At 59.6% G+C, this 94,166-nt stretch carries 82 protein-coding genes; 48 read left to right on the forward strand and 34 right to left on the reverse strand.

What is annotated here, in order from left to right; all coding sequences use genetic code 11:
• Positions 1-404: 404 nt before the first annotated feature.
• Positions 405-1,292, forward strand: coding sequence for a threonine/homoserine exporter RhtA (gene rhtA, locus IAI51_RS16855; protein WP_187679503.1), 888 nt, complete (start codon positions 405-407; stop codon positions 1,290-1,292).
• 168 nt (positions 1,293-1,460) lie between these two features.
• Positions 1,461-1,742 carry a hypothetical protein gene (locus IAI51_RS16860; protein WP_187679504.1) on the forward strand — a complete coding sequence of 94 codons (282 nt, stop codon included), beginning with the start codon at positions 1,461-1,463 and terminating at the stop codon, positions 1,740-1,742.
• Position 1,743: 1 nt separating this feature from the next.
• Here IAI51_RS16860 and IAI51_RS16865 read toward each other — a convergent pair whose 3' ends face one another.
• Positions 1,744-2,307: a TetR/AcrR family transcriptional regulator gene (locus IAI51_RS16865; protein ID WP_187679505.1), complete on the reverse strand. Its 564-nt coding sequence runs from the start codon at positions 2,305-2,307 to the stop codon at positions 1,744-1,746.
• Positions 2,308-2,398: 91 nt separating this feature from the next.
• Between IAI51_RS16865 and IAI51_RS16870 the strand changes: the two genes are divergently transcribed.
• Both IAI51_RS16870 and IAI51_RS16875 read left to right on the forward strand, forming a co-directional pair.
• Complete coding sequence (locus IAI51_RS16870; RefSeq protein ID WP_187679506.1) at positions 2,399-3,127, forward strand: SDR family oxidoreductase; 729 nt, start codon at positions 2,399-2,401, stop codon at positions 3,125-3,127.
• A 37-nt stretch (positions 3,128-3,164) separates the two neighbouring features.
• Positions 3,165-3,755, forward strand: a complete 591-nt coding sequence (locus tag IAI51_RS16875) for a 2-hydroxychromene-2-carboxylate isomerase (RefSeq protein WP_187679507.1) — start codon at positions 3,165-3,167, stop codon at positions 3,753-3,755.
• A 49-nt stretch (positions 3,756-3,804) separates the two neighbouring features.
• Here the strand turns inward: IAI51_RS16875 and IAI51_RS16880 are convergent, their stop codons facing one another.
• From IAI51_RS16880 to IAI51_RS16900, 5 genes are all read right to left on the reverse strand, one after another.
• The gene (locus IAI51_RS16880; protein ID WP_187679508.1) at positions 3,805-5,613 is read right to left on the reverse strand and encodes an aminopeptidase P family protein; all 1,809 of its coding nucleotides are present in this window, start codon (positions 5,611-5,613) and stop codon (positions 3,805-3,807) included.
• Between the two features lie 56 nt (positions 5,614-5,669).
• Entirely contained in the window at positions 5,670-6,836 is a 1,167-nt protein-coding gene (locus IAI51_RS16885; protein ID WP_187679509.1) for an aminotransferase class V-fold PLP-dependent enzyme, read from the reverse strand.
• Positions 6,837-7,041: 205 nt separating this feature from the next.
• On the reverse strand, positions 7,042-7,656 hold the full coding sequence (locus IAI51_RS16890; protein ID WP_187679510.1) for a LysE family translocator: 615 nt from the start codon (positions 7,654-7,656) through the stop codon (positions 7,042-7,044).
• A gap of 102 nt (positions 7,657-7,758) precedes the next feature.
• A complete protein-coding gene (locus IAI51_RS16895) occupies positions 7,759-8,016 on the reverse strand; it encodes a hypothetical protein (RefSeq protein ID WP_187679511.1) in 258 nt (85 codons plus the stop codon).
• 174 nt (positions 8,017-8,190) lie between these two features.
• Positions 8,191-8,556, reverse strand: a complete 366-nt coding sequence (locus IAI51_RS16900) for an antibiotic biosynthesis monooxygenase (RefSeq protein WP_187679512.1) — start codon at positions 8,554-8,556, stop codon at positions 8,191-8,193.
• Between the two features lie 94 nt (positions 8,557-8,650).
• Here IAI51_RS16900 and soxR point away from each other — a divergent pair, with 94 nt between their 5' ends.
• From soxR to IAI51_RS16920, 4 genes are all read left to right on the forward strand, one after another.
• Entirely contained in the window at positions 8,651-9,103 is a 453-nt protein-coding gene (soxR, locus tag IAI51_RS16905; RefSeq protein ID WP_187679513.1) for a redox-sensitive transcriptional activator SoxR, read from the forward strand.
• A gap of 113 nt (positions 9,104-9,216) precedes the next feature.
• Positions 9,217-9,675: a VOC family protein gene (locus tag IAI51_RS16910; RefSeq protein ID WP_187679514.1), complete on the forward strand. Its 459-nt coding sequence runs from the start codon at positions 9,217-9,219 to the stop codon at positions 9,673-9,675.
• Between the two features lie 231 nt (positions 9,676-9,906).
• On the forward strand, positions 9,907-10,782 hold the full coding sequence (locus IAI51_RS16915; RefSeq protein WP_187679515.1) for an alpha/beta fold hydrolase: 876 nt from the start codon (positions 9,907-9,909) through the stop codon (positions 10,780-10,782).
• A gap of 24 nt (positions 10,783-10,806) precedes the next feature.
• A complete protein-coding gene (locus tag IAI51_RS16920; RefSeq protein ID WP_187679516.1) occupies positions 10,807-11,757 on the forward strand; it encodes a LysR substrate-binding domain-containing protein in 951 nt (316 codons plus the stop codon).
• Positions 11,758-11,881: 124 nt separating this feature from the next.
• Here the strand turns inward: IAI51_RS16920 and leuD are convergent, their stop codons facing one another.
• Both leuD and leuC read right to left on the reverse strand, forming a co-directional pair.
• Positions 11,882-12,496: a 3-isopropylmalate dehydratase small subunit gene (gene leuD, locus IAI51_RS16925; RefSeq protein ID WP_187679517.1), complete on the reverse strand. Its 615-nt coding sequence runs from the start codon at positions 12,494-12,496 to the stop codon at positions 11,882-11,884.
• Positions 12,493-13,911 (reverse strand): 3-isopropylmalate dehydratase large subunit, encoded by a 1,419-nt coding sequence (gene leuC / locus IAI51_RS16930; RefSeq protein ID WP_187679518.1) that lies wholly within the window; start codon positions 13,909-13,911, stop codon positions 12,493-12,495. The genes leuD and leuC overlap by 4 nt, the downstream gene beginning before the upstream one ends.
• 302 nt (positions 13,912-14,213) lie before the next feature.
• Between leuC and IAI51_RS16935 the strand changes: the two genes are divergently transcribed.
• From IAI51_RS16935 to IAI51_RS16970, 8 genes are read left to right on the forward strand one after another with little or no spacing between them, the layout of a single operon-like run.
• Positions 14,214-15,413 carry a PepSY-associated TM helix domain-containing protein gene (locus IAI51_RS16935; protein WP_187679519.1) on the forward strand — a complete coding sequence of 400 codons (1,200 nt, stop codon included), beginning with the start codon at positions 14,214-14,216 and terminating at the stop codon, positions 15,411-15,413.
• On the forward strand, positions 15,410-15,949 hold the full coding sequence (locus IAI51_RS16940; protein ID WP_187679520.1) for a thiamine pyrophosphate-binding protein: 540 nt from the start codon (positions 15,410-15,412) through the stop codon (positions 15,947-15,949). Before IAI51_RS16935 ends, IAI51_RS16940 begins: the two co-directional genes overlap by 4 nt.
• On the forward strand, positions 15,946-16,284 hold the full coding sequence (locus IAI51_RS16945) for a hypothetical protein (RefSeq protein WP_187679521.1): 339 nt from the start codon (positions 15,946-15,948) through the stop codon (positions 16,282-16,284). The genes IAI51_RS16940 and IAI51_RS16945 overlap by 4 nt, the downstream gene beginning before the upstream one ends.
• Positions 16,281-16,856 carry a DUF6162 family protein gene (locus tag IAI51_RS16950; RefSeq protein WP_187679522.1) on the forward strand — a complete coding sequence of 192 codons (576 nt, stop codon included), beginning with the start codon at positions 16,281-16,283 and terminating at the stop codon, positions 16,854-16,856. The genes IAI51_RS16945 and IAI51_RS16950 overlap by 4 nt, the downstream gene beginning before the upstream one ends.
• A 35-nt stretch (positions 16,857-16,891) precedes the next feature.
• Entirely contained in the window at positions 16,892-17,821 is a 930-nt protein-coding gene (locus IAI51_RS16955) for a metal ABC transporter substrate-binding protein (RefSeq protein ID WP_187679523.1), read from the forward strand.
• Complete coding sequence (locus IAI51_RS16960; protein ID WP_262410359.1) at positions 17,818-18,663, forward strand: metal ABC transporter ATP-binding protein; 846 nt, start codon at positions 17,818-17,820, stop codon at positions 18,661-18,663. Before IAI51_RS16955 ends, IAI51_RS16960 begins: the two co-directional genes overlap by 4 nt.
• Positions 18,663-19,562, forward strand: a complete 900-nt coding sequence (locus IAI51_RS16965) for a metal ABC transporter permease (protein WP_007917717.1) — start codon at positions 18,663-18,665, stop codon at positions 19,560-19,562. The genes IAI51_RS16960 and IAI51_RS16965 overlap by 1 nt, the downstream gene beginning before the upstream one ends.
• Positions 19,563-20,468 carry a metal ABC transporter substrate-binding protein gene (locus tag IAI51_RS16970; RefSeq protein ID WP_187679524.1) on the forward strand — a complete coding sequence of 302 codons (906 nt, stop codon included), beginning with the start codon at positions 19,563-19,565 and terminating at the stop codon, positions 20,466-20,468. It abuts the gene before it with no gap.
• A 176-nt stretch (positions 20,469-20,644) separates the two neighbouring features.
• On the opposite strand, the gene IAI51_RS16975 is transcribed toward IAI51_RS16970, so the two are convergent.
• The 5 genes from IAI51_RS16975 to IAI51_RS16995 form a co-directional block, all read right to left on the reverse strand.
• Positions 20,645-20,869, reverse strand: coding sequence for an MbtH family protein (locus IAI51_RS16975; protein ID WP_187679525.1), 225 nt, complete (start codon positions 20,867-20,869; stop codon positions 20,645-20,647).
• Positions 20,870-20,951: 82 nt separating this feature from the next.
• Positions 20,952-22,364, reverse strand: a complete 1,413-nt coding sequence (locus IAI51_RS16980) for an aspartate aminotransferase family protein (RefSeq protein WP_187679526.1) — start codon at positions 22,362-22,364, stop codon at positions 20,952-20,954.
• Positions 22,365-22,507: 143 nt separating this feature from the next.
• Complete coding sequence (locus IAI51_RS16985) at positions 22,508-22,993, reverse strand: GNAT family N-acetyltransferase (RefSeq protein ID WP_187679527.1); 486 nt, start codon at positions 22,991-22,993, stop codon at positions 22,508-22,510.
• A gap of 120 nt (positions 22,994-23,113) precedes the next feature.
• Positions 23,114-24,436 carry an ATP-binding protein gene (locus IAI51_RS16990; RefSeq protein ID WP_187679528.1) on the reverse strand — a complete coding sequence of 441 codons (1,323 nt, stop codon included), beginning with the start codon at positions 24,434-24,436 and terminating at the stop codon, positions 23,114-23,116.
• Entirely contained in the window at positions 24,436-25,116 is a 681-nt protein-coding gene (locus tag IAI51_RS16995; RefSeq protein WP_187679529.1) for a response regulator, read from the reverse strand. The genes IAI51_RS16990 and IAI51_RS16995 overlap by 1 nt, the downstream gene beginning before the upstream one ends.
• 256 nt (positions 25,117-25,372) lie before the next feature.
• Here IAI51_RS16995 and IAI51_RS17000 point away from each other — a divergent pair, with 256 nt between their 5' ends.
• From IAI51_RS17000 to dsbG, 4 genes are all read left to right on the forward strand, one after another.
• Positions 25,373-26,065: a hypothetical protein gene (locus IAI51_RS17000; protein WP_187679530.1), complete on the forward strand. Its 693-nt coding sequence runs from the start codon at positions 25,373-25,375 to the stop codon at positions 26,063-26,065.
• 97 nt (positions 26,066-26,162) lie between these two features.
• Positions 26,163-27,899 carry a protein-disulfide reductase DsbD gene (gene dsbD, locus IAI51_RS17005; protein WP_187679531.1) on the forward strand — a complete coding sequence of 579 codons (1,737 nt, stop codon included), beginning with the start codon at positions 26,163-26,165 and terminating at the stop codon, positions 27,897-27,899.
• Positions 27,899-28,768 (forward strand): TlpA disulfide reductase family protein, encoded by an 870-nt coding sequence (locus IAI51_RS17010; protein WP_187679532.1) that lies wholly within the window; start codon positions 27,899-27,901, stop codon positions 28,766-28,768. The genes dsbD and IAI51_RS17010 overlap by 1 nt, the downstream gene beginning before the upstream one ends.
• Positions 28,744-29,514 carry a thiol:disulfide interchange protein DsbG gene (dsbG, locus tag IAI51_RS17015; protein WP_187679533.1) on the forward strand — a complete coding sequence of 257 codons (771 nt, stop codon included), beginning with the start codon at positions 28,744-28,746 and terminating at the stop codon, positions 29,512-29,514. The genes IAI51_RS17010 and dsbG overlap by 25 nt, the downstream gene beginning before the upstream one ends.
• An 81-nt stretch (positions 29,515-29,595) precedes the next feature.
• On the opposite strand, the gene IAI51_RS17020 is transcribed toward dsbG, so the two are convergent.
• Both IAI51_RS17020 and IAI51_RS17025 read right to left on the reverse strand, forming a co-directional pair.
• Complete coding sequence (locus IAI51_RS17020) at positions 29,596-30,408, reverse strand: alpha/beta fold hydrolase (RefSeq protein WP_187679534.1); 813 nt, start codon at positions 30,406-30,408, stop codon at positions 29,596-29,598.
• Between the two features lie 193 nt (positions 30,409-30,601).
• Entirely contained in the window at positions 30,602-43,600 is a 12,999-nt protein-coding gene (locus tag IAI51_RS17025; RefSeq protein WP_187679535.1) for a non-ribosomal peptide synthetase, read from the reverse strand.
• Positions 43,601-43,970: 370 nt separating this feature from the next.
• Here IAI51_RS17025 and IAI51_RS17030 point away from each other — a divergent pair, with 370 nt between their 5' ends.
• Positions 43,971-44,525 (forward strand): RNA polymerase factor sigma-70, encoded by a 555-nt coding sequence (locus IAI51_RS17030; RefSeq protein WP_064120208.1) that lies wholly within the window; start codon positions 43,971-43,973, stop codon positions 44,523-44,525.
• A gap of 100 nt (positions 44,526-44,625) precedes the next feature.
• Here IAI51_RS17030 and IAI51_RS17035 read toward each other — a convergent pair whose 3' ends face one another.
• From IAI51_RS17035 to IAI51_RS17045, 3 genes are all read right to left on the reverse strand, one after another.
• Positions 44,626-45,639, reverse strand: a complete 1,014-nt coding sequence (locus IAI51_RS17035; protein WP_187679536.1) for a GNAT family N-acetyltransferase — start codon at positions 45,637-45,639, stop codon at positions 44,626-44,628.
• Between the two features lie 86 nt (positions 45,640-45,725).
• Positions 45,726-46,523, reverse strand: a complete 798-nt coding sequence (locus IAI51_RS17040; RefSeq protein ID WP_187679537.1) for a substrate-binding periplasmic protein — start codon at positions 46,521-46,523, stop codon at positions 45,726-45,728.
• A 92-nt stretch (positions 46,524-46,615) separates the two neighbouring features.
• Positions 46,616-47,239: a TetR/AcrR family transcriptional regulator gene (locus IAI51_RS17045; protein ID WP_187679538.1), complete on the reverse strand. Its 624-nt coding sequence runs from the start codon at positions 47,237-47,239 to the stop codon at positions 46,616-46,618.
• A gap of 184 nt (positions 47,240-47,423) precedes the next feature.
• Here IAI51_RS17045 and IAI51_RS17050 point away from each other — a divergent pair, with 184 nt between their 5' ends.
• The 8 genes from IAI51_RS17050 to IAI51_RS17085 all read left to right on the forward strand — a co-directional run bounded on the left by IAI51_RS17050 (position 47,424) and on the right by IAI51_RS17085 (position 56,690).
• Positions 47,424-49,208, forward strand: coding sequence for an acyclic terpene utilization AtuA family protein (locus IAI51_RS17050; RefSeq protein ID WP_187679539.1), 1,785 nt, complete (start codon positions 47,424-47,426; stop codon positions 49,206-49,208).
• 12 nt (positions 49,209-49,220) lie between these two features.
• Positions 49,221-50,090 carry an SDR family oxidoreductase gene (locus IAI51_RS17055; protein WP_187679540.1) on the forward strand — a complete coding sequence of 290 codons (870 nt, stop codon included), beginning with the start codon at positions 49,221-49,223 and terminating at the stop codon, positions 50,088-50,090.
• A gap of 3 nt (positions 50,091-50,093) precedes the next feature.
• Complete coding sequence (atuC, locus tag IAI51_RS17060; protein ID WP_187679541.1) at positions 50,094-51,710, forward strand: geranyl-CoA carboxylase subunit beta; 1,617 nt, start codon at positions 50,094-50,096, stop codon at positions 51,708-51,710.
• A 30-nt stretch (positions 51,711-51,740) separates the two neighbouring features.
• Positions 51,741-52,898, forward strand: coding sequence for a citronellyl-CoA dehydrogenase (gene atuD / locus IAI51_RS17065; RefSeq protein WP_187679542.1), 1,158 nt, complete (start codon positions 51,741-51,743; stop codon positions 52,896-52,898).
• On the forward strand, positions 52,895-53,692 hold the full coding sequence (locus tag IAI51_RS17070) for an enoyl-CoA hydratase/isomerase family protein (protein ID WP_187679543.1): 798 nt from the start codon (positions 52,895-52,897) through the stop codon (positions 53,690-53,692). Before atuD ends, IAI51_RS17070 begins: the two co-directional genes overlap by 4 nt.
• A gap of 67 nt (positions 53,693-53,759) precedes the next feature.
• Positions 53,760-55,721: an acetyl/propionyl/methylcrotonyl-CoA carboxylase subunit alpha gene (locus IAI51_RS17075; RefSeq protein WP_187679544.1), complete on the forward strand. Its 1,962-nt coding sequence runs from the start codon at positions 53,760-53,762 to the stop codon at positions 55,719-55,721.
• Between the two features lie 70 nt (positions 55,722-55,791).
• The gene (locus IAI51_RS17080; protein WP_187679545.1) at positions 55,792-56,334 is read left to right on the forward strand and encodes an exonuclease domain-containing protein; all 543 of its coding nucleotides are present in this window, start codon (positions 55,792-55,794) and stop codon (positions 56,332-56,334) included.
• Positions 56,335-56,405: 71 nt separating this feature from the next.
• Positions 56,406-56,690 carry a pyrimidine/purine nucleoside phosphorylase gene (locus IAI51_RS17085; protein ID WP_169914502.1) on the forward strand — a complete coding sequence of 95 codons (285 nt, stop codon included), beginning with the start codon at positions 56,406-56,408 and terminating at the stop codon, positions 56,688-56,690.
• A gap of 74 nt (positions 56,691-56,764) precedes the next feature.
• Here IAI51_RS17085 and IAI51_RS17090 read toward each other — a convergent pair whose 3' ends face one another.
• Both IAI51_RS17090 and IAI51_RS17095 read right to left on the reverse strand, forming a co-directional pair.
• Positions 56,765-57,571, reverse strand: a complete 807-nt coding sequence (locus IAI51_RS17090; RefSeq protein ID WP_187679546.1) for an MOSC domain-containing protein — start codon at positions 57,569-57,571, stop codon at positions 56,765-56,767.
• Between the two features lie 92 nt (positions 57,572-57,663).
• Positions 57,664-58,599: a chemotaxis protein CheV gene (locus IAI51_RS17095; protein ID WP_003226705.1), complete on the reverse strand. Its 936-nt coding sequence runs from the start codon at positions 58,597-58,599 to the stop codon at positions 57,664-57,666.
• 453 nt (positions 58,600-59,052) lie between these two features.
• On the opposite strand from IAI51_RS17095, the gene IAI51_RS17100 reads away from it, so the two are divergent.
• The 3 genes from IAI51_RS17100 to IAI51_RS17110 all read left to right on the forward strand — a co-directional run bounded on the left by IAI51_RS17100 (position 59,053) and on the right by IAI51_RS17110 (position 61,563).
• Positions 59,053-59,523 (forward strand): hypothetical protein, encoded by a 471-nt coding sequence (locus IAI51_RS17100; RefSeq protein WP_187679547.1) that lies wholly within the window; start codon positions 59,053-59,055, stop codon positions 59,521-59,523.
• 490 nt (positions 59,524-60,013) lie between these two features.
• Positions 60,014-60,907: a sensor histidine kinase gene (locus IAI51_RS17105; RefSeq protein WP_187679574.1), complete on the forward strand. Its 894-nt coding sequence runs from the start codon at positions 60,014-60,016 to the stop codon at positions 60,905-60,907.
• The gene (locus IAI51_RS17110) at positions 60,904-61,563 is read left to right on the forward strand and encodes a response regulator transcription factor (RefSeq protein WP_187679548.1); all 660 of its coding nucleotides are present in this window, start codon (positions 60,904-60,906) and stop codon (positions 61,561-61,563) included. The genes IAI51_RS17105 and IAI51_RS17110 overlap by 4 nt, the downstream gene beginning before the upstream one ends.
• Here the strand turns inward: IAI51_RS17110 and yegS are convergent.
• Positions 61,547-62,464, reverse strand: coding sequence for a lipid kinase YegS (gene yegS / locus IAI51_RS17115; protein ID WP_187679549.1), 918 nt, complete (start codon positions 62,462-62,464; stop codon positions 61,547-61,549). The genes IAI51_RS17110 and yegS overlap by 17 nt on opposite strands.
• A gap of 314 nt (positions 62,465-62,778) precedes the next feature.
• Here yegS and IAI51_RS17120 point away from each other — a divergent pair, with 314 nt between their 5' ends.
• Entirely contained in the window at positions 62,779-63,087 is a 309-nt protein-coding gene (locus tag IAI51_RS17120; protein WP_187679575.1) for a hypothetical protein, read from the forward strand.
• Between the two features lie 57 nt (positions 63,088-63,144).
• On the opposite strand, the gene glp is transcribed toward IAI51_RS17120, so the two are convergent.
• Both glp and moaB read right to left on the reverse strand, forming a co-directional pair.
• Positions 63,145-64,371, reverse strand: a complete 1,227-nt coding sequence (gene glp / locus IAI51_RS17125; RefSeq protein ID WP_187679550.1) for a gephyrin-like molybdotransferase Glp — start codon at positions 64,369-64,371, stop codon at positions 63,145-63,147.
• On the reverse strand, positions 64,355-64,894 hold the full coding sequence (gene moaB, locus IAI51_RS17130) for a molybdenum cofactor biosynthesis protein B (protein ID WP_187679551.1): 540 nt from the start codon (positions 64,892-64,894) through the stop codon (positions 64,355-64,357). Before moaB ends, glp begins: the two co-directional genes overlap by 17 nt.
• Before the next feature lie 81 nt (positions 64,895-64,975).
• Between moaB and mobA the strand changes: the two genes are divergently transcribed.
• Positions 64,976-65,578: a molybdenum cofactor guanylyltransferase MobA gene (mobA, locus tag IAI51_RS17135; RefSeq protein ID WP_187679552.1), complete on the forward strand. Its 603-nt coding sequence runs from the start codon at positions 64,976-64,978 to the stop codon at positions 65,576-65,578.
• Between the two features lie 78 nt (positions 65,579-65,656).
• Positions 65,657-65,878 (forward strand): YgdI/YgdR family lipoprotein, encoded by a 222-nt coding sequence (locus IAI51_RS17140; protein ID WP_187679553.1) that lies wholly within the window; start codon positions 65,657-65,659, stop codon positions 65,876-65,878.
• Between the two features lie 81 nt (positions 65,879-65,959).
• Here IAI51_RS17140 and IAI51_RS17145 read toward each other — a convergent pair whose 3' ends face one another.
• From IAI51_RS17145 to IAI51_RS17155, 3 genes are all read right to left on the reverse strand, one after another.
• A complete protein-coding gene (locus IAI51_RS17145; protein WP_187679554.1) occupies positions 65,960-66,850 on the reverse strand; it encodes a pseudouridine synthase in 891 nt (296 codons plus the stop codon).
• 70 nt (positions 66,851-66,920) lie between these two features.
• Positions 66,921-67,238, reverse strand: coding sequence for a transcriptional regulator (locus tag IAI51_RS17150; protein ID WP_003226726.1), 318 nt, complete (start codon positions 67,236-67,238; stop codon positions 66,921-66,923).
• Between the two features lie 112 nt (positions 67,239-67,350).
• Positions 67,351-67,587, reverse strand: a complete 237-nt coding sequence (locus tag IAI51_RS17155; RefSeq protein WP_187679555.1) for a glutaredoxin family protein — start codon at positions 67,585-67,587, stop codon at positions 67,351-67,353.
• Between the two features lie 210 nt (positions 67,588-67,797).
• Between IAI51_RS17155 and IAI51_RS17160 the strand changes: the two genes are divergently transcribed.
• Entirely contained in the window at positions 67,798-69,510 is a 1,713-nt protein-coding gene (locus IAI51_RS17160; RefSeq protein ID WP_187679556.1) for a cation:proton antiporter, read from the forward strand.
• Here the strand turns inward: IAI51_RS17160 and IAI51_RS17165 are convergent.
• Positions 69,507-70,715 carry an ammonium transporter gene (locus tag IAI51_RS17165; RefSeq protein WP_187679557.1) on the reverse strand — a complete coding sequence of 403 codons (1,209 nt, stop codon included), beginning with the start codon at positions 70,713-70,715 and terminating at the stop codon, positions 69,507-69,509. The genes IAI51_RS17160 and IAI51_RS17165 overlap by 4 nt on opposite strands.
• Before the next feature lie 306 nt (positions 70,716-71,021).
• Between IAI51_RS17165 and IAI51_RS17170 the strand changes: the two genes are divergently transcribed.
• The 8 genes from IAI51_RS17170 to IAI51_RS17205 all read left to right on the forward strand — a co-directional run bounded on the left by IAI51_RS17170 (position 71,022) and on the right by IAI51_RS17205 (position 82,411).
• The gene (locus tag IAI51_RS17170; protein WP_122591936.1) at positions 71,022-71,336 is read left to right on the forward strand and encodes a YqjD family protein; all 315 of its coding nucleotides are present in this window, start codon (positions 71,022-71,024) and stop codon (positions 71,334-71,336) included.
• Between the two features lie 2 nt (positions 71,337-71,338).
• On the forward strand, positions 71,339-71,725 hold the full coding sequence (locus IAI51_RS17175) for a phage holin family protein (RefSeq protein WP_187679558.1): 387 nt from the start codon (positions 71,339-71,341) through the stop codon (positions 71,723-71,725).
• Positions 71,722-72,060 (forward strand): hypothetical protein, encoded by a 339-nt coding sequence (locus tag IAI51_RS17180; RefSeq protein ID WP_187679559.1) that lies wholly within the window; start codon positions 71,722-71,724, stop codon positions 72,058-72,060. The genes IAI51_RS17175 and IAI51_RS17180 overlap by 4 nt, the downstream gene beginning before the upstream one ends.
• Before the next feature lie 125 nt (positions 72,061-72,185).
• Positions 72,186-73,349, forward strand: a complete 1,164-nt coding sequence (locus IAI51_RS17185) for an EAL domain-containing protein (RefSeq protein ID WP_187679560.1) — start codon at positions 72,186-72,188, stop codon at positions 73,347-73,349.
• A 70-nt stretch (positions 73,350-73,419) separates the two neighbouring features.
• On the forward strand, positions 73,420-74,748 hold the full coding sequence (locus tag IAI51_RS17190; RefSeq protein WP_187679561.1) for a deoxyguanosinetriphosphate triphosphohydrolase: 1,329 nt from the start codon (positions 73,420-73,422) through the stop codon (positions 74,746-74,748).
• 390 nt (positions 74,749-75,138) lie between these two features.
• Positions 75,139-75,765 carry a response regulator transcription factor gene (locus IAI51_RS17195; RefSeq protein WP_016985478.1) on the forward strand — a complete coding sequence of 209 codons (627 nt, stop codon included), beginning with the start codon at positions 75,139-75,141 and terminating at the stop codon, positions 75,763-75,765.
• Positions 75,766-75,773: 8 nt separating this feature from the next.
• Positions 75,774-79,418, forward strand: a complete 3,645-nt coding sequence (locus tag IAI51_RS17200; RefSeq protein WP_187679562.1) for a transporter substrate-binding domain-containing protein — start codon at positions 75,774-75,776, stop codon at positions 79,416-79,418.
• Between the two features lie 47 nt (positions 79,419-79,465).
• Positions 79,466-82,411, forward strand: a complete 2,946-nt coding sequence (locus IAI51_RS17205) for an HD domain-containing phosphohydrolase (protein ID WP_187679563.1) — start codon at positions 79,466-79,468, stop codon at positions 82,409-82,411.
• On the opposite strand, the gene IAI51_RS17210 is transcribed toward IAI51_RS17205, so the two are convergent.
• Together IAI51_RS17210 and IAI51_RS17215 are read right to left on the reverse strand one after the other, a co-directional pair.
• Entirely contained in the window at positions 82,412-82,894 is a 483-nt protein-coding gene (locus IAI51_RS17210) for a GAF domain-containing protein (RefSeq protein ID WP_187679564.1), read from the reverse strand.
• Positions 82,891-83,781, reverse strand: coding sequence for an ATP-binding protein (locus tag IAI51_RS17215; protein WP_187679565.1), 891 nt, complete (start codon positions 83,779-83,781; stop codon positions 82,891-82,893). Before IAI51_RS17215 ends, IAI51_RS17210 begins: the two co-directional genes overlap by 4 nt.
• Positions 83,782-83,947: 166 nt before the next feature.
• On the opposite strand from IAI51_RS17215, the gene IAI51_RS17220 reads away from it, so the two are divergent.
• A complete protein-coding gene (locus IAI51_RS17220; protein WP_187679566.1) occupies positions 83,948-86,269 on the forward strand; it encodes a response regulator in 2,322 nt (773 codons plus the stop codon).
• On the opposite strand, the gene IAI51_RS17225 is transcribed toward IAI51_RS17220, so the two are convergent.
• From IAI51_RS17225 to msrB, 3 genes are all read right to left on the reverse strand, one after another.
• Positions 86,253-86,714: a MarR family winged helix-turn-helix transcriptional regulator gene (locus IAI51_RS17225; protein ID WP_187679567.1), complete on the reverse strand. Its 462-nt coding sequence runs from the start codon at positions 86,712-86,714 to the stop codon at positions 86,253-86,255. The genes IAI51_RS17220 and IAI51_RS17225 overlap by 17 nt on opposite strands.
• A complete protein-coding gene (locus IAI51_RS17230; RefSeq protein ID WP_187679568.1) occupies positions 86,711-87,196 on the reverse strand; it encodes a glutathione peroxidase in 486 nt (161 codons plus the stop codon). The genes IAI51_RS17225 and IAI51_RS17230 overlap by 4 nt, the downstream gene beginning before the upstream one ends.
• Before the next feature lie 102 nt (positions 87,197-87,298).
• Entirely contained in the window at positions 87,299-87,694 is a 396-nt protein-coding gene (gene msrB, locus IAI51_RS17235) for a peptide-methionine (R)-S-oxide reductase MsrB (protein WP_187679569.1), read from the reverse strand.
• Between the two features lie 223 nt (positions 87,695-87,917).
• Here msrB and IAI51_RS17240 point away from each other — a divergent pair, with 223 nt between their 5' ends.
• Positions 87,918-89,129 carry a pyridoxal phosphate-dependent aminotransferase gene (locus tag IAI51_RS17240; protein ID WP_187679570.1) on the forward strand — a complete coding sequence of 404 codons (1,212 nt, stop codon included), beginning with the start codon at positions 87,918-87,920 and terminating at the stop codon, positions 89,127-89,129.
• A 304-nt stretch (positions 89,130-89,433) separates the two neighbouring features.
• Positions 89,434-90,321 (forward strand): protease HtpX, encoded by an 888-nt coding sequence (gene htpX / locus IAI51_RS17245; RefSeq protein ID WP_007908619.1) that lies wholly within the window; start codon positions 89,434-89,436, stop codon positions 90,319-90,321.
• Positions 90,322-90,430: 109 nt separating this feature from the next.
• Here htpX and IAI51_RS17250 read toward each other — a convergent pair whose 3' ends face one another.
• Positions 90,431-91,087, reverse strand: a complete 657-nt coding sequence (locus IAI51_RS17250) for a thiopurine S-methyltransferase (protein WP_187679571.1) — start codon at positions 91,085-91,087, stop codon at positions 90,431-90,433.
• 101 nt (positions 91,088-91,188) lie between these two features.
• Here IAI51_RS17250 and IAI51_RS17255 point away from each other — a divergent pair, with 101 nt between their 5' ends.
• The gene (locus IAI51_RS17255; RefSeq protein ID WP_187679572.1) at positions 91,189-91,956 is read left to right on the forward strand and encodes a DODA-type extradiol aromatic ring-opening family dioxygenase; all 768 of its coding nucleotides are present in this window, start codon (positions 91,189-91,191) and stop codon (positions 91,954-91,956) included.
• Positions 91,957-92,085: 129 nt separating this feature from the next.
• Here the strand turns inward: IAI51_RS17255 and IAI51_RS17260 are convergent, their stop codons facing one another.
• A complete protein-coding gene (locus IAI51_RS17260; protein ID WP_008088238.1) occupies positions 92,086-93,759 on the reverse strand; it encodes a DEAD/DEAH box helicase in 1,674 nt (557 codons plus the stop codon).
• Between the last annotated feature and the right edge of the window lie 407 nt (positions 93,760-94,166).

Consider the following 94,166-nt stretch of genomic DNA (forward strand, 5'->3'; position numbering starts at 1 on the left):
CTTCAACCACTTGCGCTTCCGATCTCTCGTTAGCGGGAGGCGAATTCTACAGCGTTACTCGCTGTTGTCAACACCTCTTTTTCTCCGCTTTCGACCGAGAAGATCGAACCGTTAAAAGAGCCAAACATCACCGCTCTTTCAACTCCTTCCAGGCTTCGACGAACTGAAGCAACCCGCTGCCGAAAACCGCATAACTCATTGAATCTCAAGGAGTTTTCCGTTTCGACTGCGCCGGAAGTGGGGCGAATTATAGACTTCCAGAATCTGCCGTCAACCGTTAATTTTACTTTTCATCGAAACAGCTGAAAACCCAGCTTATATATAGACGGCATAGGCGCGATTGCGCAGTATATTGCCCAATAGCCAAAACAATACTCTGCTCTTATTTCGGACGATGCCGCGCAATGAATGACCAACCTCGCTCTCTTGCCTCCATGCTGTTCCCGGTTGGCCTGCTATTAATAGCCATGGCGTCGATCCAGTCCGGCGCATCCCTGGCCAAAAGCATGTTCCCCGTAGTGGGCGCTCAAGGAACCACCACTCTGCGTCTGATCTTCGCCAGCGTGATCATGTTGTTACTGCTGCGTCCGTGGCGCGCGAAGCTGACATCCAAGTCGTTGCGCACAGTGATTGTCTACGGCATGGCGCTGGGCGGCATGAACTTCCTCTTCTATATGTCATTGCGCACAGTGCCGCTGGGCATAGCTGTTGCTCTCGAATTCACTGGCCCGCTCGCTGTAGCTATATATGCATCCCGTCGCGCCATCGACTTTCTATGGATCGGCCTGGCCGCCGCCGGACTCATGCTGTTGATACCGACGGGAGCAACCACTGCCGGAATCGATTTGATCGGTGCAAGCTACGCCCTGGGTGCCGGAGTCTGCTGGGCACTTTACATTCTGTTCGGCCAGAAGGCCGGCGCTGACAACGGCGTCACGACCGCAGCGTTAGGCGTGATGATTGCGGCATTGTTTGTAGCCCCCATAGGCATCGTGCATGCTGGCGCTGCGCTACTGACGCCATCACTGATTCCAATCGCGATTGGCGTCGCGATCCTGTCCACTGCCCTCCCCTACACACTGGAGATGGTCGCGCTAACCCGCATGCCCGCGCGCACTTTCGGTACGTTGATGAGCATCGAACCCGCGTTCGGAGCATTGTCGGGCCTGCTGTTTCTGCAGGAATACCTCACGCTGTCACAATGGATGGCGATCCTGTGCATTATTCTGGCTTCCGTTGGCGCGACCATGACCATGGGCAGTGCCGCCAAGCCTGCCATCGCGGCAGATTGAAACAGGATTTAACGAAGGTCTGGCAATTGGCGTTCATATAGGCCATGTTTAGGCTCGTAACCCAATGCCAGACATGGATTTTTTCGGACAGGGATTTCAAAACGCTTTGAGCGCAGGCGAATACAGGCAGACCCGAGCGTCAGACTCGTGGCCGCTATAAGGACGGGAATGAAACGAATTTTGATATTGATCGCCGTACTCGCAATCGCGGGTTGCGCGGCGACCTCGAAAACCCAGGTAAAGCACGGCAAAAAAGGGCTGCACATCAACTGCTCGGGGCTCTCGTCCTCCTGGGACCAGTGCTATAACAGCGCAGCCAGCTCCTGCGCTCCGAAAGGCTACAAAGTTATCGCCAAATCGGGGGATTCCGTGGAGGAGCCTGGCGACTATCCATTCGGCCTCAATCCTGCGGGCTATACCAGCCGCAGCATGATCGTCATCTGTAAATAGGTCAGGGCTGCCTGGTGATCTGGCGACAAATCTCGTCATGGCTGGACTTCAGCACTGTTCTCTGAATGTCCGGGCTGGCCAACATGCGCGCCACCACCAGTGCCCCCACGCACTGCGACAGAACCGACCATGCCAGACTGTCACTCTCAAGTATCCGCGCCCAACTCTCCTGGAGCCGGCAGATCCACAGCTCTGCCTGCTCGCGCACCTGAATATCCGAACGAGCGATTTCCGCGCCTAACGCAGGCAAAGCACAGCCAGATTCGGGTTGTTCAACATGAGCCATGCTCAAATAGTGTCTGAGGCAGCGTTGCAGCCGCTCGCGATCCGGCTCGCTTTGCCCACCCAATCGCTCCATGCTTTGCCCCAACTCTCTCTCGACGATGGCAATGAACAGCGCATCTTTCGACGAAAAGTGGCTGTAAAACGCCGCGCCACTCAGGCCAATAGCCTTCATCAAACCATCGACACCGACCGTGGAAAACCCGGATCGCTTCGCCGACAGCGCACTGCTCTGCAATAATTTCTCCCGGGTTTCCAGCTTGTGACTGGCGGAGTAACGCATGTGTTTGCCCTCGAATTGACCGCCTTGACGTTAACCGGATCCTAGCATAACGTTCGTTCACTTAACGATCGTTTACTAAAGGGGTCTACCCATGAATAACAAGAAGGTCGTATTGGTTGTCGGTGCAGGCGATGCAACTGGCGGAGCCATTGCCAAGCGCTTTGCCAAGGAAGGATTCATCGCCTGTGTTACACGGCGCAGCGCCGACAAATTGCAGCCGCTGGTGGAGGCCATTGAGGCTGAGGGCGGCGAAGCTCATGGTTTTGCCTGCGATGCGCGCAAAGAAGAAGACGTAATCGCTCTGATTGAAGACATCGAAACCCGCCTCGGTCCAATCGAAGCCTTTGTATTCAACATCGGCGCCAACGTGCCCTGCAGCATCCTCGAAGAAACCGCGCGCAAGTATTTCAAGATCTGGGAAATGGCCTGTTTCTCCGGCTTCCTCAATGCCCGTGAAGTAGCCAAACGCATGGTCACCCGTCAGCGCGGTACGATTCTGTTCACCGGTGCCACTGCCGGACTTCGCGGTGCATCAGGTTTCGCCGCGTTCGCCGGAGCTAAACACGGCATTCGCGCACTGGCGCAAAGCATGGCGCGGGAACTTGGCCCTATGAACATCCACGTCGCCCATGTGGTAGTCGATGGAGCCATTGATACCGACTTCATCCGCAACAGCTTCCCTGAGAAATACGCCACCAAGGATCAGGACGGTATTCTCAACCCCGAACACATCGCCGAAAACTATTGGTATTTGCACAGTCAGCCACGTGATGCCTGGACCTTTGAGCTGGATCTGCGTCCCTGGAACGAACGCTGGTGAACCCACCGCCCAAAACAATAAATAGAGAGCAGCGACAATGACGAAAACCGTGGAATTCTATTTTGACCTCGGCAGCCCTGCGACGTATCTGGCCTACACCCAGCTGCCAAAGATCTGCGCTGATACCAATAGCGAGCTGACATACATTCCGATGTTGCTCGGTGGTGTATTCAAGGCGACTGGCAATGCATCGCCGGCAATGATTCCGGCCAAGGGTCGCTATATGTTTCAGGATCTGGATCGCTACGCCAAACGCTATGGCGTGTCCCTCAAGTTCAACCCGCACTTCCCGATCAACACGCTGCTGTTGATGCGCGCCGTCACTGGCATACAGCTACGCCAGCCGGAACGCTTTGAGGCGTTTATCGATTGCCTGTTCGCTGCATTGTGGGTGGAAGGCGCAAACCTCAACGACCCGGTAATCGTTGCTGGCGTATTGATCGAACATGGGTTCGATCCCGATGAAGTCCTGGCGTTGACCAACGATGAAACCGTGAAGGCTGCACTGAAGGTGAACACCGAAACCGCGGTTAAACGTGGCGTTTTCGGTGCCCCAACAATGTTTGTCGGCAACCAGATGTTCTTCGGGCAGGATCGCCTGGACTTCGTCGAAGAAGCCTTGACCTAGATTGATCCCGGCACTCAAGCGCGGACTTCGGCGCCTGAGTGCCAACCCATCAAATGGCCGCAGTACGCGCGTTCAGCCATTCCAGGGCAGCACCGTCGAGCAACGGACTCAAACGTTCACGCACCTGCGCGTGGTAAGCGTTGAACCACTGTTTCTCGTCCTGAGTCAGCAACGCTGGCACCAGGCAGCGCGTGTCAATAGGGCACAGGGTCAAGGTTTCAAACTTGAGAAACTCGCCGAACTCGCTACTCTCCGCCACTTGGTTCATCGCCAGGTTCTCGATACGCACGCCCCAACGGCCCGGACGATAAGTACCAGGCTCGATGGAAGTGATCATGCCCGGTTGCATCGCGGTTTGCGGCGCCGGCGCTGCCTGATAGGCAATGACCTGTGGGCCTTCGTGAACATTGAGGAAATAACCGACGCCGTGACCGGTGCCGTGACCGTAGTCGACGCTTTCAGCCCAGATCGGCGCGCGAGCGATGGCATCCAGCAACGGCGATAGAATGCCTTTCGGAAACTGTGCCCGCGACAGCGCAATCACGCCTTTCAACACGCGCGTGCAATCGCGCTTCTGCTCTTCGGTTGGCGTACCGACCGGCACCATCCGCGTGATGTCGGTTGTGCCGCCGAGATACTGACCGCCGGAATCGATCAGCAACAGGCCGTCGCCTTCGATCACCGCGTGTTCTTCTTCAGTGGCGTGATAGTGCGGCATCGCGCCATTGGCGTTGAATGCCGCGATAGTGTTGAAACTCAGCGAAACGTAATCCGGACGACGTTCACGGGCAGCGGTGAGCTTCTCGTCGATGGTCAGTTCGGTAATGCGCTCGCGGCCCCAGGCCGACTCCAGCCAGGCGAAGAATTCGCACAGCGCTGCGCCGTCCTGCTCCATCGCTTTACGGATGTGCGCGGCGTCGGCTTCACTTTTTTGCGACTTGGCCAGTGTCGTCGGGTTCAAGCCTTCGACCAATTTCACACCGCTGTCGAGGTTATCCAGCAGACCGCTGGTGACGCGCGCCGGATCCACCAACAGGCTCGCGCCACTCGGCACGGCGCGCAAGGCGTCGGACACTTCGCTGTAATCACGCAGCGTCACGCCATCGTGTTCCAGTACTGCACGCAACTGCGCATCGATCTTGCTCAGCGCGACAAACAAGGTGGCCTGCTGCTGATTGATCAAGGCGAAGGAAACAAACACTGGGTTGAACGACACATCGCCGCCACGCAGGTTGAACAGCCACGCGATATCGTCGAGGGTGGCGATGAAGTGCCAATCGGCGCCGCGTTCCTGCAAGGTTTCCCGCAGTTTGGCGAGTTTCTCGCCACGGCTGACGGTCGCTTGTGGCGGCAGATGCTGATAGATCGGTGCATTCGGCAGCGTCGGCCGGTCGCTCCAGACTTCCGTCAACAGATCGATATCGGTACGCAGACGGGCACCGCGCGCTTCAAGTTTACTGCCCAGTGTGCGCGCAGAGGCCACTGCCATCACTGCGCCATCGACCGCAACCACGCCACCTTCAGGTGTCTGCTCGGCTAGCCAGTCCAGCGGGCTTGGCTGACCGGGTTGCAGCTTGACCAGCTCGATGCCGCTGCCATTGAGTTCCTTGGTCGCCTGTTCCCAGTAACGACTGTCGGCCCAAACGCCGGCGAAATCGTGGGTGACAATCAAAGTCCCGACCGAACCATGGAAACCCGACAGCCACTGGCGGCCTTGCCAGTACCCCGGCAGATATTCCGACAGATGCGGGTCGGCGGAAGGCACCAACAGCGCATGAATGCCTTCGCGGCGCATCAGTTCACGGGTGTGCGCAAGGCGCTGGGGAACCGATCCCTCGGTCAAAGTCTGGGTACTCATCATGTCTCCTGCCAATCACTTCATCGTTATTGTTCGTCGCCATCAGGTCGGCGCGTTTAAAGCCCTGTCGCCCAGAATGCCGGAGCACTGGTGCAGGCGGTCTTGATCAGTTCAAAAGCCTTGTCGATATCTTCAGCGGTGGTGAAACGGCCGAGACTCAGGCGAATCGTACGCCCGGCCAGCCTTGTGTCATGTCCCAGTGCCAACAGCACGTGGGATGGCGCGTTACTCGCGGAATTGCAAGCCGAGGTCGCGGAGAATGCGATTGAATGGCTAAGCGCCGCACTATTGAACTCGCCTTCGCTGAAGGTCAGGCTCAAGGTATGCGGAATGCGTTGCGTGGCACTGCCGTTGAGGCGCACGCCCGGCAGGCTCAAAAGTTGTTCGAGCAAGCGTTCACGCAAAGCGACGATGGAGTTTTTCTCTTCATCTAATTCGGCAGCGGCCAAGGCGAATGCCGCACCCATCGCGGCGATCTGATGCGTCGCCAGTGTGCCGGAGCGCAACCCGCTCTCATGCCCGCCACCATGTATCTGCGCTTGGACGCGCTGTTGCGCACGCGGGCCGACGTACAGCGCGCCGATGCCTTTGGGGCCGTAGAGTTTATGCGCCGAGAAAGACATCAGATCGACCGGCCATTGCGTCAGATCGATTGCCACTTTGCCCGCGCCCTGAGCCGCATCGACATGGAACAACACCTCGCGACCGCGAACGACTTCACCGATGGCAGGGATGTCGTTGACGGTGCCGAGTTCGTTGTTAACCAGCATCAGCGACACCAGAAAGGTGTCATCACGCATCGCTTCGCTGACCGCTTGCGGGGTAATCAGGCCGTCGGCGTCCGGCACCAGATAAGTCACGGCAACGCCAGCGTCCTGCAATTGACGGGCGGTATCGAGGATGGCTTTGTGTTCGATCTGGCTGGTAATGATGTGCCCGCCGGACACGCCGCGCGCTTGGGCTACACCTTTGAGAGCAAGGTTATTGGACTCGGTAGCACCGGAAGTCCAGACGATCTGTTCGGCTTGCGCGCCGACCAGTTCGGCGACTTGTCGGCGGGCCTGCTCAACCGTTTGCCGGGCCTGCTGGCCAAAAGCATGGGAGCTGGAAGCCGGATTGCCGAAATTACCGTGAAACCCCAGACATTCGATCATCACCTGGATGACCCGCTCGTCCACCGGAGTAGTGGCGGCGTAATCGAAATACAACGGACGTGTGTTCATAAAAGACTCGCAGAGCGTGTTCCGGGATCAGGAGGCTCGTATCTGCAAACGGCACAGCGCAGCCTTGTGAGCTGCGCGTCGGTTCGAGAGCGTCATCAATACCTGATCGGATGCCGTTAAAGAAGAACAACTTCATTTAAAAGTGCGTAGGAACGCTCCTGAAGCCGAGCTTAACAGGCATCGGGCCGGCGGTTGAAGCAATGCGTCAGCTAAAGCTTTCGAGAAGTAACGGGTACAGGGAAACCACCAGCAACGCCGCCATGCCCCAGTTGAACACGCGCAACCAGCGCGGGTCCTTCAGCACATTGCGCAGGAGCGTGCCGCACGCCGCCCAGACGCCGACGCTCGGCAGATTGATGATGGCGAACACGGCAGCGATCACCAGCACATTGGTGAAGTAACCCTGCATCGGCGTGTACGTGCTGATGGCACCGATGGCCATGATCCACGCTTTGGGATTGACCCACTGGAACGCTGCTGCGCCGAGGTAGCTGATCGGTTTGGCTTCGCCTTGAACGTTGTCACCGACCGGTCCCGAGTGAGCAATTTTCCACGCCAGATACAACAGATACGCCGCGCCGACATAACGCAGAATCGTATAAAGAATCGGATAGGTCTGAAACACCGCGCCCAGGCCAAAACCCACCGCCACCACCAGGACAAAAAAGCCACAGGTAATGCCCAGCATGTGCGGGATGGTGCGGTTAAAGCCGAAGTTCACGCCCGATGCCAGCAACATGGTGTTGTTTGGCCCCGGCGTTATCGAGGTGACAAGAGCAAACAGGGCAAAGCCCAACAATAGATCAAGCGAGAGGGTCATCGTGGGCAAATCCGTCAGGGTCATTCAGGTGTAGACCCTATCCCACGCAGGCCGGTAAACCCACGGACAGTTGGGTAAAACTTCTAGCAGTACAGTTTGTTTTCAGCTTGGCCGACCGTGCAGCTGTACGGCACGTTCCGCGCTCATTTCAGCCTTCTTGTCGAACTGCGACTGGCCGAGCAACTGAGCTTTCTTAGCGTGGTATTCGTCAAAGGACAAACCGCTGCGGTTCAGCGCTTCCATCGCCAACTCCCGAGATTCTTCTTCGGTGTAGGGGCGCAGCTCTGGAGAGTTGTGAGAAGCACAACCGGCAAGTACGGAGACAGCGAGCAGCAGAGAAACAGTCAGTAAACGATTCATGGGAGCGTCCTGGCGAGCGGTGGGGGTCGATGGAGAAAGGCTACGCCCCGGTACGCTCGCGCAGAAATCAACGCTTTCAATAGTGGCTATCAGTGAATCAGCAATGACTGCGCCTATCTCTTAGATATCTATAAAGATCGATAAACGTTCTAAGCAGCTGATCCAGTTGTCCATCTAACTCACCAGTTTGCAGTGCAGTGCATCGTCGTGACTGCGGGCGATGCTGCTCAATACCTGAAACGAGTTAAATGTCACGGTTTTCGCCTGATGGGTGCGGATCAACTGCCAGAAATCCTGCTCGCCGCTTTCGAAACTGCTGAATGCGGCCTCCCCCGCCTCGCGGCTCTGCCATTGCAGAAAGCTCAATACCCGCCGGCCATCGTCGCTGGCTTGCACACTCGCGCTGACGAAACCTCCGTAGCGCTGGGCCAGACGCTCGGTCTGCACCGACAGCGCCGAGACCAGCGCCGGTTGCTGCCGTGGCTCGATCTCGAATTCGATCAATTGTGTGAAGCTGCGGTTTTTCGCTGATGCTTGCATGAAAAGTCCCCACTTGGCTGTAAGGCGAATCTTGCGACTCGACGAAGCGCAGGGTAAAACCTCTAGTTAAGTCAAGGTCAAGAGCTATCTTCAAATGATCACCAAAGAGACTGTGCACAAGCAGCTAACCGTCGGCGAGGTTGCGGCGCGCAGCGGCGTTGCGGTCACCGCGCTGCATTTTTATGAATCCAAAGGCTTGATCAAGAGCCAGCGCAATGCCGGCAATCAACGCCGTTATCCACGAACCGTGCTGCGCCGGGTGGCGTTGATCAAAGTTGCGCAGCGTCTGGGGATTCCTCTGGCAGAGATCGGTGAGGCACTGAAAAATCTTCCGGATGATCGCGCACCGACGGCAGCAGACTGGAAGATTCTGTCTGAGCAGTGGCGTCGGGAGCTGGATGAGCGGATCAATCAATTGACACTGCTGCGCGACCGGCTCACGGGCTGCATCGGTTGTGGCTGTTTGTCGATGGAGGCCTGCCCGTTGCGCAATCAGGGTGACGTGTTGGGCGAACAGGGGCCGGGGCCACACTTTATCCAGGACTGATGATGGGTGCTGCTCGTCGGGCGAAAATCCTGGCCGCGAAGACAGCCCTATAGTGGTTTTTCCGGTAATCCGGTGAAGTTACACCTCGTAGAACAACAATCAGGGAGAACGTCATGAGCGTCAAACCTATCCCGGAGGGGTATCACAGCATTACCCCGTATCTCGGCATCCAAAAGGCTGCTGAGGCCATCGATTTCTATAAGAAAGCCTTCGGCGCCACCGAAGTCATGCGCCTGGCCATGCCCGACGGCGGCATCGGCCACGCGGAACTGCGCATTGGCGACAGCGCAATCATGCTCGGCTCGCCGTGCGATCAGGGGCCATTGAGCAATCCCGACAAAGCTGTATCAGTCGGTTTGCATCTATACGTGACCGATGTCGATAAATCATTCCAACGGGCGCTAGATGCCGGCGCGACGGTGGTGTCCGAGGTCAAGGATCAGTTTTACGGTGATCGCAGCGGGACGTTGAAGGATCCGTATGGGCATCTGTGGTTTCTGGCCACGCACAAGGAGGATCTGACCGAGGAGCAGATCAAGCAGCGGGCGATGGAGATGTTTCAACAAGGTTGAGCTTTGGAGTGTTATCACTGGCCTCTTCGCGAGCAAGCCCGCTCCCACAGTGTTTTGCGGGGTGGCATAAATAGCTGTCACCCCTCATATCTCTGTGGGAGCGAGCTTGCCCGCGATGAGGCCATCACTGACAACACACTTCATGAACCCGCCCCTCACGCTTTGCCCCTTGCCCCAACCCCCGGACAATTTCAGGATGCATCTATAAAACCCTGAAAAAGGATCAGCCCGATGTTTGCCGGATTCCTCAAAAACCAGCGTCACGTCAACGGCGTCGACATTGCCTATCGTCTCGGCGGTAGCGGCCCGGGCCTGTTGCTGTTGCACGGTCACCCGCAGACCCATGTGATCTGGCACAAGATTGCCGAACAACTGGCCGAGCACTTCACCGTGGTCGCCGCCGATCTGCGCGGTTATGGCGATAGCGGGCGCCCGGCCGCCGACGAGTTGCACCTCAACTATTCAAAACGCGAAATGGCCCGGGACAACATCGAACTGATGCAGGCGCTGGGCTTCGAGCAGTTCTCGGTCCTTGCCCACGACCGCGGCGCCCGGGTCGCCCATCGCCTGGCGCTCGACCACCCCGCCGCCGTGCAACGCATGATGCTGCTGGACATCGCCCCGACCCTGTCGATGTACGCACAAACCAACGAAGCCTTCGCCCGCGCCTACTGGCACTGGTTCTTCTTGATTCGCCCGTCGCCGCTGCCGGAAACCCTGATCGAGGCCGATCCCGAGTCTTACCTGCGCAGCGTGATGGGCAGTCGCAGTGCCGGACTCAAGCCGTTTACCGACGAAGCGTTCGGCGAATACCTGCGCTGCTTGCAGCAGCCGGGCAGCGCTCGCGGTATCTGCGAGGACTACCGCGCCAGCGCCGGCATCGATCTGGAACATGATCGCGCCGACATTGCTGCGCAGCGCCATCTGCACCTGCCACTGCGGGTTTTGTGGGGCGCCGAGGGCACAGTCGGGCGCTGCTTCGATCCGCTCAAGGAATGGCAGCAGGTGGCCGCCAACGTTAGCGGCCAACCCTTGCCTGCCGGCCATTACATCGCCGAAGAAATCCCCGAGCTATTGCTTGCCGAAGCGCTGGATTTTCTGCGCTGAACCGAGCCTGCAAGTGCCGATGCTATGCTGGCGGCTTGTGCCGCAAGTGCTCGTTTTGCCATGACCCAGAAGAAAGACACCGTGCCCCTGCCCGAAGACCTGCGCGTGCTGCTCACCGTGATCCGCAAGAACGGCTTCGCCGCTGCGGCGGATGAGTTGGGCCTTTCCCCGGCTTACGTCAGCAAGCGCATCCAGATTCTCGAAACCACCCTCGGCACGCGCCTGTTGCACCGCACCAGTCGCCGCGTGTCTCTGACCGAGGACGGCGAAAGGGTGCAGCGCTGGGCGTTGCGCATTCTCGATGACTTCCAGCAACTGCACGACGAACTTTCCGACGCCCATGATAGCCCGCGTGGGCGTCTGCACATCTGCAGCAGTTTCGGTTTCGGCCGCAATCACGTCGCGCCTGCAGTGTCGTTGCTGGCCGAGCGTTACCCGCAACTGGAGATTCGCCTCGATTTGTTTGACCGGGGGGTGGACATCGTCAATGAGGGTTTCGATCTGGAGATCCGCGTGGGTGATGACATTCCCGGCCAGCACATCGCTCGCCGTCTGGCCAGCAACCGACGGGTGTTGTGTGCCGCACCGGACTATCTGCGACGACGTGGTACGCCCCAGACACTAGATGATTTGCAGCAGCACGATTGCCTGGTGATCAAGGAGCGCGACAACGCGTTCGGCATCTGGGATCTGCATCGTGACGGCACGCAGGAAAGCGTGCGGGTCAGCGGGCCGTTGTCGTCGAACAATGGCGAGATCGTCCTGCAATGGGCGCTGGATGGTCGTGGGATGTTGCTGCGCTCATTGTGGGACGTGAAGCCGTTGCTGGATGAGGGACGGTTGGTGCAGGTGCTGGACGATTACAGTCAGAGCGCCAACGTCTGGGCGGTGTACCCGACGCGGTTGGCGCATTCGGGGAAATTGCGCGCGTGTGTGGAGTTTTTGCAGGTGCATTTCCGGGATCTGTCCCTGTAGTTCAAACACCACAAAACCAATGTAGGAGTGAGCCTGCTCGCGATTGCACAGTGTCAGCCAACATCATCATTGACTGAATGGCCGCTATCGCGAGCAGGCTCACGCCTACAGGGTCAGAGGTGTATCAGGACAGCCAAGGGTTGTTAGCTAGATGCTCGCGCTCGAACGCCTTGATCTGCTCGCGCCGCTGCAACGTGCTGCCGATCGCATCCAGCCCCAGCAACAGCGCGGTCTTGCGCAACGTATCAATCTGAAAATCAATCACCGAGCCATCCGCCAATTCAATCTGCTGTGCCTCCAGATCAACACTGATCCGCGCGCTGTCAGGCTGGCCGACAAGCTGCCCGATCCGCTGCACCTGCGCCTCTTCCAGCGTGATCAACAACACCCCGTTGCGCTGGCAATTGTCATAAAAGATCCCGGCAAAACTGCTGCCGATCAGCGCGCGGATGTTCATCTGCTGCAAGCCCCACACCGCATGCTCACGGCTGGAACCGCAGCCGAAATTCGGCCCGACCACAAGGAAACTCGCCCCTTGCCAGGCTGGCTTGTTCAACACGAATTCGGGATTTGGCGTGCCATCGGGCAGAAACCGCAGATCGAAAAACAAGCCGCGATCCAGTCCCTGACGATCGATACCCTTGAGAAACTGTTTAGGCATGATCACGTCAGTATCGACGTTGGCCGCCAGCAACGGCGCGGCCTGGCCGCTGACCTGAGTGAAGGGTTGCAGGCTCATGAGCGTTCTCCAAAGTGGCGGATGTCGGTGAGTCGCCCTCTGATCGCAGCGGCGGCGACCATTGCCGGGCTCATCAGATGGGTGCGCGCGCCGGCGCCCTGACGGCCCTCGAAATTGCGATTAGTGCTCGAAGCGCAGCGGTCACCGGGAGCGAGTACGTCGTCGTTCATCGCCAGGCACATCGAGCAGCCCGACTGGCGCCACTCAAAACCGGCATCGATAAAGGTCTGCGCCAAACCTTCGGCCTCGGCTTGGGCGCGGACTTCGCTGGAGCCGGGCACGATCATCGCCCGCACATGCCCAGCCACACGTTGCCCGCGCACGACGCTGGCGGCATCACGCAAATCCTCGATCCGCGCGTTGGTGCATGAGCCGATAAACGCATGGCTGATGACGATATCGCTGAGCGCCATGCCCGCTTCCAGGCCCATGTATTTGAGGGCGCGGCGCATGCCCTGACGCAGGATCGGGTCGTTGATGTCCTGTGGATCCGGCACTCGCGCACCAATGGCGGCGGCCTGATCCGGGCTGGTGCCCCAAGTGACCATCGGTTCGAGCAGGCTGGCGTCGAGATGAACTTCCCGGTCGAACACCGCGCCCGGATCGCTGCGCAATTCACGCCACGCTGTCAGTCCGCGCTCCCACAGCTCACCTGCGGGCGCCCGGGGTTTGCCTTTGAGGTAGGCGAAGACCTTGTCGTCCGGCGCCATGAATGCGCCGCGCGCACCGGCTTCGACCGCCATGTTGCAGATGGTCATCCGCGCTTCAACGCTCAGAGCGTCGATGGTCGAACCGCAAAACTCGATGGCGAAGCCGGTGGCCCCGGACGCGCCGATCCGGCCGATCAGCGCCATGATCACGTCTTTTGAGGTCAGCCCCGGGGCCAGTTCGCCATCAACGGTCACGCGCAGGCTTTTCAGGCGTTTGTAGACCAGGGTCTGCGAAGCCAGCAGATGCTCGATTTCCGAGGTACCAATGCCGAAACCGAAGGCGCCGAGTGCGCCATAGGTGGTGGTGTGGCTGTCGCCGGCAGCGATCACCATGCCCGGCAGAATAAAGCCTTGCTCGGGAGCGATGACATGTTCGATGCCCTGGCGCTTATCGAGGATATCCAGCAGCTCGATGCCGAAGTCCCGGCAGTTTTCCGCCAGATACGACACTTGCCGCGCGCCGCCCTCATCAGCCATTGCCGCCACTCGCACAGGCGCAGTCGGGTTGACGTGATCGACCACCGCCAGCGCCGTGCCCGGGCGCCAGACGTCACGTCCGGCATCGCGCAAACCGCTGAAAGCCTGCGGGCTGGTGTACTCATTGATCACCTGACGATCGATATACAGCAGCACGTGGCCCTGATCGTCGAGGCGGCACACCGTGTGTGAATCGATGTGTTTGTCGTAGAGGGTTCTGGGGGTCATCAAAGGCGCTCACTGAGGCAATCCGGGTGATTTCCATCATAGGGAGCGGGTGGCGGGCATCAATTGGCGGAAGGTGATGGCGTCATTCATGAATCGTGTTTGATCTCCCACAAGGGTCAGTGGTGCAGATGCGAATTGCGAAACATTTGCTTTCATATCGATCATCGGGATTTACCTCGCTCATCCGTCCTATAGAGATGCAGGCCGTTCGCGTAGGCAAAAGCCACGAACGCCTTTCGGGGAATACCGTGCTGCGAAGCCCGTAGCCGTGCTCCCTTCCACCGAAATCAAGACGCGTAATCATGTCGAAGAAATCCCGCTCCAAACTGTGGTTCCTGGTACATAGCTGGCTCGCGTTACCCATCTGGTTTTTCGTCCTGATCGTCTGCGTGACCGGGACGTTGGCGGTGGTCAGCCAGGAGATCGTCTGGCTCGCCAATCCGCAGATGCGCGCCAGTCAGCCGTCGGACGATGCACCGCTGCTCAGCTACGATCAGGTGCTCGCGGCGATCAAGAAAGCCGAACCACAGACCGTGGTCGAAAGCATCAGCCGCCCCGACGAATCACACTTTGCCCTGGACGTAGAGGTCAGCTACCCGGACGGTCGTTCGCTGACGGTCTACGTCAACCCTTACACCGGGGTGATCCAGGGCACGGCACCGACCTTCAATTTCAAGGCGTTCACCCGTGCATTGCATGGCTGGTGGCTCGTGCCGTTCACCAACGGTTTCAGTTGGGGCTGGTATCTGGTGTCGTTCCTCGGCCTGCCTTTGCTGGTTTCGCTGATCACTGGTCTGGTGGTTTATAAACGCTTCTGGAAAGGTTTCTTTAACCCGACCCTGCGCTTTCGCCACGGCGCGCGGATTTTCTGGGGAGACTTCCACCGTCTCAGCGGTATCTGGTCGATCTGGTTCATTGCGGTGATTTCCATCACCGGCACCTGGTTCCTGATTCAGGCGTTGCTGTCGGATAACCAGATTTCCATTTCCAGCGAACCGATCATCCCGGCAATGGCCCGTGAGGCTGTACCGCTTTCGCCGGACGGCTCACCGCCCACGCGAATAAGCCTGGATCACGCCATTGAAATCGCCCAGCAGAAGATCCCCGGCCTGGAGGTCAGTTTCGTCAGCCTGCCGGGCAATGCCTACAGCCATATGAGTGTCGGTGGCCGGGGCTGGTATCCGCTGATGTTCCAGACCGCCAAGATCAATCCGTACAACGGTGACATGGCGGCTTCGCGGTTGTTGTCCGATCGTTCCTCACTGGAATTCGTCACCGAATCCATGCGCCCGCTGCATACCGGGGACTTTGGCGGATTGTGGATCAAGCTGATCTGGTTTTTCTTCGGCCTGCTGCTGAGCATGATGGTGCTCAGCGGCCTGTTGATCTGGACCAAACGCACCGCCCTGGCGACCGCCAACGCACTCAAGCGGGAAAGTAAAAAGAATCGTGTCCTGCCCCGACCGGCCATGAATCGTGAAGTGTCGGAGGCCAACCTGTGAGCAAATCCACTGCTGCCGCTCAACCCTCACGCCTGAGTCTGTTCTGGCACAAATGGCGGTTTCACATCAACGTGCTGTTGCTGCTGATTCCGCTGGGCTTCATGCCCAAATACTTCGCCGATGCCGCCCTGTTCCGCGGCGATACTGGTCTCGGTGAACGGGAAGTCGGCGAAATTCAGGTCGGCCCCTGGAGCCTGCGCCTCGCCGAGTTGCGCGATGAAGCGCCGCGCGGCGGCCCGGCCGGTTATCTGAAAGGCTTCAACGCCGCCCTGTGTGACGCTTGCGTCGACAAGGTCAAGGCGACTTATCTGCGCATCGGCAAACCCCGCAGTCTGCGCGCCGCCGGGGTGATTTTCTTCGGCACCCCTTACCGCATGGGTGCCCAACTGCCAGTCCCGGAAAAAACCAAAGCCGATGCCGAACTGTGGATCACCATGGAAGGCTGGGACGGCAGCATGCATCAGGCCTCGATTCCCCTGAGCCAGGCCTCTCCCGCCACCCTTGCCTGGCTGAACACACAAGGAGCCAAACCATGAGCTGCTCTCGCCCTTCCCGCCTGCGGCTGAGCGCCGCGCTGCTGGTGCTGTTCGCCGGTTTCAGCGCCAGCGCTCTGGCGCATAACCCGATGTGTGAATGCAAAGCCATCGACGACGAGCAGATCCAATGCACCGGCGGTTTTTCCGACGGCAGCGGCGCCCCGGGCGTGACCCTCGACGTGATTGGCTACGACGAAACCATTCTGGTGCCCGGCAAGCTCGGTAGTGACTCCACCCTGACCTTCAAGAAACCCGGCGCCGAGTTCTACGTGCTGTTCGACGCGGGCCCCGGCCATGTAGTCGAAATCGACCAAGCGGATATCGAAGCCCCATGAGTACGCCCACCACACAAATCGTGCGCCCGGCAGGTGCCGGCCACGAAACCCTCAACGTCCTGTTGTTGTGTCTGCTGATCCTCGCGCTGGCCGGTTCCGCGGTGGCCTGGCGCGGGGTTTCCCATGAACCGGAGCCGGTCGCCAGCAACCAGTTCGATGCCCGGCGTGACCTTAGCGCCGCCGAGCAAGGCATCTATGCCGACCTGCGGGTGACGCTGGACGAAATCCAGTTGCTGCGTGAAGAGCAGAAAACCCTGCCAACCCCGCAAAACCTGGCGGATGAAGGTTTCGCTCCGTTTGCTCAGGACGCCAGTTCCGTCAGTCGTGGCGGTCACGTCTGGCAAATGCAGGCCGACAGCGCCTATTTCGGTCACAGCCAGACGCCTGCCGTCGCCGGTTCGTTTCTGATGCGCGTCGATGCCGATGCCAAAGCGGCGCCAGATATATGGCTCAACCGCCAAGCCGAACTCAAGGCGCCTCAAGCGCTGACCGACGCGGTCCTGTCCGCCGCCGGCTGGAAACAGATCGTCGCGCAATACGATGCCGGGGTTACCCGCGAACATCGCCATTGATTCCTCGCACTCACCCGAGAGAAGACCGTTTGCCCATGTCTATTTCATCGCCACGCCGTCCGTTGTTGCGCCTGTTTCTACTGGGCCTGTGTGCCTGTCTGTTGAGCCCACTGGCCAGTGCCGATCAGGCCAAACGCCTGCGCATCGGCATTACCTTGCATCCTTATTACAGCTACGTGGCGAACATCGTCGGCGACAAGGCCGAGGTCGTGCCGCTGATTCCGGCCGGTTTCAACCCGCACGCTTACGAGCCACGGGCCGAGGACATCAAACGTATCAGCGGCCTGGACGTGATCGTGCTCAACGGTGTCGGCCATGACGACTTCGCTGACCGCATGATCGCCGCCAGCGAAACACCGAACATCAAGACCATCGAAGCCAACGAAAACGTGCCGCTGCTGGCCGCCACCGGGGTTGCCGCGCGCGGTGCCGGCAAAGTGGTCAACCCGCACACGTTCCTGTCGATCAGTGCTTCGATTGCCCAGGTCAACAACATCGCCCGGGAACTGGGCAAACTCGACCCGGACAACGCCAAGACTTACACCCAGAACGCCCGCGCCTACGGCAAACGTCTGCGGCAGATGCGCGCCGACGCGCTGGCCAAGCTGACCCAGGCACCGAACGCCGAACTGCGCGTCGCCACCGTTCACGCGGCTTACGACTACCTGCTGCGCGAATTCGGTCTGGAAGTGACGGCCGTGGTCGAACCGGCCCACGGTATCGAGCCGAGCCCGAGCCAGTTGAAGAAGACCATCGACCAACTGCGCGAACTGGACGTGAAGGTGATCTTCTCGGAAATGGACTTCCCGTCCTCTTACGTCGACACCATTCAGCGTGAGTCCGGTGTGAAGCTGTACCCGCTGTCGCACATTTCCTACGGCGAATACACCGCCGACAAGTACGAAAAGGAAATGACCGGCAACCTCAACACCGTGGTGCGGGCGATTCAGGAGTCAGGGGCATGACCTCCAAAGAAACCTTCTCTGACCAGTCCGAAACCCCTGTGGGAGCGAGCCTGCTCGCGAATGCGGTTGAACACTCAACGCATCCGTTGACTGACACGACACCTTCGCGAGCAAGCTCGCTCCCACAGGTTTGCGGGCCGACTCTCGATTTTGCTGATGTCAGCCTGACCCTCGGGCGCACCACCATTCTCGACAAGGTCACCTTCCAGGTACACCCCGGCAGCGTGCATGCGCTGGTCGGCCCCAACGGTGGTGGCAAGAGTTCGCTGATCAAGACCTTGCTCGGCCAAATGCCGCATCAAGGCCAGTTGAGCCTGCAATGGCCCGGCGAGCCCGGCACTATTGGCTACGTGCCGCAAGCGCTGGAATTCGACCGCGGCTTGCCAATGACGGTCGACGATTTCATGGCCGCCATGTGCCAGCGCCGCCCGGCGTTTCTCGGCTTGAGCAAACACTACGCTGGCGCCATCGGTGAGGCGCTGGAACGGGTCGGCATGCAAGACAAGCGCAAGCGACGCATGGGCGCTCTGTCCGGCGGTGAGCGTCAGCGGGTCCTGCTCGCCCAAGGGCTCATCCCGGCGCCGCAACTGCTGGTGCTGGATGAGCCGATGTCGGCGCTCGACGAGGCCGGGATTCAGGTGTTCGAACGCCTGCTCGGGGACTGGCGCGCGGCGGGCATCACCGTGTTGTGGATCGAACATGATCTGGAGGCGGTCGGACGTCTGGCCGATCGCGTCACCGGTCTCAACCGTCGCGTGCTGTTCGATGCCACACCGCAACAGGCGCTGACCCCGGAGCGTCTGCTGACGCTGTTTTCGACCCATCCACGGAGCGCTCTCTGATGAGTTACGAAGCCTTTCGTTTGATGGTTCAGGGCTGGGCCTCGTCGGGTTACCTGCCCGAAGCGCTGGCCTATGGTTTTGTGGTCAATGCGCTGCTCGCCGGTCTGTTGATCGGCCCGGTGCTCGGCGGCCTCGGCACGCTGGTGGTGGTCAAGCGCTTTGCGTTTTTCTCCGAAGCAGTCGGCCACGCAGCGCTAACCGGCGTGGCCATCGGCATCCTGCTCGGCGAACCCTACACCGGGCCGTATGGCAGCCTGTTCGGTTACTGCCTGCTGTTCGGCATTCTGCTCAACTACCTGCGCAACCGCACGGGTCTGGCGCCTGACACCTTGATCGGCGTGTTCCTCTCGGTATCCCTGGCGCTGGGTGCGAGCCTGCTGCTGATCCTGGCCGGTAAAATCAACGTACACATTCTGGAAAACGTGCTGTTCGGTTCGGTGCTGACCGTCAACGGCAATGATCTGGCGGTGCTGGCCATCGTCGGTTCGCTGGTCATGGCCCTCGCGCTGCCGCTGTACAACCGCATCATGCTGGCCAGCTTCAATCCGCAACTGGCGGCGGTACGCGGGGTGGCGGTGAAGACCCTCGATTATTTGTTCGTGATTCTGGTGACGCTGATCACCGTGGCGGCGGTGAAAGTCATCGGCGCGATTCTGGTCGGTGCCCTGCTGGTGATTCCGGCGGCGGCGGCGCGTTTGCTCAGCCAGTCGCTCAAGGGCTTCTTCTGGTGTTCGGTACTGATTGCCACCGTCAGCACCTTGTGCGGGATTCTTGCGCCGATCGTCTTCGATCTGCCGATCCCGTCAGGCGCCGCGATCATTCTGGTCGCCGGCATTGCGTTCGCCCTCGCCGCCATCGCGCGCGGTGTCGTACCCAGTCTGAAAGGGAACCTTGGATAAATGGCTTTTTCACTGAGAAAACTGACCCTGAGCATGGCGCTGTGCGGCGTGGTCTGCAGCCCATTGATGGCCGCCGAAAGCGCCAAGCCCTTGCGGGTGCTGGCCTCGCTACCGATCACCTACGGCTTGGGCGAAGCATTGCTCAAAGGCACCGATATCAACCTGGAACGCGCGGCGCCGGCGAACTTGCCGGGCAGCCGCCAGACCGCATACTTCACGGGTCGCGGCGCTCCGGCGCTGGACAAACTGGCGAGTAATGCCGACGCGGTCATCGGCGTGCGCTCGCTGTGGGCCGATGACCCGCTGTACCCGATCGCCCGTCGCAGCAACATCCGTATTGTTGAGGTCGATGCCGCACGCCCGGTCGACGGTGCCCTGCCCGGTATTGCCGTGCAACCGGGGTTGAAAGTCGATGGACTGAACAGCCAGCCATGGCTGGCGAGCAACAACATGGGGCGCATGGCAGACGTGATGGCAGCGGATCTGGTGCGTCTGGCACCGACCGCCAAGCCGAAGATCGAAGCGAACCTGGCGGCGTTGAAACAGCGCCTGCTCAAACTCAGCGCCGACAGCGAGGCGCGTCTGGCCAATGCAGACAATCTGAGTGTGATGAGCTTGAGCGATCACTTCGGCTATCTGATCGGTAGCCTGAATCTGGAGCTGATCGGGCAGGATCCACGTCCTGATACAGAGTGGACGCCGGAGGATTTGAAGCAATTGACGGCGGCGCTCAAGGACAATGACGTGGCGGTGGTGCTGCATCACCGACAACCGTCAGACGCGGTGAAAGCGGCGATCGCCGAGTCCGGTAGTCAGCTGGTGGTGTTGAGCACTGATGCCGAAGATCCGGTGGCGGAGCTTGAGGGGAATGTGGATCTGCTGCTCAAGGGGTTGAGTGGGGCGTAAGTTCAGTTACACCGCGTTATCGTTCATCGCGAGCAGGCTCACTCCTACAGGGGTTAGGTGATCCCATGTGGGAGCCAGCCTGCTGGCGATGAGGCCCGCAAAGACAACGCATGTTCCGGACATGAAAAAACCCGCTGACTGTCTCCAGTCCAGCGGGTTTCTTTTTGGCCGGAAGCTTATTGAACCGCAGCCTGCCCTTCCATTTTCTGGCGCAGGCTCAGCGGGCGCATGTCAGTCCAGACTTCCTCGATGTAGGCCAGGCATTCCTTTTTCAGGCCGCTCTTGCCCACGGTGCGCCAGCCTTCTGGCACGGCCTTGTAATCCGGCCAGATCGAGTACTGCTCTTCGTGGTTGACCACGACCTGAAAGAGGATGTCCTCGCGGTCGAATACTGACGTCATGCTGGTTCTCCATCGTTGTAGGGGGGGCTGCACGGCAGGTGCAGCCGGGTATGTAGAAAGAACGTTCGGCGCGGCGAAAAATTTACTCGGCGGCGATGGCAGCAGCCAACGCACGACCGAAGATCTCGGCAACGCAGTCGATTTCGGCAGCGGTGATCACCAGCGGCGGAAGGAAACGCACCACCGCGCCGTGACGGCCACCCAACTCCAGAATCAAACCGCGTTTGAGACATTCGCGCTGCACCAGCGGTGCCAGCCGCGCAAACGCTGGTGGATGGCCGAGTGCGTCCGGCGCGCCGTTCGGGTCGACCAGTTCGACGCCAAGCATCAAGCCACGGCCGCGAATATCGCCCAGTTGCGGGAAGTCGCGCTGCAGGATGCGCAGGTGCTCGCTCAAGCGCGCGCCCATGGCGGCGGCGTGTTCGCACACTTTGTGCTCAACCAGATAACGCATCACCGCAGAACCTGCAGCCATCGCCATCTGGTTGCCGCGGAAGGTGCCGGCGTGAGCGCCCGGCTGCCAGGTGTCGAGCCAGTCGCGATACACCACCACCGCCAGCGGCAGGCTGCCGCCGATGGCTTTGGAGAGCACTACCACGTCCGGGATGATGCCAGCGTGTTCGAAGGCAAACATCTTGCCGGTACGGGCGAAACCGCTCTGGATTTCGTCGACAATCAGCGCCACACCAGCCTTCTCAGTGATCCGACGCAAGCCGCGCAGCCATTCGATATCCGCCGGAATCACCCCGCCCTCGCCCTGCACCGCCTCGACGATCACCGCTGCTGGCAATTGCACGCCGGCCTCGGGATCGTTGAGCAGGTTTTCCAGGTAGCTCAGGTTGGCCTTCACCCCGGCTGCGCCGCCGAGGCCGAACGGGCAACGATAGTCATACGGGAACGGCATGAACTGCACGCCGTTGCTGAGCAACGCGCCCAGCGGTTTTTTCGGCCCCAGGCTGCCCATCAGGCTCAACGCCCCTTGGCTCATGCCGTGGTAACCACCGGAGAATGACAGCACCGTGCTGCGCCCGGTCGCAGTGCGCACCAGTTTCAATGCCGCTTCCACTGCATCAGTGCCGGTCGGGCCGCAGAACTGGATCTTCGCTTGCGCCGCCAGATCCGGTGGCAGCAGGCCGAACAGATCCTGAACAAATTGATCCTTGACCGGGGTGGTCAGGTCGAGCGTATGCAGCGGCAACTCATCGGCCAATACCTGCTGGATCGCTTCGATCACCACCGGGTGGTTATGCCCCAGTGCCAGCGTGCCGGCACCGGCAAGGCAGTCAATAAAGGTGCGCCCTTCGACGTCTTCGACATACAGACCCTTGGCACGCTTGAGCGCCAGCGGAATGCGGCGCGGATAGCTGCGGGCATTGGATTCCTGCTGTGCCTGACGGGTCAGCAGTGGCGATTCATTGAACTGATACAACGTTTCCGCTGGCACCGTGGTGATCCGGGCCGGCGACTCTTCGATAAGGCTGGTGGCGACTGACATCTCTCGACCCCTCAATTCGCTATGGATTGTGACCAAAACAGCACACCGGACAGGTGCGCGTTCCGGTCGCGGGGCGCACTTGCAGGTTTTCCTGTTCTGGAAACGCATAAGCGAGGCGAGGATTTAGCCCCTTGATCGACTCGTCATCCGGATAACGGCAGTGGCTTGTACATGGGCAGGACCTGCAAGCCTTGGTGCATGAGGGGTGGTTCAGATTCGCGATAGCCCAGATGACGATAGAACGCTTCGCCAGTGCGTGTGCTGTTGAGGTGGGCATGGAGCACACCGCGCACCCGCAGCCAGCCTTGCAGATCGTTCATCAGCGCTCGCCCCGCGCCACGGCGAAAGGATTCCGGTTGTACATAGCAGAGCACAATGTCGCCACTGCCCTGAGCCATGCCGACACCGACCGGTTTGTCCGCAAGCAAGGCGATATTCAGATAGAAATGCGGGTCGGCAAGCCAGGCGCTGAGCAAATCGGCAGATTGCTGCCGGATCCAGTCGTTGACGATAAGCGGGTCGTTGCGATGATCGAGCGCACAACCGAAGCGGATCGAACGTTCGATGATGCGACAGATGATGCCGACGTCGGCCAGGATGGCCGGACGAATACAGATGGGTGCTTCCATGGCGCTGTTCCCTCAATCCATTGAGTCAAAGCTGTCGTGACCTTAACGTCACGACAGCCGGATAGCCATTGGAGAGAGGTTACATTTGATGTGCCGCATGCAGATCCCGCGAGAGCGGTTTCAAATGGCCTGCAATGGCATGGTCAACTCAACGCGCAGCCCATCCGGGCGGCTGTCGAAATGCAGGGCACATTCGCAACGCTGGACGATGGCCTGAACAATCGCCAGGCCCAAGCCGCAGCCGGTACTCTGACCATTGCGCCAGAAGCGTTGGGTCAGATGTTGCAGATCATCCTGAGCGATGCCCGGGCCATGGTCACGCACAATAAAACGTACGCGGTTGCCGATGGTTTCCAGACTCAACTCGACCGCACAGTCGTCGGGGGTGTGGCGCAGGGCGTTGTCGAGCAGATTGCGCAGCGCGGCAATCGACAGCACCGCCGGCATTTGCAAGGGTGCTGTCGAAAGCTGTTCCGGCAGTTTCAATTTGATTCGCAGGCGCTCGCCGCCCGTGGCATCGGCAATCGCCAGCCGCGCCACTTGCTCGGCGCTGCACTGCGAGCCGTCGTCAAACGACAGGCTGCCCTCGACCCGCGCCAGCAAAAGCAATTGTTCAAGCGTGCGATGCAGGCGATCAGCGCCCTCCTCGGCCTTGGCCAGCGACTGATCGCGGGCGGCGCCGTCGGTCATGCGCGCCACTTGCAGGTGGGTCTTGATCGCCGTGAGCGGGCTGCGCAGCTCGTGGGCGGCGTCGCCGGTCAGCCGACGTTCGCGCTCGATGGTCTTGCCAATGCGCTGGAACAGTTGATTCTGGGTATCGAGCAACGGCTTCAATTCGCTGGGAAACGCCTGCAATTGCAACGGTTCGAGCGAATCGGCATTGCGCCGCATCAAGGCCTCACGCAGACGGTTAAGCGGCGCCAGCCCTTGGCCGATCCCCAGCCACAGCAGGCACAGGCAGCCGAGCAACGCCACGCCCACCGGCACCGACGCCGCCAGCAGGATCGACATGTTCAGCGCTTCACGTTCGATCTGCCGATCCGCTGTGGTAATCCGCACATCACCCCGGGCGAGAGTGAAACTGCGCCACGGCGCACCGTCGATCATCTGGTCGTGGAAGCCCATTTTCTCGGCTTCCAGCGCTTGTTCGGGATTGTTGTGGCTGCGTGCGAGAATTTCTCCGCGCAAGGAACTGACCTGGCAGGCCATGCCACCGGGAATGTTCAGTTGTTCGGCACTGAAATGGGTGCCTTCGCCCTTGCTCGGCAACGTCGGAAGTTGCTCCAGCAAACCGGCGACCATGCGCGCCGACGCTACCAGACGCTGATCGAGGGAAAACATCATCTGATTGCGCAGGTCGCTGAGCATCCAGGCCGCCGCCAGCGCCCAGATCAGCGCAAACGCGGCGCCGAGAGTCAGGCTCAGGCGCAGTCGTAGGCTCATCACTTGCCTTGTTCTCCACCATCGGCCGGCCCCAGGCGATAACCCAGACCGCGCACGGTTTCGACGATGCCTTTGCCGAGTTTGCTGCGCAGGTGGTGGATATGCACGTTCAACGCGTTGCTCTCCAGCTCATCATTGAAACCGTAGACGCTGTCCTTCAATTGCTCGGTGGACAGCACCCGACCGCGATTGTGCAGCAGAGCCTGCAACAGGGATTGTTCGCGTCGCGACAAATCCACCGGTTGCCCGGCCAGCATGGTTTCGCGGCTGCTTGGGTCGTAGGTCAACGCACCGTGTTCAATCAGGTTGACGCTGCGCCCGGCCACTCGACGCAGCAAGGTTTGCAGACGGGCGAATAGCTCACGCAGATCGAACGGTTTGAGCAAGTAATCGTCGGCACCGGCCTGCAAGCCGTCGACCCGGTCAGTGACCGAATCGCGCGCGGTCAGAATCAGCACCGGAATCTCCAGACCGTGCTGGCGCAGTTGCTGCAGCAGTTTCAGGCCATCTTCGTCGGGCAGGCCGAGATCAAGCACCATCACGTCAAACTCGGCAACCTTGAGCATCGCCCGCGCCTTGGACGCGGTATTGACGTGCTCGACAGTCAGCCCTTGAGCCGTGAGGCCGGCAACGATGCCGCTGGCGATCAGTTCATCGTCTTCGCAAACCAGTACGTGCATGGGCGCTCCCTGAAAAAAACGCGAGTGAAGCAGGTGAGGATTAAGCGGCAATTATGGCCATCCTCGGTAGTGACGGGAAGCCGCTCGCAGAATTGAGCAGGCCTGCACCCGGCGAAACACATTCCTTAATTGCGCACTGCAGGCACTTCAATAAGTCCCGAGAAATGAAATCCCACACTTAAGCACTACTGATAATTAATCTGGCCGGATAACCTGACTGTGTATTAAGACAACCCGTTAAAAGGAATTAACAAACATGACTAAACTGGAAAACTTCGTGGCCGTTGACTGGCGCTCCGGCCCCGATAGAATCTATTTCTTCTTCAAAAACACCGATACTTACTCCCGATTCAACATTGGCGACAATACAGTAGCTGATGGCTATCCACGTCCAATCATGGGGCGCTGGGACGCATTTGATCCGCATGCCCAGAATCTGCGTTTCGGATTTACCTCGACCTCACTGGGTTTCAACGCCGGGAGCGACGAAGACATCGCCTGGCTGTTCTTTTACTACGGCGACATACCAGCCGTGTGCAAATACAACCAGGATGAAGATAGGGTCACCGGCATTTACAAGGTCGCCGATACGCTGTGGAAACCGATTGTTCCGTACTTTGACAAGATCATCGCCGGCACATGGGCAGCGATAACGGGCCACCCTTTTCTGTTCAGGTTCATACTCAACGACGGGCACTATCTGACGTTCAATTACAAAGCAAAAACACTGACCCACAACGCTTTGGGTCAACATCGTCTGGGCGCGCTGATCCCGTTCAAAGATCGAATGATCACGGCCGCACAAAATGATCGAACTTTCGCAGACAGTTATTGGTACATCTTTCTCACCAACAACCAGTACCTTACTTACAACATTCAGACAGACAGACTGATCAGCGGCCCACACACCATTAATGAGTCGAACTGGCCGGGGTTGCTGCGCGGCTGATTGGCCAATCATGGAGAGCCTTGTAGGATACGGTTAATTATCGGTTAATCGCCGCCGCCCATTCTGCACCTCAATTGCACAGGGACAAGGCTTCTCCATGCGTCATATTTTTCTACTGTTTGCGCTTCTGATCTCGGGCCTGGCCCAGGCCGGGAACAATCCTTTCGAGACAAAACCGGAGTTTTTGCCGGTCGACAAAGCGTTTGTACTCACCTCCGAACGCCTGGAATCGGGTGAAACCCAGCTCTTCTGGCAGATCACCGACGGCTATTACCTGTACCAGAAACGTCTGAAGTTCGACGGCCTGACCGCCGAGCAGCAGCCAACACTGCCCGAAGGCGAATCCCACAGCGACGAGTTCTTCGGTGAACAACCGGTCTATCGCCAAGGGCTGGAAGTGAAGATCCCGGCCGCGGCCACCGGGCAGATCAAAGTCAGTTATCAGGGCTGTGCCGATGCGGGCCTTTGTTATCCGCCGCAAACCCGGGTCATTGATCTGGGCGGTAAAGCGCCGACAACGACAACGAGCGATCAGGCACCGGATCAAGCCCTCGCCAGCGGCCTTCAAGAACACGCGCTGGGCTGGAGCTTACTGGCGTTTTTCGGTTTCGGCTTGCTGCTGGCATTCGCGCCATGCTCGTTGCCAATGCTGCCGATTCTGGCCGGCATGGTGGTCGGCAGTGGCGCCACCCCGCGACGCGGTTTTGCCCTGGCCGGCAGTTATGTGATTTGCATGGCGCTGGTGTATGCCGCGATGGGCGTGATTGCTGCGCTACTCGGTGCGAACTTGCAGGCGTGGTTACAGAATCCGTGGCTGCTCGGCACGTTTGCCGCGATCTTCGTGGTGCTGGCCTTGCCAATGTTCGGTTTCTTTGAACTGCAATTGCCGGTGGCCCTGCGTGATCGTCTCGAACACGCCTCGAGAAGTCGCAGCGGCGGCAGCCTGATCGGCGCCGGAACGCTCGGTGCCTTGTCCGGTCTGCTGGTCGGCCCGTGCATGACCGCGCCGCTGGCGGGTGTGTTGTTGTATATCGCGCAGACCGGCAACGCACTGCACGGTGGCTTGATTTTGTTCTCGCTGGGCATCGGCATTGGTGTGCCGCTGTTGCTGCTGGTGACGGTCGGCAATCGCTTCCTGCCCAAACCGGGCGCGTGGATGAATCTGCTCAAGGGCATCTTCGGCTTCCTGTTCCTCGCGACGGCATTGTTGATGTTGCGCCCGGTGCTGGATCCATCGTTGTGGCTCGGTCTGTGTGGTGCCCTGCTGTTGATCGCTGCTTATTGCGCCTGGAAACAGTCCGATGGCTTTGGCCGTGTCGCCCAACTGTTTGGTGCTACTGGATTACTGCTCGGGTTATGGGGCGGTTTGCTGGTAATAGGTGCGGCAGGCGGCAGCGATGATCCGTACCAGCCATTGCAGGTTTACAGTGGCGGCCGTGCCGTCAGCGCTGCGCCGAGTGGCCATGACGCGTTCACCACGATCAAGGATCCGGCGGCACTGCAACGCGAACTCGATACCGCCAAGGCTCAGGGCCAGTGGGTGCTGCTCGATTACTACGCCGACTGGTGCGTATCGTGCAAAGTCATGGAAAAGCAGGTGTTCGGCAAGGACAAGGTGATGCAGGCGCTGAGCGATGTACGTCTGCTTCGACTGGATGTCACCGCCGACAACGCCGCCAGTCGCGAATTGCTCAGCCGTTATAAAGTGCCCGGGCCACCGAGTTTCGTGTGGATCGGCGCCGATGGCGAAGAGCGCCGCAGCCAGCGCATCACCGGCGAAGTCGATGCCGATACGTTCCTGCAACGCTGGACCACCACCCGAGACGCCAATTAATGCTGACTTTCACCCTCGGCACCTTTGCCATCGCGCTTAACCACCTGCTGCTGATCAGTGCCTTGGCACTGGCAACCTTCGTCGGTTGGCGAGTGGCCAAACGCGGTGGCGATAATCCCGAGTCGGCGCTGTTCAGTCTTTTTCTGCTCGGCATGCTGGCAGCGCGCATTGCCTTTGTGGCTTTGTATTGGTCGCACTACCGCAACGATCCGTGGCAGATCGTCGATCTGCGCGATGGCGGTTTCCTCGCTTGGCCGGGGGTGATCGTCCTGCTGCTCGCCGCGCTGTATCGCGGCTGGCGGCGTCCGGGCCTGCGTCGGCCTTTGGGCTTTGGCGTCGCCAGCGGTGTAGCGTTCTGGCTGTTGGCGACGCTGTCGCTCAACATCTACGAACAAGGCACCCGACTGCCGGACATCACCCTGCGTAACGCTGCCGGGGAAACCATCAAACTCAGCGACTATAAGGGCGGCCCGCTGGTGATCAACCTGTGGGCGACCTGGTGTCCACCGTGCCGGCGCGAAATGCCGGTGCTGGAAAATGCCCAGCAGCAACGCCCGGACCTGACGTTCCTGTTCGTCAATCAGGCCGAAAGCATGCAAAGCGTGGCGACATTTCTCGAAACTCAAGGCCTGAGCCTCAACAACGTGTTGTTCGATCGCGGCGGCCGACTGGGCCAGGCCGTGGGTTCAATGGCATTGCCGACTACCCTGTTCTATAACCCCGATGGTCGATTGTTGGCCAGTCATCTGGGCGAGTTGTCGAACGCCAGCCTGGCTCGCGCCCTGGAAAACTTCGATACCCCAAATCCGACCGCCGCACCGTCCACCTCTTCAAGGAAACTGCCATGCCCCGCCTCCGCCACCTGCTGACGCTGACTCTGGGCACTGCCCTGCTGCAACTGCCGTCGGTTCAGGCCGCTGAAGAATTGCCTGCGGCGATCAAACAGATCGAAGCCAAAGGCGCAAAAATCGTCGGCCAGTTCGATGCCCCCGATGGCTTGCGCGGTTACGCGGCGCAGTACCAGAACCGCGGCATGGCGCTGTACCTGACCCCGGATGGCAAACACGTGCTGCTGGGCAATCTGTACGACGCCGATGGCAAGGACTTGAGCAGTGAACCGTTGCAAAAACTGGTCTACGCGCCGCTGGCCAAGGAAGTCTGGGCCAAGTTCGAGGCGAGCAACTGGATTCAGGACGGCAACAAGGATGCGCCGCGCACGGTGTACCTGTTCAGCGATCCGAATTGCCCGTATTGCAACATGTTCTGGGAACAGGCCCGACCTTGGGTCAAGGCCGGCAAGGTGCAGTTGCGCCACATCATGGTCGGCATCATCCGCGAAGACAGCCCGGGCAAGTCCGCCGCGCTGCTGGCGGCCAAGGATCCGAGTAAAGCCCTGGAAGATCACGAAAAGGCCGGCAAGGGCAGTTCACTCAAGGCATTGAAAGACATTCCGGCGGCAGTGCAGACCAAACTGGCGGCGAACATGCAGTTGATGGAAGACCTGGAGTTGCAGGCCACTCCGGCGATTTTCTACATGGACGACAAGGGCGAGCTGCAACAGCAGCAAGGCGCGCCGACGCCGGACAAACTGGCGAAGATTCTCGGGCCGAAGTAAGCAAAATCAAAAGATCGCAGCGCACCGCAGCCTACAGAAGAATACGATCCGCTGTAGGAGCTGCGGCACGCTGCGATCTTTTTAATCGCGCTCAGCCAAAAACTTCAGCAATGCCTCATTCACAAACTCTGGATTCTCCAGATTGGAGATATGCCCCGCCTCCGGTACCAGCCCCCACGGGCAGCCGATCAGCTCTGCCATTTCCTTGGCTTCCGACGGCGGCCGTGGCTTGTCCTGATCGCCGCACAGCACCAGCGTGGTCTCCGCATTCAGCTCGCCCAGACGCGACAACAGATCATCGCGACCAAAGGTGATGCGGCCCATTGGCACGATGCTCTCGCGCAGGCGATCGGCTGAATACGCCGCCAGTTTTGCGCGGAAGTCCTGGTAAAGCGCCGACTGTGGATCGATCCCCGGCCGGAAGAAAATCGGCACGACGATATCGAGCAATTGCTCCGAGATTTCGCCGGTTTCTTCGATCTGTTTGAACAACGAGAAGTAGTACTGACGGGTGGGCTCGGGTTCAACACCAACATAGGTGTCCATCAACACCAGACCATTGAGCCGCTGCGGTGCCGACAGTGCCAGACGCACGCCCCACATGCCGCCGACAGACAATCCCACCAAAGTCACCTGATCGATATCCAGATGATCGAGCAAGGCCTGCGCCTGACGGGCGATGTCGTCCAGAGATGTGGTGCCTTGCGGCAATCGCCCGGACTCGCCATGGCCCCACAGATCCAGCGCAATCACCCGATAGTGCGGCGCCAGCGCAGCGATTTGCGGCGCCCACATGGCTTGATCCCACAAGTAACTGCCGGCCAGCAGCACTGCCGGGCCGGTGCCTTGGTCAATGTAATGAAGGGCTTGTCCGTCCACCGTGAAAAAAGGCATCGATTCACCTGCGCGGGAAAAAAGAGAACCGGCAGACTGAGCTGCCGGTTCTGGATCGTCAACCCTGGAAATGTACGCGAATGTAGCGCCTCCATTCGCGAGCAGGCTCGCTCCCACTGGGGATCTGCGATCGACACAAACCCCATGTGGGAGCGAGCCTGCTCGCGAAGAGGCCGGTTCAGGCGCTATAAAATCAAAAGCCCTCCAGCTCCGCCATCAGGTCATTCAAGCGATCCACCTTCTCCTCGGTGATATCACTCGCCGCCAGCCCATCGATGTACTCGGCCAGTTCCGCCACCGTGCTGCATTCGAACATCGCCCGCAGCGGTACGTCGCGTTTCAGGGTTTTCTGCACCCGCGAAGCAATCTGCGTCGCCAGCAACGAATGGCCGCCCAGTTCGAAAAAGTTGTCGCGCACGCCGACCTGCTCGACCTTCAGCACTTCGGCCCAGATATCCGCCAGGGTCTGCTCCAGTTCGTTACGCGGGGCCAGGTAATCCTGGCTCTGCAACTGGCCGATCTCCAGCGCCGGCAAGGCTTTGCGATCGAGTTTGCCGTTGGCGTTGAGCGGCAGTTGCTCCAGCCACAACCAGTGCAGCGGCACCATGTATTCCGGTAGCTCGGCACGCAGACGCTGTTTGATTCGCTCCAGACGTTCACTCGGATTGACCGCCGAACCCGCAGCAACCAGATACCCGACCAAGTGCTTGCCGTTTACACCTTCCTGCACGCCAACCGCCGCATCACGGACTTCCGGCTGTTCGTGCAGACGCGCTTCGATTTCACCCAGCTCGATGCGGTAGCCGCGGATCTTCACTTGATGATCGACCCGGCCAACATATTCCAGCACGCCATCGCTACGACGTCGCGCCAGGTCACCCGTGCGATACAGACGCTCGCCCGGCGCGCCGAACGGGTTCGGCACAAATACTGGTGCAGTACGCAGCGGATCGCTGACATACCCGCGACCGACGCCGGTGCCCGCCACACACAACTCACCCACCGCACCCAACGGCACCAGTTCCAGCGCGCCATCAAGCAGGTACAGCAAGTTGTTGTCGGTCGGTGTACCGATCGGCAAGTAACTGCCGCGAGTCGAGGCCAGGTCGACGCGGAAGAACGCCACGTCATCGGAACATTCCGCCGGGCCATAAGCGTTGACCAGGCCGATCTGCGGGTAACGCAACAGCCACTGATGCGCCAACTCCGGCGGCATCGCTTCACCGGTAGGCAGCATCCAGCGCAGGCCGTCGAGGCTCAGGCGATCCGAGGCGAGCATGCCTTGAATCAGCGAAGGCACGCTCTCCAGCACGGTGATGCCCTGTTCCTGCACATGCACCAGCAAACCTTGCGGATCGTGGGCGATGGTGTTCGGCACGATGTCGACCCGCGCACCAAACAGCGGCGCGGCGAGGAATTGCCAGACCGAAATATCGAAACTTTGCGACGCGGTTTGCGCAATCACGTCGGCGTCGCTCAAATCAAGATAAGGACGCTTGCTCAACTGGTTATTAAGCATGCCGCGCTGCTCGACCATCACACCTTTCGGCAAGCCGGTGGAACCCGAGGTATAGATCACATAGGCCAGATTGTCCGGGCCACTGTGGATACCTGGGTTTACCAAGGATGTCGCGGCTGCTTGCACCTCTTCCCAGACCAGCAGACGTGGGCGATTGGCGCAGCTGAATTCATCCAGCAAAGTCTGCGCTTGCGCGCGGCACACCTCGCTGCACACCAGCACTGGCGTGCGGCTCAGCTCGATGATCCGTTGCAGGCGCTGACTCGGCAGGCCGGGGTCCAGTGGCAGGTAACCGGCACCCGCCTTGAAGCTGCCGATGATCATGCCCAACAGATCAAGGTTACGTTCGGCCAGCAACGCCACCGGTTGATCCATCTGCACCCCGGCCGCAGCCAGTGCATGACCGAGACGGTTGGCGTTGTGGTTCAGCGCCTCGAAACTCAATTGCTGATCGAGGCAACTGGCAGCAATCCGCTGTGGATGCTGCGCGACCTGCGCTTCGAACAGCGAAACATAGCTCTGCTCCAGCGGATAGACATGGGCGCTCTGGTTGCAACCGTGAAGCAGGAAGTCCTGTTCCTCAGCGCCGAGCAACGGCAGGTCGGCCATGTCGCCATGGAAACCATCGACCAGCGCCAGCAGCAGACGCTTGAATTCACCGAGCATCCGCTCGATCGTCAACTCGTCGAAGTAACGCTGGTCATACGACAGATGCAGGCCGAGGTCATCGCCCGGGTAGCACACCGCCGTCAACGGGAAGTTGGTGTGGGTGCGGCCCGAGTCCGAAGTCGCGTTGAGGCTTTGCGCGCGGTCCAGCACGGAAACTTCCACCGGAGCGTTTTCGAACACAAACAGACTGTCGAACAGCGGCTGGCCTTTCGGCAGTTCGCTCTGTTCCTGAATGCTCACCAGCGGCAGGTATTCGTACTCGCGCAGCTGCATGTTGCTGTCGAGCAAACCGCTCAACCACTGACGCACACTGGCGCGCTGATCGTCCGCCGGGATCTGCACCCGCAGCGCAATGCTGTTGATGAACAGGCCGACAGTGCGTTGCATCTCGGGCATTTCCACCGGACGCCCGGCCACGGTTACACCGAACAGCACGTCGCGATCACCGCTCATGCGCCGCAGCACCAGTGCCCACGCCGCTTGGGCGAAGGTGTTGATGGTCAGTTGATGGGCCTGGGCCAGCTCGCGCAGACGGGCACCGTCCTCGACGTTGAGTCGGGTGTGGCGGTCGCCGACGACCATCCCGCCGCTTTCGCCGGCATGTTCACGCAGGAACGGACGGTCGCTCGGGATCGGCGTGGTGCGTTCGAAACCTCGCAGGTTCTGCTGCCACCATTGGCGCGCCTCGGCCAGGCTCTGGCGTTGCAGCCAGCCGATGTAATCGCGGTAACGCGGCGGCACGCTCAACTGGGCTTCGCGACCTTCACCAAGGGCGGTGTAGATTTCGAAGAAGTCATTCATCAGCAATGAACGGCACCAGGCATCGATGAGGATGTGGTGGTTGCTCATCATGAACCAGTAGCGCGCCGCCCCGACCTTGATCAGGCGCAGGTGGAAAGGTGCCTGATTGAGCAGATCGAACCCGGCCTCACGCTCGCTTTTCAGCAGTGCTTGCAGCTTTGGCTCTTGATCGGCATCGCTGATCGCGCTCCAGTCGAGGTACTCGATCGGCGTGCGGCCCGGGGTGTGAATCACTTGCAGCATGTCTTCGCCGACGTTCCAGCAGAACGATGCACGCAGTGCCTCATGACGGGCGATCACCGCTTGCCACGCCTGAGCGAAACGCTCGGGATCAAGTTCGCTGTTGATGCGGTAGCGATCCTGCATGTAGTACAGACCGGTGCCCGGTTCGAGCAAGGTGTGCAGCAGCATGCCCTCCTGCATCGGCGTCAGCGGATAAACGTCTTCGATGTGCGTGGCCGGCACTGGCAAGGCATCGAGTTGCGCCTGGGTCAGTCTGGCCAGCGGGAAATCCGAAGGCGTCAGGCCACCGGCCTCGTCTTGCAGGCAATGGCTGATCAGACTTTGCAGTTCGGCGAGGTAGGCGTCGGCCAGATCATTGATGTTCTGCGCGTCGTAACGCTCGGCGCTGAAGGTCCAGCGCAGCAGCAATTCACCGCCATAAACCTGACTGTCGACGCTCAACTCGTTCGGCAACGGTGCCTGCGGATCGTGGGCCGCGCCGACCGGCCCATCCAGCGGACGGAACAGCGCATCGCTGCCGAAGCTCTGGTCGAACTGGCCGAGGTAGTTGAAGGTGATCGGTGCGTTCGGCAGCGCCGACATGCTGCGCTGGCTGAAATCATCGGCCAGATAACGCAGCACGCCATAACCCAGACCTTTATGCGGCACCGCGCGCAGTTGCTCCTTGATCGCCTTGATCGAAGCGCCCTGCCCGGCGGCCTCTTCGATGTCGTGTGGGGTCAGGCGCAGCGGATACGCGCTGGTGAACCAGCCAACGGTGCGGGTCAGGTCGATGTCGTCGAACAGGGTTTCGCGACCGTGACCTTCGAGTTGAATCAGCGCCGACTCTTGACCGCTCCAGCGGCACATCACGCGGGCCAGGGCGGTCAGCAACAGATCGTTGACCTGGGTGCGATAAGCGCTTGGCGCCTGTTGCAGCATTTGTTTGGTGTGTTCTGCATCCAGACGCACGCTGACCGTTTGAGCGTGGCGATTCTGCTGGCCGCCCTGTGGATTTTCGCAAGGCAAATCAGCGTTCGGGCCCGCCAGTTGGGTTTGCCACCAGTTGAGTTCTTCACGCAGGGATTCGCTGCCGGCGTAAGCCTGCAAGCGTGCCGCCCAATCCTTGAAGGCGCTGGTTTTGGCCGGCAGTTTTACCGACTGACCGGAGTCGAGTTGGCGATACACGGTTTGCAGATCGTCGAGCAAAACGCGCCACGACACACCGTCGACCACCAAGTGATGGATAGCGATGAACAGGCGTTGGTGACCCTCCGGGCCATCGACCAGCAAGGCGCGCAGAAGCGGGCCGTTTTCCAGATCGAGACTGCGCTGGGCATCGGCGAACAATGCCTCACACTTGTCCATCGAGGACACTCGCACTTGCCACAGCACAGGCGCATCGGACACCGGTTGGTGCGTCGCTTGCCACGCGCCGTTGGCCTCGGTGAAGCGCAGACGCAAGGCGTCATGCTGCTCGATCACTGCCAGCAGCGCCTGCTCCAGACGGTGCGGTTCCAGCGTAACGGTCGGCTCCAGCAGCAACGCCTGGTTCCAGTGTTGACGCTGAGGAATATCGCTATCAAAGAACCAGTGCTGAATCGGCGTCAGACGTGATTCACCGGCGACCAAACCTTGCTCGGCCGTCACCTGCTCGCTCCGACTCGCCACAGCGGCGAGAGTCTGCACGGTCTGATGCTGGAACAGGTCACGCGGGCTGAAATGAATGCCCTGCTGGCGCGCGCGGCTGACCACTTGAATCGACAGAATCGAGTCGCCGCCCAGTTCGAAGAAGTTGTCGTTGAGCCCGACCTGCTCGACGTTGAGTACTTCGCACCAGATCTGCGCCAGGGTTTGTTCGAGCTCGTTGCTCGGTGCCACATAATCCTGACGATTGAGCTCCGGGTCCGGCGCCGGCAAGGCGCGGCGGTCGAGTTTGCCGTTGGCGGTCAGCGGCATGCTAGCCAGCAGGATCAGGTGCGTCGGCACCATGTAATCCGGCAACTGCGTCTTGAGGTGCGACTTGAGGGCTTCGCGCAATTCGGCCTGTTTGGGTTCGCTTTGCTCTGCGATCTCGGTGACGAGGTAGCCAACCAGTTGCTTGCCGCTCGGCGCATCCACTGCCAGCACCACCGCTTCGCGGATCGAATCGTGATCGAGCAGGCGGGTTTCGATTTCGCCCAACTCAATACGGAAGCCACGGATTTTCACCTGATGGTCGATCCGGCCCAGGTACTCGACCAGACCGTCGGCGCGCTGGCGCACCAGATCGCCGGTGCGGTACATGCGACCGCCATCGACGGCAAACGGATCAGCGACAAAACGCTCGGCAGTGATGCCCGGACGATCATGGTAAGCCTGCGCCAGACCGGCGCCGCCGACGAACAGTTCGCCGGTCGCACCTTGCGGCACCAGTGCCAGATCGGCGTCGAGGATGTACGCAACACGCGCACCGATCACGCTGCCGATCGGCACACTGCCGGCGCCCTCCTCCAGCACATCCGGGGCCAGACTGGCCAGTGGCATGACCACGGTTTCGGTCGGGCCGTAGGCGTTGAAGAACAGGCTCGGTTTGAACGCTGCGCGAATCCGTTGCAGGTGTTCGCCGGTCAATGCTTCGCCGCCGGTGATGATCATCCGCACCGGGAGGACTTCGTTTTGCGTCGCCAGGAGTTGCGCCAACTGGCTGCCGTAGCTCGGGGTGAAACCCAGCACGTTGATGCGATGGGTGCGAATCAGCCCGCAGATTTCTTCGGCGTCCCACTGACCTTGCGCACGCAGCACAACTTGCGCGCCACTCAGCAGCGGCACCAGCAGACGCTCGGTGGCGGCATCGAAGTTGATCGAATAGAAGTGCAGCTCGCAGTCGTCCGGGCGCATGCCGAAGCGTTCGATCACGGCTTGGCAGTGCATGGCGATTTCACCGTGGGAGACCACCACACCTTTCGGCTTTCCGGTCGAGCCCGAGGTGTAAATCAGGTAGGCCTGATGCTGCGGCAGGCTGATAAAGGGCAGCTCCGTGGCCGGGTAATCCGCCAGTGCCGCGCTGTCATCTTCCAGGCTCCAGCGCGCCACACTCGGCGGCAAATCGCCAAGCGCTTTGAACATCGCACGGTCGCTGAGCAGCAGACCGATGCGGCTGTCTTCGATCATGTAGTGCAGACGGTCGAGCGGGTATTCCGGGTCAAGCGGAACGTAGGCGCCGCCGGCCTTGAGTATCGCCAGCAGGCCGATGACCATTTCCAGCGAACGCTCCAGCGCCAGACCGACCCGCACTTGCGGCCCAACCCCACGCTCACGTAGCGCCCAGGCCAGGCGATTGGCGCGGGCGTCGAGTTCGGCGTAGCTCAGGGTCTGGCCGGCGAAGGTCAGGGCCGGCGCGTCTTTGCGCACCAGGGCCTGCTCGGCGAACAGGTGATGGATGCACTGATCGAGACGATGCTCACCCGGCTCGATGCCAAGGCTGTCGAGCAGGTGCTGCTGCTCAGGTTTGTCGAGCAACGGCAGTTCGCTAAGGCATTGCTGCGGATCGGCGATCAGCGCTTCCAGCAAATTGCGCCAATGCTTGGCCATGTGCGCGATGGTCGGTTCGTCGAACAGATCGGTGCTGTACGTCAGGCAGCACCCGAGGCGATGGTCGAGGTCGGTGACTTCCAGGTTGAGGTCGAACTTGGTCGCCCGCGCATCGTTGGCCAGGTACTCGACAGTCATACCGGCGAGCATGCGGCTCTGCTGGAACTCCCAGCGCTGCACATTGCACATCACCTGGAACAGCGGGTTGTAAGCCGCGCTGCGCGGTGGCTGCAAAGCCTCGACCAGATGATCGAACGGCAGATCCTGATGGGACTGGCCTTCGATCACGGTGTGACGAACCTGCTCGAACAACTCGCCGACCGACATCTGGCCGTCGAGTTGGCAGCGCAACACCTGGGTGTTGAGGAACGCACCGATCAGCCCTTCGCTTTCCGGGCGGATGCGGTTGGCCACCGGCGCGCCGATACGCAGATCGTTCTGGCCGCTGTAGCGGTAAAGCAGCGTGGCGAGCGCGGCGGTCATGGTCATGAACAGGGTCAGACCGTTTTGCGCATTGAAGGCACGGACGCGGGCGGCGAGGTCGTCGCTCAGGTCGAAACGGAACAGTTCACCCTGATGGCTTTGCACCGGCGGACGCGGACGGTCGCCCGGCAGTTCCAGCAGCGGATGTTCGCGCCCCAGTTGCGCGGTCCAGTAGTCGAGCTGACGCTGACGTTCGCCGGACTCCAGCCAGTTACGCTGCCAGACGCTGTAGTCGAGGTACTGCACCGGCAGCGGCTCCAGCGGCGAATCACGGTCATCGACAAAGGCTTCGTACAGCGCGCTGAGTTCGCGGGCAAAGATGTCCATCGCCCAGCCTTCGGTGACGATGTGGTGCAGGGTCAGGACAAAGTAATGCTCTTGCTCGGCGGTCTTGACCAGACAGGCACGCAGCAGCGGACCGGTTTCCAGATCGAACGGCTGGTGCGCTTCCTCGTCAGCCAGTTGCTGGACGTTTTGCTCACGGACATCAGCCGCGAGTTTCGAAAAATCCTTCCAGTCCATGCGCACGCCGGTCTCGGCATGCACGCGCTGACGAGCAACACCATCGACGCTCGGGAACGTGGTGCGCAGGGTTTCGTGACGCAGGATCAGCGCTTGCAACGCTGCCTCGAAACGCTCGACATGCAATACGCCGCGCAGGCGCGCCATGCCGCCGACGTTGTACGCCGGGCTGTCCGGTTCCATCTGCCAGAGGAACCACATGCGCTGTTGCGAATAGGACAACGGTACCGGTTGGCTGCGGTCGACTTTTTCAATTGGCGGCTGTTTGTTGGTGCGGCCGCTGGCCTGGATCAGACGGATCTGTTCAGCGAAATCACCGAGTTCGCTGTGTTCAAACAGCGCCCGTAACGGCAACTCGACGTCGCAGGCCTGACGGCTACGGGAGATGATTTGCGTGGCCAGCAGCGAGTGACCGCCGAGGGCAAAGAAGTCGTCACGCAGGCCGACTTGCGCCAGACCCAGCACTTCACGCCAGATCGCGGCGATCTGTTGCTCAAGTTCAGTGACCGGCTCGACGTGTTCGCGCACTTGCCATTGCGGCTCAGGCAAGGCACGACGGTCGAGTTTGCCGCTCGGGCTGAGGGGCATTTCGTCAAGGCGCATCAGTTGCGCCGGGACCATGTATTCCGGCAGTTCAGCGGCCAGAGCGGTTTTCAGGCGAGTGATCTGCGCGTCCTGATCTTCGCTGGCGTCGGTGGCGGTGAAGTAGCCGATCAGTTGTGCGCCAGCGGCGGTTTCGCGCACCAGCACCACGGCTTGGGCGACGCCGTTTTGAGCGAGCAAACGCGCTTCGATTTCTTCCGGTTCGACACGAAAGCCGCGCAGCTTGACCTGTTGATCGAGACGACCGAGGTATTCGATGACGCCGTCGGTTGTCCAGCGTACACGGTCGCCGGTACGGTACAGACGCGCGCCCTGCTCACCCAATGGATCGACAACGAAACGTTCGGCAGTCAGCGCCGGGCGGCCGAGGTAACCACGGGCCAGGCCGATGCCGCTGATGCACAGCTCACCGGGTACGCCGGCCGGCATGGGATTGAGGTCGGCGTCGAGAATGCGGCACACCACGTTGCCCAGCGGTCGGCCAATCGGCGAGCGTTCGCCATCGGCCGTTGTGCAATGCCAGTGAGTGACGTTGATCGCGGTTTCGGTCGGGCCATATCGGTTGTGCAGTTGCACCGCTGGCAGTTGCGCCAGTACGCGGTTACGCAACTCCGCCGGCAAGGCTTCGCCGCCAGAGAAGACACGGCGCAGGCTGGTGCATTCAGCGCTGAGCGGCTCGTCGACGAATAACGAAAGCAGCGGCGGCACAAAATGCAGCGTGGTCACGCCGTATTGCTGAACAAGCTGAGCAATGCGATGCGGATCACGGTGTTCGCCCGGGCCGGCAATCAGCAGACGTGCACCGGTGATCAGCGGCCAGAAGCATTCCCACACCGACACGTCGAAACTGATCGGCGCTTTCTGCATCAGCACGTCGGTTTCGTTGAGGCGATAGGTGTTCTGCATCCATTGCAGACGTTCGGTCAGTGCCGCGTGCGTGTTGCCGACGCCTTTCGGCTGGCCAGTGGAGCCGGAGGTGTAAATCACATAGGCGAGGTTGTCGCCGTGCAGGCGCAAAACCGGTGCCTGGCTCGGCCAGTTTTCCAGGTGCAACGCGTCCATGGCGATAACGCTGACGCCTTCGCTGGCCGGCAAGCGGTCAAGCAATTCGGTCTGGGTCAACAGCAGTTCGACGCCGCTGTCGCTGAGCATGTAGGCCAGGCGATCAGCCGGATAATCAGGGTCCAGCGGCACGTAGGCGCCGCCGGCCTTGATGATTGCCAGCAGGCCAATCAGCAGCTGCGGCGAACGCTCGGCAGCGATGGCCACGCAGACATCCGGGCCGACGCCTTTGTCGCGCAGGTAATGCGCCAGGCGGTTGGCTTGAGCATGCAGTTCGGCGAAATCGAGGCTGCCACCGTCCCAGACCAGCGCAGTGCGTTCCGGGGTCAGGCGCACTTGTTCATTGAGCAGCTCCGGCAGCCATTGTTGTGCCGGGACGCACGGGGCGATGCCCCAGTCTTTTTGTTGATCGTATTCAGTGGCGGTCAGCAGTTGCAGATCGCCAATGGCCTGCTGTGGACGCTCGCAGACGTCGCGCAACAGATTGCTGAAGTGTTCGGCCAGACGCTCGATCGTCTGCGCATCGAACAGTTCGTTGGCGTAGTCGAAGGACAGCGTCAGGCGACCGTTACGGTCTTCCTCGCTGTGCAGTTGCAGATCGAACTTGGCCTCGCGGCTGTGCCACGGCAATTCTTCGGCGAGCAGGCCCGGCAGGCGCTTGAGCGCACTCAGGTCGCGCTGCTGATGGTTGAACATGACTTGGAACAGACCTTGTTCGCGGGCCTGCGGGAAAGCTTCGAGCAGTTGTTCGAATGGCAGATCCTGATTCGCTTGTGCCCCGAGTGCAGCCTGACGGGTTTGCGCCAGCAACTCGATAAAGGACAGCCGCGAATCGACGTCAGCGCGCAGCACTTGGGTGTTGATGAAGAAGCCGATCAGGCCTTGGGTTTCCAGGCGCGGACGGTTGGCATTGGGCACACCGATGCGGATATCACGCTGCCCACTGTAGCGATGCAGCAGGCTCTGGAACGCCGATAGCAAGAGCATGAACGGCGTGGCATCGTTCGCTTGGGCAGTCTGTCGGATCGCTTCGCTGAGGCTGACGCCCAATCGCACGCTGTGTCGTGCCGCGCTGTGAACCTGCAAGGCGGAACGCGGATGATCGGTGGCCAGTTCCAGCGTCGGATGCTCATCCCCCAATTGCGCTTTCCAATACGCCAGTTGCCGCTCGCCCTCGCCTTGCGCCAGCCATTGGCGCTGCCAGCTGCCGTAGTCGGCGTATTGAGTTGGCAACGGTGCGAGTTCGGCACGTTGCCCTTGGGAAGCGCAGGCGTAAAGACGCGAGAACTCATCGATCAACACGTTCAGCGACCAGCCGTCAGCGATGATGTGATGCAGCGTCACCAGCAGTTGGTGATCTTCATCGTCGAGGCGGATCAGCGTCACCCACAGCAGTGGGCCTTTTTCCAGATCGAACTGGGTACTCGCTTCGTCCTCACGGATCTGCTGGGCTCGGGCCTCACGCTCATGGGCTGGCAGGTCGCTGATGTCGATCAGTTGCAGATTGAATTCAGCTGTCGCGTCGACCTGTTGCAGCGCCACACCGTCGCGTTCGAAGAAGCGTGTACGCAGGGATTCGTGGCGGTCGATCAGTTGCTGGAAACTGGCGTGCAAAGCGTCTTCGTCCAGTTCACCGCGCAAGCGCAGGCCGCCGGGAATGTTGTAGGCGCTGCTTTGCGGATCGAGCTGCCAAGTGATCCACAGACGGTTTTGTGCCAGCGATTGAGGCATCGGCTCACTGCGCGACAGGACGGAGATTTCGCCCTGGGCGCTGCCGCCGTCCTGTTGCTGTTGCGCCACCGCAGCGGCGAACGCGGACAGGGTCGGGGCTTCGAAGAGCAGGCGCAGATTCAGTTCAAGACCCAGCTCTTCGCGGACGCGGGCGATCACTTGCGTGGCGGCGATCGAGTTGCCGCCGAGCAGGAAGAAGTGATCGTCGGCGTTGAGCTGTTTGACGTTCAGCTGTTCGGCCCAGATTTTGCCGATCAGGGTTTCCAGTTCAGAGGCTGATGCCATCGCATCCCGGGTTTCGGAAGTGGTCGACGGGAACACTGCGTAGCTGTCGAGGCTACCGTCAGCCAGACGATTGCGGCAGGCCGAACGTTGCAGTTTGCCGCTGGAAGTCTTGGGCAGCGCACCTGGATTGAGCAGCACCACCACCCTCGGAGCTTCTTGATATGCCTCGGCCACCGCTTGGCGGATGGCTTTGATCAATGCGTCCGGCGGCAGGATTTTTTGCACGCTGCGGCTGATTTCCGCGGCAATGCCGATGCCCTCTTCGCCATCCTGATTGACCGCGAACGCCGCAACCCGGCCCTTGCGCACCACCTCCACTTCGTTTTCGACAGTCTTCTCGATGTCCTGCGGATACAGGTTGTGCCCGCGCATGATCAGCATGTCTTTCAAACGACCGGTGATGAACAACTCACCCTCGCGGATGAAGCCCAGGTCGCCCGTGCGTAGCCAGGTGCGGCCGACGTGCTGGACGAAGGTCTTGGCACTGGCCTCGGGGTTGCGCCAGTAACCATGAGCGATGCTCGGCCCGGCAGCCCAGACTTCGCCAACGGCGTTGTCGACGAGTTCTTGCAGACTGGTTGGCTCGACGATCAGCACCGCGTGCTCTGGCTGGCTGATGCCGCAACTCATGATCGGGCTGCCATCGCCAGGCTCGGCGCGGTTTTGCGCCAGCGCCTGATCATCCACGCGCAGCGCGGGAATACCGGTGCCACGCGGGGTGCCGGCAACGAACAGCGTCGCTTCGGCCAGACCGTAGGAGGCCATGAAACTGTCTTCGCTGAAACCGCAGGTCACGAACTTCTCGGCGAAGCGCTCAAGGGTGTCGAGACGGATCGGCTCAGAGCCGGAATACGCGACGCGCCAGCGGCTCAGGTCGAGACGCTCCAGCGCCGATTCGCTGACTCGCTCGCTGCACAAACGGTAGGCGAAATCCGGCCCGCCGCTGATGGTGCCGCCGTATTGGCTGATCGCTTCGAGCCAGCGCAATGGCCGGCCAAGAAAGTATGCCGGCGACATCAGGATGCACGGTACGCCACTGAAGATCGGTTGCAGTAATCCGCCGATCAAACCCATGTCGTGGTAAAGCGGCAGCCAACTGACGATGACGTCGTCCGGGTTCACATCGATGCCGAAACCGTGACGGATCAGCAACTCGTTGGCGACCAGGTTGCCATGGCTGACCTGCACGCCTTTGGGCAATGCAGTAGAGCCAGAGGTGTATTGCAGAAAGGCGATGTGGTCTGCCGGCAGATCGGGTTCGACCCAACGATCAGCCAATGCGCTGTCGAGGGTATCGACGCACAACAGCGGCGGCGCACCTTCGATCTGTTGCAGCGCTTCACGCAGGTCGGCGCTGGTCAGCAGCAGGCGCGGTTCGGCGTCGACGATGATCGACTGCAGACGCTCCTGGTGATGACGGCGGGCGGACTCCGGCGGATAGGCCGGCACCGCGATCACGCCCGCATACAGACAACCGAAGAATGCCGCGACGTAATCCGGACCGCTGGGAAACAACAGCACCGCGCGATCACCAAATTCGGCCTCGGCCTGCAACGCGGCAGCAATGGTGCGCGCGCGCTGATCCAGTTCGCGATAGCTGAGCACCACAGCCTGCTCTTCGTTTTCAGCGAGAAAACGCAAGGCCAGTCGATCCGGCGTCAGGGCCGCGCGGCGCTTGAGGGCTTGGACCAGGGTGCTGGGGAGTTCGAACGCGTCGGTCATGAGGTTTCCTGCCTGAATTCGGCTTGCTAGTGGAATCGGGTTGCTGCGTCACGCCCTTCGAGGGCATGCAGGACGCGGTCTACGCCGACCGCGCAAGGCATGGGAATGCTGTCTGGCCGGGACTCTTTATCCGGAACCATTCACCAATGAGAACGGATGACGTCTTGAAATAATTAGTCGGCAGGCTGGATCGTCAATGGGGCCGGGGTGCGGCGGCGTGTCGCAGTTCTCAGATCGCATTAATTCAGAGCATTACTTCTCTTTCTCATTTGACAATCATTATCATTCAACATAATTTGTCGCTCGATGTGTAGGGCGCCCCCCCCCCTCCCCGGCGTCCCACGAACCAATTGGCAGCAAGGTGATTTCCATGACGGAACAAGTATCCACAAGCAGGTGCGATTCACCGCTACTCCAGGCTTTTGTCGACAACCGACTGATTCTGGTCAAAATTGCAGCGCGCATTACTGGCTGCCGCTCGCGTGCCGAGGATGTCGTGCAGGATGCGTTTTTCCGACTGCAATCAGCACCACCGATCACGTCGTCGATCAAGGCGCAACTGAGTTATCTGTTCCAGATCGTGCGCAACCTCGCCATCGATCACTACCGCAAACAGGCGCTGGAGCAGAAGTATTCCGGCCCTGAAGAGGAAGGGCTGAACGTGGTCATTCAAGGTGCTTCGCCGGAAACCTCGCACATCAACTTCTCGACCCTGGAAAACATTGCCGATGCGCTGACCGAGCTGCCCAGCCGCACTCGCTATGCATTCGAGATGTACCGCCTGCACGGCGTGCCGCAAAAGGACATCGCCAAGGAACTCGGCGTCTCGCCGACCCTGGTCAACTTCATGATTCGTGATGCTCTGGTGCACTGCCGCAAGGTGTCGGGCAGTCGTCGGGATGCGGTGGCTGTGGGTCGTCGCTGAGACCGAGTTGTCCGCACAAAAAAGATAGCAGCCTTCGGCAGCTCCTACAGGGTTAACGCGATACCCGTGCAGGAGTTGCCGAAGGCTGCGATCTTTTGCTTCAAGCCAACTTGCAGCGATCAAAAAACCGCTCACGCCCCAGGATCATCAGCGCCGCGCGCTTGTGCGGGAAGTCGAACTCTTTCTCGCAATGGAAGCACTGATTCTGCATGTGGCCGATCATCTTCGCGTTGTCGGCACGCGGCTCGGCAACCACGCGCTGCGTGCGCGGGTCATCCAGAAACAGGTAGTGCACCAGCGCCGATAACCAACTCGCTACTTTGTGCGGACCGCGGTGATCCTCCTCCCCTACCAGCATGTGAATGCCACGGTCGTAGTTGTCGGCTTCGTAGAACGGTGCGATGCGATCTTCCTTGGCCCAATAGGCTTCGAAATAGGCAAACGGCTGATCATCGAAACAGCCGATCAAGGTCAGCGAATGCGGATCGGCGTCGAGTTTGCTCAGGTACTCGCGATGCTTTTCAATGCTGCCCTCTTCCTGCCAGAAACTGGCCACCCGCGGACTGTTCTGCCAGCGATTGAAACGCGGCAGATCCTCTTCGATCTCTACCGTACGCAGGGAAATCCACGCTCCCAGGCGTGCATCAAAACGCCGGTAAACCTCACCGCGCGGCTTCAATGGTCGCAACGGATGGCGCTTGCCAGCGCTGATGACCATCTGCTGCGGATAGCTGCCAGTGAGCGACGCGCCGAGCCAAGATTGCGGCAGTTGCCAGAACAGCGTGCGCTCGCAGCGGTATTCACCGGGCACATCGGTGTTTACCAACAAACCGCTGAGCAAGGCCTCGGTCGGTGGCTGATCGAGTTGCCAGGTCAATTGCTGGCACTCCGGGTCCCGCGCAAACAGCCAGTAACAGGCAGCCCACAGCGCCTGGCCAGGCGGCAGGGCAAAACGCTCATCGATCTGGATCGGCCCTTTGGCCTCACGATCCAGTCGCAGGCGAATCAATGGTTGCCCATCCAGGCTCAGGCTCAGACGGCTTTCGGTTGCATCGGCTACCAATTGGCTGCCCGAAGGCAAGGCCAGGGCAGTCAGGTCATTCAGATTGGACATGGGTCGGGCTCACGATAATCGTCGACAGTTCAACGATGGGACGTGAGCCGAGCGGAGAAATTTAGGCTTGGGCAGCAATCAGTGCTTCAGTGATGGGGCACCGGCACTACCGCAATCCGGTACGGATCGAAGATTTTCAGCATCTCACCGTTGTCGCGCAAACCTTTCAGCAGTTTGCCGAACGCATCACCGGTTATTGGTGCGGTTGGACGAAGAATTGCGTAGTGGTGGTAGACCTGATCGATGCGCTGCGACACCAGCAACTCATCGCGCACCTTTTCGTTGCGCAGCAGGTAATCACTCAGATAGGAGCGGGTCACCAGCGCGATATCCGCGCGCCCGCGCAGCACCATCAACAGGTTGCTGTCGTGGGAATAGGTCAGTGTGGCCTTGAAGTTCTGGGCAAGGAATTTTGGATCAGCATTGAAGTTGGCGAACTCGTAGTGATAGCCACTGAACAGGGCCAGACGCTTGCCGGTGAGATCGGCAAAATAGCTCTCCTTGCGCCCCTCTTCCCGTTGTGCGACGAAAATTTCGGCGTCCTCCAGCCCCATGTCGACGTCGGTGTGGGGAATCTCCTTCCAGCCCCACTCCGGGTTTTCGAAGATCGCCATATCGATCCGGCCCTGCTTGAAATCACCGAAACGCCGGGGAATCGAAGTCGGTACCAGAACGAACTGATAGTCGCTTTGCAGGCGATTCAACGCCTCGACCAATTGTGGCAAGAGACCGGTGTCGGCACCGTTTTCCGGGCGAACGGTGTAGGGCGGAAAATGCGCCGCGCCCACCCGCACCAATTGCGCTGCCTGTGTGGGCATTACCCATATTGCAGCCAGCGCTGCGAGCAAAAACCCCGCGGCCGTCCGAATTGGCGAAGACTTCAAAACACCCCACTCCCCGAAAAAGTACCGATCAATGCATTCAAGCTAGGCGGTTTCGCCCAGTTAGCCAGTTTCCCGACCCGATAGAAAGTGCTTCAACGTTCTTCAAGAACCAGAATCAGCGCCTCATCGGCCAACTGATCCAGGCTCAAACTGCCGCCGGCACGGAACCAGGTGGTGGTCCAGGACAGTGCACCAGTGAGGAAACGTCGGGTAATAAAGACGTCGCCGCGAATAAATCCGGCGTCCTTGGCCTCGCCCAGCACTTGCAGCCAGATGTCTTCATAAACATCGCGCAACGCGAGAACTTTGGCCTGGCCCTCTTCGGACAACGAGCGCCATTCGTAGACCAGCACCGCCATGGCTTCGCCGCTGCCGCCCATGATCGACTGCAATTCGCAGCGAATCAGCGCCAACACCCGCTCGCGGACATTGCTGGCGTCGGCGAGCGCTGCGCGCATCAAGGCAGTGTTGTAACGGATGGTTTCTTCCATCACCGCGCGCAGGATTTCATCCTTGCTTTTGAAGTGATGAAAAATGCTCCCCGACTGAATGCCCACCGCGCCGGCCAGATCGCGCACGGTGGTGCGCTCATAGCCTTTGTTGCGGAACAGGTGAGCCGCCACTTGCAGCAATTTGCCACGGGCGCTGTCCGGGTCGGTCAACTGGCCGTCGTCGACCAGTTCGCGCATGACCCTCAGGGCTTTTTGCTCGTCCACCCGTTCTCTCCTACAGTCGATCAGTCTGTTGCCCCCTGAAACCGCAGGGTTGCGCGCAATTTAAGCCGCCGACGGCGACCAAGCAAGCGCTTGGGTAGAAGATAGTTTCAGTTGTTTACAAACCAAGCGCTTGCTTGGTAGCCTCCAGACACTTCTGTCGCAGGTTCCTGAGTCGGAGACAAAAATGCCCACAACCGTTCGCATCGGATGCGCCAGTGCCTTCTGGGGTGACACGTCAACCGCCGCCGCGCAGCTTGTGGCGGGAGGATGCCTGGATTACCTGGTGTTCGATTACCTGGCCGAGATCACCATGTCGATCATGGCCGGCGCACGCATGAAAGACCCGCAGGCCGGGTTCGCCGGTGACTTCGTCGACGTGCTGACGCCGCTGCTGCCACAGTTGGTCGAGCAGAAAATCCGCGTCATCAGCAATGCTGGCGGGGTCAACCCTCAGGCTTGCGCTACTGCGCTGCGAGCGGCGTGCGACAAGGCCGGCGTCGAACTGAAAATCGCCGTCCTGCTGGGCGATGACTTGCAACCGCAATTCAAACAACTCACCGGCATCAGCGAAATGTTCACCGGCGCCCCTCTGCCACCGATGTGCGTATCGACCAACGCCTACCTCGGTGCCCCTGGCATCGTCGAAGCCCTGCGACTGGGCGCCGATATCGTCATTACCGGCCGGGTAGTCGACAGCGCCGTGGTCAGCGCAGCGCTGGTGCATGAATTCGGCTGGTCGTGGCACGACTACGACAAACTCGCCCAGGCCGCGCTGGCCGGACACATCATCGAATGCGGCGCGCAATGCACCGGCGGCAACTTCACCGACTGGCGCGACGTGCCGGATTACGAGCACATCGGTTTCCCGATCATAGAAGTCAGCGCCGACAGCCAATTCATCGTCAGCAAACCCGAAGGCTCCGGCGGACTGGTCACGCCGCTGACCGTTGGCGAGCAGATGCTTTATGAAATCGGTGATCCGCAGGCCTATCTGTTGCCCGATGTGGTCTGCGATTTCAGTCAGGTCAAACTTCAGCAACAAGGTAAAAACGCAGTGCATGTGCACGGCGCCAAAGGCCTGCCTCCCAGCGACAAATACAAAGTCAGCGCCACCTGGCCGGACGGCTTCCGCTGCACCGCCAGTTGCCTGATCGCCGGCATCGACGCGGTGGAAAAAGCACAACGCGTCAGCCAAGCGATCATCGACAAGACCGCCGAGATGTTCAGTCAACGAGGCTGGGCACCTTATAGCGAAACCAACATTGAACTTCTGGGCAGCGAAGCCACTTACGGCCCCCACGGCCAGCGGCGCGACAGCCGCGAAGTGGTGATAAAAATTGCGGTGCGCCATCCGCACAAACAGGCGCTGATTGTGTTCTCCCGGGAAATCGCCCAGGCCGCGACCGGCATGGCCCCGGGGCTGACCGGCATCGTCGGCGGACGGCCGACGGTCTATCCGGTGATCCGGCTGTTTTCGTTCCTGATCGACAAAAGTGCCTGCGCGCTGCACGTCGAAATGGCCGGTGAAAAACATCCATGCGCCCTGCCCTCACTGACCGCACTCGACAGCCATGATCTGCCAATCGCCGATCACCCCCCCAAACCTCAAGGCCGCGCCGACGCCAGTGTTGCGCTGGTGAAACTGGCCGTGGCGCGTTCCGGTGACAAGGGCAACCACAGCAACATTGGCATCCTGCCACGCCGGCCCGAATACCTGCCGTGGATCGCCGAAGCGTTGACCCCGGCGGTCATCGTCGACTGGATGAGCCATGTCCTCGACCCGATTCACGGTCGGGTCGAACGCTGGTATTTGCCCGGCACCCACAGCCTGAATTTTCTCCTGGAAAACGCCCTCGGCGGCGGTGGCGTGGCCAGTCTGCGCATCGATCCGCAAGGCAAAGCCTTCGCCCAGCAACTGTTGGAAATCCAGATCCCGGTGCCACAGAGCATCGCCGAGCAGTTCGACTAGAGGATTGTTTGCATGGCTTACGCGTCGATTTTCACAGCCGATCTGTTCAGCGGCCAAACCATCATCGTCACCGGTGGCGGCAGCGGCATCGGTCGCTGCACCGCCCATGAGCTCGCAGCCCTCGGCGCCAATGTGCTGCTGGTCGGGCGCAAGCCGGAAAAGCTGCAAAAGGTTGCTGCCGAGATCGCCGAAGACGGTGGTCGCGCGCACTGGAAAGCATGCGATATCCGCGATGAAGAAGCCGTCAAACTGCTGGTCACCGAGTTGATCTCAGAACATGGGCCGATCCACGGACTGGTCAACAACGCCGGTGGCCAATACCCGTCGCCGCTGGCTTCTATCAATCAGAAAGGTTTCGAAACCGTGCTGCGCACCAATCTGGTCGGCGGTTTCCTGATGGCGCGGGAAGTGTTCAACCAGTCGATGAGCAAGCACGGCGGCAACATCGTCAACATGCTCGCCGACATGTGGGGCGGTATGCCCGGCATGGGCCATTCCGGCGCGGCACGGTCGGGCATGGACAACTTCACCAAGACCGCAGCGTTCGAGTGGGGTTATGCCGGGGTGCGAGTCAACGCGGTTGCGCCGGGCTGGATTGCGTCCAGCGGCATGGACACCTACGAAGGCGCGTTCAAAGCGGTGATCCCGACCCTGCGCGAACATGTGCCGCTCAAACGCATCGGCACCGAGTCGGAAGTCAGCGCGGCGATTGTGTTTCTGCTCAGCCCGGCAGCGGCATTCATCAGTGGCAGCACGCTGAAAATCGACGGCGCCGCCAGTCTCGGCAGTCGGGCATGGCCGTTGCACAAGGCGACGCACAGCGAGTCGTACAACGGTTTCCACCGGGCGTACCTTCCGGACGTACTCAAGGACAAGGAGTAAGCCATGGCGCAGATCCAGTCCCAACTCGATCCGCACAGCGAAGCATTCGCCCGCAACCGCGCAGCGATGCTTACGGCCATCGAGCAAGTGCAACAACTCGAACAGAACTTGCTGAACAAGGCCGCCGAAGCCAAGGCGAAATTCGACAAGCGCGGGCAATTGCTGCCGCGCGAACGCCTGAACCTGCTGCTCGACCCCGGCGCGCCGTTCCTCGAACTGGCCAGCCTCGCCGGTTACAAACTGCACGATGACAAGGACGGCAGCGCGGCCGGTGGCGGCCTGATTGCCGGCATCGGTTACGTGTCGGGCATTCGCGCGATGGTGGTGGCGAACAACAGCGCGATCAAGGGCGGGACGATCTCGCCCAGCGGCCTGAAAAAATCCCTGCGCCTGCAACAGATCGCCCAGGAAAACAAACTACCGGTGATCACCCTGGCCGAAAGCGGCGGCGCCAATCTCAATTACGCGGCGGAAATTTTCGTCGAAGGCGCGCGCAGCTTTGCCAATCAGGCGCGCATGTCGGCGATGGGCTTGCCTCAGATTACCGTGGTTCACGGTTCGGCCACGGCGGGTGGTGCTTATCAACCCGGGCTGTCGGATTACGTGGTGGTGGTGCGCGGCAAAGCCAAGCTGTTTCTCGCCGGCCCTCCGCTGCTCAAAGCGGCGACCGGTGAAGTGGCCACCGATGAAGAACTGGGCGGCGCCGAGATGCACGCGCAAGTCGCCGGCACTGCCGAATACCTGGCTGAGAACGATGCCGACGGCGTGCGTCAGGTTCGTGAAATCCTGCGCATGTTGCCTTGGAATGAACAACTGCCGTGGCTGCCGGAACCGCAGTACAAGGAGCCGCTCTACCCCATCGACGAACTGCTGGGGTTGATCCCGGACGATCCGAAAAAGCCTTATGACGTGCGCGAAATCATCGCGCGCATCGCCGATGAATCAGAGTTCCTCGAATTCAAGGGCGAGTTCGATCAGCAAACCATTTGCGGCCAGTTGAAAATCCAGGGCCGCGCCTGCGGCTTCATCGGCAACAACGGCCCGATCACCCCCAACGGCGCGAGCAAGGCTGCGCAGTTCATCCAGCTGTGCGACCAGAGCCAGACGCCGCTGCTGTTTTTCCACAACACTACCGGCTTCATGGTCGGTACCGAATCCGAGCAGCAAGGCGTTATCAAACACGGCTCGAAACTGATTCAAGCGGTGGCCAACGCACGGGTGCCTAAACTGACGATTGTCGTCGGCGGCTCCTACGGCGCCGGCAACTACGCGATGTGCGGACGCGGTCTCGATCCACGGTTCATCTTCGCCTGGCCCAACAGCCGCACGGCGGTGATGGGTGGCGCCCAGGCCGGCAAGGTGCTGCGCATCGTCACCGAAGCCAAACAGCTCAAGGACGGGCTGGAGCCTGATCCAAAAATGCTCGACATGCTCGAACAGGTCACCGCGCAGAAACTCGACAGCCAATCCACCGCGCTGTATGGCAGCGCCAACCTGTGGGACGACGGGCTGATCGATCCACGCGACACGCGCACCCTGCTCGGCTACCTGCTGGATATCTGTCACGAAGCGGACATTCGCGCACTGCAACCCAACAGCTTCGGCGTCAGCCGGTTCTGACCGCCACGGATCTTACGGAGAACAATAAAAATGATCTTCACCCCGGAACACGAAGCGCTGCGCCGCACCGTCCGCCAGTTCGTCGACCATGAGATCAATCCGCACGTCGAGGAATGGGAAAAGGCCGGACGCTTTCCGATCCACGAGATTTTCCGCAAGGCTGGCGAACTCGGTTTGCTAGGGATTTCCAAACCGGAAAAATTCGGCGGCATGGGCCTCGATTACAGCTATTCGATTGTCGCGGCCGAAGAGTTCGGCACCATTCACTGCGGCGGCATTCCGATGTCGATCGGCGTGCAGACCGACATGTGTACCCCGGCGCTGGCGCGCTTCGGCTCCGATGAACTGCGCGAAGAATTCCTCCGTCCGGCGATCACCGGCGAGCAGGTCGGCTGCATCGGAGTTTCCGAAGTCGGTGCCGGCTCTGACGTTGCCGGGCTCAAGACCACCGCGCGCAAGGATGGCGACGACTACGTGATCAACGGCAGCAAAATGTGGATCACCAACTCGCCGAGCGCCGATTTCATCTGCCTGCTGGCCAACACTTCGGACGACAAGCCGCACATCAACAAGTCGCTGATCATGGTGCCGATGAACACGCCCGGGATCAGCCTCAGTTCGCATCTGGACAAGCTCGGCATGCGCAGTTCGGAAACCGCCCAAGTGTTTTTCGACGACGTGCGCGTGCCGCAGCGCAATCGCATCGGTCACGAAGGCGCAGGCTTCATGATGCAGATGCTGCAGTTTCAGGAGGAACGTCTGTTCGGTGCGGCGAACATGATCAAGGGCCTGGAATACTGCATCGACAGCACCATTGAGTATTGCAAGGAGCGCAAGACCTTCGGCAGTGCACTGATCGACAATCAGGTGATCCACTTCCGCCTCGCCGAGCTGCAGACCGAAATCGAATGCCTGCGAGCGCTGGTCTATCAGGCCACCGAGCAGTACATCAAAGGCCAGGACGTCACCCGCCTCGCTTCGATGGCCAAGCTGAAGGCCGGGCGCCTTGGTCGCGAAGTCAGCGACAGTTGCCTGCAATATTGGGGCGGCATGGGTTTCATGTGGGACAACCCGGTGGCCCGCGCCTATCGCGATGTGCGACTGGTGTCGATTGGCGGCGGCGCCGACGAAATCATGCTGGGGATCATCTGCAAACTGATGGGTATTTTGCCGGAAAAAAAGAAATGAGCACCCTGCCCGCTTGCCAGACGCTGCTGCTGGAGCTGCACGGCGGCGTACTGCACATCACCCTCAATCGCCCGGACAGCCGCAATGCGATGAGCCTGCAGATGGTCACTGAATTGCGCGCCGTGTTGGCGGCCGTTCACGATGACCGGACTGTTCGGGCCCTGGTGCTCAGCGGCAGCGGCGGACATTTCTGTGCCGGTGGCGACATCAAGGACATGGCCAGTGCCCGCGCCCAGGGAGCCGACGCTTACCGTGATTTGAATCGGACGTTCGGCGCGCTGCTCGAAGAAGCTCAGCACGCGCCGCAAGTGCTGATCTGCGTATTGCAAGGCGCGGTCATGGGCGGCGGATTCGGTCTTGCCTGCGTAAGCGACATCGCAATTGCCGACCACAAAGCGCAGTTCGGCTTACCGGAAACCAGTCTCGGCCTGTTACCGGCGCAGATCGCCCCGTTTGTGGTGCAACGCATCGGCCTGACTGAAACCAGACGCCTGGCCCTCACCGCTGCGCGTTTCGACGGCCATCAGGCTCGGCGGTTGGGGCTGGTGCATTTTGTCGAGCAGGATGCACAAGCGTTGGCCGAGCGGTTGGATGAGGTGCTGCAACATGTTTTGTGCTGTGCACCAGAGGCGAATGCCATGACCAAACAACTGCTGCTGGCCAGTGCCGGGCAGCCATCAAGTGAGCTGCTGGATGAGGCGGCGCAGTGGTTCAGCGAAGCGGTGACGGGTGCCGAGGGAATCGAAGGAACCATGGCGTTCATGCAAAAACGCAAACCCGGGTGGGCCACCTGACCCTGTGGGAGCGGGCTTGCCCGCGAAGAGGCCAGCACATACACCGCAACTTTCGAGGGAACAGCCCATGCCCGCCATCCACAAAATCCTGATCGCCAACCGCGGTGAAATCGCCTGCCGTATCCAGCGCACCGCCCAAGCCCTCGGCTATCGCACCGTCGCCGTCTACAGCGATGCCGACGCCGATGCACTGCACGTGCAAATGGCCGATCAAGCCGTGCACATCGGCCCGGCGCCGGTGCAGCAGTCGTATCTGAACATCCCCGCCATCCTCGACGCGGCTCGCCGCAGCGGGGCCGATGCAATCCACCCCGGCTACGGTTTCCTCTCGGAAAACGCCGAATTCGCCCGAACCTGCGAACAGGCCGGGCTGATCTTCATCGGCCCGAGCGCCGACGCCATCGAATTGATGGGCAGCAAGCGCCTGTCGAAACTCGCCATGCTCGATGCCGGCGTACCGTGCATTGCCGGTTATCAAGGTGCAGAACAGGACGACGCAACGTTGCTGCGCGAAGCCGAACGCATCGGATACCCGCTGATGATCAAGGCAAGCGCCGGCGGCGGCGGGCGCGGTATGCGTCTTGTGCACAACGCTGACGAGCTGCCTGCACAACTGCGTACCGCCCGCTCTGAAGCCCTCAATGGATTTGGCAGCGACGAATTGATCCTCGAACAAGCACTGATCGAACCGCGACATGTCGAGGTGCAACTGTTTGGCGATCACCACGGCCACCTGATCTACCTTGGCGAACGCGACTGCTCGATCCAGCGGCGCCATCAGAAAGTCATTGAAGAAGCGCCCTGCCCGGTCATGACCGCCGAGTTGCGCCAGGCCATGGGCGAAGCGGCGCTCAAGGCTGGGCGCGCGGTGAATTACGTCGGCGCCGGCACCGTGGAGTTCCTGCTCGACGCGCGCGGGCAGTTCTACTTTCTGGAGATGAACACCCGCTTGCAAGTGGAACATCCGGTGACTGAATTGATCACGGGGCTGGATCTGGTCGCCTGGCAATTATCGGTCGCCGAGGGGCAGCCGCTGCCGTTGACCCAGGAGCAAGTGCAACTCCATGGTCATGCGATGGAAGTACGGCTGTACGCCGAAGATCCGACGCAAGATTTTCTCCCGCAAACCGGCCGCATCGAAGCATGGGAACCGGCGCTTGAGCACGGCGCAAGAATCGATCACGGACTGTTCGAAGGGCAATCGGTCAGCCCGTTCTATGACCCGATGCTCGGCAAACTGATCGCTCACGGCGCTACCCGTGAAGAGGCGCGGCGCAAACTGCTGCGTGCGGTGCAGGACACCGTCTTGCTGGGCGTGCAAAGCAATCAGCGATTACTCGACAACCTGCTGCAACATCCGCAGTTCATCAGTGGCGAATTCAGTACCGGATTCATTCCTCGGCACTTCAGCGATCACCCAAGCCTGCACCCGTACACACCGAGTGCCGAAGAACTGGCCATTGCCGCTGTGCTGTTTTACCAGGCGTCCGCTCGACAGCACCGAGCGCCCTTGAGCCATTGGCGCAACAACGCCAATGTTCCGCTGCACTATCGGCTTGGCCTCGATGAGCAGAACTGGACCGTGCAACTGCTCAAGCTCGCGGGAGAGGTGATTCAGGTGCAAACCGCGGAACGCTCCCTTGAACTGAAACTGATTAATCACAGCGAAAAATCGGTCACGCTGGAAATCGACGGCCTGCGCCAACGTCACGCCTATCGCCTCGATGTCGGGCAACTCTGGCTGTTCACCCATCCCGGCAGCCTGCGCCTGCAGGATCGAACTCATGCCGTGATCGGCAGTCAGACCAGCGTCAGCTCCGGCACCTTGAAGGCGCCGATGGACGGCGCCATCGTCGACGTCCTCGTCAGCGAGGGCAGTCCGGTTAGCAAAGGTCAGCTGCTGGTGGTGCTGGAGGCAATGAAAATGGAGCACCCGCTCAAGGCCGGCATCGACGGCGTGCTCAAGCGGGTGCAGGTCAAGGTCGGCGATCAGGTAAAAAATCGTCAGGTTCTGTTGCAGGTAGAGTGAGTCGCCAGGCGCAAACGCAGGGTTTGACTACGCTCTGATCTATCAGGACGCGGAAATCAGGAACCCTGCGATGCCCCATTGGCTGGTCATTGATCTGGAAGCCACCACCGACGAGGGTGGCTGGCCGGTTACGGAAATGGAAATCATCGAAATCGGCGCCACGCTGGTCGATCGTGCGGGGCGCGAACAGGATCACTTTCAGCGTTTCGTCAAACCCACACGTCGGCCATTGCTGACGCCGTTTTGTCGTGAACTCACGCACATCACCCAGGCCAATATCGACACGGCGCAGCCTTTGACGGAGGTCTGGCCAGCGTTCGAGCGCTGGCTTGGTCAGCATCAGACACGTCTTGAAGGCTGGGCGAGTTGGGGCGATTACGACCGCAAACAGTTATTGCAGGAATGGCAGCGGCTACAACTCGACAGCGCCTTGAGCCGGGTACCGCATATGAACCTCAAGCAACGCTTCGCCAAGGCCCGGCGCCTGGAACGGCCATTGGGGCTCAACGGCGCGCTGCAACTGGCCGGCATGCAGTTCAGCGGTCAGCAACATCGGGCGCTGGAGGATGCGCGCAATACCGCACGCTTGCTGCCGCTGGTTCTGCCGCTTTAGGGGCGTGACGGCGTTAATGGCCTTGTGCATACTGGCCGCCCCACTTTTTAGCCCTTTTCGAGGAATCGCCCATGTTTAAAGTCAACGAGTACTTCGACGGTACCGTCAAGTCGATCGCCTTTGGCACCGCTGAAGGTCCGGCGACCATCGGTGTCATGGCTCCGGGCGAATACGAATTCGGCACGGCCCAGCGTGAAATCATGCACGTTGTTTCCGGCGCACTGAGCGTCAAATTGCCAGACAGCAACGATTGGGAAACCTTCGCCGCCGGCAGCCAGTTCAACGTACCGGCCAACAGCAAGTTCCAACTGAAAGTCGCAGTCGACACCGCTTACCTGTGCGAATACCGCGGCTGAGTCCACGGCTTTCCCCCGGCGTAATAAAAATGCCCGTGTCCAAAGACACGGGCATTTTTCATTTCAGGGTTGGGTTACTCGAGAATTTCCACCGGCATCCCGACCTCAAGACGACCATTGCTGTCATTCACCAGATTCTGCCCGAACATCGCGCCATCGGCCTGCGCGCGGGTCTTTTGCAGCGTCGCCAGCGGTTCGCGATCAGCGCTGCGCTCGCCGGTTTGCGGGTCGATGGTGGTGAGGATGCAGCGTGAGCACGACTTGACTACGCGGAACTCGACATCGCCAATACGAATACGCTTCCAACTGTCTTCGGCATACGCGTCGCTACCTTCAATGACCAGATTCGGCCGGAAACGCAGCATTTCCAGCGGCCGTCCGACCTGTTGCGCCAGGTGCTGCAGCGACGCTTCACCGATCAGCAACAACGGAAAACCATCGGCGAATGCGACCTGATCGTCCTCCTTGCCATAACCAGCCTGCGTCGTACGCGCACGATCCACAGGCACCTGCACCAGACGGGTCGGCTTACCGATGAAATCGCTGACCCACTTCGCTGCGTCATCGCCAGCGTCCGGCACCCGCAAGGTGTCACGCCAAATGGTCACACCACGCAGTTCGGCACCGCTGTCCGGCACGGCGATTTCAATGGACGCATGCGAAGGTGCGCTGAGCGTCAGTCCGCCGTGGGCATTCCACAGTGCCGACAACTGGCTCATCTTCGCTTCTGCGCGCTGAGTCAGGAAACGCCCGCTGGCTTCGTCCACCAGCATCCAGCGTCGATCACCCTCAAGCCCCAGCTTGTCCAGGCTGATCCCTTGCAGAACCTCGCCTTTGCCGGATTTCAACGGGTAACGATAAAGCGCGCTCAGACGCAGCATGGCCAGCTCCCTGATGGGTAAAAAACGCCACCCTATACGAGCTTCATCAACGAATCAAAGGCTGACATGAAGTCAGCCTTTGAGCAGGGCTATCAGGCCGGCACTTCATCGAGCATCAGACGCTGGCGAACCACATCGACCAGTTTGTCCGGCTGGAACTTGGAGAGGAAATTGTCGCAGCCGACCTTCTTCACCATAGAGTCGTTGAAACTGCCGGACAGCGAGGTGTGCAACACCACGTACAGCCCACGCAGGCGTGGATCGTTGCGAATTTCGGTGGTCAGGCGATAGCCGTCCATCTCCGGCATTTCCGCGTCGGTGAACACCATAAGCAGTTTGTCGGTCATGTTCACGCCGGTGTCGGCCCAGGCCTTGAGCATGTTCAGCGCCTTCAGGCCATCGCTGGCAATGTGCATTTTCACGCCGAGCTGGCCAAGCGTGTCACGCAATTGCGAGAGTGCCACGTTGGAGTCGTCCACCAGCAGCACTTCTCGGCCACGGGCACGTTCCAGCACCGGATCATCGAGCTTGTCGCGCGATACTTTGGCGTTGTACGGAACGATTTCGGCGAGCACTTTTTCGACGTCGATGATTTCCACCAACTGATCGTCAACTTTGCTGATCGCGGTCAGATAGTGCTGGCGGCCAGCACTGGTTGGCGGCGGTAGAATGGCTTCCCAGTTCATGTTGACGATGCGATCCACACCACCGACGAGGAAGGCCTGCACCGAGCGGTTGTACTCAGTGACGATGATGGTGCTGTTCGGACCGGGTACCAGTGGACGCATGCCGATCGCTTGCGAAAGGTCGATCACCGGCAAAGTCTGCCCGCGCAGATTGACCACACCGCAGACAAACGGGTGACGCTGAGGCATGAGGGTCAACTTTGGCAGTTGCAGAACCTCCTGAACCTTGAACACGTTGATCGCGAACAATTGCCGTCCGGCCAGGCGGAACATGAGAATTTCCAGGCGATTCTCACCCACCAGTTGCGTGCGTTGGTCTACCGTGTCGAGAATGCCGGCCATCAATGACTCCTGGGCTTGTTCTGATGAATTCACTAAGAGGTGTTATCGGCTGTAAATGCCGAATCTTGATCCCCGCAGAAATCACTATCAAAATGCCACATCAGGGCATTGATGTCACATTAACATCATGCTTTACTGGCCCCGTGTTTTTCATCTGCTAAAGTCTTCGCGGCGAGACCTCGGTTTGCACGGTAGGTTCCCTCGCCTAAGGGATTCCCCTAGTAACAATCAGGCCCAACCTGATATTCGCAATATCCAATAGCCATTAATGTGACGCCATTCTCATTGCATGAACGGAGTCAGGCTATTGTGTGCGATCGCAGTTCAGCGGAAACAAACCCTCTGGAACCTCTCAGCCTGTGTAACTGCACGTCTGGGCGCGATCTCCCGACGATTCACGATCGTCGTCACACACGGCATTCCCTCATCAGACATGACGTTGTGGAGATAAGCATGCCAATCGACCGTAAAGAGTGGGCGCAACGGTTCCCCGAATTTCTTGTCGAAGCTGAAACGCTCCTGGCCAAGTCCGAAGAATGCCTCAGTCATCTGCAACTGATCAGCAACGACAAGGACGCCATCGACTGCATGCTCAGCACGCTCCTCAAGCTTGCCAGCAGAGCTGAAGCCCTGGCGCTTGAAGCGATTTCCGAGTTTTCCCTGCATATTTACGGCTTGCTCAATCTGGCTCAGGACCACGTCGACCTGCACCAACAGGCCCTGGATGCATTGAAGGATTGCTTCACACTGATGGCCTGGCAACTTGAACTGGTCGACCAGAACACCGGACAACTGAGCCTCGATAACAGTGAACAAACCTTGCTGATCGAGGCCTTCGCCTTTCAAGTTGGTCAACCCGAGTTTCAACCAGCGCTCACAGCCAAACGCTTGCCCCTCTTGTCCTTTTCGGAGCGCCAGGCCTGATAGGGTGTGATCCACCGCTGGAAAGATCGCCGTCTCGCATCGTCCAATGTCGCAATTGAACAGTTCATACCTGCCAGCGACAAATCGAATTAAATAATCACACCTGACAGAGGCGAATATTTCCAGCCGGGCTCAGGGTTTGCCTGTGTCTAAAGAACCCAACTTCAGGCAACACCGATATCTATCGATGACAATAAATCGATTCCCCCCAGTTATGGAACTCGCGTCCAACATGGCGTATTTGCTGGCTCATTGGACATATATAGCGAACGCGACCAACGGTATCTTAAGTGGTATTATGCCGCCCACTAGTTGCCTTCAAGTTAATGGCACAGTGACTTCAGAGAAAGACATCCTACGAAGTTGGCAGTCAAAATACGTACACTGAACCACGTTGAAATCAATAACATAATTGACAGCATTTTCAGACAGAGACCCGCCAGCCACCGGCCGGTCTGCCCGCAGCGAAAATCCATTGGCTCCATCCGTTATGTACGCCAGCCTCAAGTCGATCACAACATGGCCACCCTCCCGGGAAAATGCACGCCGGTTCACGCTCATACTTTGTATCGCAGCCACACTTGGCAGCCTGCTGACCTATGGTTTTTCCACACAGATCGGCCTGGGACTGTTGCTGCTGAACATCGCCGCCACCGCCTGCGTCTGGGTGCAATATCGGCTGTCGCGCAAATCGATCAAATTCCAGCCGCAAGAACTCGCTGACCGCCTGCTGGAAGTCCAGGAAAACGAACGCCATCGCCTCAGCCGCGAGCTGCACGACGATATAGGCCAGTTGCTGACGGCCGCCAAGCTACAGAGCGAGTGGCTCAAACGGCGCATGCCGGAAGACTTGCAGGAACAATGCACGGCGCTTTGCGACACCCTTGAAGAAACACTGAACAAGGTGCGCGATGTCTCGGCCATTCTCAATCCACGTCAATTGACCAGCCTCGGTCTTGAGGCTAGCCTGCGCGCGCACCTGCTCAAGACATTGACCAACTCCAGCGTGCACTGGAGTCTCGATTGCCAGCAGCGCCTCAACGGCATCCCGGAAGAAATGGCGGTCGCCGCCTTTCGCATTACCCAGGAAGCTGTGACCAATATCCTGCGTCACGCGCAGGCGACAAATCTGTTGATACGCGTGCAACGCCTGCCAAAAGGCCTGACATTGCTGATCAGCGATGACGGAAAGGGATTCGCTCCGGCCGCGAATCCGGGTCTTGAAGGACAACGCGGCATGGCCGGGATGGCCGAACGGATCGAACAATTGGGTGGCACCCTGAGCGTCATTAGCGAACCGGGCAAAGGCACTCAAATCGAAGCACTTTTCCCCTGGGCGCCCCGCGCACTCGAGCGGGCCAGTACGAATAAGGTTATGCGTTGACTTGTAACTTACTTCTGGTGGATGACCACTCGCTGATCAGGGCCGGCGTGCGCGCTCTGGTGCTGGATATTCCCGGTTACGCGGTGATTGGCGAGGCCAACGACGGCTCGCAGTTGCTGGAGATGGTCGAGCAACTGAGCCCCGATATCGTGCTGCTGGACATATCCATGAAAGAAACCGGCGGCCTGGAAGCCCTGCAACGGCTCAAGCGGGTGCGTCCGCAGAGCAAAGTGCTGATCCTGTCGATGCACACGGACCCCGCGCTGATCATGCAGGCACTGGAATCCGGCGCCCACGGTTATCTGCTCAAGGACACCACCGCCACCGAACTCGAGCACGCGCTGGAAGCCTTGCGCAACAACGAGCGTTACTTGAGTCCGGCCATCGCCCACACCGTGATCACCCAGGCGCTGACCCGCAATCAGAAGCAACAGCCGGAAATCGCCGACTCGCACAATCTGACCGCCCGACAGTTGGAAATCCTGCGCTTGATCGTGCGGGGCAAATCGACCCGGGAAATTGCCAACGGCCTGGGCTTGAGCATCAAGACCGTCGAGACCCACCGCTCGCAAATCATGAAGCGTCTGCAAATCTACGATGTGGCAGGCCTGGTGCTGTTCGCCGTGCGCGAACAGATCATCAGTCTGGACGACTGAGAGGCTGCTTGACGGTCAACAGAGGCGAGTCCTTCGGCAGGTGCACCTGCAACGCCGCAGGCCTTGCCTCGAATCGCATGCTTTCGCCTTCCAGCGGTTCACCATCAAGATTAATGTACAGCCCCTCGGCGACCTTGATTTCGACCCACGGCAAACGGGTTCGCACAAACATGTTGTCGATGCCAAAACCGTCGCTCAGCAGACTCTTCAACGTGCCGACCAGCTCCTGTGGCGCTGGCAAGATGCTGACATCCAGTAATCCGTCGTCGACCAGAGCCTGCGGACACAGCACATGCCCGCCTCCCGCCTGACGACCATTACCGATCCCCAATGCCAGCAACTCACCACTCCAGTGAAAATCTGGCCCCTGCAACTCACCATATGCGGCATGCAACTCGCTGAATCGTGACAGACCGGTGAACAGATAGGCCGCACCGCCCAGCACTTTCTTCAGATCCTCTGAAGTATTGGCCGTGACCTGACTGCCAAAACCACCGGTGGCCATGTTGAGAAAAATCTGCCCGCCCACTTCACCCAGATCAATATCACGCGCCGGCACATCGAGAAGCTCAAGCGCCTCGGCCGGCTCCAGCGGGATTCCCGCTGCGCGGGAAAAATCGTTGGCAGTCCCCAAGGGCAAAAGTACCAGACTGGCTTTCCCCGGATGCGCCGCGAGAGCTTCGGCGATATCGCGCAAAGTGCCGTCTCCGCCACCGGCAATGATCTTCCGATAGCCTTCCGCCAGCGCTTGCTCCACCCATCGTTGGGCATCGCCTGCCTCCCACGTCAGACGCACTGCCAATTCCCAGCCTTGCTTGCGTTTGTCCTCGACTGCGGCGCGAACCGCCTCGTTGAGTGCCTGCTTGCCATGCAGAATCAACAGTGCCCGGCGTTCACTCATAGCGTCACTCCCTGAATTGAATCGGTTGAAACATCTTGACCGCAGCGGCACGTAAAAAAGCCGCAAGAATGACAATTAATTCAAGCGACCGGACGAGGCGTCCTACACAGCGGTATTTTTTCTTACAAAACAAGAGGAATCGGCTTAATTGACCAAGCTCGGCCATTGGTTCACCGTGTGTCGGCGGTATCAATCATCCCAATAACACAAGGACGTGCATGTAATGAGTCGATACACCCCGAGTTTTTTTAACAGCTCGACAGATGGAAAAGGTTACTGGCTTCTATTCGAAACAGCCGCTGTTGGATTTTTCCATGCAGAGCCTTGAAGCCAGAATGCCAGTGAGTCCGGTTGGCCCTCTCGCCGAAAGTCGCGCGAACCCCAAGTCCGAGTTCAAAAGCAACGCCAAGACCACTGGAGAAGTTGATATGGAACCTCGTGTTACCGAGTTGGAAACCCACCTCAAATACATTCGACGGGACATGGACGAAGTTCGTAGTGACGTCAGAACAATCAAACACCGTCTTGCCTATTCGGCGGGTGCAACAGCAGTAGTACTGGCTCTGCTGGGTTGGGTGGCCAATAGCCGATTCGACCAGCTTGTTACGCTGATCAGCCATTGACTCAGAGAAACATTGCAGGCATCGACTGTTTCAGCCGACGCCTGCATTTACGCTCGATCAGCCCAGTAGATCACTCAGTGGAATGAAAACGACCTCATCCCCTACATTCAGAGTGCGGCCTTCCAGCACTTCAACCAATCCATCTGCCCACGCGGCACTGCGCAGCACACCGGAACTCTGGTTGCGATAGATCGTCGCTCGCCCTTGCTCGAGACGCCCACGCAGGTATTCACGGCGATTGCCGGCAACCGGCCAGGTGAAGCCTGCCGGCACCGGGAACTTCAGAGGCTCGACATCCCGCACTCCCTGCCGGCGCAACAGGTAGGGGCGAGCCAGCAGAGCAAAGGTCACCAACGTCGACGCCGGGTTACCAGGCAAGCCGATGACCGGCACATTGCGGAAATGTCCGAATGTCAGCGGTTTTCCGGGCTTGATGGCCAGTTTCCAAAGGGCCAGTTCGCCCTCTTCTCGCAGGGCAATACCCAGAAAATCCGCTTCACCTACTGATACACCACCGGTGGAAAGTATCAGATCAACATTCTGCAACTCACCGAGCCGGGCACGGGTGGTGGCAAGGTCATCAGGAAGAATGCCAGCGTCGATCACCTCACAGCCCAGACGCAGTAACCAACTGCACAGCAACACCCGATTACTGTTGTAAATCTGCCCCGGTCCCAATGGCTGACCCGGTTCGACCAGTTCGTCGCCAGTAGAAATCACCGCAACTCGAACCTTGCGCACAACTTTCAGCCCGGCGCAGCCCAGCGACGCGGACAAGCCTTGTTCAATCGGACCAAGTCGCGTTCCGGCGGGAAGTATCAGTTCCCCGACGGTTGTTTCCTGGCCTTGGGGGCGAATGTTCTGCCCGATCTTCAGAGCTTCAACGAAACGCACGCTTCCATCGGACTGAACGTCAGCGTTTTCCTGCATTTCCACGCAATTGGCACCGGGTGGTATCGGCGCCCCCGTGAAGATTCGCGCACAGGTACCGGGTTTCAAAGCTTCCGGAGACTGCCCGGCAAACACCTTTTGACTAACCGGCAGCGGTTCGCCCGCCCAGTCCGAGAGGTTCAAGGCATATCCGTCCATGGCACTGTTGGGCCAAGGTGGCAGATCCAGGGTCGAAACCAGATCTTCGGCCAGTACCCGACCCTCGACCTGAGCCAGTGGCAAATATTCGTGCTCGACGATTGGCGAGGCCTCGGCCATTTCCAGCAGTCGCGCCAGCGCCACTTCGACGGGCATCAACGAGCCCGTCTTGCCCGGCTTACCCACGGGATTCACAAGGCGCTGCCTGTTTCAGATGAGGAACGAAATTGCACGGACGGTGACGAGCGTCCAGTTGCTCACCCAAAATCCCATCCCACCCCGTACGCACGGCATTGGTCGAACCCGGCAAGCAGCAAACCAGCGTGCCATTGGCCAGACCGGCCAGCGCTCGGGATTGCACGGTCGAGGTGCCGATATCGGCCACCGATATCTGCCGGAACAACTCCCCAAACCCATCCACTTGCTTGTCGAGCAGACACGTGACGGCTTCAGGGGTGCTGTCGCGGCCCGTGAACCCGGTGCCACCGGTGATCAGCACCACCTGTACGACATCGTCGGCAATCCAGTTGGCGACTTGCGCGCGAATTTTGTAGAGGTCATCTTTGAGCAGGACCCGCGCTGCCAGATTGTGGCCGGCGGCCGCCAGGCGGTCGACGAAGACCTGGCCTGAAGTGTCGGTTTCCAGGGTTCGGGTATCGCTGACAGTCAGAACCGCAATATTGAGCGGCACGAAAGGTACATCAGCCTTGGCTTTCATAGGCTCTTCCAGTTGTAGGGAAAACAGCCCGGTGTTATATCACAGCGCCCCCTTTTTTCGCCGCCCCTCCGGAGAGCTGCCATGACCTTTGACACGCAACTGCCGCCCTGCTCCATCTTGCTTCTGGCGGGTGGACGCGGGCAACGCATGGGTGGTCAGGACAAAGGTCTGGTGGAGTGGCTGGGCGAGCCGTTGATTGCGCATCTACAGCGCAAGACCCGTCCGCTCACCGATGACTTGATCATCTCCTGCAACCGTAATCGTGAGCGTTATGCGCCGTTCGCCGATCAGTTGGTGGTGGACGACGAGGGTGACTTTCCCGGTCCGTTGGCCGGTATTCGCGCCGGCCTGAAAGCCGCACGCCATTCGCATCTGCTGGTATTGCCCTGCGATGTCCCGCGTATTGATGGTGCGTTGCTACAAAGCATGCGCGAGACCGCGAATCTGCATCATGACAAACCATTAATGTTGCGCCATGACGAGCACTGGGAACCGTTGTTGTGCGTGATCCCGGTCGCCCTCTTACCAGCCTTCGAAGACGCCTGGAATGCCGGGGAACGCAGCCCCGGGCGGGTCATGCGCGGTCTCGGCGCCACCGCGCTGCACTGTCCCGACAACGACCCACGGCTGGCCAACCTGAACACCCCCGACCTGTTAAATGCGCACAACACTGTGTCAGACTGACACTATTCAAGGAACTCTCACGCCTTGTATACGTCTCAAGCTCAGTAACCAAAAGAATTCCCATTCGGAGACACACTCATGACTCAACGGACCCTCGCCACTTTCATGCTCGCACTGGGCCTAGCTACCCTCGCCGGTTGCTCGTCGCCAACAGTGATCACCTTGAATGACGGTCGCGAAATCCAGGCCGTCGACACCCCGCAATACGATGATGATTCGGGCTTCTACGAGTTCAAACAGCTCGACGGCAAAGAAACCCGCATCAACAAGGATCAGGTTCGTACCGTTAAAGAGTTGTAAGCTCTGGGTCGACACCGGATACAGAAAAGCCCGCATAGATATGCGGGCTTTTTCATGGGCGCTCGAAAAATGGCACCGATGTCACCATTGCAGGGTGATGCGACTTTCGAATTCACGTTCCTCACCGGTCACCGGATCGATAAAGCGCAGCCCTTGTGCCAGTAATTTGAGTGGATTGGCGTAGTCATCCTCGACGTCTTTCAGTGCATCCGGGTAAAACGGATCGTTGCAGATGCTCGCCCCCAACGCGGTCATGTGCACGCGCAGTTGATGTTTCTTGCCGGTCACCGGATACAGGCCGTAGCGCCAGAGATCGCCGTTCTTCTCCCGGACTTCCACAGCCGTTTCGGTGTTGCTGACGCCCGGACCTTCCTGCATACGGAAAAAAGGCTCGCCATCAATAAGGCGGCTTTTGTGCACCAAGGGGAAACTGAGTTCAGGCAATGCCGGAGCAATCGCTTCGTAGCGCTTGTCGATCTGCCGTGTCGGGAACAGCGACTGATACGCGGAACGGGTTTGCGGATTAGCCGAGAAGATCACCAGCCCCGCCGTATGCCGGTCGATCCGGTGCAGCGGCACCAGATGAGGATTGTCCAGCCGACGAATCAGCCTGCGCAGCAAGGTTTGTTCGACATACTCGCCGGCCGGGGTCACCGGGAGAAAGTGAGGTTTGTCAGCCACCACCAGATGTTCGTCGGCATAAAGAATCGACTCGACCACCGGTATCGGTTTTTCGTCCGGCACTTCGCGAAAGTAGTGAATCCGCAGGCCTTCCTTGTAGGGCAAGTCCAACGCAATCGGCTGACCTTGGCCATCCAGCACCCGCCCCCGGGCAATCCGGTCCAGCCACTGCTCGCGCCCAATGGCACTGAAATGCTCGCACAAACAATCAAGTACGGTCAGCCAAGTACCCGGCGGCAGGTACAGTGTGCTGGCCTGATTCTGTGCAGCGGAAAATGTTGATGTGGACATATGGAAACTCGAACCATTAAAGCAGTCCGGCATTATCCAACACTGGGGAAACGAACCTAGCGCTGAATCCTCAGGCGGGAATCGACTTGAGCGCCGCCGCCTCGGTGAATTCCTTGAGCCAGCGCAACACGTCGACCGCCTCCCAGCGGCCCGGGTCGTACAAGGCGTAGAGCAAACCCTGATAACCGACCACATCCAACTGCTTGTGATAACCGGCTCGCTGAAACAGGGCTTCGATCTCGGCAAAACAGGTATTGAAATGCAGTTTGTTGAATGGCGTCTTGCCCTCCGTGACCAACCCGTCCAGGCGCAATTCGAGAACGGCCTCGCGTACCACATCAACCGACATCCGGTTAACGCTGTTCTTCAACTGTTCGACATTGACCACGGTTCATCCCTCTGACCCAGTTACTGTATGAACATACAGTAACCGAACAAACCGGGAAGTGCCAAGGGCTGGATGCTCGTGAGCGACCAGCGGGATGCAGCACGAAAGCTGATTAACGGAGAAACGCCACGACCTCATCGGCGCTGAACGGCCAGTCCAGTTCCGCCCCGGTATCGATTCGACGCAGTACCGGAATCCGCAGGCTGTAAGCCTCAAACCAGTGCTCGTCCTCGGCGATATCAACCAGCTCAACGAGCAAGCCGTGCTCGACAAAGGGCATCAGTTCAGCTTCCGCGACTTCACACAGATGACACCCCAAGGTGCCGAACAGCTGACATTCAGGAGGCATGATGGCTTCGACCCAGAAATGAGTGCGCCTATTCTATGCCGCCCCTGAAAACCCGTCGAGCCACCGCAGCCCGAAGGCTTAAGCGTATTTGTGGCGTTTCACTCGCAAAACCCTGACGCAAATCAGCCCGCTGAAAAACCAATTACGCAATGCTCCCGGTCTTTTTGCCTCTACGCTTGAAAAGCCAGAGCCCTGACATCGGAGTGTCCAGTGTTTGCCAACCTGTTGATCATCCTCGCCTCGTCCCTCGTGGTGATTGCGCTGTTCCGTCGCCTGCGATTGCCGCCGGTGTTGGGCTACCTGTGCGTGGGCTTGCTTGTTGGGCCGAGTGCATTCGATTGGGTCAACGAGAGTGAACACCTCCCCGACGTGGCTGAACTGGGTGTGGTGTTCCTGTTGTTTTCGTTGGGCCTGGAGTTTTCCCTGTCGAAGATGATTGCGCTGCGCCAGGTCGTATTTCGTCTGGGCAGCCAGCAGGTTCTGATCAGCACGGCGCTGTTGGGTCTGCTGCTGATGTCGCTGGGCATGCCGATGACTTCTGCACTGTTGCTTGGCGCAGGACTGTCGCTGTCGTCCACGGCGATCGTGACCAAAGAGCTGGGTAGCCTCGGCGAAGTGTTCAGCAGTCACGGCCAGAATGCCGTCGGCGTTCTGCTGTTTCAGGACGTGGTCGCGGTCTTGCTGCTGACCCTGGTGCCGGTGTTCGCCGGAAGCAGTGATCAGGTCTGGTATTGGGCATTGCCGATGACCCTGGCGAAAACCGTGGTGCTGTTTGTCGGCCTGCTGCTCGCCAGTCGCTGGTTGTTGCCTCGGCTGTTCCATGAAGTGGCTGCGTCGCGCTCGGCTGAGTTGTTCGTACTGTTGGCGCTAGTGATCGTGCTGTTGACCGCATGGCTGACTCACTTGCTCGGCCTGTCCCCTGCCCTTGGCGCTTTTCTCGCCGGCATGCTGTTGGGTGAAAGCCACTACCGACATCAGATCGAAGCCGATATCCGGCCTTTCCGCGACATTTTACTCGGGGTGTTTTTTGTCAGCATCGGCATGCTGATCGACCTGCAATTGTTCGTCAGCCATAGTCTGCTGATCCTCGGCCTGACCCTCGGTTTGATGGTGATCAAGGGCATCGTGGTGGCGCTGCTGGTGAAATGGCGCGGCAGTGACAGTGAAACCGCTTGGCGCAGTGGTCTGGCGCTGGCCCAAGGGGGAGAGTTCTGCTTCGCACTGATGGCGCAAATGCAACAAAACAGCCTGATGCCGGCAGAGTTGGGCGCCCTGCTGCTCGCGGCCACGTTCTGCTCAATGCTGCTGACACCGCTGTTGCTGCGTGCGGCACCACGTATCGCCGCGGTCCTGCACCGCAAACCCAATCAGGAAGCACAGATAGAGGAGATCAGCGCGCTCAACGCCAGTCTCGACAAGCATGTGGTGATTTGCGGATACGGGCGCGTCGGTCAATCGATCGGCCGTTTCATGCGCAACGCAAAGCAGCCTTACATCGCTCTGGACAACGACCCGGTGCGGGTACAGGAAGCCTCGAGCGGGGAAAGTGACGTGCATTACGGCGACTCCTCTCGCGGCGAACTGCTGACCGCCATCGGCCTGATGCGTGCGCGATTGCTGGTGATTGCCGTGGATCAAAGCGATGTCGCCCTGCGCATCCTCAAGGAAGCTCGTCGACTCAATGCGCACGTGCCGATTCTGGTGCGCACCCGTGACGACAGCCAATGGGCCGAACTGAAGGCCGCCGGCGCCACCGAGGTGGTGCCGGAACTATTGGAATCGAGCCTGATGCTCGCCTCGCATGCCTTGATCATGCTCGGCCTGCCAGCGCATCAGGTACAGGAGAAAGTCGATCAGGTGCGCATTGATCGCTATCGCCTGCTGCACGGTTTTTATCCCGGGGCCGACGATGTTGAAAATTAGTCCTGACTCACCGCGCCGATCTTGTGCAACGACAGGTCGGCGCCGTAATACTCTTGTTCCTGACTCAGGCGCAGGCCATGCAGCGCCTTGATCACGCCGTAAACGACGAAGCCGCCGATCAGCGCCACCGCCACGCCGAGCGCAGTGCCGATCAACTGGCTGATCAGGCTGACGCCACCAAGACCACCGAGCGCTGTCTGGCCGAAAACCCCGCAGGCAATCCCGCCCCACACGCCACACAATCCGTGCAACGGCCATACGCCCAAGACGTCGTCGATGCGCCATTTGACCTGCGCGGCGGTAAAGCACCAGACGAACAGAGCACCAGCAATGGCGCCGGTCACCAGTGCGCCGACCGGATGCATCAGATCAGAACCTGCACAGATCGCCACCAACCCGGCCAACGGGCCGTTGTGCAGAAAGCCCGGGTCATTGCGCCCGACGATCAACGCCGCCACCGTGCCACCGACCATCGCCATCAACGAGTTGACCGCCACCAGTCCGCTGACACCCTGCAGCGTCTGTGCGCTCATTACGTTGAAGCCGAACCAGCCGACAATCAGAATCCACGAGCCCAGAGCCAGAAACGGAATACTCGACGGAGCGAACGCGACCAGTCGACCATCGCGATAACGCCCATTGCGCGGGCCAAGCAGCAGCACCGCCGCCAGCGCCAGCCAGCCGCCCATGGCATGTACCACCACGGAGCCGGCGAAATCATGGAACGCCGCACCAAACTGCGCCGTCAGCCAGGCTTGCAGGCCATAGTTGCCGTTCCAGATCATCCCTTCGAAAAACGGATAGATGAACGCCACGATCAGCGCTGTGGCACACAACTGAGGAACGAAACGCGCCCGCTCGGCAATGCCGCCGGAGATGATTGCCGGGATCGCTGCGGCAAAGGTCAGCAGAAAGAAAAACTTCACCAGCCCATAGCCATGATCGGCACTCAGCACCGCCGCCGGCTGCATGAACGTCACGCCGTAGGAGATCCAATAGCCTATAAAGAAATAGGCCAGGGTCGAGACGGCGAAATCGCTGAGGATCTTCGACAAGGCGTTGACCTGGTTTTTCTGGCGCACCGTACCGACTTCCAGAAATGCGAAACCGGCGTGCATCGCCAGCACCATCACCGCACCGATCAGAATGAACAACGTATTGGAGCTGTGAACCAACGTGTCCACAGCGCTTTGCAGATTTTCCATAAAGAGGCAGACCTGGCAGGTAAATAGAGCACCAAATCAGTTCATACGAGCATTTCATGCACCAAGTTGCGACCGCGCAGTCATGGATCAGGCTGTCCGATGAACCGCTTTGGCGCACAAGGTCGATGCCCTGATACGAACCGTGGTTATTTGAGTTAAGGTTTTCCCGCTTGTACGCTCGGCAACAGCGCACGACTGTCGGGCGACGCACCACGACATAGCAAAAGCTGTACCAGTCATTTGTACTGAACCTTCGCGCAAGGCTCATACTCGAACGCTTCAGACGCCACTTACGGAGATCCACCCATGGCCAGCATCAAGGCAAAGACTGCTCAAGAAATCCTCATGAACGACTTCCAGACATTGGTCGCCGACACCGAACGGTTGCTCGAGCACACCGCCACTCTGGCCGGCGATCAGGCTGATGAGCTGCGTGAACAGATCCACGACAGCCTGCTGCGTGCACGGGAAACCCTGAAGCTGACCGAAGACACCCTGCGCGAGCGCGGTCAGGCGGCGGTCACCGCCACTGAAGACTACGTGTCGGCCAATCCTTGGCAATCCGTTGGCATCGCTGCCGGTGTAGGTTTCTTGATCGGCCTGCTGGCTACTCGGCGCTGATTATGTCGATCGGTGAATCCGGCCCGGCTGCGGGCACCACTTCCTCCACGCGGCGTCTGGGCGCCGCTGTCCTTGGCTTGCTGCACAGTCATGTCGAATTGTTCGGCATCGAATTGCAGGAGCAGAAAGCACGTACCGTCAGCCTGTTGCTGTTCGCAGGCTTGGCCTTGGTGTTTGCCCTTCTGTTGCTGGTAGGTTTGTCGACGTTGGTGTTGATCGTGTTCTGGGACACCTATCGTCTGCCCGCGATCATCGGCCTGTGCGTGTTCTACACACTGGCGGCCGCGTTCTGCGGGGTGCGCCTGAAGGCTGCGGTCTTCGATGAATCCTCACCCTTCCACGGCACGCTCGAAGAGCTGGCCAACGACCGGGAGCGTCTGCTGCCATGAGCCTGCCTGAACTTCCACATAACAGCTCTCGTCGGGAAATGCGCAAGGCACTGATCCGCCTGCGCATGGAAATGCATCGTCAGGAAATCCGTCACGAAGCCGGGCAAGTGCTGCAACCCTTGCAGCGCATGCGCGGCATGTCGCAAAACCTGCAAGGCGGATTCGGCATCAAACACGCGCCGTTGTGGGGCGTGGCCGCTGTCACCCTGCTGGGTTTCATCACCGGTAAGGGCGCGAAAAGCGGCGGCGTCGGTGGCCTGACCCGACTGGTTCGCCTCGGTACCAGCCTCGGGCCACTGATCAAACTGGTCATGCAGAGTTCGGGTAAACGCTGACCTCTCGCAACTGGCTACATTCTTGCAATACCTTCGGGATGAACCTCTTTCTAGAAGAGGTTCAATCCTGAACGCCTACCCGGTCGGCAGGTTTCAACCAGAACAAGAACGACTAAGGAGGCCCCGTGATCGACGGGCAACCGCTCGCCTGTTTTCAGCCTTTCATCGATACCGCCACTGGACGCATCGCCGGCGTCGAAGCCTTGGGCCGCCTGCGCCAGAGCGATGGACAATTGACCTCGGTCGGGCCGCTGTTCGCTGACCCGCGCACGCCGGCCATGGCCCTGCGCCGCCTCGACCGGCAGATCCGCGACAACGCCCTGAGCCGTCTGCATGAAGCCCCGGCTGACTGGTTTCTCAGTCTCAATATGTCGCCGCGCTGGATCAGTCGCCTGCGCCCCGACCAGGCCCTGCCCAGCCTCAAGCAACTGGCGCGACACAACGTTGATCCACAGCGTATTGTGTTCGAGATCACCGAACTGGGCGGCAATGGTCAACGTCTGGCCGAAGTGGTTGCGCGTTATCGCGACGCTGGGGCGCGGATTGCCATTGATGATTTTGGCGCCGGTTATTCGCAACTCGATCGGGTGCTGGCGCTGCAACCGGACATCCTCAAGCTCGACATGCGACTGTTTCAGGCCGCCGCGTTGGGCGGGCCGAGCAGTGATGTGGTCAAGGCCCTCGCGCAAATGGCCGAGAAAACCGGCTGCTGGATCATTGCAGAAGGGGTCGAAACCGAGGCGCAGCTGAATTTCGCTCTGGAATGCGGATCGCGCTACGTACAGGGTTTCCTGTTCGCTCGGGCGCAGGAGGCGTTCTTTGCCACCGACGCCTTTGTGCAGCGCTTTGCCGAGCTGCGCCAGCGTTACGTTCAGCAGAAGCTCGCCGAGCGTGGGCGATTGATGCAGATGCGCCAGCAACTCAGTGAATTGATGGCGATCCTGCAAAAATGGGCGCAAGCCCGTGCGCCACTCAGTGCATTGCCCCACCTGGAAGCATTTCCATGGCTGCTGCGGTTTTATCAGTGCGACCGCCACGGCACGCAACTGACCCCCAATCTGGAATGGCGCCACAACGGCTGGATCGCCGACAACCGCTATCTGGGACACAACTGGTCGTGGCGTCCGTACTTCTATCATCTGTTGGCCGAAGGTTGGGACGAACGGCGCCTGACCCTCTCCAATACCTACCGAGATGCCACCAGCAATCAGTATTGCCTGACGGCCGGGCAGTTCTTCGACAATGGCGAACGCCTGCTGTTGATCGATATCGATGCTGCAGGATTATAGTTCCGCTTGCAGGCATACGGCTGAACCGGGAAGCTAGGTCAATTCAGTCACCTGACGGAGAGAATCAGCCTTGGATTGGCAAACCCTGCTCAACCGCGAACGCCTCGGAAAGCCGCTGTACAGCCCGCAAGAGCTTGGCCGCAGCCCTTTTCATAAAGACCATGACCGCATCATTTTCTCGGGAGCTTTCCGTCGCCTGGGCCGTAAAACCCAGGTGCACCCGGTCACCAGTAATGATCATATCCACACACGCCTGACCCACTCGCTGGAAGTCAGCTGCGTGGGCCGTTCGCTGGGCATGCGCGTTGGCGAAACCCTGCGCAGTGCCCTTCCCGACTGGTGTGATCCTGCCGACCTGGGCATGGTTGTGCAGTCGGCCTGCCTGGCTCACGACATCGGCAATCCGCCATTCGGCCATTCCGGTGAAGACGCCATTCGCCACTGGTTTCAGCAAGCGGCCGGGCGTGGCTGGCTGGACGGCATGAGCGAAGCCGAGCGCGGTGACTTCCTTAACTTCGAAGGCAATGCCCAGGGCTTCCGCGTGCTCACGCAGCTTGAGTACCATCAGTTCGACGGTGGCACCCGCCTGACCTACGCCACCCTCGGCACTTATCTGAAGTATCCGTGGACGGCTCGTCACGCCGACTCCCTCGGTTACAAGAAGCACAAGTTCGGCTGCTATCAGAGCGAACTGCCGCTGCTTGAGCAAATTGCCCACAAGCTCGGCCTGCCGCAACTGGAAGACCAACGCTGGGCGCGCCATCCATTGGTGTACCTGATGGAGGCCGCTGACGACATCTGCTACGCGCTGATCGACCTCGAAGACGGTCTTGAGATGGAGTTGCTGGAGTACGCCGAAGTCGAATCCCTGCTGCTCGGCCTCGTGGGCGATGATTTACCGGAAACCTATCGCCAACTCGGTCCGCAGGATTCACGGCGGCGCAAACTGGCGATCCTGCGCGGCAAAGCCATCGAGCATTTGACCAACGCCGCCGCGCGGGCCTTTGTCGAGCAACAGGACGCACTGCTCGCCGGCACGTTGCACGGCGATCTGGTCGAGCACATGCACGGCCCGGCCAAGCGGTGTGTGCTGAACGCCAAGGACATCGCGCGCAAGAAGATCTTTCAGGACAAACGCAAAACCCTGCACGAAATCGGCGCCTATACGACGCTGGAGATTCTGCTCAATTCGTTCTGCGGCGCCGCGCTGGAACAGCACAATGGGCGTACTCCGTCGTTCAAAAGCCGACGCATCCTCGATTTGTTGGGCAACAATGCGCCGGACCCACAAGGTTCATTGCACGCATCGTTTTTGCGCATGATCGATTTCATCGCTGGCATGACCGACAGCTACGCCAGCGACATGGCACTGGAAATGACTGGGCGCTCCAGCCACTGATCCAGCGTATTCAGCCGGCCGGTACCGCCGGCAGGCTGATTACCTGTCGATCATTTTCTACCTGAAATGTCATTTTCGACGAGTGCATTTTGCAGTTTTATGCCGGGATATAACGGTAAAACAACCAACAACAAAAAAGCGACGAATCAGCACACTTAAACAGTGATGAAATAACTATTGACATCCAGCACTTGCAAAACAAACACAGCCAACTATAAGCCGATACCATCCCTGCACTTCCTTACGTTGATCCTAGTTTGGCCGTAGTCCCTTTCCTTATTAATTGTAGGAATTATCCGATAACGCGACTGGAGCCAAGTCAGTTCATGCGAGTGTTCATTCATCTGAGCTAAGGTGCGCGCTTTATTCGTGCTTGTATGGGATTTGATTATGAACTCCGTTTTTATTGTTGACGATCACCCGGTCATCCGTCTCGCCGTTCGCATGCTGCTGGAACATGAAGGTTATAAGGTCGTCGGTGAAACCGATAACGGGGTCGATGCCATGCAGATGGTGCGCGAGTGCATGCCTGACCTGATCATTCTCGACATCAGTATCCCCAAGCTCGACGGCCTGGAAGTGCTGGCCCGCTTCAACGCCATGAGTTCACCATTGAAGACCCTGGTACTGACCGCCCAGTGCCCGACTTTATTCGGTATTCGCTGCATGCAGTCCGGCGCGTCAGGATATGTCTGTAAACAAGAAGACTTGAGCGAACTGGTCAGCGCGATAAAGGCAGTACTTTCCGGTTACAACTATTTCCCCAGCCAGGCGTTGAATCCGGTGCGCAGCGACGATATTCGTTACGCAGAACTGGAACTTTTCAAATCCGTCAATGATCGGGAGTTGATGGTATTGCAACTATTTGCTCAGGGCCGTACCAACAAGGAAATAGCCAAGGGCATGTTCCTCAGCAATAAAACCGTCAGCACCTACAAAAAACGCCTGATGCAAAAACTCAAAGCCAAATCACTTGTAGAACTTATCGAGATGGCCAAACGTAACGCACTCGTGTGAGAGCCCGCATGCCCAGTCGTTTAAAGGACTATTTAATTGCGTTGTGCGCCGGTCTGTACTTGAGCGCCAACGTGTTCGCCATGCCTGGCGCTTCAGCGGACTATGTCTTGCTCAGCCGGTCGGCAAGCGAGTCGGTCCCGGTCGCGCTCGAACAGTCCCAACGGCAGTGGCTGCATGAGCGCAGCGAATTGATACTCGGCACTTCCGCGCCCGACTACCCACCCTTTGACATGACTGTCAGCGGAAAGGATTACGAAGGTCTGACGGCTGACTACGCCGGAATCCTCAGTCAGGCCACCGGTTTGCCAATCCGGGTGCAGCGCTTCCCCTCCCGGGATGCTGCGATTCGCGCGCTGGTCGACGGCCAGGTCGACCTGCTCGGCACAGCCAACGGCTTCGAGGCGAGCAACGCCAGCCTCGCACTTTCCACACCCTATGCCATTGATCAGCCTGTACTCGTCACCCGCGAGGACGAAACCCGCTCACTGAGCGAAGGTCTGGCGGGGCTGCGACTGAGCATGGTCTATCACTATCTGCCGTTGCCCGAGGTCAAGGCGCTGTATCCAAAAGCGCTGATTACCTGCTATCCCTCCTACCAGAATGCAATCAACGCCGTGGCATTCGATCAGGCCGATGTGTTTCTTGGCGATACCATTTCCACGCATTACATGATCAACAAGGGCTACCTCAACAACGTGCGCATGGCCAATTTCGGCAAACAGGAAGCCCAGGGGTTCAGCTTCGCCGTACGCCAAAACAATCCGCACCTGTTGGGCATCATCGACACCGTTCTCAAAGCGGTGCCAAGCAGCGAACGCGACAACATCGCCAAACGCTGGAGTGCCGGCAGCGACCTGTTGCTCACCGATCAGAAAATGCAACTGACCCAGCGCGAAGAGGCGTGGCTCAAACAGCACCCTGTCGTGAGCGTGGTGGTCAATGAGGCGTTTGCGCCGCTGACCTTCTTCGACAATGATGGAAATTTCCGCGGCATCAGCGCCGACCTGCTCGAACTGATCCGATTGCGTACCGGCCTGCGTTTCGAGATCCGCCGCAGTCGCAACGACGCGGACATGATCAAGCAACTCGACAGCCATCAAGCCGATCTGATTGCAGCACTGCTGCCGACCGCCGAACGGGAAAAAGCCCTGAACTTCAGTCGCCCTTACCTGGAAAACTCCTATGTCTTGCTGACCCGCAAAAGCGCCGATGGCCCAACCAATCTGGGCCAGCTCAAAGGCAAGCAACTGGCGATCGCCCAGGGCAACCCGATGGTCGAGTACCTGCGCCGAGAGTTTCCACTCATTCAGTTGATCGAAACGGCCGATACCTTCAGCGCCGTTTCGTTGCTTGCCGAGGGGCATGTCGACGGCGCGGTGAACTCGCTGGTGATCGCCAATTACTTCATTTCTTCGCGGATCTTTGACCATCCATTGCAGATCACCACCACCATCGGCACCGGTCAGGCCGCGTTCTCTCTGGCGACCGCTCGCGACAACAAGGAACTGAGCTCGATCATCAACAAAGCTCTGCTGAGCATTGCCCCGGAAGAGCTGGGTGTGATCAATGGCCGGTGGCGCGGTTACTCCACCGCCTCCCAGAATATCTGGCACAACTACCAGCGTCTGTTCTATCAAATGATCACTGCCGCTTGCCTGATTCTGCTGCTGTTGCTGGCCTGGAATGCTTATATGCGACACCAGATCAAACAACGCCAGGCGGCCGAACGTGCCCTTAACGACCAGTTCGAATTCATGCGCTCGCTGGTCAACGGTACACCGCATCCGATCTACGTTCGCGACCGCCAGGGCCTGTTGCAAAGCTGCAATGACAGCTACCTCGAAGCCTTCAATGCCAAGCGTGAGGACGTTATCGGCAAAAGCGTCATGCAGGGCACCCTGAGCAACGCTTTCGAGGCACAGGCCTTTCAAGCCGATTATCAGCGCGTCGTCACAGAAGGCACTCCGCTGGTGCTCGACCGGCCGCTGCACATCGGCAACCGCCGCCTGACGATCTATCACTGGATACTTCCCTATCGCGACTCCAGCGGCGATGTGAAAGGCATCATCGGTGGCTGGATCGACATCAGTGAACGCCGCCAGCTGTTCGAAGACCTTCGCGCGGCCAAGGAACAGGCGGATGAAGCCAACCGCGCCAAAAGCACGTTTCTGGCCACCATGAGCCATGAAATCCGTACCCCGATGAACGCCGTGATCGGCATGCTCGAACTGACGCTCAAACGCATGGACACGCAGCATCCGGATCGTTCGTCGATCGATACGGCCTACCATTCGGCAAAGGATCTGCTGGGCCTGATCGGCGACATTCTCGACATTGCACGGATCGAGTCGGGGCGCCTGAGTCTTTGTCCTGAACGGGTGAATCTGGTCGACATGGTGGCGTCGGTTGCCAGAATCTTCGACGGCCTCGCCCGACAAAAGAATCTCGCCCTGCAAGTCATCGTCAACCCGCCGGACCTGGCGGTCGATGTCGATCTGGACCCGCTGCGCTTCAAGCAAGTGCTGTCCAATCTAGTCAGCAATGCCATCAAGTTCACCGAGCACGGTCACGTCAGGATTACCCTCGATCTGATGAACACGGAGATGCCTGCACGGGCCCTGATGCAACTGACCGTACAGGACAGCGGCGTCGGTATCAGTGCGGAGGATCAGCAACGCTTGTTCGAACCTTTCGCGCAAGCGGAAAACAGCCATCAGCAGGCCAGAAGCGGCGCGGGTCTGGGCCTGGTCATCAGTCGCAACCTGTGCGAAATGATGGGCGGCCAGTTGCAATTGAGCAGCCAGCCCGGAATCGGCACTCAGGTCTGCGTTTCGCTGCCGCTGGAAACTCTGCCTGTCCAGGTGAGCACGACCAGAAACGAACCCGCGCTCAAGACTTCGCTAACGCCTCTGCGGGTGCTTGTGGTCGATGACCACCCGGCCAACCGCCTGTTGATGTGTCAGCAACTGGAATTCCTGGGCCATCACTTCAGCCTCGCCGAGAACGGCCGCAGTGGACTTGAACGGTGGATGGATGGCGGCTTTGATCTGGTGATTGTCGACTGCAACATGCCAGTGATGAACGGTTATGAGCTCACCCGTGCCATTCGCCAGCAGGAGCTGCAGAACCGCTGGCCGCCCTGCACCGTGCTGGGTTTCACGGCCAATGCGCAACCCGAAGAAATACAACGCTGCAAACAAGCCGGCATGGACGACTGCCTGTTCAAACCCTTGAGCCTGAGTCTCCTCAGCCAGTGGGTCGACGGCATCACTCCAGCGTCGCAGCCTGCGGCATTCAACCTGCAAAGCCTTAACCTGTTGACCGGCGGCAACCCGACACAAGCCCGACGACTGCTGGTCGAGCTGCTAAAAAGCAGCCGTCTCGACCGACAGGAACTGCTCGCGCTATCGCCGCAACAAGATCGCGGGGCGTTGGCCGTAGTCGCTCACAAAATCAAGGGCGCCGCGCGCATCGCGCAGGCGACGCAGGTGATCGAATGTTGCAATGCTCTTGAACAGGCCTGCGCGCAGGCTTTGCCAACAGATGAGATCGCCCGACTCTGCGAGGCGAGCAACAGGGCGATGCTCGAACTGGAGCAAGCCTTGCAACAACAATTGGCGTTGTCTGACCAAAGCACAATGAGCTTGCCTTAACTATGCTTGGCGCTGAGCAGTGAGTTAACCATCATGGAGAACCCGAAATGCCCAGCCCACTGCACCCGGAGCAACGCCGGTTTCCGCTGCACGTACACATCAGTGTCATGTTCACGTTTCTCCTGTTGCTCACAGGCGTGGTGCTGGGGCTGTTCAACTATCGCCAGACGACGCAGATCATCCTGTCGAGTAGCGAGAAGCTGTTCGATCGGATCGAGCAGGAAGTGCGCCTGGACATGTCTGCCACCTATCAGCCGATCCGTCACCTGCTGAGCCTGCTGGCGGACAATCCCGCTACCCGGGCTTCGGGGCTTGAACAACGATTGCCGCTGCTCAGGCCGTTCAGCCAGTCCCTCACGGACAACCCGAACCTCGCTTCGCTGTATCTGGGTTATGCCAACGGCGATTTCTTCATGGTGCGCCCGCTACGCAACGCGGCCCTGAAAACACTGCTCAGCGCCCCCGAAACGGCGGCGTATCAGGTCTGGAGCATCGAGCATGACCCGCGCGGCGAAGTGCACTCGCAGTCACTGTTCTTCGATCAGGCATTGACGCCGATCAGCCGGCAGGACAATCCCCGGGATCCCTACGATCCGCGCGACCGCGCCTGGTACATCAATGCCCGCCAGCAAACCGAACAAATCACCACAGAGCCCTACGTCTTTTTCTCAACCCACAACGTCGGCACTACGCTGGCCCGACGCAGTGGCGAAAACGCGGTCATTGGCGCCGATCTGACGCTGGTAGCCCTGTCTGCCACCTTGCGTAAACATGTCGTCACACCGTCCACCGAAATCGCCCTGTTCGATTCCGACGGCAACGCCGTGGCCTACCCCGACAGTAGCCGACTTATCGTCAATGACAGCACCGCACACCTGGCCAAAGTGGCTGACTTGAGTCCGAGCCTCAATAGGCTGCTGTCCGCTGAGCACATCGGCAATCGTCTGAATGCCGATGGCCGGCAATGGATTGTTGCCCGCAGCAGCATTCAGGAAGGCGGTCCGAAAGGTTTGCAGCTGGCGTTGCTAGTGCCGGAAGACGAATTGCTGGCCGATGCCTATCACATGCGCTGGCAAGGTGCGCTGATCACCCTCGCCACCTTGCTGCTTTGCCTGCCATTGGGCTGGCTGATCTCACGAATTCTGGTCAAGCCCTTGCACGCGCTGGTCAAGGAAGCCGATGCGATTCGCAGTTTCGACTTCAATTTTCCGCTGGCTCGACGCTCGCCGGTGCTGGAAGTCGACCAGTTGAGCGTGTCGATGGCGCGGATGAAAGACACCTTGGCGAGCTTCTTCCGGATCACCGACAGCCTGTGCGCCGAAACCCGATTCGCACCGCTGCTGCAACGGGTGCTGTTTGAAACGGTGCAGATCGCCCAGGCTCAGGCTGGGCTGATTTATCTGCGTGAACACGACGGCAGTCGCATGGAGCCTTACGGTCTGGTAATCGATGGCGCGCCACAAGCACTGGAGGCGTTCGACATTCAGGGCCACGACCTGCAAGAGCGCGCGGGTCCGGCGTGGTTTGAACAACTGGTCAGCGCCGACAACGTGGTGAGCAACTTCGGTTTCGAAAACGCAGGGGATTTGCAGAAAGTGCTGCTGGCAATGGCAGCGCCGAGGATCCATCTCATAGGTATCCGTCTGCGCAACCGCCACAACGAAACCATCGGCCTTTTGATCCTGTTGATCAACGACAGCGGCACCCCGGCTGATCTGGAAAAACTGCGCCCCGACCGTATCGCCTTCTTGCAAGCGGTGTCCGGCGCTGCGGCGGTGAGCATCGAGAGCCAGCGCCTGCAAGCCAGACAGAAGCAATTGCTCGATGCCTTCATTCAGTTGCTCGCCGGGGCCATCGACGCCAAGAGCCCGTATACCGGCGGACATTGCCAACGCGTACCGGAACTGACGCTGATGCTCGCTCAAGCCGCGGCAGCGAGTCAGGCGCCCGCCTTCAGCACTTATCAGCCCAGCGAGGACGAATGGGAAGCCTTGCACATTGCCGCTTGGCTGCACGACTGCGGCAAGGTCACGACGCCGGAATACGTAGTCGACAAAGCCACCAAACTGGAAACCATCAACGATCGCATCCACGAGATCCGAACCCGTTTCGAAGTGCTCAAGCGCGATGCCTGGATCAATTACTGGCAGGCGCTGGCCCTGGGTGGAGACGAAGCGACGCTGGCCGAAATGCGCGAGCAGACCTTGTGCGCACTGGACGCAGACTTTGCCTTTGTCGCCCGTTGCAACCTGGGCAGCGAAGCGATGGCCGAGGCAGATTTGCAACGTCTGAAGGATCTGTCCCAACGCACCTGGCTGCGCACGCTGGACGACCGCCTGGGCGTGTCGTGGGAAGAAAACAAGCGTCAGGCCCGAACCCCTGCGCCAAACTTGCCGGTCAGTGAAAAGCTGCTGGCGGACAAGCCAGAACATTTGCTCGATCGCGATAAAAACGAGTTGATCCCTGAAGACAATCCGTGGGGCTTCAAGCTGGATGTGCCGCGCCACAAATACAATCGCGGCGAGTTATACAACCTGAGCATCGCCCGCGGCACACTGACCCGCGAAGAGCGCTACATCATCAATCACCACATGGTGCAGACGATCATGATGCTCAGTCACCTGCCCTTCCCCGGCCACCTCGACAGCATTGCCGAAATCGCTGGTGGGCATCATGAAAAAATGGACGGCACCGGCTACCCCAAACGCCTGAAGCGCGAAGAAATGAGCCTGCCGGCACGGATGATGGCGATCGCCGATATTTTTGAGGCGCTGACCGCTGCCGATCGCCCGTACAAGAAAGCCAAGTCATTGAGCGAGGCATTGGGAATCATGGCGACCATGTGCCGCGAGGCGCACATCGATGCGCAGTTGTTTGGATTGTTCATCAACGACGGCGTGTATATGCAGTACGCCGAGCGCTTTCTCGATCCTCGGCAGATCGATGCCGTGGACACGGCCAGCCTGTTGCACAAGGCTGGCCTTGGCGCGTGATCAGCAGTCGGTCAGACGCAGGAAAATCGCCGCCAGTTGCTCGATTCCTGCCTGGTCCTGTGCACCGAAACGGGCGAGCTTCGGGCTGTCGAGATCGAGCACGCCGATCAGGCGACCCTCTTTGACCAACGGCACCACCAGCTCACTGTTCGAGGCGCTGTCGCAGGCGATATGGCCGGGAAACGCATGCACATCTTCAACCCGCTGCGTCTGCAGGCTGGCCGCCGCCGCGCCACATACGCCGCGCCCAAACGGAATGCGTACGCAAGCGATCTGGCCCTGGAACGGGCCGAGTACCAGCTCTTCGTTGCGATTGAGGTAAAAACCGGCCCAGTTCAGGTCATCGAGCTGGTTGAACAGGAATGCCGAGAACTGCGCGGCGTTGGCGATAAAATCGCGCTCGTCCGCCAGCAGCGATTCCAGTTGTGCAGCCAACATGCCATAGCCTTCGAGGCCCTGGCCGCTTTGTTGCAAATCAATCATGGCTTGTGCTCCAACAATTTCAGTCCCACCCAGTAACGGGCGAATTGGTATGCGCAACGTCCGTTGCGATTACCGCGGCCGGTGGCCCAACGCACGGCGAGGATGTCCAGCTCTTCGTCGCGCTGCCAGCTCAGACCAGCCTTGGCGGCCAGTTGGCCGATCCAGTGTTCGACGACGTTGAGGAAGTGTTCTTGAGTAAACGGATAAAACGACAACCAAAGACCAAAACGGTCCGACAGCGCGATCTTGTCTTCCACCGCTTCGCTGGGGTGCAGTTCGCCGTCAACGCGTTTCCAGTTTTCGTTGTCGCTTTCCTTCTCCGGCACCAGGTGGCGACGGTTGGAAGTGGCATACAGCAAGACGTTGTCCGGCGCCTGTTCCAGCGAGCCGTCGAGCACGCTTTTGAGCACGCGGTAATCGCCCTCACCGGATTCGAACGACAAGTCATCGCAAAACAACACAAAACGTTGCGGCAGTTTGCCGATCTGCTCGACCACCCGCGGCAAGTCGGCCAGATGGTCGCGCTCGATCTCGATCAAACGCAGGCCCGCCTCGGCGTGTTCAGCGAGCAACGCCCGTACCAGCGAGGACTTTCCGGTCCCGCGCGAGCCCCAGAGCAGCGCATGGTTGGCCGGCATGCCATCAAGAAATTGCTGGGTATTGCGCCCCAGTTGCTCCAGTTGCCGGTCAACACCGATCAGGTCGGACAAACGCATATCAAGGCTGACTTCCAGCGGCAGCAAATATCCGCTGCGGCCGTCACGCTGCCAGCGCGCGGCCAGGCAAGTGCCCCATTCGATCACCGGGCGCGGCACCGGCAACAACGGTTCGATCCGCGCCAGAACCGACTCGGCACGTTCAAGAAAAGCATTCAATCGGGAATCCACATCTTCTCCTCGGGCACGTTCACAGTGATGATGGCGATCCAGCGACGACTCGCGGATCAAAATTCCCGCCCCGTGCCTTGTTACAAGGCGATTCGGGAACCTCGGTATCGATACATGATCGACTATGCTTGAGCAGCGAAGGGAAACGGAAGTGGTTCAACACCCCATGGATATCAAATTCACCCACCGGCTGTCGTACAAACAAGCCAGGCTTACTGTGCTGGTCGGGTTCATTCTGGGCACGCTGCTCAGCCTGCTGCAAATCGGCATCGATTATGCCAGCGAAGACGCCTCCATCAACCGTGAAATCCTGTCTTTGCTGGAAATCAGCCACAACCCGGCATCACGTATCGCCTACAACATCGATGCCGAACTGGCTCAGGAACTCACCCTGGGCCTGTTGCGTTCACCGGCAATCATTTCGGCGCAGTTGACCGACAACAACAATACCGTGCTGGCCAGCGTCAAACGCCCTGAGCTGCAAAGCAGCTATCGAATGATCAGCGACTTCCTGTTCGGTGCCAAACGCCAGTTCGAAGATCGCCTGTATCTGGACCATCTACCCAACGAATCGCTGGGTGTCTTGAGCCTGGAAGTGGATACCTATGCCTTCGGCAGCCGCTTCCTGCGCCGGGCCGAGATCACCCTGCTCAACGGGTTCGCCCGCAGCCTGATCCTGACCGGGCTCCTGTTGGCGCTGTTCTACGTGATGCTCACCAAACCGCTGGTGCGGGTGATCCGCGAACTCAGCGGGCGCGATCCGCGCAGCGCCGAAGCGACCACGCTGGAGTGTCCGGCCGGACACGCCAACGATGAAATCGGCGTGCTGGTCAAAGTCGCCAATCAGCAATTCGAGAACATCGCCACCGAGATCCAGCAGCGGCGCAACGCGGAAAACCGTCTGACCGACTACCTCGGCCAACTGGAAACCATCGTCTCGGCGCGAACCGCCGAACTCAAGGCCATCAACGCGCGGCTCAGCCAGTCCAATGAGGAACTCGAAGTCGCCCGCAGCACGGCACTGGAAATGGCCGAAGCCCGCTCGGCGTTCCTCGCCAACATGAGCCATGAGATCCGCACGCCGCTCAACGGACTGTTGGGGATGATCGCGTTGTCGCTCGACGGGCCACTGAACGCCGAGCAGCAGCAACAACTGTCGATCGCCCACGACTCGGGAAAAGTGCTGGTGGAGTTGCTCAACGATATTCTCGACCTGTCGAAGTTCGATGCCGGGCAACTGGAGCTTGAACACATTCCGTTCGATCTCGGCTCATTGATCGAAGACACCGCCAACCTGCTCTCGCAAAACGCGGCGCCGAGCGTCGAGCTGACCTGCCTGATCGATCCGCACTTTCCGGCGCTGGTGCTGGGCGACCCGACCCGGGTCCGACAGATCGTCAGCAACCTGCTGTCCAACGCGCTGAAATTCACTCGCTTCGGACGGGTCGATGTGCGTTTGTCGGCCTACCAGGACGGCGTGCGCATCGAAGTCTGCGACACCGGTATCGGTATCGCCCAGGAAGCCCAGGTAAAAATCTTCCAGCCGTTCACTCAGGCGGGCGCCGGTATCACCCGCCAATACGGCGGCACCGGGCTGGGTCTGGCACTGACTTATAACCTTTGCGAAGCGATGCAGGGGCGCCTGACCATCAGCTCCGAGACTGGCTTCGGCAGTCAGTTCTGCGCCGAGCTGCCACTGCCCTGCCATACCCGCACGCTGGCTCCGGCGCCTCTGCAGGGCAAAGTCCTCGCCATCACCCCGGCCAGCAGTGGCCTGGCCGAGTTGTTAAGAAGCTTGCTGCCGGTCTGGGGGCTTGAGTATGAGCAACGCACCCTCGACGACTCACTGTTGGGCGTGACGCCGGACGTGGTGATTACCGACTGTCCGGAGTGTCTGTTCGGGCTGCGTCCTACACTCGGCGCGCCCATTCTGCTGGTAACGGCCTATGGCAGTTTTCTGCCCAGCGAAGAGGCGGCAGCCCTCGCCCCACTGCAACAGCAGGCACGACCGCTGGCGCGTAACGCGCTCTACCAGAACCTGCGACGGACCCTGCAACCGGACGTCGCCACTATCAGCGACGCACAGCTGGAAACTTTGCCATCCATACGACGCGGTCGGGTGCTGCTGGTAGAAGACAACCCGGTCAATCAACTGGTCGCCAAAGGCATGCTCGGCAAACTCGGCTGTGATGTCATCGTCGCCGCTCATGGCGCCGAAGCACTGGATCAGTTGGAATATCACACCTTCGATCTGGTGTTGATGGACTGCAACATGCCGGTCATGGACGGCTACGAGGCGAGCCGGCAGATCCGCCAGAGCGGACGATGGCCGGACTTGCCAATCGTTGCCCTGACGGCCAATGCCATGTCTGAAGAACGCGAACGCTGCCGGGCTGCGGGCATGAGCGACTATCTGGCCAAGCCGTTTCGCCGAGAAGAACTGGCGGCGCTGCTGGATCAGTGGATCCCGACTACGACAGCGCCTTGATCTGCCCCAGTAACTGATCGAGACCGTCGCGCAATGTGTTGAGTCGATCCAGATCGACCCCGCTGTCGCACAGCAGGCGGGCCTTGAGTGGCCCGACCTGCTCGCGCAGCAATTGCCCTTCTGGCGTCAGACTCAAATGCACTTCACGCTCATCGCGCGCCGAGCGCTGACGCTGAACCAGTTGCAAATGCTCCAGACGCTTGAGCAATGGCGTCAGCGTTCCGGAATCCAGCGTCAGACGCTCACCCAAAGCCTTGACGGTCGGTTGCTCCGGCCCGCACTCCTGCCATTCCCACAACACCAGCATCGCCAGATATTGCGGATACGTCAGGCCAAGCTGATCAAGCATCGGCTTATAGCCGCGAATCACCGCCCGGGACGCGGCATACAACTTGAAGCACAACTGACTGTCGAGCTTCAGCGAATCAACGGGCAGGTTGTTCATTTGAGCAGGGCTTCGATCTCGCGACTCAGATCCTGCGGCTTGGTGGCCGGGGCGAAGCGCTTGACCAACTGGCCGTCCTTGCCGATCAGAAATTTGGTGAAGTTCCACTTGATGCCTTGCGAGCCCAGTACGCCGGGAGCGCGCTTCTTCAATTGCACAAACAGCGGATGGGCTCCGGCGCCATTGACTTCGATCTTCTTGAACAGCGGGAAGCTGACACCGAAATTCAATTCGCAGAACTCGCTGATCGCACCCTCGTTGCCCGGCTCCTGTTTGCCGAACTGGTTGCACGGAAAGCCCAGCACCACCAGGCCTTGATCCTTGTAGGTCTGCCACAACGCTTCCAGACCTTTGTATTGCGGAGTGAAACCGCACTTGCTCGCGGTATTGACCACCAGCACGGCTTTGCCGGCGAAATCGGCCAGGGTCTTTTGCTCACCCTTGATGGTGGTGCACGGGATATTCAGCAAGTTGTCGCTCATGAGACGGGCTCCTCAGATCATCGGGAAAGACCAAACATAGCGAGCAATTAAATTGCGTGCAATTTAACTATCAGAAAGGCGACCCTCGGGCCACCCGATCACCTACTCGCGGGGCACCAGATCCAAGCACACCGAGTTGATGCAGTAACGCAAACCGGTCGGTGGCGGGCCATCCGGGAACACGTGCCCCAGGTGCGCGTCACAACGGGCGCATTTGACTTCGGTACGAATCATGCCGTGGCTGATGTCGCGAATCTCGGTCATGGCGCTTTCACCGATCGGCGCGTAAAAGCTCGGCCAGCCGCAGCCGGAATCGAATTTGGTATTGGAATCGAACAGCGCCTCGTTGCAGCACACGCAGTGGTAAACACCAGCGGTTTTGGTGGCATTGTATTTGCCGGAGAACGGTCGCTCGGTCGCACTGAGGCGACAAACCTCGTACTGCTGCGGATCGAGCATGGCTTTCCACTCTTCCAGGGTTTTTTCCAACTTTTCCATCATCACACCTCAGCGGCTGAAAAAGCCCGATCTGTACCTTTTCCACGGATCGGGCGGCACGTATGATTGCGCCTCGTCACGCGCCAGTCTGGCAGCCAGACCGGGCGCATTCAAACGGATTCTCGGAGCCACGGCTCAGACGTCCGCCTGTGTGAAGACGCAGGAATCCCAGTACGGTTGTCCATCCGCCGCCTGGATCGTTCATTTTCGGGATCACATCGCCATGCAGTTCAGCAAATCGAACAAGCTCGCCAACGTCTGCTACGACATTCGCGGCCCGGTGCTAAAGCACGCCAAACGTCTGGAGGAGGAAGGCCAGCGCATCCTCAAGCTGAACATCGGCAACCCGGCGCCGTTTGGTTTCGAAGCGCCGGACGAAATCCTTCAGGATGTGATCCGCAACCTGCCGACCGCGCAAGGCTACAGCGACTCCAAAGGTCTGTTCAGCGCGCGCAAGGCCGTGATGCAGTACTACCAGCAAAAGCAGGTGGAAGGTGTCGGTATCGAAGACATCTACCTGGGCAACGGCGTGTCCGAGCTGATCGTGATGTCCTTGCAGGCACTGCTCAACAACGGTGACGAAGTGCTGGTGCCAGCGCCGGATTACCCGCTATGGACCGCCGCCGTCAGTCTGGCCGGCGGCAACGCCGTGCATTACCTGTGCGACGAAGGCGCCGACTGGTTCCCGGACCTGGCCGACATCAAGGCCAAGATCACCCCGAACACCAAGGCCATGGTGATCATCAACCCGAACAACCCGACTGGCGCGGTGTATTCAAAAGAAGTGTTGCTGGGCATGCTCGAGCTGGCCCGTCAGCACAATCTGGTGGTGTTCTCCGACGAAATCTACGACAAGATTCTGTACGACGACGCCGTGCACATCTGCACCGCTTCGCTGGCTCCGGACCTGCTGTGCCTGACCTTCAACGGTCTTTCCAAATCCTATCGCGTGGCCGGTTTCCGCTCCGGCTGGATCGCGATTTCCGGGCCGAAGCACAATGCCCAGAGCTACATCGAAGGCATCGACATGCTGGCCAACATGCGCCTGTGCGCCAACGTGCCGAGCCAGCATGCCATTCAGACCGCACTGGGCGGCTATCAGAGCATCAACGATCTGGTGTTGCCGCAGGGTCGCCTGCTGGAGCAGCGCAACCGCACCTGGGAGCTGCTCAACGACATTCCCGGCGTGAGCTGCGTCAAGCCAATGGGTGCGCTGTACGCCTTCCCACGGATCGACCCGAAGGTCTGTCCGATCCACAACGACGAAAAATTCGTCCTCGACCTGCTGCTCTCCGAAAAGCTGCTGGTGGTGCAAGGTACAGCGTTCAACTGGCCGTGGCCGGATCACTTCCGCGTCGTCACACTGCCCCGCGTCGATGATCTGGAAATGGCGATTGGCCGTATCGGCAGCTTTCTCAAGTCATACCGCCAGTAACTGGCCAGCAGTGCGCAACGACCCAAACGTTGCGCACTGTCTGATTCAGCAACACTTCTGCATTACCCACATCCACATGCCTTCTACACTTGCGTTTCGTACCGGTTACCTGCGTCTGACGCAATGGCGACGGGTCGCGACTGCCCGTCGTCCGTGTCGGTGTCTGTCGTGGGAAACAGGTCGCGCGCCGAGGAAACTGCTGTAGGACACAGTTTGAAATAGTCACCCAGTTGAATAGCCGGGTGCCGCACCTTATATACCCCGCAGTACGCTACATCTTTAGCTTGAGGAGATTTCTACAACCATGATGCGCATCCTGCTGTTTTTGGCCACTAACCTGGCGGTCGTGCTGATAGCCAGCATCACCCTGAGCCTTTTCGGCTTCAACGGGTTCATGGCGGCCAACGGGGTTGATCTCGACCTTAGTCAGCTGCTGGTTTTCTGTGCGGTCTTTGGTTTCGCCGGCTCGCTGTTCTCGCTATTCATCTCCAAGTGGATGGCGAAGATGAGCACCGGTACCCAGATCATCAGCCAGCCACGTACCCGGCATGAGCAATGGCTGCTGCAAACCGTTGAGCAATTGTCCCGCGAAGCCGGGATCAAGATGCCCGAAGTCGGTATTTTCCCGGCCTACGAAGCGAACGCGTTCGCCACGGGCTGGAACAAGAACGACGCATTGGTCGCAGTCAGCCAGGGCCTGCTCGAACGGTTTTCGCCCGATGAAGTGAAAGCCGTGCTGGCCCACGAAATCGGCCACGTCGCCAACGGTGACATGGTCACCCTGGCGCTGATCCAGGGCGTGGTGAACACCTTCGTGATGTTTTTCGCGCGGATCATCGGCAACTTCGTCGACAAGGTGATCTTCAAGAACGAAGAAGGCCAGGGCATTGCTTACTACGTGGCAACCATCTTCGCCGAGCTGGTACTGGGTATTCTGGCCAGCGCGATCGTCATGTGGTTCTCGCGCAAACGCGAATTCCGCGCAGACGAAGCCGGTGCGCGTCTGGCTGGCACCAGCGCAATGATCGGCGCCCTGCAACGCCTGCGCGCCGAGCAGGGTCTGCCGGTGCACATGCCGGACACCCTGAACGCCTTTGGCATCAACGGTGGCATCAAACAGGGCTTCGCCCGCATGTTCATGAGCCACCCGCCGCTGGAAGAGCGTATCGACGCATTGCGTCGTCGCGGTTGATCAGACTGGCGTAAAAACAAGAAGGCCCGCAGTGATGCGGGCCTTTTTTTACTTAGAGTAATGGGTTGTTCCCACTTGCCAGCGATGAGGCCGGAACAGCCAACACAAACTAACGAGGCGAAATACGGTAAACCCGCTCCTCCAGCCGAGTCACCCCGGCCTGCAGAAACTTCCCGCTCTCACTCAGCACATCCTGCTCTTCCAGCACCCGCACCTGCCAAGCATCGCCCAGCAAGCGCTGCACCTCATCATCCACCACTGCAAACGGCGGCCCGGGCATCTGCGCCTGATCGTAATCCAGCGTAATCAGCAACCCTTGCACTCCCTGCGGCAGGATCTGCTGAAGATGCGCCACATAGCGCTCACGCATCGGCGGCGGCAGGGCTATCAGCGCTGCCCGGTCGTACAGCGCCGTGCAATCAGCCACATCCTCTGCCGTGAGCGTGAAGACATCACCGCACCACAATTCAATGGAGTCGGCGCGATAGACCTTGAACCCGTCTTTCTCGCTAACCTGCGGCTGTACATGTTGCTCACTGAAAAAGGCCTCAATGGCCTTTTCCGACAACTCAATCCCGAGCACCTGATGGCCACGCCCAGCTAACCACAGCAAATCCAGACTTTTCCCACACAACGGAACCAACACCCGCGCCTGCGCAGGAATCGGGAGGTCCGGCCAGTGCCGCTGTAGATGCGGGTTCACTTCAGGCAAATGAAAGCCGATTTGGTCCGAAGCCCACTTCTTGTGCCAAAACTCAGGCTGCATGAATCCCCCTAAAAATTCGATCAAAAAGCGTTAAAACTTATATTAGATTTAGATCAATGATGTGACTGATGATGAGCCATCTTAACGCTCAGGAACCCATCATGTTTCCCAGCCTGTTTATTTCCCATGGTTCACCCATGCTTGCGCTGGAGCCCGGCGCGAGTGGCCCGGCGCTAGCCCGACTGGCCGCCGAACTGCCCCGACCTAAAGCTATCGTGATCGTCTCCGCACACTGGGAGAGCCACGAATTGCTGGTCAGCAGCCATCCGCAGCCCGAGACCTGGCATGACTTCGGCGGCTTCCCTCGGGCGTTGTTTGAAGTGCAGTACCCGGCGCCGGGCAATCCGCAATTGGCTGCCGAAGTCGCCGAGTTGCTGAGCGCCAACGACCTGCCGGCACGCCTCGATCCGCAACGGCCGTTCGACCACGGCGTGTGGGTGCCGCTGTCGCTGATGTACCCGCAAGCTGACATTCCGGTGGTGCAGGTTTCGCTGCCGAGTCGCGGCGGTCCAGCGCTGCAAACCCGTGTTGGTCGTGCGTTGGCAGGCTTGCGTGAACAAGGGATTTTGTTGATCGGCTCGGGCAGCATCACCCACAACCTGCGCGAGCTGGACTGGCATGCCGGTCCGGAAAGCGTGGAGCCGTGGGCAAAAGACTTCCGTGACTGGGTGATCGAAAAGCTTGCGACCGATGATGAAGCGGCGCTGCATGACTACCGCCAGCAGGCACCGAACGCGGTGCGCAGCCATCCGAGTGATGAGCATTTGTTGCCGTTGTACTTTGCCCGGGGTGCCGGGGGTGAATTCAGTGTGGCGCACAAGGGGTTCACCATGGGTGCGCTGGGTATGGATATTTATCGTTTCGGTTAAAAGGCAAAATCAAAAGATCGCTGCCTTCGGCAGCTCCTGCTCTGCGATCATTTGATCTTTCAAACAGGCAAAAAAATCCCCGAACCAGTCGGGGATTTTTTATGTTCGATCAATCAGCCCAAGGGCGGATCAATCTTCGCGATAGCGACGCAGTTTCAGCTGCTTACCGGCAACGCGAGTGTCCTTCAGCTTGGTCAGGAGTTTGTCCAGACCATCTTCCGGCAGCTCAACGAGGCTGAAGCTGTCACGCACCTGAATGCGACCGATCGCTTCACGGGCCAGACCACCTTCGTTGAGGATGGCGCCCAGCAGGTTCTTGGCGGCGATACCGTCACGCGCACCCAGCGCGGTACGGCAACGAGCACGGCCTTCGCCCAAAGGCATTGGCGCACGACGCTCGCGATCACCACGATCCGGACGATCACCGGTACGCTCAGGACGGTCGCCACGCGGTGCGTTGTTCGGCACCAGTGGACGTTCCTTCTCGATTGCAGCCAGGTTCAGCGCTTGACCGTTAGTGGCCTTGCGCAGCAGAGCAGCAGCCAGAGCACGCGGGGTGCAGCCGATGTCAGCGGTCAGACGATCGAGCAGTTCACCGTGAGTCGATTCGGCATCAGCGACCAGCGGCGACAGGCTGTTGGTCAGTTTCTTGATGCGCGCATCGAGAACAGCCTGAGCGTCCGGCAGACGAACTTCAGCCACTTTCTGACCGGTTACACGCTCGATCACTTGCAGCATGCGGCGCTCACGCGGAGTGACCAGCAGCAGCGCACGACCTTCGCGACCGGCACGGCCGGTACGGCCGATACGGTGAACGTAGGATTCCGGATCGTACGGCATGTCCACGTTGAAAACGTGGGTGATGCGCGGAACGTCCAGACCACGAGCAGCAACGTCGGTCGCAACAACGATGTCCAGACGGCCATCCTTGAGCGAGTCGATCACGCGCTCACGCTGGTTCTGAGCGATGTCACCGTTCAGCGCAGCGGCTTTGTAGCCTTTGGCGTCCAGGGCACTGGCCAGATCCAGGGTCGCTTGCTTGGTGCGCACGAACATGATCAGAGCGTCGAAGTCTTCCACTTCCAGCAAGCTGAGAACGGCCGAAGTCTTCTGGTCAGCGTGAACCAACAGGTGAGCCTGTTCGATCGCGGTAACGGTCTGGGTCTTGGTCTGGATCTTGACGTGTTGCGGATCGCGCAGGTGGCGTTCGGCAATGGCGCGGATCGACTGCGGCAGGGTAGCCGAGAACAGAACGGTCTGACGGGTCGCTGGCAGAGCCTTGAAGATGACTTCCAGGTCATCCATGAAGCCCAGCTTCAACATTTCGTCAGCTTCGTCGAGGACCAGGTGGTTCACGGTCGACAGCACTTTCTCGTCGCGACGCAGGTGGTCACACAGACGACCCGGGGTAGCGACAACGATCTGCGCGCCATTACGGATTGCTTTCAGTTGCGGGCCCATCGGCGCGCCGCCGTAAACGGCCACAACGGTGACGCCTGGCATTTGCTTGGCGTAGGTTTCAAAAGCGGTTGCTACTTGCAGCGCCAACTCTCGGGTTGGCGCCAGGATCAGGGCTTGCGGTTCGCGCTTGGCAGGATCGATGCGGTGCAGAATAGGCAGAGCGAACGCGGCGGTTTTACCGGTACCGGTTTGCGCCTGGCCAATCATGTCCTGGCCGGCCATGATGATCGGGATCGATTGCTGCTGAATCGCCGAAGGCTCTTCGTAGCCGGTCGCTGCGACGGCTGCAAGAATATTCGGGTTAAGATTAAAAGCGGCGAATCCGCCGGTTTCCTGGGTCATGGGTCTGCCTCTAAGTGCATCCGCAAAGACCCATGCTCCAAAGCTGCGCATGCCGTGTTGAGACTCAAGAGTCGCCCTGGCAGCTTTGTCGGCGGGGATTTGCGAAAACGTATGAATGAAAAAAAAGAATCGTCCGGGAAGAGCCCGCAATGCGGACGTGCAGCCGAAGCTGACTTCGGGGAATTGCGCTACCTAAACGCGGCCCGGTTAAAGGCCGGCGCGCACTATACCGGATTTAGCCCAAATAGGGAGCTTTTTTTATTGCCTGAATGCGTGTGTCACCGCTGTGTAACGGGGTTTTGCGGATAATCGTGCGAAGGTCTATTTTTCAAAGGCCCGGCCACGCAGGTGATGACGCTTAAACGATTCATCGATCTGCGGCATACCGTCGCTGCACCCGCCCTTCC

Origin of the sequence: Pseudomonas sp. N40(2020) (assembly GCF_014472415.1) — a bacterium.
In the GTDB taxonomy this organism is placed as follows: domain Bacteria; phylum Pseudomonadota; class Gammaproteobacteria; order Pseudomonadales; family Pseudomonadaceae; genus Aquipseudomonas.

Bases quoted from the DNA above. Each gene is read 5' to 3' on its own strand.
- IAI51_RS16950 (WP_187679522.1), top strand. From the start codon at position 16,281: ATGAGTACGCCCACCACACAAATCGTGCGCCCGGCAGGTGCCGGCCAC.
- IAI51_RS16965 (WP_007917717.1), top strand. From the start codon at position 18,663: ATGAGTTACGAAGCCTTTCGTTTGATGGTTCAGGGCTGGGCCTCGTCG.
- IAI51_RS16885 (WP_187679509.1), bottom strand. From the start codon at position 6,836: ATGAACACACGTCCGTTGTATTTCGATTACGCCGCCACTACTCCGGTG.
- IAI51_RS17105 (WP_187679574.1), top strand. From the start codon at position 60,014: ATGTACGCCAGCCTCAAGTCGATCACAACATGGCCACCCTCCCGGGAA.
- soxR (WP_187679513.1), top strand. From the start codon at position 8,651: ATGATCACCAAAGAGACTGTGCACAAGCAGCTAACCGTCGGCGAGGTT.
- IAI51_RS16995 (WP_187679529.1), bottom strand. From the start codon at position 25,116: ATGCACGTACTGGTTTGCGAAGACGATGAACTGATCGCCAGCGGCATC.
- IAI51_RS17220 (WP_187679566.1), top strand. From the start codon at position 83,948: ATGGATATCAAATTCACCCACCGGCTGTCGTACAAACAAGCCAGGCTT.
- IAI51_RS17000 (WP_187679530.1), top strand. From the start codon at position 25,373: ATGACTAAACTGGAAAACTTCGTGGCCGTTGACTGGCGCTCCGGCCCC.
- IAI51_RS17090 (WP_187679546.1), bottom strand. From the start codon at position 57,571: ATGCTGCGTCTGAGCGCGCTTTATCGTTACCCGTTGAAATCCGGCAAA.
- IAI51_RS16865 (WP_187679505.1), bottom strand. From the start codon at position 2,307: ATGCGTTACTCCGCCAGTCACAAGCTGGAAACCCGGGAGAAATTATTG.
- IAI51_RS17205 (WP_187679563.1), top strand. From the start codon at position 79,466: ATGCCCAGCCCACTGCACCCGGAGCAACGCCGGTTTCCGCTGCACGTA.
- IAI51_RS17020 (WP_187679534.1), bottom strand. From the start codon at position 30,408: ATGCCTTTTTTCACGGTGGACGGACAAGCCCTTCATTACATTGACCAA.
- IAI51_RS17230 (WP_187679568.1), bottom strand. From the start codon at position 87,196: ATGAGCGACAACTTGCTGAATATCCCGTGCACCACCATCAAGGGTGAG.
- IAI51_RS17210 (WP_187679564.1), bottom strand. From the start codon at position 82,894: ATGATTGATTTGCAACAAAGCGGCCAGGGCCTCGAAGGCTATGGCATG.
- rhtA (WP_187679503.1), top strand. From the start codon at position 405: ATGAATGACCAACCTCGCTCTCTTGCCTCCATGCTGTTCCCGGTTGGC.
- IAI51_RS16895 (WP_187679511.1), bottom strand. From the start codon at position 8,016: ATGAATCGTTTACTGACTGTTTCTCTGCTGCTCGCTGTCTCCGTACTT.
- IAI51_RS17025 (WP_187679535.1), bottom strand. From the start codon at position 43,600: ATGACCGACGCGTTCGAACTCCCCAGCACCCTGGTCCAAGCCCTCAAG.
- moaB (WP_187679551.1), bottom strand. From the start codon at position 64,894: ATGAAAGCCAAGGCTGATGTACCTTTCGTGCCGCTCAATATTGCGGTT.
- IAI51_RS17195 (WP_016985478.1), top strand. From the start codon at position 75,139: ATGAACTCCGTTTTTATTGTTGACGATCACCCGGTCATCCGTCTCGCC.
- IAI51_RS17175 (WP_187679558.1), top strand. From the start codon at position 71,339: ATGTCGATCGGTGAATCCGGCCCGGCTGCGGGCACCACTTCCTCCACG.
- IAI51_RS16875 (WP_187679507.1), top strand. From the start codon at position 3,165: ATGACGAAAACCGTGGAATTCTATTTTGACCTCGGCAGCCCTGCGACG.
- IAI51_RS17095 (WP_003226705.1), bottom strand. From the start codon at position 58,599: ATGGCCGGCATTCTCGACACGGTAGACCAACGCACGCAACTGGTGGGT.
- IAI51_RS17180 (WP_187679559.1), top strand. From the start codon at position 71,722: ATGAGCCTGCCTGAACTTCCACATAACAGCTCTCGTCGGGAAATGCGC.
- IAI51_RS16910 (WP_187679514.1), top strand. From the start codon at position 9,217: ATGAGCGTCAAACCTATCCCGGAGGGGTATCACAGCATTACCCCGTAT.
- IAI51_RS16920 (WP_187679516.1), top strand. From the start codon at position 10,807: ATGCTGGCGGCTTGTGCCGCAAGTGCTCGTTTTGCCATGACCCAGAAG.
- IAI51_RS17250 (WP_187679571.1), bottom strand. From the start codon at position 91,087: ATGCAGCCTGAGTTTTGGCACAAGAAGTGGGCTTCGGACCAAATCGGC.
- IAI51_RS16960 (WP_262410359.1), top strand. From the start codon at position 17,818: ATGACCTCCAAAGAAACCTTCTCTGACCAGTCCGAAACCCCTGTGGGA.
- IAI51_RS16990 (WP_187679528.1), bottom strand. From the start codon at position 24,436: ATGAGCCTACGACTGCGCCTGAGCCTGACTCTCGGCGCCGCGTTTGCG.
- IAI51_RS17200 (WP_187679562.1), top strand. From the start codon at position 75,774: ATGCCCAGTCGTTTAAAGGACTATTTAATTGCGTTGTGCGCCGGTCTG.
- IAI51_RS17055 (WP_187679540.1), top strand. From the start codon at position 49,221: ATGGCTTACGCGTCGATTTTCACAGCCGATCTGTTCAGCGGCCAAACC.
- IAI51_RS16900 (WP_187679512.1), bottom strand. From the start codon at position 8,556: ATGCAAGCATCAGCGAAAAACCGCAGCTTCACACAATTGATCGAATTC.
- IAI51_RS17100 (WP_187679547.1), top strand. From the start codon at position 59,053: ATGCCAATCGACCGTAAAGAGTGGGCGCAACGGTTCCCCGAATTTCTT.
- IAI51_RS16945 (WP_187679521.1), top strand. From the start codon at position 15,946: ATGAGCTGCTCTCGCCCTTCCCGCCTGCGGCTGAGCGCCGCGCTGCTG.
- IAI51_RS17165 (WP_187679557.1), bottom strand. From the start codon at position 70,715: ATGGAAAATCTGCAAAGCGCTGTGGACACGTTGGTTCACAGCTCCAAT.
- IAI51_RS17120 (WP_187679575.1), top strand. From the start codon at position 62,779: ATGCAGAGCCTTGAAGCCAGAATGCCAGTGAGTCCGGTTGGCCCTCTC.
- IAI51_RS16890 (WP_187679510.1), bottom strand. From the start codon at position 7,656: ATGACCCTCTCGCTTGATCTATTGTTGGGCTTTGCCCTGTTTGCTCTT.
- IAI51_RS17145 (WP_187679554.1), bottom strand. From the start codon at position 66,850: ATGTCCACATCAACATTTTCCGCTGCACAGAATCAGGCCAGCACACTG.
- yegS (WP_187679549.1), bottom strand. From the start codon at position 62,464: ATGAGTGAACGCCGGGCACTGTTGATTCTGCATGGCAAGCAGGCACTC.
- htpX (WP_007908619.1), top strand. From the start codon at position 89,434: ATGATGCGCATCCTGCTGTTTTTGGCCACTAACCTGGCGGTCGTGCTG.
- IAI51_RS17035 (WP_187679536.1), bottom strand. From the start codon at position 45,639: ATGTCCAATCTGAATGACCTGACTGCCCTGGCCTTGCCTTCGGGCAGC.
- IAI51_RS17155 (WP_187679555.1), bottom strand. From the start codon at position 67,587: ATGCCTCCTGAATGTCAGCTGTTCGGCACCTTGGGGTGTCATCTGTGT.
- IAI51_RS17010 (WP_187679532.1), top strand. From the start codon at position 27,899: ATGCTGACTTTCACCCTCGGCACCTTTGCCATCGCGCTTAACCACCTG.
- dsbD (WP_187679531.1), top strand. From the start codon at position 26,163: ATGCGTCATATTTTTCTACTGTTTGCGCTTCTGATCTCGGGCCTGGCC.
- IAI51_RS17050 (WP_187679539.1), top strand. From the start codon at position 47,424: ATGCCCACAACCGTTCGCATCGGATGCGCCAGTGCCTTCTGGGGTGAC.
- IAI51_RS17260 (WP_008088238.1), bottom strand. From the start codon at position 93,759: ATGACCCAGGAAACCGGCGGATTCGCCGCTTTTAATCTTAACCCGAAT.
- atuC (WP_187679541.1), top strand. From the start codon at position 50,094: ATGGCGCAGATCCAGTCCCAACTCGATCCGCACAGCGAAGCATTCGCC.
- leuD (WP_187679517.1), bottom strand. From the start codon at position 12,496: ATGAGCCTGCAACCCTTCACTCAGGTCAGCGGCCAGGCCGCGCCGTTG.
- IAI51_RS16985 (WP_187679527.1), bottom strand. From the start codon at position 22,993: ATGGAAGCACCCATCTGTATTCGTCCGGCCATCCTGGCCGACGTCGGC.
- IAI51_RS17070 (WP_187679543.1), top strand. From the start codon at position 52,895: ATGAGCACCCTGCCCGCTTGCCAGACGCTGCTGCTGGAGCTGCACGGC.
- IAI51_RS17085 (WP_169914502.1), top strand. From the start codon at position 56,406: ATGTTTAAAGTCAACGAGTACTTCGACGGTACCGTCAAGTCGATCGCC.
- atuD (WP_187679542.1), top strand. From the start codon at position 51,741: ATGATCTTCACCCCGGAACACGAAGCGCTGCGCCGCACCGTCCGCCAG.
- IAI51_RS17140 (WP_187679553.1), top strand. From the start codon at position 65,657: ATGACTCAACGGACCCTCGCCACTTTCATGCTCGCACTGGGCCTAGCT.
- IAI51_RS16970 (WP_187679524.1), top strand. From the start codon at position 19,563: ATGGCTTTTTCACTGAGAAAACTGACCCTGAGCATGGCGCTGTGCGGC.
- IAI51_RS17080 (WP_187679545.1), top strand. From the start codon at position 55,792: ATGCCCCATTGGCTGGTCATTGATCTGGAAGCCACCACCGACGAGGGT.
- IAI51_RS16860 (WP_187679504.1), top strand. From the start codon at position 1,461: ATGAAACGAATTTTGATATTGATCGCCGTACTCGCAATCGCGGGTTGC.
- leuC (WP_187679518.1), bottom strand. From the start codon at position 13,911: ATGACCCCCAGAACCCTCTACGACAAACACATCGATTCACACACGGTG.
- IAI51_RS16955 (WP_187679523.1), top strand. From the start codon at position 16,892: ATGTCTATTTCATCGCCACGCCGTCCGTTGTTGCGCCTGTTTCTACTG.
- IAI51_RS17225 (WP_187679567.1), bottom strand. From the start codon at position 86,714: ATGAACAACCTGCCCGTTGATTCGCTGAAGCTCGACAGTCAGTTGTGC.
- IAI51_RS16980 (WP_187679526.1), bottom strand. From the start codon at position 22,364: ATGTCAGTCGCCACCAGCCTTATCGAAGAGTCGCCGGCCCGGATCACC.
- IAI51_RS16975 (WP_187679525.1), bottom strand. From the start codon at position 20,869: ATGACGTCAGTATTCGACCGCGAGGACATCCTCTTTCAGGTCGTGGTC.
- IAI51_RS17170 (WP_122591936.1), top strand. From the start codon at position 71,022: ATGGCCAGCATCAAGGCAAAGACTGCTCAAGAAATCCTCATGAACGAC.
- IAI51_RS16935 (WP_187679519.1), top strand. From the start codon at position 14,214: ATGTCGAAGAAATCCCGCTCCAAACTGTGGTTCCTGGTACATAGCTGG.
- msrB (WP_187679569.1), bottom strand. From the start codon at position 87,694: ATGGAAAAGTTGGAAAAAACCCTGGAAGAGTGGAAAGCCATGCTCGAT.
- IAI51_RS17030 (WP_064120208.1), top strand. From the start codon at position 43,971: ATGACGGAACAAGTATCCACAAGCAGGTGCGATTCACCGCTACTCCAG.
- IAI51_RS17255 (WP_187679572.1), top strand. From the start codon at position 91,189: ATGTTTCCCAGCCTGTTTATTTCCCATGGTTCACCCATGCTTGCGCTG.
- IAI51_RS16870 (WP_187679506.1), top strand. From the start codon at position 2,399: ATGAATAACAAGAAGGTCGTATTGGTTGTCGGTGCAGGCGATGCAACT.
- mobA (WP_187679552.1), top strand. From the start codon at position 64,976: ATGACCTTTGACACGCAACTGCCGCCCTGCTCCATCTTGCTTCTGGCG.
- IAI51_RS16915 (WP_187679515.1), top strand. From the start codon at position 9,907: ATGTTTGCCGGATTCCTCAAAAACCAGCGTCACGTCAACGGCGTCGAC.
- dsbG (WP_187679533.1), top strand. From the start codon at position 28,744: ATGCCCCGCCTCCGCCACCTGCTGACGCTGACTCTGGGCACTGCCCTG.
- IAI51_RS16880 (WP_187679508.1), bottom strand. From the start codon at position 5,613: ATGAGTACCCAGACTTTGACCGAGGGATCGGTTCCCCAGCGCCTTGCG.
- IAI51_RS17075 (WP_187679544.1), top strand. From the start codon at position 53,760: ATGCCCGCCATCCACAAAATCCTGATCGCCAACCGCGGTGAAATCGCC.
- IAI51_RS17240 (WP_187679570.1), top strand. From the start codon at position 87,918: ATGCAGTTCAGCAAATCGAACAAGCTCGCCAACGTCTGCTACGACATT.